The sequence below is a fragment of the Nonomuraea sp. NPDC049480 genome (assembly GCF_044465905.1).
In the GTDB taxonomy this organism is placed as follows: domain Bacteria; phylum Actinomycetota; class Actinomycetes; order Streptosporangiales; family Streptosporangiaceae; genus Nonomuraea.
On sequence record NZ_JBITMD010000021.1, the window covers coordinates 110,453 to 202,287 of the forward strand.

The 91,835-nt window shown below is 67.9% G+C and carries 74 protein-coding genes, 1 rRNA gene and 1 riboswitch (1 of these 76 cut by a window edge); of the genes, 33 read left to right on the top strand and 42 right to left on the bottom strand.

Annotated features, from left to right (window positions below; translation table 11 throughout):
- Window positions 1–2,030 carry the 5' portion of a sacsin N-terminal ATP-binding-like domain-containing protein gene (locus tag ACIBX3_RS43480; protein WP_397126471.1) on the bottom strand. Its footprint begins 1,006 nt before the window's first position, so 2,030 of the gene's 3,036 nt are visible here — the first part of the coding sequence; it begins with the start codon at window positions 2,028–2,030; its stop codon lies off the left edge, out of view.
- A gap of 385 nt (window positions 2,031–2,415) precedes the next feature.
- Entirely contained in the window at window positions 2,416–3,219 is an 804-nt protein-coding gene (locus ACIBX3_RS43485) for a DUF3027 domain-containing protein (RefSeq protein ID WP_397126472.1), read from the bottom strand.
- A gap of 276 nt (window positions 3,220–3,495) precedes the next feature.
- Between ACIBX3_RS43485 and ACIBX3_RS43490 the strand changes: the two genes are divergently transcribed.
- Entirely contained in the window at window positions 3,496–5,052 is a 1,557-nt protein-coding gene (locus tag ACIBX3_RS43490) for an MFS transporter (protein WP_397126473.1), read from the top strand.
- Between the two features lie 16 nt (window positions 5,053–5,068).
- On the opposite strand, the gene ACIBX3_RS43495 is transcribed toward ACIBX3_RS43490, so the two are convergent.
- Both ACIBX3_RS43495 and ACIBX3_RS43500 read right to left on the bottom strand, forming a co-directional pair.
- Window positions 5,069–5,464, bottom strand: a complete 396-nt coding sequence (locus ACIBX3_RS43495) for a cold-shock protein (protein WP_397126475.1) — start codon at window positions 5,462–5,464, stop codon at window positions 5,069–5,071.
- Window positions 5,465–5,553: 89 nt separating this feature from the next.
- Window positions 5,554–6,174 carry an HAD family hydrolase gene (locus ACIBX3_RS43500; RefSeq protein ID WP_397126476.1) on the bottom strand — a complete coding sequence of 207 codons (621 nt, stop codon included), beginning with the start codon at window positions 6,172–6,174 and terminating at the stop codon, window positions 5,554–5,556.
- Window positions 6,175–6,274: 100 nt separating this feature from the next.
- Here ACIBX3_RS43500 and ACIBX3_RS43505 point away from each other — a divergent pair, with 100 nt between their 5' ends.
- A complete protein-coding gene (locus ACIBX3_RS43505) occupies window positions 6,275–6,670 on the top strand; it encodes a hypothetical protein (RefSeq protein WP_397126477.1) in 396 nt (131 codons plus the stop codon).
- 34 nt (window positions 6,671–6,704) lie between these two features.
- Complete coding sequence (locus ACIBX3_RS43510; protein WP_397126478.1) at window positions 6,705–7,322, top strand: TetR/AcrR family transcriptional regulator; 618 nt, start codon at window positions 6,705–6,707, stop codon at window positions 7,320–7,322.
- Here ACIBX3_RS43510 and ACIBX3_RS43515 read toward each other — a convergent pair.
- Window positions 7,315–8,154, bottom strand: coding sequence for a hypothetical protein (locus tag ACIBX3_RS43515; RefSeq protein ID WP_397126479.1), 840 nt, complete (start codon window positions 8,152–8,154; stop codon window positions 7,315–7,317). The two genes, ACIBX3_RS43510 and ACIBX3_RS43515, sit on opposite strands and share 8 nt — an antisense overlap.
- A gap of 45 nt (window positions 8,155–8,199) precedes the next feature.
- Between ACIBX3_RS43515 and ACIBX3_RS43520 the strand changes: the two genes are divergently transcribed.
- Complete coding sequence (locus ACIBX3_RS43520) at window positions 8,200–10,569, top strand: helicase-associated domain-containing protein (RefSeq protein WP_397126480.1); 2,370 nt, start codon at window positions 8,200–8,202, stop codon at window positions 10,567–10,569.
- Here the strand turns inward: ACIBX3_RS43520 and ACIBX3_RS43525 are convergent.
- Window positions 10,566–11,948 carry a hypothetical protein gene (locus ACIBX3_RS43525; protein ID WP_397126481.1) on the bottom strand — a complete coding sequence of 461 codons (1,383 nt, stop codon included), beginning with the start codon at window positions 11,946–11,948 and terminating at the stop codon, window positions 10,566–10,568. The two genes, ACIBX3_RS43520 and ACIBX3_RS43525, sit on opposite strands and share 4 nt — an antisense overlap.
- Window positions 11,949–12,261: 313 nt before the next feature.
- Between ACIBX3_RS43525 and ACIBX3_RS43530 the strand changes: the two genes are divergently transcribed.
- From ACIBX3_RS43530 to ACIBX3_RS43540, 3 genes are all read left to right on the top strand, one after another.
- Window positions 12,262–13,740 carry an AMP-binding protein gene (locus ACIBX3_RS43530; RefSeq protein WP_397126482.1) on the top strand — a complete coding sequence of 493 codons (1,479 nt, stop codon included), beginning with the start codon at window positions 12,262–12,264 and terminating at the stop codon, window positions 13,738–13,740.
- Window positions 13,741–13,832: 92 nt separating this feature from the next.
- Window positions 13,833–14,189 carry a hypothetical protein gene (locus tag ACIBX3_RS43535; protein WP_397126483.1) on the top strand — a complete coding sequence of 119 codons (357 nt, stop codon included), beginning with the start codon at window positions 13,833–13,835 and terminating at the stop codon, window positions 14,187–14,189.
- A gap of 66 nt (window positions 14,190–14,255) precedes the next feature.
- Entirely contained in the window at window positions 14,256–15,908 is a 1,653-nt protein-coding gene (locus ACIBX3_RS43540) for a DNA repair helicase XPB (RefSeq protein WP_397126484.1), read from the top strand.
- Between the two features lie 241 nt (window positions 15,909–16,149).
- On the opposite strand, the gene ACIBX3_RS43545 is transcribed toward ACIBX3_RS43540, so the two are convergent.
- Window positions 16,150–16,482 carry a hypothetical protein gene (locus ACIBX3_RS43545; protein WP_397126485.1) on the bottom strand — a complete coding sequence of 111 codons (333 nt, stop codon included), beginning with the start codon at window positions 16,480–16,482 and terminating at the stop codon, window positions 16,150–16,152.
- Between the two features lie 204 nt (window positions 16,483–16,686).
- On the opposite strand from ACIBX3_RS43545, the gene ACIBX3_RS43550 reads away from it, so the two are divergent.
- A complete protein-coding gene (locus ACIBX3_RS43550; protein ID WP_397126486.1) occupies window positions 16,687–18,705 on the top strand; it encodes a HelD family protein in 2,019 nt (672 codons plus the stop codon).
- Between the two features lie 63 nt (window positions 18,706–18,768).
- Window positions 18,769–19,299 carry a YbhB/YbcL family Raf kinase inhibitor-like protein gene (locus tag ACIBX3_RS43555; RefSeq protein WP_397126487.1) on the top strand — a complete coding sequence of 177 codons (531 nt, stop codon included), beginning with the start codon at window positions 18,769–18,771 and terminating at the stop codon, window positions 19,297–19,299.
- A gap of 226 nt (window positions 19,300–19,525) precedes the next feature.
- Here the strand turns inward: ACIBX3_RS43555 and groL are convergent, their stop codons facing one another.
- The 5 genes from groL to ACIBX3_RS43580 form a co-directional block, all read right to left on the bottom strand.
- On the bottom strand, window positions 19,526–21,151 hold the full coding sequence (gene groL / locus ACIBX3_RS43560) for a chaperonin GroEL (RefSeq protein WP_397126488.1): 1,626 nt from the start codon (window positions 21,149–21,151) through the stop codon (window positions 19,526–19,528).
- A 331-nt stretch (window positions 21,152–21,482) separates the two neighbouring features.
- Window positions 21,483–21,683, bottom strand: a complete 201-nt coding sequence (locus ACIBX3_RS43565) for a cold-shock protein (protein WP_090947280.1) — start codon at window positions 21,681–21,683, stop codon at window positions 21,483–21,485.
- 243 nt (window positions 21,684–21,926) lie between these two features.
- Window positions 21,927–22,202, bottom strand: a complete 276-nt coding sequence (locus ACIBX3_RS43570; RefSeq protein WP_132331077.1) for a MoaD/ThiS family protein — start codon at window positions 22,200–22,202, stop codon at window positions 21,927–21,929.
- Between the two features lie 23 nt (window positions 22,203–22,225).
- Window positions 22,226–23,461: a threonine synthase gene (gene thrC, locus ACIBX3_RS43575; RefSeq protein WP_397126489.1), complete on the bottom strand. Its 1,236-nt coding sequence runs from the start codon at window positions 23,459–23,461 to the stop codon at window positions 22,226–22,228.
- A 13-nt stretch (window positions 23,462–23,474) separates the two neighbouring features.
- Window positions 23,475–23,616, bottom strand: a riboswitch (SAM riboswitch).
- Window positions 23,617–23,695: 79 nt separating this feature from the next.
- Window positions 23,696–24,250 (bottom strand): RNA polymerase sigma factor, encoded by a 555-nt coding sequence (locus tag ACIBX3_RS43580; RefSeq protein WP_188197597.1) that lies wholly within the window; start codon window positions 24,248–24,250, stop codon window positions 23,696–23,698.
- A gap of 31 nt (window positions 24,251–24,281) precedes the next feature.
- On the opposite strand from ACIBX3_RS43580, the gene ACIBX3_RS43585 reads away from it, so the two are divergent.
- Window positions 24,282–25,706, top strand: a complete 1,425-nt coding sequence (locus ACIBX3_RS43585; RefSeq protein ID WP_397126490.1) for a trehalose-6-phosphate synthase — start codon at window positions 24,282–24,284, stop codon at window positions 25,704–25,706.
- Window positions 25,707–25,710: 4 nt separating this feature from the next.
- Here the strand turns inward: ACIBX3_RS43585 and ACIBX3_RS43590 are convergent, their stop codons facing one another.
- Genes ACIBX3_RS43590 through ACIBX3_RS43600 form a run of 3 tightly spaced genes read right to left on the bottom strand, consistent with a single transcriptional unit; the run spans window position 25,711 to window position 27,437 of the window.
- A complete protein-coding gene (locus ACIBX3_RS43590) occupies window positions 25,711–26,292 on the bottom strand; it encodes a hypothetical protein (protein WP_397126491.1) in 582 nt (193 codons plus the stop codon).
- Between the two features lie 35 nt (window positions 26,293–26,327).
- Window positions 26,328–27,098: a trehalose-phosphatase gene (gene otsB, locus ACIBX3_RS43595; RefSeq protein ID WP_397126492.1), complete on the bottom strand. Its 771-nt coding sequence runs from the start codon at window positions 27,096–27,098 to the stop codon at window positions 26,328–26,330.
- Window positions 27,099–27,137: 39 nt separating this feature from the next.
- The gene (locus ACIBX3_RS43600; protein WP_397126493.1) at window positions 27,138–27,437 is read right to left on the bottom strand and encodes a DUF3263 domain-containing protein; all 300 of its coding nucleotides are present in this window, start codon (window positions 27,435–27,437) and stop codon (window positions 27,138–27,140) included.
- A gap of 118 nt (window positions 27,438–27,555) precedes the next feature.
- Here ACIBX3_RS43600 and ACIBX3_RS43605 point away from each other — a divergent pair, with 118 nt between their 5' ends.
- From ACIBX3_RS43605 to ACIBX3_RS43625, 5 genes are all read left to right on the top strand, one after another.
- Window positions 27,556–28,362: an S-adenosyl-l-methionine hydroxide adenosyltransferase family protein gene (locus ACIBX3_RS43605; RefSeq protein ID WP_397126494.1), complete on the top strand. Its 807-nt coding sequence runs from the start codon at window positions 27,556–27,558 to the stop codon at window positions 28,360–28,362.
- Window positions 28,363–28,586: 224 nt separating this feature from the next.
- A complete protein-coding gene (locus ACIBX3_RS43610; RefSeq protein WP_397126495.1) occupies window positions 28,587–29,084 on the top strand; it encodes a hypothetical protein in 498 nt (165 codons plus the stop codon).
- Entirely contained in the window at window positions 29,081–30,211 is a 1,131-nt protein-coding gene (locus tag ACIBX3_RS43615; RefSeq protein ID WP_397126496.1) for a S8 family serine peptidase, read from the top strand. The genes ACIBX3_RS43610 and ACIBX3_RS43615 overlap by 4 nt, the downstream gene beginning before the upstream one ends.
- A 26-nt stretch (window positions 30,212–30,237) precedes the next feature.
- Entirely contained in the window at window positions 30,238–30,645 is a 408-nt protein-coding gene (locus tag ACIBX3_RS43620; RefSeq protein WP_397126497.1) for a Zn-ribbon domain-containing OB-fold protein, read from the top strand.
- 91 nt (window positions 30,646–30,736) lie between these two features.
- Window positions 30,737–31,894: a lipid-transfer protein gene (locus tag ACIBX3_RS43625; protein ID WP_397126546.1), complete on the top strand. Its 1,158-nt coding sequence runs from the start codon at window positions 30,737–30,739 to the stop codon at window positions 31,892–31,894.
- Between the two features lie 84 nt (window positions 31,895–31,978).
- On the opposite strand, the gene ACIBX3_RS43630 is transcribed toward ACIBX3_RS43625, so the two are convergent.
- From ACIBX3_RS43630 to ACIBX3_RS43650, 5 genes are all read right to left on the bottom strand, one after another.
- Window positions 31,979–32,992, bottom strand: coding sequence for an ABC transporter ATP-binding protein (locus ACIBX3_RS43630; protein ID WP_397126498.1), 1,014 nt, complete (start codon window positions 32,990–32,992; stop codon window positions 31,979–31,981).
- On the bottom strand, window positions 32,979–34,013 hold the full coding sequence (locus ACIBX3_RS43635) for an ABC transporter ATP-binding protein (RefSeq protein ID WP_397126499.1): 1,035 nt from the start codon (window positions 34,011–34,013) through the stop codon (window positions 32,979–32,981). The genes ACIBX3_RS43630 and ACIBX3_RS43635 overlap by 14 nt, the downstream gene beginning before the upstream one ends.
- Window positions 34,014–34,026: 13 nt before the next feature.
- The gene (locus tag ACIBX3_RS43640) at window positions 34,027–34,971 is read right to left on the bottom strand and encodes an ABC transporter permease (RefSeq protein WP_397126500.1); all 945 of its coding nucleotides are present in this window, start codon (window positions 34,969–34,971) and stop codon (window positions 34,027–34,029) included.
- Window positions 34,964–35,908 carry an ABC transporter permease gene (locus tag ACIBX3_RS43645; protein WP_397126501.1) on the bottom strand — a complete coding sequence of 315 codons (945 nt, stop codon included), beginning with the start codon at window positions 35,906–35,908 and terminating at the stop codon, window positions 34,964–34,966. Before ACIBX3_RS43645 ends, ACIBX3_RS43640 begins: the two co-directional genes overlap by 8 nt.
- A gap of 124 nt (window positions 35,909–36,032) precedes the next feature.
- Complete coding sequence (locus tag ACIBX3_RS43650) at window positions 36,033–37,670, bottom strand: ABC transporter substrate-binding protein (RefSeq protein ID WP_397126502.1); 1,638 nt, start codon at window positions 37,668–37,670, stop codon at window positions 36,033–36,035.
- A gap of 474 nt (window positions 37,671–38,144) precedes the next feature.
- Between ACIBX3_RS43650 and ACIBX3_RS43655 the strand changes: the two genes are divergently transcribed.
- From ACIBX3_RS43655 to ACIBX3_RS43665, 3 genes are all read left to right on the top strand, one after another.
- Window positions 38,145–39,080 (top strand): ABC transporter permease, encoded by a 936-nt coding sequence (locus tag ACIBX3_RS43655; RefSeq protein WP_397126503.1) that lies wholly within the window; start codon window positions 38,145–38,147, stop codon window positions 39,078–39,080.
- Window positions 39,073–39,939 carry an ABC transporter ATP-binding protein gene (locus tag ACIBX3_RS43660; protein ID WP_397126504.1) on the top strand — a complete coding sequence of 289 codons (867 nt, stop codon included), beginning with the start codon at window positions 39,073–39,075 and terminating at the stop codon, window positions 39,937–39,939. The genes ACIBX3_RS43655 and ACIBX3_RS43660 overlap by 8 nt, the downstream gene beginning before the upstream one ends.
- A 278-nt stretch (window positions 39,940–40,217) precedes the next feature.
- Window positions 40,218–40,373 (top strand): hypothetical protein, encoded by a 156-nt coding sequence (locus ACIBX3_RS43665; RefSeq protein ID WP_397126505.1) that lies wholly within the window; start codon window positions 40,218–40,220, stop codon window positions 40,371–40,373.
- Window positions 40,374–40,868: 495 nt separating this feature from the next.
- Here ACIBX3_RS43665 and ACIBX3_RS43670 read toward each other — a convergent pair whose 3' ends face one another.
- Together ACIBX3_RS43670 and ACIBX3_RS43675 are read right to left on the bottom strand one after the other, a co-directional pair.
- Entirely contained in the window at window positions 40,869–41,702 is an 834-nt protein-coding gene (locus tag ACIBX3_RS43670; RefSeq protein ID WP_397126506.1) for a hypothetical protein, read from the bottom strand.
- Between the two features lie 400 nt (window positions 41,703–42,102).
- A complete protein-coding gene (locus ACIBX3_RS43675) occupies window positions 42,103–43,419 on the bottom strand; it encodes a KamA family radical SAM protein (RefSeq protein WP_397126507.1) in 1,317 nt (438 codons plus the stop codon).
- A gap of 178 nt (window positions 43,420–43,597) precedes the next feature.
- On the opposite strand from ACIBX3_RS43675, the gene ACIBX3_RS43680 reads away from it, so the two are divergent.
- The 5 genes from ACIBX3_RS43680 (at window position 43,598) to ACIBX3_RS43700 (ending at window position 51,026) form a co-directional block, all read left to right on the top strand.
- Window positions 43,598–44,155 carry a DUF1707 domain-containing protein gene (locus ACIBX3_RS43680; protein ID WP_397126508.1) on the top strand — a complete coding sequence of 186 codons (558 nt, stop codon included), beginning with the start codon at window positions 43,598–43,600 and terminating at the stop codon, window positions 44,153–44,155.
- A gap of 328 nt (window positions 44,156–44,483) precedes the next feature.
- Window positions 44,484–45,503 (top strand): phosphate acyltransferase PlsX, encoded by a 1,020-nt coding sequence (plsX, locus tag ACIBX3_RS43685; protein ID WP_397126509.1) that lies wholly within the window; start codon window positions 44,484–44,486, stop codon window positions 45,501–45,503.
- A 42-nt stretch (window positions 45,504–45,545) separates the two neighbouring features.
- The gene (locus ACIBX3_RS43690) at window positions 45,546–47,849 is read left to right on the top strand and encodes an HAD-IC family P-type ATPase (protein WP_397126510.1); all 2,304 of its coding nucleotides are present in this window, start codon (window positions 45,546–45,548) and stop codon (window positions 47,847–47,849) included.
- Window positions 47,846–49,573: an arginine--tRNA ligase gene (gene argS / locus ACIBX3_RS43695; protein WP_397126511.1), complete on the top strand. Its 1,728-nt coding sequence runs from the start codon at window positions 47,846–47,848 to the stop codon at window positions 49,571–49,573. The genes ACIBX3_RS43690 and argS overlap by 4 nt, the downstream gene beginning before the upstream one ends.
- A 163-nt stretch (window positions 49,574–49,736) precedes the next feature.
- The gene (locus tag ACIBX3_RS43700; RefSeq protein ID WP_397126512.1) at window positions 49,737–51,026 is read left to right on the top strand and encodes a hypothetical protein; all 1,290 of its coding nucleotides are present in this window, start codon (window positions 49,737–49,739) and stop codon (window positions 51,024–51,026) included.
- A 57-nt stretch (window positions 51,027–51,083) separates the two neighbouring features.
- On the opposite strand, the gene ACIBX3_RS43705 is transcribed toward ACIBX3_RS43700, so the two are convergent.
- The gene (locus ACIBX3_RS43705; RefSeq protein WP_127936996.1) at window positions 51,084–51,467 is read right to left on the bottom strand and encodes a cell division protein SepF; all 384 of its coding nucleotides are present in this window, start codon (window positions 51,465–51,467) and stop codon (window positions 51,084–51,086) included.
- 109 nt (window positions 51,468–51,576) lie between these two features.
- Here ACIBX3_RS43705 and ACIBX3_RS43710 point away from each other — a divergent pair, with 109 nt between their 5' ends.
- From ACIBX3_RS43710 to ACIBX3_RS43725, 4 genes are all read left to right on the top strand, one after another.
- Window positions 51,577–52,068, top strand: a complete 492-nt coding sequence (locus ACIBX3_RS43710) for a PhzF family phenazine biosynthesis protein (RefSeq protein ID WP_397126513.1) — start codon at window positions 51,577–51,579, stop codon at window positions 52,066–52,068.
- Between the two features lie 825 nt (window positions 52,069–52,893).
- A complete protein-coding gene (locus tag ACIBX3_RS43715) occupies window positions 52,894–53,307 on the top strand; it encodes a hypothetical protein (protein WP_397126514.1) in 414 nt (137 codons plus the stop codon).
- Window positions 53,297–55,069 carry a DUF4012 domain-containing protein gene (locus tag ACIBX3_RS43720; RefSeq protein WP_397126515.1) on the top strand — a complete coding sequence of 591 codons (1,773 nt, stop codon included), beginning with the start codon at window positions 53,297–53,299 and terminating at the stop codon, window positions 55,067–55,069. Before ACIBX3_RS43715 ends, ACIBX3_RS43720 begins: the two co-directional genes overlap by 11 nt.
- A 62-nt stretch (window positions 55,070–55,131) precedes the next feature.
- The gene (locus ACIBX3_RS43725; RefSeq protein ID WP_397126516.1) at window positions 55,132–55,704 is read left to right on the top strand and encodes a hypothetical protein; all 573 of its coding nucleotides are present in this window, start codon (window positions 55,132–55,134) and stop codon (window positions 55,702–55,704) included.
- Here the strand turns inward: ACIBX3_RS43725 and ACIBX3_RS43730 are convergent.
- From ACIBX3_RS43730 to ACIBX3_RS43755, 6 genes are all read right to left on the bottom strand, one after another.
- Window positions 55,685–57,079 carry a polysaccharide biosynthesis tyrosine autokinase gene (locus tag ACIBX3_RS43730; RefSeq protein WP_397126517.1) on the bottom strand — a complete coding sequence of 465 codons (1,395 nt, stop codon included), beginning with the start codon at window positions 57,077–57,079 and terminating at the stop codon, window positions 55,685–55,687. The genes ACIBX3_RS43725 and ACIBX3_RS43730 overlap by 20 nt on opposite strands.
- Window positions 57,080–57,083: 4 nt before the next feature.
- A complete protein-coding gene (locus ACIBX3_RS43735) occupies window positions 57,084–58,112 on the bottom strand; it encodes a glycosyltransferase family 4 protein (protein WP_397126518.1) in 1,029 nt (342 codons plus the stop codon).
- Between the two features lie 8 nt (window positions 58,113–58,120).
- Window positions 58,121–59,110 (bottom strand): NAD-dependent epimerase/dehydratase family protein, encoded by a 990-nt coding sequence (locus ACIBX3_RS43740; RefSeq protein ID WP_397126519.1) that lies wholly within the window; start codon window positions 59,108–59,110, stop codon window positions 58,121–58,123.
- Between the two features lie 46 nt (window positions 59,111–59,156).
- Entirely contained in the window at window positions 59,157–60,104 is a 948-nt protein-coding gene (locus ACIBX3_RS43745) for an NAD-dependent epimerase/dehydratase family protein (RefSeq protein WP_397126520.1), read from the bottom strand.
- Window positions 60,101–61,285 carry a glycosyltransferase gene (locus ACIBX3_RS43750; RefSeq protein ID WP_397126521.1) on the bottom strand — a complete coding sequence of 395 codons (1,185 nt, stop codon included), beginning with the start codon at window positions 61,283–61,285 and terminating at the stop codon, window positions 60,101–60,103. Before ACIBX3_RS43750 ends, ACIBX3_RS43745 begins: the two co-directional genes overlap by 4 nt.
- Before the next feature lie 317 nt (window positions 61,286–61,602).
- Entirely contained in the window at window positions 61,603–62,796 is a 1,194-nt protein-coding gene (locus tag ACIBX3_RS43755; RefSeq protein WP_397126522.1) for a glycosyltransferase, read from the bottom strand.
- A 727-nt stretch (window positions 62,797–63,523) separates the two neighbouring features.
- Between ACIBX3_RS43755 and ACIBX3_RS43760 the strand changes: the two genes are divergently transcribed.
- Window positions 63,524–64,801, top strand: a complete 1,278-nt coding sequence (locus tag ACIBX3_RS43760) for a hypothetical protein (protein WP_397126524.1) — start codon at window positions 63,524–63,526, stop codon at window positions 64,799–64,801.
- A 44-nt stretch (window positions 64,802–64,845) separates the two neighbouring features.
- Here the strand turns inward: ACIBX3_RS43760 and ACIBX3_RS43765 are convergent, their stop codons facing one another.
- Complete coding sequence (locus ACIBX3_RS43765; RefSeq protein WP_397126525.1) at window positions 64,846–67,053, bottom strand: hypothetical protein; 2,208 nt, start codon at window positions 67,051–67,053, stop codon at window positions 64,846–64,848.
- A 427-nt stretch (window positions 67,054–67,480) separates the two neighbouring features.
- Here ACIBX3_RS43765 and ACIBX3_RS43770 point away from each other — a divergent pair, with 427 nt between their 5' ends.
- The gene (locus ACIBX3_RS43770) at window positions 67,481–71,011 is read left to right on the top strand and encodes a DUF4082 domain-containing protein (RefSeq protein ID WP_397126526.1); all 3,531 of its coding nucleotides are present in this window, start codon (window positions 67,481–67,483) and stop codon (window positions 71,009–71,011) included.
- A 17-nt stretch (window positions 71,012–71,028) separates the two neighbouring features.
- Here ACIBX3_RS43770 and rfbB read toward each other — a convergent pair whose 3' ends face one another.
- The 8 genes from rfbB to asnB all read right to left on the bottom strand — a co-directional run bounded on the left by rfbB (window position 71,029) and on the right by asnB (window position 81,341).
- On the bottom strand, window positions 71,029–72,009 hold the full coding sequence (gene rfbB, locus ACIBX3_RS43775) for a dTDP-glucose 4,6-dehydratase (RefSeq protein WP_397126527.1): 981 nt from the start codon (window positions 72,007–72,009) through the stop codon (window positions 71,029–71,031).
- On the bottom strand, window positions 72,006–73,073 hold the full coding sequence (locus ACIBX3_RS43780; protein ID WP_397126528.1) for a glucose-1-phosphate thymidylyltransferase: 1,068 nt from the start codon (window positions 73,071–73,073) through the stop codon (window positions 72,006–72,008). The genes rfbB and ACIBX3_RS43780 overlap by 4 nt, the downstream gene beginning before the upstream one ends.
- 165 nt (window positions 73,074–73,238) lie before the next feature.
- Window positions 73,239–74,189, bottom strand: coding sequence for a WxcM-like domain-containing protein (locus ACIBX3_RS43785; protein ID WP_397126529.1), 951 nt, complete (start codon window positions 74,187–74,189; stop codon window positions 73,239–73,241).
- Window positions 74,186–75,184 (bottom strand): glycosyltransferase family 2 protein, encoded by a 999-nt coding sequence (locus ACIBX3_RS43790; RefSeq protein ID WP_397126530.1) that lies wholly within the window; start codon window positions 75,182–75,184, stop codon window positions 74,186–74,188. The genes ACIBX3_RS43785 and ACIBX3_RS43790 overlap by 4 nt, the downstream gene beginning before the upstream one ends.
- A gap of 4 nt (window positions 75,185–75,188) precedes the next feature.
- The gene (locus tag ACIBX3_RS43795; protein WP_397126531.1) at window positions 75,189–76,355 is read right to left on the bottom strand and encodes a DegT/DnrJ/EryC1/StrS family aminotransferase; all 1,167 of its coding nucleotides are present in this window, start codon (window positions 76,353–76,355) and stop codon (window positions 75,189–75,191) included.
- Between the two features lie 464 nt (window positions 76,356–76,819).
- Window positions 76,820–78,106 carry a lipopolysaccharide biosynthesis protein gene (locus ACIBX3_RS43800; protein ID WP_397126533.1) on the bottom strand — a complete coding sequence of 429 codons (1,287 nt, stop codon included), beginning with the start codon at window positions 78,104–78,106 and terminating at the stop codon, window positions 76,820–76,822.
- Window positions 78,107–78,164: 58 nt separating this feature from the next.
- Complete coding sequence (locus ACIBX3_RS43805) at window positions 78,165–79,298, bottom strand: glycosyltransferase family 4 protein (RefSeq protein ID WP_397126534.1); 1,134 nt, start codon at window positions 79,296–79,298, stop codon at window positions 78,165–78,167.
- Between the two features lie 132 nt (window positions 79,299–79,430).
- Window positions 79,431–81,341 (bottom strand): asparagine synthase (glutamine-hydrolyzing), encoded by a 1,911-nt coding sequence (gene asnB / locus ACIBX3_RS43810; RefSeq protein WP_397126535.1) that lies wholly within the window; start codon window positions 81,339–81,341, stop codon window positions 79,431–79,433.
- A gap of 324 nt (window positions 81,342–81,665) precedes the next feature.
- On the opposite strand from asnB, the gene ACIBX3_RS43815 reads away from it, so the two are divergent.
- Complete coding sequence (locus tag ACIBX3_RS43815) at window positions 81,666–82,538, top strand: class I SAM-dependent methyltransferase (RefSeq protein WP_397126536.1); 873 nt, start codon at window positions 81,666–81,668, stop codon at window positions 82,536–82,538.
- A gap of 458 nt (window positions 82,539–82,996) precedes the next feature.
- Window positions 82,997–84,955 carry a DUF4082 domain-containing protein gene (locus ACIBX3_RS43820; protein WP_397126537.1) on the top strand — a complete coding sequence of 653 codons (1,959 nt, stop codon included), beginning with the start codon at window positions 82,997–82,999 and terminating at the stop codon, window positions 84,953–84,955.
- 6 nt (window positions 84,956–84,961) lie between these two features.
- Here the strand turns inward: ACIBX3_RS43820 and ACIBX3_RS43825 are convergent, their stop codons facing one another.
- From ACIBX3_RS43825 to ACIBX3_RS43835, 3 genes are all read right to left on the bottom strand, one after another.
- Complete coding sequence (locus tag ACIBX3_RS43825) at window positions 84,962–85,168, bottom strand: hypothetical protein (protein ID WP_397126538.1); 207 nt, start codon at window positions 85,166–85,168, stop codon at window positions 84,962–84,964.
- A gap of 745 nt (window positions 85,169–85,913) precedes the next feature.
- Window positions 85,914–86,861 (bottom strand): ice-binding family protein, encoded by a 948-nt coding sequence (locus ACIBX3_RS43830; protein WP_397126539.1) that lies wholly within the window; start codon window positions 86,859–86,861, stop codon window positions 85,914–85,916.
- 205 nt (window positions 86,862–87,066) lie between these two features.
- Window positions 87,067–89,208: a hypothetical protein gene (locus tag ACIBX3_RS43835; protein WP_397126540.1), complete on the bottom strand. Its 2,142-nt coding sequence runs from the start codon at window positions 89,206–89,208 to the stop codon at window positions 87,067–87,069.
- 698 nt (window positions 89,209–89,906) lie between these two features.
- Here ACIBX3_RS43835 and ACIBX3_RS43840 point away from each other — a divergent pair.
- Together ACIBX3_RS43840 and ACIBX3_RS43845 are read left to right on the top strand one after the other, a co-directional pair.
- A complete protein-coding gene (locus tag ACIBX3_RS43840) occupies window positions 89,907–91,166 on the top strand; it encodes a nucleotide sugar dehydrogenase (protein WP_397126541.1) in 1,260 nt (419 codons plus the stop codon).
- Window positions 91,167–91,180: 14 nt separating this feature from the next.
- The gene (locus ACIBX3_RS43845; protein ID WP_397126542.1) at window positions 91,181–91,510 is read left to right on the top strand and encodes a hypothetical protein; all 330 of its coding nucleotides are present in this window, start codon (window positions 91,181–91,183) and stop codon (window positions 91,508–91,510) included.
- Window positions 91,511–91,748: 238 nt separating this feature from the next.
- Here ACIBX3_RS43845 and rrf read toward each other — a convergent pair.
- A 5S ribosomal RNA gene (gene rrf / locus ACIBX3_RS43850) occupies window positions 91,749–91,835 on the bottom strand; the annotation flags it as partial.

The window sequence follows — 91,835 nt, forward strand, 5'->3', positions numbered from 1 at the left end:
TCGGCGTCCTGCACCATCGCGAACCCGTCGAGCACCCCCGCCGCGGCCAGCACCCGCGCGCCGTAGGTCTCCTCCAGCTCGGCGGCGGCCACCCCGAGGTGCGTGCCGGACTCCAGCACGCCGGCCAGCGCCCCGTCGGCCAGCATGAGCTCACCGGCCGGGTAAAGCTCGCCGTCGGTGCCGGGCAGGGCCAGCTCGGCCAGCCAGGGCGCCTCGCCGGCCACCAGCCCGGCGGCCTCGACCAGGGACAACACGGCCCGCGCGATGGGCTCGGGGTCCGGGCTGTCGAGAGACTGCGAGACGGCGGCCTTGGTCAGCGGGTCGTCGAGGATGGTCCTGGGCGTGGCCTCGGCGGCGCCCAGCCGGAGCAGTGCGGGATGGGCGGCGTCCGGGTGCACGATGCGCAGGCCGAGCGGGGTCAGGTCCAGCTCCGCCCCGCCGTCGGTCAGGATGAGCGTGCCGCGCGGCCCGCGTACGAGCCGGCCGTCGGTCAGCGGCACCGGCAGGGCGCCTAGCGACTCGGGGTCGTCGGCGGGCAGCACGTCGTACAACGAGCGCCACCACGACGGCTCCCGCGCGTCCGCGGCCTCGCCGGACAGCAGGTCCACCACGTCGGACAGCTCGACCCTGCGTACACCGAGCGCCGCCATGGCGGAGTGCCGCGGCGGCCACCCGGCGGGCAGCAGCCCCGGCACGAAGTCGGCGACCGTGGCCAGCAGCTCCGCCGACCCGGCCGCCAGCACGGCCGCCTCACGGCCCGCGACCACCCATCCGCCGGCCTCCGGCTCCGGTGCCGGGTGCTCGACCTGCCACTCGGCGTCCGGCTCGTAGACCTCCACGTCGGCGAACGACGGCGTCTGCACGGCCGGAGCGGGCGCGGACAGGGCGGGCAGCAGGGGCGTGCCGGGCAGCCGGTCGAGCACGGCCCGGCGGATCCTGGCGTCGAGCTCGCCCTTGCCCATCAGGGAGGGCACGAGGTCCAGCAGCTTGGACGTGCGCGGCAGCTCGCGCAGCAGCTTGACGTAGGCGTCGGCGGCCCGCTCGACGAGGAACTCGGCCAGAGGTCCCTTGGCGACGTGGCGCCGGTCGGTGGCCATCGGGAACGACGCGATCAGCAGCGCGGGCAGATCGAGCGGCTCGTCGCTGGGAGTGGGGGCGTGCACGACGGGCGGCACCGTGCCGGGCAGCGGTCCCGGCTCCCCGGTGCCGGTCACGGGCACCGCCCAGCGCAGCGACCAGTAGGGGCGGGAGCGCTCCTCGGTGGGCCGGTCGGCGAACAACTCGGCCGTCTCGCCCGGAGTGAACTCACCGGACTCCGACACCACATGCCAGCCGTCGGCGACGACGTTGCGTACGGACCCGTCGATCTCGATCTCGATGACCTCGAGCGCGGGCATGCCGAGCAGCAACGCGGGGCTGGTCTCCGCCAGCATGCGCCGGACCGTCTCCACGGTGGCCTGGTCGCGCAGCGGCAGGCGGACGAGCGTGTCGAACCCCTCGGGGATGTCGACCATGGGCGGCTCGTCGAACGGCAGCCTGAGCAGCGGCACGTGCCCGGAGCGGTCGGCGAGCTCGCCCGCCAGCGCGGGGATCTCGGCGACCAGGGCGGCGGTCTCCGTACGGGACCAGCGAACGGCGCCGCTCCCGCGCGAGCCGATGGACGGCGAGTCGGTGACCGAGACCACCGCAGCGAACCCGACTCCGAAACGGCCCGCCGCGCCCGCCTCGTCACGTTTGCCGGAAGCACGCAGCGTGGACAAGCTCTGCACGCCGGTGGCGTCGAGCGACGCGCCGGTGTTGGCGGCCGTGAGCACCTCACCGCGCAATGTCAGCCGCAGCACCCCTGGCACGCCTGCGCGCAGCGCCGCGTCGGCGGCGTTCTGAGCGAGCTCGACGATCAGCCGGTCGCGGTAGCCGCCGAGCGCGAAGTCCTCCTCGGCGTTGGCGTCCTCGCGGAACCTGGCGGGCGAGGCCGTCCAGGCGGCGAGAACGGCGGCTCGCATCCGGTCACAGCCAAAGGTGTCGGTCATCGGTCACGATCCTGTGTTGTCGATAGGGGGCCACGGTAGGTTAGCGGCCCGCGGCGACAGGAACCGCCAACATCGACCACCCGCCATCCCGATGATCCGCCGGCCGGCCCAGCCCTCCGGCTGCCCGCCCCGCCGGCCAACTGCCCACCGGGCCACCGGGCAATCAACCGCGGCCGACCGGCCACCCGTCGGGACGGCGAGCTCTCCCGCCGCGCGAACACGCCCAAGATCGCACCCTCGCAGCCGCCGGCCCCGTGCAGGTCCACCGCCGATCCGGGCAGTTCGTGGGCCGGTGACGGTGCCGGCCGGAAGCCCGGCTGACGGCAGCGCCGACCGTAGCCGCGGTCCGTGGCCGCGGTCCGTGCCGTGGGGCGCGGGTGTCCGGTCAGGAGTGACCGAGCTCCTCAGAGGCGGATTCGTCGACCGAGCCGGCTCCCTCCTCCTCCATGAGGTCATAGCCCAAGTCGTCGAGAATCGGGATGGCCTGCTCCACGGGCGGCGGCAGGACAGCGGCCTCCGAATGGGCGCCGCAACCATGATCGGCGGCCACGACCTTGCCGTCGTCCGGCGCGTATTCGTTGGCGCAGACCCCGAACGACAACCGGAGCTCACCTGAGAGCAACCAGTAGAAGCCGCAGGTGGAGCACTGCGCGGGAGCGGCGTGTGCGATCGGAGTGTGCGGCCCGTGCTCGCCCGCGTGCCAGCGCCTGGCAGCCCGGTCTCTGCCAATGGCCGAGAGCACACGGGCTCGGCCCAGGCCGTACTCGAAAACCGCCTGGTGGTCGGCGTCGTCGTCGACCTCGGTGAAACCCGGCGCCAGCCGGTCGTCGTCCTCCGGGGTGGGCAGCAGGTCGCCCACGCCGAGGTCGCCGGGGCGCAGGCGCTCGCTCCACGGCAGCCATTCGGGCGCGAGCAGCGCTCCGGAGCCGGGGAGCAGGACGGCCTCGCTGACCGTGACCTTCTTGGCCCGCGAGGCGCGCGTGACCGTGATGGCCCAGCGCCAGCCGCGGTAGGCCCGGTCGAGGCAGGCGAAGTAGTGGGTGACGATCCTGTCGCCCTCGCTCTCATAGCCGAGGTGCTCGCCGGGCTCGCCCGGCCGCGCTAGCTCCTCGGCCGCGGCACGCGCCAGATCGACCGCGGCGACACAAGCCTGGTCGGGAGCGGGGACGCGGGCCCTGGTGCGGCTCATCGGGCCGCCTCCGCCGAAAGGTGCTGTTCGCTCACACTTCATTCTCACCCATGACCGGACCTGGACGGGCCCACAACGGCCGATCCTCCCCGTCTGACAGACGATTCGCGGTAGACCGGCTCCCCCGCGACGAACATCTGACGGACATCTGACGGACCCCATGCGGGGCCCCATCCGGCCCGGTTTGGCCGGATTCTCCCCGCGGCAGGAACCCGACGGGCCCACAACGGGGATCCGCCTCCGACTCCACGGACGAATCAGGTAAGACTGGTAGGCGTGGAGGGTGGCTGGGAGCGGGCACGCCAGATCACGCGGCGCGTAGGGCGCGGAGTCGCCGACGCCGGCCGTGCGACGGCGCGTGCCGGCATGGCCACGGCCAGCGGGACCGCGCGGGCGGGCAAAGCCACCGCCACGGGCGCCAGAAAGGTCGGCAAAGCCACGCGCCGGCTCACGTACGCCAACGGCGCGGGCCGCACCGGGCTCGGCCGGCTGATCGAGCTGTCGGCGGGCAACAGCGCCGGCGACGCGATGGTGACGGTGGCGCTGGCGAGCACGGTCTTCTTCGGCGTGCCCGTCGGCGAGGCCCGCGGCTCGGTGGCCCTCTACCTGGTCATCACGATGTTGCCGTTCGGGCTGCTGGCGCCGTTCGTCGGGCCGATTCTCGACAAGTTCAGGTCCGGCCGCCGCTACGTGATGGCGGGCACGCTGTTCGGGCGGGGCCTGTTGTGTTTCGCGATGGCGGCCGCGGTCGGCCCGGGTGACCTGCCGACGTTGTTCATCGGGGCGCTGGGCGTGCTGGTGCTGTCGAAGGCATACAACGTGTCGCGGGCGGCGATCATGCCGAACGTGCTGCCCGCCGACATCACGCTGGTGTCGGCGAACGCGCGGGTGGCGCTGTTCACACTGGTCTCGGCCGGGGTGGCGGTGCCGGTGGGCGCGGGACTGACCGCGTGGCTGGGCAGCGCCGCGGTGCTGCGCATCGCGATGGTGGGCTTCCTGCTGCTCGGCGTCGTCGCGGTACGCCTGCCGCGCCACGTCGACTCCCCCGAACTGGAGGAAGAAGGCGAGTCGCCCCGCTGGCGCACCCTGCTCAAGGTCGGCCCCGCGGTCGCCGAGGCCGTCTGGGTCAACGTGGCCATCCGCGTCTTCTCCGGCTTCCTGCTGTTCTTCCTGCTGTTCCTGGTGCAGGACAAGGCGGTGCCGTGGCTGGCGGTGAACCAGCCGTGGGCGCAGGACCCGTTCTTCGACATCCCCAAGACGATCGCGCTGCTCGCGGCCGCGGCCGGGCTGGGCGGCCTGGCCGGCGCCGTGGTGGCGAACTGGACGCGTAACCACGCCCCCCAGCTGATCGTGCTGGTGACGCTGGCCGTGACCGTCGTGACCGCCGTCGTGACCGCGATCTTCTTCGGGCTGTGGACCGCGCTGGCGATCTCGCTGATCACGGCGTTCGCGCAGGAGCTGGGCAAGCTCGCGCTCGACGCGATCGTGCAGCGGGAGATCGGCGAGGAGGTGCGCTCGTCCACGTTCGGCGTGGTCGAGGCGTTGCTCCAGCTCGCCTGGGTGTTCGGCGGACTGATCGGACTGGTGCTCTCACTGACCCAGAGCAGCCTCGCCGGGCTCGTCACGCTGGCCGTGGCGCTGACCGCCGCGCTCGGCTGGCTGCTTTTCGCCAGGATGAAGCGAGTACGCGCGACCAAGGCCAAGCTGGCCAGGCAACGGGCCGAGGCGGCCGAGGCCCCCGAGCCCGAGCGGCCCGCGGGACCGGCCGAGCGCGGCCCGCAGCGGGGCGACACGCTCGACCAGACCAAACCGCTGACCAACCCGCACGGCTGACCGGCCGGCCGCCGGATCAGGCGTCGAGGTCGTCGGCGAGAGCTCGGAGCACCTGCGCGATCTTCTTGGCGTGCGGCGCGTCCGGGTGCTTGCCCCTGCGGTAGCTGCTGGAGACATCGTCGAGCAGCTTGATCAGGTCCTCGACGATGACCACCATCTCGTCCGGCTTCTTCCGCTTGCCCTTGGGCTTCGGCTTGGCCAGGGTCGGCGGCTGCTCCAGAATCCTGACGGACAGCGCCTGCTGGCCGCGGCGGCCCTCGGCCACGCCGAACTCGACCTTCTGGCCGGGCTTGAGCGGGCCTGCGCCCGTGGGCAGCGCGGAAGAATGCACGAAGACCTCACCGCCGTCGTCACGGGTGAGGAAGCCGAATCCCTTGTCGGCGTCGTACCACTTGACCTTGCCACTCGGCACAGGAGGACCTCGTTCAAACAGTCGAAAAGCTGGATGGATGTAGGTTATGCCCCGAAGGGCGTCGGGGCGACCGGGTAAATGCCGGGGAATTATCGGAGTTCATCGCGTTCGTGCCAGACGGTGTACCAGGCGGCGAATTCGGTCAGGTCGGCCAAGGCCACATCCGCACCGTGATCACGCAGCTCTCCCACCGTGTAGGGGCCGGTCGCGACCGCCACGCTCACGGCGCCGCCCGCGCGTGCCGCCTCGATGTCCGCGACATGGTCACCAACATAGGCCGCCGCGCCGAACCGCGCGAGTGCCGCGCCTTTGCCGGCGCCGAAAACCGAGCCGACGACCTCGTCCACGACGAGGCCGAGCATCTCGACCGTGCCGACGGCGTCCCGCTGGTTCTTGGCGGTCACCACGATGACCCGGCCACCGGCGGCGCGTACTGCCGCGACCGCGTCGTGCGCCCCCGCCATGGCGGTGTGCACCGGAACCCCCATGTCCGGATAGATCTCCCGATACAGGGCCGCCGCCGCGGCGACCTCGTCGGCCGGCAGCCAGTTGGCCAGCTCGACCTCCAGCGGCGGGCCGAGCCGCGACACCACGGCCGCGCTGTCGATCGGCACGCCCAAACGCACGGACAGCTCGTCGTAAACAGCCGCGATGCCCGCCCGCGTATCCGCCAATGTCATGTCCAGGTCGAATCCCACCGAAGTCGTCACATGTGCAGGATGCCAAACAGTCCTCTACCCCGCGTAACGCCCCTTGTTGTGGGACCGTTGGAATGGGAAGAAAGGAATTACTTATCGGAGAGGAGCGGCCGTGACCGATTCCCCCAAACCGCCACAGGCCGGAGACCGTCTCGTCGCCTCGTCCGCTCCCGCGCGTCTCCACCGCCCCGCCAGGCCCGGCGGAGCGCCGGTCACGATGTGGCGCCGGATCGTGTCGTCCGCGGCGTACCTGGTGCGGCTGGCCTCCAAGGTGGCCGCGCTCTCGCTGATCCTGTACGCGCTGTTCACGGTGTTCAGGGCCAACCCCGCCAACGTCTGGTACCAGTTCGTCGAATCGCTCGCCGCATGGCTGTCCCTGGGCCTGGCCAACCTGTTCCAGCTCGCCGACCCGCGCTGGACGACCCTGGTGAACTACGGCCTCGCCGCGGTCGTATGGCTGATCATGGGCTCGGCGCTGGCGAGCCTGATCCGGCGCGCCGCTCCATAAGCACTACTCTCCTTGCGGAGGTATCAGGATAGACATGACCAGATCGACCCGTGAGCGGATCATCGATGAGTCCCTGCGGCTGTTCGCCGAGCGGGGCTACTCCGCCACTTCCGTGGCCGAGATCGAGGCCGCCTCAGGGCTGTCTCCCGGCGCCGGAGGGCTCTACAGGCACTTCAAGTCGAAGTACGAGGTGCTCGCCGCGGCGATCAACGAGCATGCCGCCCGTACCAGGATCCAGGTGGCCGAGAGCCTGGCCGAGCTGAGCGCCATGGAGTCCTCGGTGGACCTGGAGGAGCGCCTGTCCCACGTCTGCCGCGCCGGGCTGGCCAAGGTCCGCGAGGAGTCCGAGCTGACCCGGGTGTTCTTCCGTGACCTGAGCCAGTTCCCCGAGCTGGTCGCCGTCGTACGCGAAGGGCTGCTGCAGCCCATGTTCGACGCGATCGTCACCTGGTTCCGCGCCCAGCCCGAATACCGCGACGCCCAACTCGACTGGGCCGGCATCTCGACGGTGCTCGGCGGCGCCGTGGTGCACTACCGGCTGGTCCAGGAGACAGTGGGCGAGTTGCCGGGACATGCGGACAAGGACCAGTTCGTCGCCGCCTGGGTGCGCCTGGCGGTCGGCCTGCTGCCGAGCCCGGCGCCGGTCAGCTGACGTCGAGCAGCCGATAGGCCAGCCAGGCCACGCCCACGCCCGTACCGATCATGAACATCGTGCCGCTCACGGACCAGAACTGGGTCAGGAACACCTCCAGCCCCGGCGCGCTCCCCACGCGCAAACCGCCCACGAGCACCCCGCCGAGCGTGTAGCCGAGCAGCGGCGCGCCGACCCCGAGGAACCGGTCGCGCGGCTGCCAGCTCGCGCTGAACAGCACGATCACGGCGCCGCCCGCCCACACCACCAAGGGGATCGGGAAGATCGCCAGCAGTGGCAGATCGAACGGCACCAGCAGCGCCGCCACCACCAGGATCACCATCGCGGCCGTCTCCCGCGGGTGCTCCTTGACGATGGTCCTGGCGTCCCTGCCTCCGGTGGCCATCGGATTCGCGCTGAACATGGCCGCCCTGCGCAGACCCGCGAACGGCAGCCCCCGCCCCGGCGACTCGCCGACCCGCTCCTGCGCGATCCTCCGGTACGTCCGCACGCCCGGCGGCGCGTCCCGGTCGTCGACGATCGCGGGGAAGCGCCTCGTGGAACCCGGCTCCTCCGGCGCGGGCTTCCCGGCATCCGGAGCCTCGCGCCGTTCGGCGGCGGCGGCCTCGGCCAGCCTGCGTGCCTCGCGCTCCACCAGCGCGACCGGGTCGCCGAACCTGGCCAGCACCTTCGCCACGTCGCGGGCGTTCTGGCTGCCGTGCCGCTCCTGCTCGATCCTGGCGCGCAGCCGCCGGGCGAAGTCGAGGCGCTGGTCGGGCCGCAGCACGCCGTGGGCCGCGTCGGCGGCCTTGGAGACGTAGTTCAGCACGAGCTGGTCCGCGCGCTCTATCACGCCTAGCAATGCTGCCCCAATCAGGGGGGACATACCATGGCAACGATGGAGTTCACGGAGTGGATCAGGGGGCGCACCGACGAACAGCTGCGGGCGCTCGTCTCCGCGCGTCCCGAGTTGATCACTCCGGTGCCCGCGCACCTGGAGGGTCTGGCGTCGCGTGCGGCCAGCCCGTCGGCGGTCGGCAGGGCGCTCGACCGGCTCGACCGTTTCACGCTCGCCGTCGTCGAGACGCTGGCCGTGATGGACGGCCCGATGCCCAAGGAACGGCTGCGCGGCCTCATCGCCGCGGCCCTGGCCCGCACCGAGCCGGAGACGGGTGGCCGCCCGGAGGCCGGTGGCGTCGAGCCGGAGCCCGCGTTGTCGGCCGCGCTCGACCGGCTGCGCGACCTCGCCCTGGTCTACGGCCCCGACGACGCGCTCGACCTCGGCCCCGGCGTACGCAAGGTCCTGGAGGACCCGGCCGGGCTGGGCCCGCGGGCGGTGGACGCGTTTCGTCATCACTCGCCCGAGCAACTCGACGAGATGGCCGACGACGTCGCCCCGGGCACCACGGGCTCGGGCAAGGAACGCCTGGCGGCCGCGCTGGCCCACCCCGACGCGCTGGTCAAGGAGGTGTCGCCGGAGGCCAGGGGCGCGCTCGACCAGCTCGCCTGGGGCCCGCCGACCGGCCGCGTGCCCAACGCGCGGCGCGAGGTGCGCCTGGCCTCGGCCCGTTCCCCCATCGAGGAGCTGCTGGCCCGCGGCCTGCTGGCCGCGACCGGCGAGGAGAGCGTGACGCTGCCCCGGGAGGTCGGCCTCCACCTGCGCGGCGGGCGGGTGCACCGGAACCTGCCGGCCGTGCCGCCGCCGCTCGAAGGGGTCGCCCGCGACCGGGAGCTGGCCGACCGGACCGCGGCGGGGCAGGCGTTCTCGTTCGTCAGGGCGGTCGAGGAGCTGTGCGAGCGGTGGAGCATCGAGCCGCCGGGCGTGCTGCGTACCGGCGGGTTGGGCGTGCGGGACATGAAGCGCACGGCGACCGAGCTCGACCTGCCCGAGTGGGTGGCGGCGCTGGTCGTCGAGGTGGCGCACGCGGCCGGGCTGATCGCGGCCGGCGGCGGGGTGGACGGCGAGTGGATGCCGACCTCCGGCTACGACCTGTGGCGGGTCAGGGGCACCGCGGACCGGTGGGTGACGCTCGCGGCCACGTGGCTGCAGATGGACCGGGTCCCCGGGCTGGTGGGGGAGCGGGACGAGCGGGACAGGCCGCTCAACGCCCTGCACACCGATCTGCGCCGTTCGCCCGCGCCGGCCGTCCGCGCGGCCACGCTGGGCGTGCTGGCGGCGGCGCCGGGCCTGGCGCCCGCGCGCGACTCCGTGCTCGAACGGCTGGCGTGGGAGCAGCCCAGACGCCGTGGCCCACTGCGTGAGCAGCTCATCGAGTTCGCGTTGCGCGAGGCCGAGCAGGTCGGCGTGACCGGCCTGGGCACGCTGTCCGCGCACGGGCGCGCGCTGATCGAGAGCGGCGACGCGGCAGGCCTGCTGGCGCCGCTGCTGCCGGAGCCGGTCGATCACGTGCTGCTGCAGGCCGACCTGACCGCCGTCGCGCCGGGGCCGCTCACGAGCGAGCTCAACCGCTGGATGACGCTCACCGCCGACGTCGAGTCGAAGGGCGGCGCCACGGTCTACCGGTTCAGCGAGGGCTCCATCCGGCGCGCGCTCGACGCGGGGCACGGCGGCGAGGAGCTGCTGTCGATGCTGGCCCGCCACTCGGCCACGCCGGTGCCACAGGGGCTGTCCTACCTGGTGGCCGACGTGGCGCGGCGGCACGGGCGCATCCGGGTGGGCACCGCCGGCGCGTACATCCGCTGCGACGACCCCGCGCTGCTCGACCAGATCACCGCCGACCGCCGCTCCGCCGCGCTGCGGCTGCGCAGGCTCGCCCCCACCGTGATCGCCTCCCGCTCGTCCAGGGCGGCGCTGGTCGACTCGCTGCGGGCGATGGGGTACGCGCCCGTCGCCGAGTCACTCGACGGCGACGTGATCATCTCCCAGCTCGACAGCCGTCGTACCGAGGGGGTGGCGCCGGTGCGCGCCGTGGCGTCGGCCAACGGCATCGACCCCGAGGTGGCGACCGCGGCCGTACGCGCGCTGCGGGCCGGGGACGCGGCCCACCTGGCGCGGCGCGAGCCCGTGGACGCCCCGAACGGGCAGGTGCCGCGTGGGCCCGCGACCGCCACGATCTCGGCTCTGCAGGAGGCGATCAAGCAGGGCGTCCGGGTGTGGATCGGCTACCTCGACTCGCAGGGCAACGCGACCTCCCGCATCCTGGAGCCGGCCAGGATGGAGGGCGGCTACCTGACCGCGTACGACGAGACCAGGGCCGCCGTCCACCGCTTCGCCCTGCACCGCATCACGGGCGTCGCCGGTCTTTAGCGAGGGAGCGCCGTCGCCAGCTCGGGCGACTGCTCCAGCAGCAGGTCCAGGGATCGCCGGGCCACCGTCGCGGCGGGGCCGTCGCCGGAGGCCAGCCGCCACAGGCCCGTCACGGAGTCGGCGGGATAGCGGACCGACAGCCCGCCGCCCATCGCCGCGGCCGCCGTCGTCGCCATGCCGTGCCGGGGATCCCGGGCCCACGCCAGCGCCACCCTGAGCGCCTCGGGCGCCAGCGTGTCGTCGGCGCACATGAACGACAAGGTGTCGGCCGCCGCCAGCCGCTCCGCGCCCGTCCCGTTCGCCCACACGTCCAGGAACTCCTGCCGGACGTCCTTCAGCGCGTACGCCGCCAGCGCCGCCACCCCCTCCGCGGCCCGCATCCGGACGTCCGGCCCTTCACCGGCCAGCGACCTGACCCATTCGCGCAGCGGCTGCCACAGCCAGAACCCGTACCGCGCGACCAGCTCGGCCAGCACCCGCTCGCGGTGGCGCGGCGCGCGGAAGGCGACCAGCCCGCCGGAGACCGTGATCAGCGGGTGGCTGTCCGGGGGCGCGTGCGGCCCCGGCTGGTGCGTTCTCCAGCTCCGGTCCAGCCGGGCGAGATGGGCCTCGAAGGCGGGCTCGGCCAGCGGGTGGACGAACGCCAGCACCGCCGCGCCCAGCACCTCCCGCATCCCCGGCTTGGTGTCGAACCAGGCGGCCACCTCCTCCCCCGCCGGCTCCTCGTCCCGCACCAGCCGGTCGGCCAGGCGCACGACGTGGGCGGGCGTCGGCAGGGTCAGCGCCCGGTCCCTGGCCCGGGTCAGCAGCTCGGGCGCCAGTCCCGCGCGCAGGTCGAACGTGCTCACGCACAGGTCGAACAGCTCGCCGGGGTCGGGCGTGACCCACGACTGCTCCACCTCGACCGCCTGCGAGGGGGCGCCGTTCCTGGTGATGACCAGGTAGGAGCCGAGCTCGGCCAGCTTGCGGGCCAGGTTGACCAGGTCGGTCCGATCGGTGCTCGGAGCGATCCAGTCGTGCAGCAGGTACGCCCGGCCGGGACCGTACTCGGTCCTGGACAGCAGGTCGGCGGCGGTGCACGCGGGCGACAGGACGGTGATCCTGCCCTCCGCCAGCGACATGCGCGACAGCAGGGCGATGGCGCCCAGGCGTCTGCCGGTCTCCTCCGCTCCCACGAGGACGAGCAGGTGACGCGCGGCCAGCCGGCGGACGGCGTCCGGGAAGCAGTGCGGCTCCAAGTAGGAGCGCAGGAGGGTGTCGGCCTCCCGGCGGTCCAGGTCCCTGGTGGCGGGCACGGCCACCGCTCGCAACCGGTCGGCGACGGCCGGCTGCGCGAGCATTAAGGTCTCGATCTCGCCTGGTTCAGGCGTGTCGATCACGAAGTCACCTCGCGGCTTGACGAGAAAGTTTTCTACAGAAGATATTTTGATGTAACGAGTTTTTTCTTTTTCTACGAAGCGGTTACGCTGCGTTACCATAGCGCCGCGACCAGGCATTTCATGCAATCTCCCGGCAAGGCCACCGACGCGACCCTTGATCTCCAACATTTACACGATCTAGGCCGACAAGAAAACACAAATAGCCATAGAGGCGGATTAATGCCTATTTACTGATCAGTAGTGCACCGTCCACAATGACTAGTCAAGCCCGTCGAGGCTTGACGGAGAGTCCCGCTGGAACCAGCCTGTGCATGTGACCGACCAAACGCTGGGCCGTCTGGCCGAGGAGTCCTGGGGCCGCTTCGACGACCACGACGCGATGTTCTACGAGGGGGTCTGGCACCGCAGTCACGCGCTTGCCGAGCGGGCGCGCCGGATGTGCGGTGGATTCATCGAGGCCGGGATCCGGCCCGGCGACCGGGTGGTCGTCATGATGGCCAACTCGCCCGAGGTGCCGCTGATCTACCAGGCGCTGTGGGCGGCGGGCGCGGTCGTGACGCCGGTGGTGTTCCTCGTGGGGGCCGAGGAGCTGGGGCACATCCTGCTCGACAGCGGCGCGTCGGCGGTCGTCACCTCGCCCGAGCTGGAGGGGACCGTACGAGCCGCCTCCGCCGGCATCCCCGTGTACGTGGACACGGCCGAGCTGGAGCGGGCCTCCGAGCACGGCCCGGTCCGCAGGGACCCCGGCGACCTGGCCGCGCTCATGTACACGGGCGGCACCACCGGCAAGGCCAAGGGCGTCATGCTCAGCCACCGCGGCCTCTGGCGGGTCGGCAAGGACGCCTGGGACATGTCCCACCAGGAGGGCGTCAACCGCGCGATCGCGCCGGTGCCGCTGTCCCACGCGTACGGGCTGATCGTCTCCGTCGCCTCGATGCACGCCACCGAGCCCCAGCAGTCGGTGCTGATGCGCTGGTTCGACCCGAAGGCGTTCCTGCAACTGGCCGCCGAGCACCGCGTCCAGTACGGCACCGTCGTGCCCGCCATGCTCCAGATGCTGCTCGCCGAGCCGCTCGAGTCGCACCCGCTGCCGGACCTGGCCTACCTCACCTGCGGCGCCGCGCCGCTCGGCAGGGAGACGCTGGAGGAGTTCGAGCGCAGGATGCCGGGCGTGCAGATCCTCGAGGGGTACGGCCTGACCGAGACCAGCGCCGTCACCACGTTCAACCCGCCGGGCCGGCGCAAGGCCGGCAGTGTCGGCCTGTCGCTGCCCGGCTACACGATCATCATCCGCGACGGCTCCGGCGAGGCGATGGAGGTCGGGGACGTCGGCGAGATCTGCGTGTCCGGCGAGTCGCTGATGCTCGGCTACTGGGGCGAGCACGAGCACGACCCCGACGGGACCGCGTTGGTCGGCGACGAGCTGCGGACCGGCGACATCGGGTGCGTGGACGACGACGGCTACCTCTACATCGTGGACAGGAAGAAGGACCTGATCATCCGCGGAGGATTCAACGTGTTCCCGCGCGACGTCGAGGACGCGCTCAACCAGCACCCCGACGTGGTGATGTCGGGCGTGGTCGGCCGCCCCGAGCCGCGCATCGGGGAGGAGGTCGTGGCCTTCGTGCAGCTCAAGCCCGGCGGCACGGCGACGGCCGAGGAGCTGATCGAGTGGGCCCGCGACCGGGTCGGCCGGGTGAAATACCCGCGCGAGATCAGGTTCGTCGACGCCATCCCGGTCACGAGCGTGCTCAAACTCGACCGCAAGGCGCTGCGGGCCCGGCTCGGCTGACGCCTCTCACCAGCGGATCTATGGCAGGATCGCGAACCGCGGTCAGGCACGTCTCAATTCCGTGATAAGTGTTGACGTGTCTGGAGGTGTAGATGAGTCAGCAAGATCCGTCGGGGTATCCGTACCAGCCCTATGGCGTCCCTTACGGTGAGCAGCCTCCCCCGGGATACGGCTACGGCTACGGCCATCCCCCGCCCCGCCGCGACGAAGGCCCGAGCGCCAACGCCATCGTCTCGCTCGTGCTCAACCTCCTCGGCGTCGTCTCGTGCTGCAACATCCTCGGCATCCCTGGCGCGATCCTCGCCGGCCTCGCGATCAGCCGCGCGCGCACCCAGCCCGGCACCGCACGTAGCATGGTGATGTGGAGCTGGGTCCTGTTCGGGCTCGGCTTCGTGCTGGAGATCAGCCTTTTCCTCTTCCTCGGCCTCAACGGCTACCTCGACGACTGATCGATTACCCGTTCCGGGACTGTTCCTGCCGTTGTGCGTGTTGGATAAGGGTCAACCGTAGGAAGGATGTCCGTGAACGACGGCCCGCTCATCGTCCAGTCGGACAAAACGCTGCTGCTCGAGGTCGACCACGACAAGGCCGGCGAATGCCGTAAGGCGATCGCGCCGTTCGCCGAGCTCGAGCGCGCTCCCGAACACGTGCACACCTACCGCGTCACCCCGCTGGCTCTGTGGAACGCCCGCGCCGCCGGCCACGACGCCGAGCAGGTCATCGACGCGCTGATCAGCTACAGCCGCTACCCGGTGCCGCACGCGCTGCTCGTCGACGTCGCCGAGACCATGGCCCGCTACGGCCGGCTGCGGCTGGAGAAGGACCCGGTCAACGGCCTGGTCCTGACCTCCAGCGACCGGGCCGTGCTGGAGGAGGTGCTGCGCTCCAAGAAGATCCAGCCGATGCTGGGCGAGCGGCTCGGCCCCGACTCCGTCGTCGTCCACCCGAGCGACCGGGGCAACGTCAAGCAGGCGCTGCTCAAGCTGGGCTGGCCCGCCGAGGACCTGGCCGGCTACGTCGACGGCGAGCAGCACCCGATCAAGCTGGTGCAGGACGGCTGGGAGCTGCGGCCTTACCAGCAGGATGCCGCCGACGCCTTCTGGCACGGCGGCTCAGGCGTGGTCGTGCTGCCCTGCGGCGCGGGCAAGACCATCGTGGGCGCGGCCGCCATGGCCCACGCCCAGGCCACCACGCTGATCATGGTGACCAACACGGTCTCGGCCCACCAGTGGAAGACCGAGTTGCTCAAGCGCACCTCGCTGACCGAGGACGAGATCGGCGAATACTCCGGCTCGAAGAAGGAGATCCGCCCGGTCACCATCGCGACCTACCAGGTGATGACGACCCGCCGCAAAGGTGTCTACAGCCACCTGGAGCTCTTCGACGCGCGCGACTGGGGGCTGATCGTCTACGACGAGGTGCACCTGCTGCCCGCGCCGATCTTCCGGATGACCGCCGACCTGCAGGCCCGCAGGCGGGTGGGGCTGACCGCGACGCTGGTGCGCGAGGACGGGCGCGAGGGCGACGTGTTCTCGCTCATCGGCCCCAAGCGCTACGACGCGCCCTGGAAGGAGATGGAGAACCAGGGCTGGATCGCGCCGGCCGACTGCGTCGAGGTGCGGGTCACGCTGACGGACGAGGAGCGGCTGGCGTACGCGATGGCCGAGTCCGAGGAGCGCTACCGCTTCTGCGCCACCACGCCGTCCAAGACCCACGTGACCGAGGCGCTGGTTCAGCGGCACCTGGGCGAGCAGGTGCTGGTCATCGGACAATACATCGACCAGCTCGACGAGCTCGGCGAGCACCTCAACGCGCCGGTCATCAAGGGCGAGACCAGGATCAAGGAGCGCGAGCGGCTCTACCAGGCCTTCCGCGACAAGGAGATCCAGGTGCTGGTGGTGTCGAAGGTGGCCAACTTCTCCATCGACCTGCCGGAGGCGGCCATCGCGATCCAGGTGTCGGGGACTTTCGGCTCCCGTCAGGAGGAGGCCCAGCGGCTCGGGCGGGTGCTGCGGCCCAAGGCCGACGGCGGGGGCGCCCGGTTCTACACCGTGGTCAGCAGGGACACCGTCGATCAGGAGTTCGCGGCGCACCGTCAGCGGTTCCTGGCCGAGCAGGGGTACGCGTACCAGATCATCGACGCGGACGACGTGCTCGGCGGGGTGTGAGCGAATGTCCCGGCCGCTCGCCGGAGCGGCCGAGCATTCAGCGTGGTGTCACGTCCACGAGACTCCGCGGGCCGTCGACAATCGAACCACCCCCCTCACCTGCGTACTATCACGCCGCCTGCGGCATACCCTCATGATCCGACGATCCCACCTGATATGCCCTATTTTTTCGGTATTCCCAGGTTGGTTACCTCTGCTGAGGACTCTGCCACGTTCATTACGGTCTGTCCCGCCTGCGGTCCTAGCGGACGAGCATGCCCCCGAGGAACAGCACACCCTCGGCGACGATCCACGAGACCACGCCGGCGCCCATGACCCGGCCGAACGTGCGCGGGTCGTGCCGCGCCCACGGGAGCAGCCAGGCGGCGAGCGTGCAGCAGGCGGCGAGCGCGGCGAACAGCCCGGAGACCGTGGAGACGGTGCCGAGGCGCTGAGAGCACGTGGACGAGTCCTCGCCACCGGCGCAGAACGCCTCCAAGCCCCAGCCGGCGAACACCGACAACCCCCACAGCGCCGCCAGCAGGAAGCTCGCGATCGTTGGGATGATCGGCGAAAACCCTAGCTGAAGCCGCATCACCTCCCATCTCTACCCACCCCGGACAAGCGGCAACCGGCGCCGGTCCCTGCCGCCCGCCGCGCGCTTCACCGTCTTTCAAGGGACGGCCGCCCTGACGGATGGGCCGCGTTAAATCCTTTGGAAGCCCGGCGCGGCCGCGATTAAACTGGCCGATTCGCTGCCTTAACCACCTCCGTTACCCACCAAGGGAGGCGCTTTCGCATGCCCTCATACCAGTTGGCCCCCGACATACCCGCCGACGTCCTCGCCGCCGAACAGGCCCACCTGGCCGAATCCAGGGCCGCTCTGGCCGCCATGCGCGCCCACGCCCAGTCCCTGTCGGCGGACGCGGCCGGCGATTGGGTGTCCCAGCAGATCCTCCAATCCCTCCTCGACCAGCGGGTGGCCGCCCTGGCCGACCACCCGGACACGCCGCTGTTCTTCGGCCGCCTCGACCGCGAGCGAAGCGGTCGCGACCATGAGCAGGCCGATTTGCCCGGCACGATCTACGTCGGCCGCCGTCACGTGCACGACGGCCACAGCAAGCCTCTGGTGATCGATTGGCGCGCGCCGGTGTCCCGCGCGTTCTACCAGGCGAGCCCCGCCGACCCGATGGGCGTCGTACGCCGCCGCCGCTTCGGCTACCACGGCGGTGCGCTCACCGCGTACGAGGACGAGCCCCTCGGCGAAGGCGTCGAGATCGGCCCGTCGAAGATCCTCACCGAGGAGATCGAGCGCCCGCGCACCGGTCCCATGCGCGACATCGTCGCCACGATCCAGCCGGACCAGGACGAGATCGTCCGTGCCACGCTCGCCCAGACGGTGTGCGTGCAGGGCGCCCCGGGCACCGGGAAGACGGCCGTGGGCCTGCACCGGGCGGCATACCTGCTGTTCACCCATCGTGAGCGGCTCGCCAGGTCCGGCGTGATGATCGTCGGCCCCAACCGGGCGTTCTTGTCCTACATCTCCTCGGTGCTGCCCGCGCTCGGCGAGGTCAAGGTCGACCAGACCACTGTGGCGGGGCTGCTCGGCGACCACGCGGCCGCTGAGGACCCGATGGTGGCGGCGGTCAAGGGCGACGCGAGGATGGCGGCGGTACTGGAACGCGCGCTCTGGCTGCACATCGTGAAGCCGGAGGAGGGCCTGGTGTTCACCAAGGGCGCCTACCGGCACCGGGTGGCGGACTATGAGGTACGCGAGATCGTGGCCTCCCTGCGCGGCACCACCCGCTACCTGCCCGGCCGGGCCGCGCTGGCGCAGCGGCTGGCCCACCTGGTGCTCGTACGCATGGAGCAGCGCGGCGAGTCCCCCGACGACCGGGTGCAGGACGCCGTGGCCCGCTCGAAGCCGGTCAAGCAGATCGTGGACACGGTCTGGCCCAAGCTGACACCGGAGCAGGTGCTGTATCGCCTCCTCTCAGACCCGGAATTTCTCGCAAAAGCCTCTAAATCCGATTTGTCGCCTGACGAGCAGGAAATGCTTATATGGCGGAAACCGTACCGGAGCTGGAAGTCCGCCAAATGGTCCGCCGCGGACGCCGCGCTCCTGGACGAGCTCCGCGACCTGATGGAACGCACCCCGTCACTGGGTCACCTGGTGGTCGACGAGGCCCAGGACCTCTCCGAGATGCAGCTGCGGGCGCTCGGCCGCCGCTGCCGCAACGGCTCGGCCACCGTCCTGGGCGACCTGGCCCAGGGCACGACGCCGTGGTCGACCAGCTCCTGGGAGTCGGTGCTCGAGCACCTGGGTCAGGGCGAGGGCGAGGTGACGGAGCTGACGCTCGGCTTCCGCGTGCCGAGGGAGGTCCTCGACTACGCGGCCCGCCTGCTCCCGTCGATCGCCCCTGGCCTGGCCGCCCCGCGCTCTCTGCGCCCCGGCCTGGGCTCGCTCACCGTGCGCCCGGGCGGCTCGGTCGCGGAGGCCGCCCGGGAGGCCCTCGCCAAGGAGGGCTCGATCGGCCTGATCGCCCCGGACGCGATGGTCGGGGAGATCTCACGGTCCCTGGCCGGCCTCCCGCACGCCGTGCTCGACCCCGACTCCGCCGAGGAGCACCGCCTGCTGGTCGTCCCCGCGACCCTGGCCAAGGGTCTGGAGTACGACCACGTGATCGTCGTCGAGCCGGCGGACATCGTCGCGGCCGAGCCCCGGGGCCTGGCCAGGCTGTACGTGGTCCTGACCCGGGCGGTGACCTCCCTCACGGTCCTGCACGACAAGGCGCTGCCGACGCAACTGGCGGCCTGACGGGCGGCGGGCACGGCCGCTTCTAGGATGGCGAGCAGGAAAGCTCTCTACTAGGAGGTTGCCGTGCCAGCACCGCTGCCACATGAACACCTGCCGTCGGTTCCCGCGCTCGTGGTCGAGAGCGACGACATCCAGGACGGCGAGCGGCTGAGCGACCTGCATGTCTTCAACGACTGGGGCATGACGGGCCAGAACGTCTCACCCCACCTCCGCTGGTCCGGCGCGCCGGCCGGGACCCGCGGTTACGCCGTCACCTGCTTCGACCCCGATGCCCCCACGGGCAGCGGGTTCTGGCACTGGGTGCTGTTCGACCTGCCGGCCTCGGTGACCGAGCTGCCCACGGGCGCGGGCACCGCCCCGGACTTCAAGGGCCTGCCCGAGGGGGCTGTCCACGCCCGCAACGACTACGGCATCAAGGCCTACGGCGGCTCGGCTCCCCCGCCTGGAGATCCGCACCGCTACGTCTTCGCCGTCCACGCGCTGAGCGTGGACAAGCTGGGCGTGGACAGCGACGCCAGCCCGGCGGTGGTCGGCTTCAACATCACCGCCAACACCGTGGCCCGCGGTCACCTCGTCCCGCACTACGGCGTCTGACCGAGCATCTGATCCAGGCGGCCGTCGCGTCGAGGGCGGCCGCCGGGTTCACGACGGCCCTGGACATCGGCGCGAGCGCCGATCCTCTGCTTCTTTCGTGAGGTGTCACGCGTCCACATTTCCTCACTCCAAGTAGCAGACCAATTGTGAAACGTCATGGCAGAAAAACGAAAATAAGAGCGGCCCGGAAAACCCGGGCCGCTCTCTGTCTCGTCGCGAAAAAGACCTAGAAGTCCATGTCGCCGCCACCCGGCATGGCGGGCGCGGCGGGGGTCTTCTCGGGCTTCTCGGCGATGACGGCCTCGGTGGTGAGGAAGAGCGCCGCGATGGAAGCGGCGTTCTGCAGCGCGGAGCGCGTCACCTTGGCCGGGTCGATGATGCCCGACTCGAACATGTTGACGTACTCGCCCGTAGCGGCGTTCAGGCCCTCACCGGGGGTGAGGTTGCGCACGCGCTCCACCACGACGCCGCCCTCGAGACCGGCGTTGACCGCGATCTGCTTCAGCGGCTCCTCGAGCGCCTTCTTGACGATCGCGGCCCCCGTGGCCTCGTCGCCGTTGAGCTCGAGCTTGTCGAAGGCCTTGGCGCCGGCCTGCAGCAGCGCCACGCCACCACCGGGGACGATGCCCTCCTCGACGGCCGCCTTGGCGTTGCGGACGGCGTCCTCGATGCGGTGCTTGCGCTCCTTGAGCTCGACCTCGGTGGCCGCGCCGGCCTTGATGACGGCCACGCCGCCGGCCAGCTTGGCGAGGCGCTCCTGGAGCTTCTCACGGTCGTAGTCGGAGTCGGTGCGCTCGATCTCGGCGCGGATCTCGTTGACCCGGCCGGAGATCTGCTCGGCGTCACCGGCGCCGTCGACGATCGTGGTCTCGTCCTTGGTGACGACGACCTTGCGGGCCCGGCCCAGCAGGTCGAGGGTGGCGCTCTCGAGCTTGAGACCGACCTCCTCGGCGATGACGGCGCCACCGGTCAGGATGGCGATGTCGTTGAGCATGGCCTTGCGGCGGTCGCCGAAGCCCGGGGCCTTGACGGCCACGGAGCGGAACAGGCCGCGGATCTTGTTGACGACCAGGGTGGCCAGGGCCTCGCCCTCGACGTCCTCAGCGATGATCAGCAGCGGCTTGCCGGACTGCACGACCTTGTCGAGCAGCGGCAGCAGGTCCTTGTTGGCCGAGACCTTGCTGTTGACGATCAGGATGTACGGGTCCTCGAGCACGGCCTCCATGCGGTCCGAGTCGGTGACGAAGTACATCGACGTCATGCCCTTGTCGAAGCGCATGCCCTCGGTGAGCTCGAGCTCGAGGCCGAAGGTGTTGCTCTCCTCGACGGTGATGACGCCTTCCTTGCCGACCTTGTCCATCGCCTCGGCGATGAGCGCGCCGATCTCGGGGTCGGCGGCGGAGATGGAGGCGGTGGAGGCGATCTGCTCCTTGGTCTCCACATCCTTGGCCAGCTTGGAGAGCTCCTCGCTGACGCGCTCGACGGCGGCCTCGATGCCCTTCTTCAGGGCCATCGGGTTGGCGCCGGCGGCTACGTTGCGCAGGCCCTCGCGTACCAGCGCCTGGGCGAGCACGGTGGCGGTGGTGGTGCCGTCACCCGCGACGTCGTCCGTCTTCTTGGCGACTTCCTTGACCAGCTCAGCGCCGATCTTCTCCCACGGGTCCTCGAGCTCGATCTCCTTGGCGATGGAGACGCCGTCGTTGGTGATCGTGGGAGCGCCCCACTTCTTCTCCAGCACGACGTTGCGGCCCTTGGGGCCCAGGGTCACCTTGACGGCGTCAGCGAGCTGGTTCATACCGCGCTCGAGACCGCGCCGGGCGTCCTCGTCAAACGCGATCATCTTGGCTGCCATAAGGCTAGACCTCCCAGATACAGGGTGGCTTGTCCTGGACCGAGCCGACGCCCGCGACGGCACGAGCCTGCATCTCCGTTCGGCAGACCCCATCGTCTCGATCCGAGTTCGCTGGCACTCTGCCACACAGAGTGCCAACGAACTGTTTAGCACTCTACCCTGTCGAGTGCAAGCTAAGGACTCACCGCCCGGGGTTCCCGCCCAGGTCAGTCCGTCTGTACGGCGGGCCGCTCACCGCACGGCCCGCCGTAGATCGACGAAACGAGGCTGGCAGGACCGCACGGACTGCGCTGCCGCGCGATGCCTACCGGGTGCAGACCAGTGACGAGAATCAGACCGAGCGGACAGACTCCGCCTGTGGTCCCTTCTGGCCCTGCGTGATCTCGAACTCGACGCGCTGCCCCTGTTCGAGAGATCGGTACCCGTCCATCAGGATCGCCGAGTAATGGACGAATACATCCTTACCACCGTCTACCGCGATGAAGCCGTAGCCCTTGTCCGCGTTGAACCACTTGACGGTGCCCTGCGCCACTTCCGACTCCTCTTACTGGGCTCACGGATCTCGCCCATTCCACCGCGAGACCCGTAATCGCATGACTTAAGGAAAAATCAAGCCAGACGATCGCCCTCGACCATACCTGTGGCACGGGGTTTGGCAACAGAGTCAATCCGCAAACGACGCATTTCTTCGCAGAGAAGGTCGTTCAATGTTGAATTAGGAGGAAAAGGAGAAGGCGCCCACTGGGGGCGCCTTCAAGGATGTGATCTATCGCACTCAGCCGCCGGCGACTGCCGGGATGATGGAGATCTGAGTGCCTTCCGGGGCGGGAGTGTCGAGGCCCTGAGCAAATCGGACGTCCTCTTCCCCAACGTAAACGTTGACGAAACGTCGAATCTTGCCCGATTCATCGAGAATTCTCGCGCCGATCCCCGGGTAGTCGGAGTCGAGCTTGGCGAGCACGTCACGAAGAGTCGCGCCCTCGCCACTCACTTCCGCGTTCCCCCCGGTGTACGTGCGGAGGATGGTGGGAATCCGCACCGAAACGCTCATGGTTATCTCGCCTTTCCTGATTGTCAGACAGCCGCGCGGAACGCGTCGAGAGAGGGCCGGATCACGGCCGTGGGCTTGGCATCGTCGCCGGTGATGGCGTCGAGCGTCTTGAGCCCGTCGCCGGTGTTGAGCACCACGGTCTCGGCCTCGGGGTCGAGCGACCCCGTTTCGACGAGCTTCTTGAGCACGCCCACGGTAACCCCGCCCGCGGTCTCGGCGAAGATACCCTCCGTCGAGGCCAGGAGCTTGATCGCGGCCACGATCTCGGGGTCGGTGACGTCCTCGACGGCCCCTCCGGTGCGCCGGGCGATGTCCAGCACGTACGGCCCGTCAGCGGGGTTGCCGATGGCCAGCGACTTGGCGATGGTGTCCGGCTTGACCGGCTGGACCACGTCGTGCCCAGCCTTGTACGCCGCCGACACCGGCGAGCAGCCGGCCGCCTGCGCCCCGAAGATCTTGTACGGCGTGTCCTCGACCAGCCCCAGCGCCACCAGCTCCTTGAAGCCCTTGTCGATCTTCGTGAGCTGCGAGCCGGAGGCGATCGGGATGATGATCTGCTGCGGCAGCCGCCAGCCGAGCTGCTCGGCGATCTCGTACGCGAGCGTCTTGGAGCCCTCGGCGTAGTACGGCCGCAGGTTGACGTTGACGAACCCCCACTTGTCGCCCAGCGGGTCGCCGATCAGCTCCGAGCAGAACCTGTTGACCTCGTCGTAGGTCCCGTCGATCCCGATCAGCTTGCCGCCGAACACCCGGGCCATGGCGATCTTGGCTGCTTCGAGGTTGGAGGGGATGAACACGCAGGCGTCGAGCCCGGCCCGCGCCGCGGCCGCCGTCACCGCGCCCGCGAGGTTGCCCGTGGAGGAGCAGGAAAGTGTGTGGAAACCGAAGTTGCGCGCCGCCTCGACGGCGATGGCGACCACCCGGTCCTTGAAGGAGTGGGTGGGATTGCCCGAGTCGTCCTTCACGTACAGGGACTTGATGCCGAGCGCCCGCCCGAGGTTGCCCGCCTTGACCAGCTTGGTCCAGCCCGGGTTCATGTTGGGCTTGCTCGCCACGTCGACCGGCACGGGCAGCAGCGAGCGGTAGCGCCAGATGTTGGCGGGACCGGACTCGATGTCCGCGCGGGTGACGGTGCCGAAGTCATAGGCCGCCTCGAGCGGCCCGAAACACTCCAGGCAGGCGAAGCTCGGGCCGAGGGGGTAGCGCGTGCCGCACTCGCGGCAGGAGAGAGAGGTAGCAGGACCAAAGTCGAGCGACATGAAGCGAGGCCTTCCCTCATCTTCGCCCGCGGCCACCTTGACCGCGAACCGGAATTGGCACCTTGTCCCGGTCGGCCTCGCCAGGTCGCGAGTCACAAGCCGGGAGGGTTGCCGGGGCTTCGCAGGGCCGGTCCCTCCACCCCTCTGGATGAGCAATATGCAGTTGTTGAAATGGACTCTACCCGCTCAAGGAGGCTCGATTACCACCCGTCTCAAAGTATGAGACGGATGGTCTCAGCGATAATCCTCTCCGAGCACACCCTGCACGTATTTGCGCGCCTGGTGAATGCGGGATTTGGCGGTCCCCAGGGGGATGCCGAGCTGCTCGGCCACCTCGTTGTAGTCGAGCTGGACGATGTCGCGCAGCACCAGCGCCTGCGCCAGGTCGGGCTTGTCGGCCTCCAGCGCCTCCATCGCGTCGAGCAGGTCGAGGCGGGAGCCCGCGATCACGCTGACCCGCCGCACGTCCGGCTTCTGCATGGGCAGCTCGTCGGAGGTCTGCTCGGCCGCCCTGCGCTTCAGCGACCGGTACGTGGTCCGCGCGCAGTTTGCCGTGACGATGTGCAGCCAGGTGCTGAACCTGGCCCGCCCCTCGAAACGCCCGATGTTGCGGGCCACGGCCAGCAGAGTGTCCTGGGACGCCTCCTCGGCGTCCTGGTGGTAGGGCAGGATCCGGGCGCAGTGACGCATCACATCGGGCTCGATCCTGGCCAATAGCTCGCCGAGCGCGCGATGATCTCCGGCTGCGGCGGATCGGGCGAGTTCCTCGGTTAGCTCATCTAGCGCCATAGCTGGGATCCTATGATCGAAGGGAGACTCGATGAACAGCGTCCTGGTGGCCTCGAACAGAGGGCCTGTCTCCTTCACCGTCTCCGACGACGGCGAGCTGACCATGAAACGTGGCGGAGGCGGCCTGGTGTCCGGGCTGTCCGGCGTGGCCAAGAAGGACGGCGTCCTGTGGGTTTGCGCGGCGCTGTCCGACGACGACCGCAGCGCCGTGCGCCTGTCCCCGGGCGGCCGGATCGACCACGCCGGCTACGACACCGGGCCGTTGCGGATGCTCGACATCCCCGCCGCCACGTTCCACCGCGCCTACAACGCCGTGGCCAACTCCACGCTGTGGTTCGTCAACCACCTGCTCTATGACATCCCCAACTCGCCCAAGTTCGGCACCAGGTTCGAGCGTGAGTGGGAGTCCTATCGTGACTACAACGGGGCGTTCGCGCTGGCGCTGGCCGAGGAGGCCGGGCACGGCGCGCGCGTGATGGTGCAGGACTACCACCTGACGCTCACACCGGCGATGCTCCGGGCCGAGCGGCCGGACCTGCGCATCGCGCACTTCAGCCACACCCCGTGGGCGCCACCCGAATACTTCTCCCTGCTGCCCGACGAGGTGGCCCGCGAGGTCCTGGAGGGCATCCTGGGGGCCGATCACGCCGGGTTCCTGACGGGAAGGTGGGCGGGGGCGTTCATGGACTGCTGCGAGGCGCTGCTCGGCGCCGAGGTCGACCGCGTGGCCCGCAGCATCACCCACGCGGGCCGGACGACCCGGATCGGCGTGCACAGCCTCGGCGTGGACGGCGCGGCGCTGTGGGAGCGAGCCTGCGAGCCCGACGTCGAGTCGCACATGGCCGCGATCAAGGAGCAGGTCGGCGACCGCAAGCTCATCGTCCGCATCGACCGCACCGAGCTGTCGAAGAACATCGTGCGCGGTCTGGTGGCGTACGGCGAGTTCCTGGAGGCGCATCCCGAGTGGCACGGGCGGGTGGTGCATCTGGCCTTCGCCTATCCGAGCCGGCACGACCTGCCCGAATACCGCGAATACACCGCCTCGGTGCAGCGCTGCGCGCAGGCGATCGAGGACCAGTTCGCCACCGAGGACTGGGACCCGCTCATTCTCAACGTCAACGACGACTACCCGCGCTCGCTGGCCGCGTACCGGATGGCCGACGTGCTGCTGGTCAACCCCATCCGCGACGGGATGAACCTGGTGGCCAAGGAGGGCCCGGTGCTGTCGCCGCGCTGCGCGCTGGTGCTCTCGCGCGAGGCGGGCGCGGCGGCAGAGCTGGGCCCGCACGCGATCGTGGTCAACCCCTACGACATCAACGGCACGGCCGCGGCCCTGCACCAGGCGCTGATCATGCCCGAGGACGAGCGCAGGGCGCGCCGCGACAAGCTCTGCGCCGCGGCCACCGCCCTGCCGCCGCAGAAGTGGCTCGCGGCCCAGCTCGACGCTTTGGCGTGAGCGCTCACTTCCAGTCGGCGTACTTGAGCGCGACGGACAGCCCCGGTGTGTTCCACTGGTCCACGACCAGGACCTTCGTCTTCGGGAGATACCACTCGCGCTGGACGTAGCGGGACTTCACCTTGCCGTTCGTGTAGCTGACGCAGCGGAAGTTCCACTCGCGATAGGCGGCCTTGTGGCCGGGGCCGACCTGGCGCAGGCCCTTGACCTTGGCCGGGCCCATGGCCTGGCCCCACTTACGGTTGTGCGGGCAGAGCTGCACGTCGGTCGCCGGATAGAAGGGCTCCGCCCCGGTGTAGGGGCTGAAGAGCTCATTGCCGTGCTTGATGGCCTTCGGGCCGAGCACCCAGAAGCTGTCGCACTCATCGGGAGCGCCAAACCCCTGGGTGGGCTTGCCGCACTTACCGGTCACCACGCGGATCCAGTCGGTGCCGACCCGGTAGACCTTCCACTCGATCGGCAGGTAGAGCGTCAGGCCGCCTCTGAGCTTGAGCGGCTGGGCCGGAGCGGCGGCGGAGGCGGGGAGGGACACGGACAGCACGGTGGCAGCGGCCACGGATGCGACGGCAAGGTAACGCTTGTACATGCGCCCGACACTAGGGATCGCGACTTGCAAACCACTCATGAACGGCTGAACGCCGACGCGAGCTCCTCCAGCAGCGCCACCACCCCGTCCGGGCCGTCCACCACGATGTCGGCGCGCTCGGCCAAGGCGGTCACCTCGGCGGACCCGCTGCACACGGTCACGCCGGGCAACCCGGAGGCGCGTACGGCGTCGAACGCGGCCAGATCGCCCAGATCGTCGCCGACGAACATGACCGACCTGGCGGCCCGCTCGGCCAGGAACAGGCTGAGCGCGTGCCCTTTGTCCATGCCGGGCGGCCGCAGCTCCAGCACGAAACGGCCCGGCTCGACCGCCAGCCCGTGCTTGTCCGCCAGCCGCGCCAAGGGCTCGCGCAGCGCGTCCAGCGCACCCTCGGGGTCGGCGGCGCGCCTGGTGTGGACCGCGACCGCGCGGCCCTTGTCCTCGATCGTGACGCCCTGCAACCCGAGCGAGCCGAGCAGCAGTTGCAGCTCCGCCTCGGCCTGGGGCACGCCGGGATGGGGCGGCGGGGCGGAGATCCGGCCGTTCTCCCAGCGCTCGAAGCCGTAGTGCCCCAGCACGACCAGCCCGGGCACGTCGGCGAGCCCCGGCCCGAGCTCCAGCGCGGTGGCGGGCGGCCGGCCGGTCACGATGGCCACCGCCAGGACGTGGGCGCCCAGTTCGGCGAGGACCGCGGACGCCTTCGGGTGGATCACGGCGGCGGCGGGATCGGGCACGATGGGCGACAGTGTCCCGTCGAAGTCGAGTCCGATCACGGCGCCCGCCGGATCCTTCAAGATCGCTTCCATTCCAGGGATGTTCCTCACGCGGCAGCCGTACCCAGCGGCTCAGGGGCGCATGCCAAGCCTTCTGGCCGCGCGGTCGCGCTGGCGGGTGGAGCGCAACCTGCGGAGCCGCTTGACCAGCATGGGGTCCTGCTCGAGCGCCTCCGGCCTGTCGATCAACTCGCCGAGCAACTGGTAGTAGCGCGTGGCGGAGAGCCCGAAGGTCTCCTTGATGGCCTGCTCCTTCGCGCCCGCGTAGCGCCACCATTGGCGTTCGAAGGCGAGGAGCTCGAGATCACGTTCCGAGAGCGGTTGGCGGGACGGTTCCTGGGCAGCATTGTCACCGCTGAGCGGTGCTCCCATGGTGTCCTCCTCGAAAGGGGCGTGCGACGATCTCGTCACACGCACGCGGCCCGTGGCCAATCGTAATGTGCGAAGTGCGGCTGTTCACGGCGGATTGGGAGACGTACAGTCACGAAATGTGACCTCAGTAATCACACTCCTCACCGACTATGGGCTCGAAGACGGCTATGTGGCGGCCTGTCATGGAGTGATTGCCGGGATCGCCCCGCAGGCCCGGGTGATCGACGTGTGTCACCTGATCCCGTCCGGGGACGTACGACGCGGCGCGGCGGTCCTCGCCCAGACCATCCCCTATCTCCCGCCGGGCATCCACATCGGCGCGGTCGATCCCGGTGCCGGGGGCGCCAGGCGCGCGGTCGCGGTCGAGGCGGGCGGCCGGGTGTTCATCGGCCCGGACAACGGGCTGTTGTCGTGGGCCGTGCACGCCAGTGGCGGCGCGCGGGCCGCGTACGAGCTCTGCGACGACAAGCACTTCCTGAGGCCGGTCTCGCCGACCTTCCCAGGGAGGGACGTGTTCTCGCCGGTCGCGGCGCGACTGTACGGCGGGTTGCGGCTCGCGGAGCTGGGACCCGAGGTGCCGGTGGAGCGGCTTGTCACGCTGCCCGAGCCGACGTCGCTGCTGCGCGAGGGGTCGGTCGAAGGCGAGGTCGTCTCGGTCGACCGCTACGGCAACACCCAGCTGTCGATCGCGGCCGGAGACCTGCAGACGCTGGGCGTGCGGGTGGGTGACACGCTCGGGGTGTGGCTGGGGCGGCGGCAGTTGTCGCTGCCGTACCGGGAGACGTACGCGGCGGTGCCGCCGGGCGAGCTGGTCGCGTTCGCGGACTCGGCGGGGCTGATCGCGATCGCGGTCAACTCCGGTGACGCGGCGCAGCGGCTGGGGCTCCCACCCGGAGCGCATGTCCGACTTTCGCCTACTCCGTAGCACAAACGCCGCAGATCGGAATTACTCCGCGTATCGGTCTGTTTACTGAAGCGTCGGATTGAATCAGCGCTCGCGTGTCAGAATGCGGTGACCGAACGGGGACGTCCCCCCTTCCCGCTCGGGTTTCCCCGGCTCGAGGTCCCCCTCTCGAGGTTGACGTGTACCACCTGTCCGTTGTGTTGCTCTCCCTAGTGTCCACTCTCTGGCCCACGCCGGAGCCGCCCGTGTCAGAGCGCTGGCACGCGTGGCCCGTGGCGCGGGTCTTCCCCGGCGCGGTGGCCGGCGTCAGCCCGTCGGGGGCGCGGGTCACGTACGTGCTGGCCGGGGTCGCGCCCCAGGCGCCCTGCCGGGCGGCGTTCCAGCCCGCGGCGGTGCGGCTGGGGTGCCGTACCGCGTTGCGGGCCACCTACACCGACAACACCCAGACGTACGTCGCCACCGTGGGGATCGCGGTGCTGGACCGGGCGACGCACCGGCGCTGCGACGACGGGCGGCCCGCCACCGTACGGCCCGTGGCGTTTCCCGGCGGGCCGGCCGAGCGGTTCGGCGAGCGGCAGTACGTCACCGGGGTGCTGATCGGGGCCGGTGAGCGCTATCTGGTGGCGACGGCCGCCGGGTACGCGGACGGCAGGGCGTACCGTCCTGGCGACCGCGGCGTGCCCCGGCTGCGCGACGCCGCATGGCAACTGGCGACGGCGCTGCACTGGGCGCTGACCCGATGAACAGGCTCATGGCCCCCGCCCTGATCGCGGTCCTCGTGCTCGGAGTCGCCGCGCCGAGCGCCTCCGACGACGTGGGCGAGGCCGCGCGGGCCGGGCAGTGGCAGGTGGAGACGATGCGGCTGCCCGAGGCATGGCGGGCCAGCAGAGGCGCGGGCGTGGTGGTCGCCGTGCTCGACACCGGCGTGAACGGCCACCACCCCGATCTGGAGGGCGCCGTGACCCAGGGCCCTGACCTGACCGGGGCCGGCCGCAGCGCGGGCCTCTGGGGGCGGCACGGGACCGCCATGGCCAGCCTGATCGCCGGGCGCGGCCACGGCGGTGGCGGCGTGATCGGCGTGGCGCCGATGGCCGAGGTGCTGTCCATCAGGGTCACGCTGGAGAACGGCGACCCGCTGCGCGAGCAGCACCGCTCCGGCGGGCGCGACGCGCTGGCCAAGGGCATCCGGTACGCGGCCGACCACGGCGCCGACGTCATCAGCATGTCGCTGGGCGGCGGCAGCGGCGCGTGGGAGGGATCGGCGGCCGAGGAGGAGGCCGTCCAGTACGCGATCGGCAAGGGCGCAGTGCTGGTGGCCTCGTCGGGCAACGACGGCGATGCGGCCAACAGGAAGAACTTCCCGGCCGCCTATCCCGGGGTGATCGCTGTGGGAGCGGTGGACCGGCGGCTGGAGGTGGCGCGGTTCTCCAACCGTCAGGACTACCTGTCGGTGGTGGCGCCGGGGACGGAGATCGTCACGGCCGACGGCTACGACTCGTACGTGGTCGGCGACGGCACCAGTTCGGCGGCGGCCATGGTGGCGGGCATCGCGGCGCTGATCAAATCGGCGCATCCGGACATGTCGCCGTACCACGTGCGCTCGGCCATCGAGCTCGGCACCAGGCGGCGTCCCGCGGACGGCTACAGCCGCGCCTACGGGCACGGGGTGGCCGACGCGCTGCTGGCCCTGCGCGCGGCCGGCCGGCTGGGCCCGCCCGCGCCGCCGTCCCGGCCGGGGCCGCACTTCGGGCCGGGGCCGTCGCAAGACTCCAGGACGGCGGTGGTGGTGGGCATGCTGGCGCTGGTGGCGACGATGTCGGCCCAAGTGCTGATGACGCATCGCCGGCGGCACCGGAGGGATGCAACCTAACAAGCGCTTGTGTGATACTTCTCGGTATGACGCATGCGATCGAGGGCTGGTTCGCCGTCGACGCCGACGGGGTCTTCCTGCTGGGCACCACGTGCGCGGCCTGCGGCACCGTCTGCTTCCCTCCCTCCGCCTCCGGGTTCTGCCCCAACCCGCGGTGCGAGGGCGAGGAGATGGAGGTGACCAGGCTGCCCCGGCGCGGGCGCGTCTGGTCGTACACGAACGCCTGCTATCCGCCGCCGGCGCCGTACGTGGCGGCGCAGCCGTACGAGCCGGTGACGCTGGCCGCGGTCGAGCTCGACGGCGCGGGCATCGTGGTGCTCGGACAGGTCGCGGGCCTCACCGTGGACCAGCTCGAGGTCGGCATGGAACTGGAGCTCACCAGCGGGCCCCTGGCCGACGGGCCGCTGGTGTGGATGTGGAGGCGGGCCACGTGACCGGGCGAAGCGAGGGAACCGATAGACACAGCAAGGTCTTCACAGGACCGGCGAAGGAGGCCCTGTGAAGGTCGTGGTGCTGGGCACGGGCATGCATCCGTGGGGCAAGTGGGGCCGGCCCTTCCTGGAGTACGGCGTCGCGGCGGCCAGGGCGGCCCTGCGTGACGCGGGGATCGCCTGGACGGACGTCCAGTACGTGGTGGGGGCGGACACGATCAGGAACGGCTACCCCGGCTTCATCGCCGGCGCCTCCTACGCCCAGGCGCTCGGCTGGACCGGCGCCAGGATCGCCTCCTGTTACGCGGCCTGCGCGTCCGGAGCCCAGGCGCTGGACATCGCCCGCACCCGCATCCTGGCCGGCCTGTGCGACGTCGCCCTCGTCGTCGGGGCGGACTCCACCCCGAAGGGCTTCTTCAAACCGGTCGGCGGCGACCGGCCCGACGACCCAGACTGGCTCCGCTTCCGCCTCCTGGGCGCCACCAACCCGGCCTATTTCGGCCTGTACGCACGGCGGCGCATGGCCGTGTACGGCTCGACGCCCGAGGACTTCGCCGCCGTCAAGGCCAAGAACGCCCGCGCCGGCTCGCTCAACCCCATGGCCCGCTACCGGAAACCGGTCACCATCGAGGAGGTGCTGGCCTCCCCCATGGTCGCCGACCCGCTGCGCCTGATGGACATCTGCGCCACCTCGGACGGGGGCGCGGCGGTGGTGCTGGCCTCGGAGGCCTACGCCCGGCGGCTCGGCGTGCGGGACCCGGTCCACCTGGCCGCCGTGTCCACCGTCACGCCCACCTTCCCCAACACGGTCCTGGAGCTTCCGAACTTCGCCACCGATTCCTGCGCCGCCGTACCGGCGCCTGAGAGGCCCTTCAGAGCGGCGATCGCGGACGCGGCGTACGAGGAGGCCGGGGTGGGTCCGGAGGACCTCTCGCTGGCGGAGGTGTACGACCTGTCGACGGCGCTGGAACTGGACTGGATGGAGGACATCGGCCTGTGCCCGGCCGGGGAGGCGGACAAGCTCCTCCGCGAGGGCGAGACCGCGCTCGGGGGCCGGATCCCGGTGAACCCGTCCGGCGGCCTGGCCTCGTTCGGCGAAGCCATCCCCGCCCAGGCCATAGCCCAGCTCTGCGAGCTCGTCACCCAGCTACGGGGACGAGCGGGCGCCCGCCAGATCCCTGCCCCCCGCGCCGCCCTGGCCGCCAACCAGGGCCTCTTCGGCCACGGCTCCGCCCTCATCACCACCACGTAGACCCCGCGAGCCGGTAACAAGCGCGAAGGCCCTCCGAAAGAGCGAGTCTTCGGAGGGCCCCCGGCGCCGTCGGACGACGGCTGGTCAGCCGATGTGAACCACGTCGTGCGTCTCGGCGAAGTGGCAGGCACTCTCGTGCCCCGTCCCCGGCCGGATCTGCAGCAGCGGCTCCTCCTCGGCACAGATCTCCTGCGCCTTCCAGCACCGCGTACGGAACCGGCACCCCGACGGCGGGTTGGCCGGCGACGGCGGGTCGCCCTGCAGGATGATCCGCTCGCGCTGCTCCCGCCCATCAGGATCGGGAACGGGCACCGCCGACAGCAGCGCCTGCGTGTACGGATGGGCAGGCTTGTCGTAGATCTCGATGTCCTTGCCGAGCTCCACGAACTTGCCCAGGTACATCACCCCGACCCGGTCGGAGATGTGCCGGACCACCGACAGGTCGTGCGCGATGAAGATGTACGCCAGGTCGAACTCGTTCTGCAGCCGCTCCAGCAGGTTGATCACCTGCGCCTGGATCGACACGTCCAGCGCGGAGACGGGCTCGTCACAGACGATGATCTCCGGCTGGAGCGCCAGCCCCCGGGCGATGCCGATGCGCTGCCGCTGACCACCGGAGAACTGGTGCGGGTACCGGTTGATGTGGTCGGGGTTGAGCCCCACCACATCCAGCAGGTCCTGCACCTTCTTGCGCCGGTCGCCCTTGGGCGCCACCTCGGTGTGGATCTCGTACGGCTCCCCGACGATGTCGCCCACGGTCATCCGCGGGTTCAGCGAGGTGTACGGATCCTGCATCACCATCTGGATGTTGCGGCGCATGCGCTTGAGCTCGGCGCCCTTGGCCCGGCCGATGTCCCGGCCGTTGATCATGACCGAGCCGGAGGTCGGCCGCTCCAGCGCCATGAGCACCTTGGCCAGGGTGGACTTGCCGCAGCCCGACTCGCCCACGATGCCCAGCGTCTCGCCCTTGTGCAGGTCGAACGACACGCCGTCGACGGCCTTGATCGCGCCGATCTGCCGCTTGAAGAGGATGCCCTGGGTGAGCGGGAAGTGCTTGACCAGGTCGCGCACCTCGAGGATGCGGTCAGCGTTCGCCATCGAGGACCTCCCTCCAGTAGTGGCAGGCGCTGCCGCGCGTACCGCCGATCTGATAGAGCGGGGGGACGTCGGTCACGCAGTTGTCCTGCCGGTACGGGCACCGGGGGTGGAACGCGCAGCCGGTGGGCAGTTCGAGCAGGTTGGGCGGCAGCCCCTTGATGGCGTACAGGTCCTGGCCCTTGAGGTCGACCCGGGGGATCGACTCCAGCAGCCCCTTCGTGTACGGGTGCGCGGGAGCGCGGTAGATGTCGTACACAGGGGCTCTCTCGACGATGCGCCCGGCGTACATGACGGCGATCTTGTCGGCCACGTCCGCGACGACGCCCAGGTCGTGAGTGATCAGGATGAGGCCCATCTGGCTCTCGCGCTGCAGCTCGGCCAGCAGCTCCATGATCTGCGCCTGGACCGTCACGTCGAGCGCCGTGGTGGGCTCGTCGGCGATCAGCACCTCGGGGTCCAGCGCGATCGACATCGCGATCATGATGCGCTGCCGCATGCCCCCGGAGAACTGGTGCGGGTAGTCGTTGACGCGCTGTCTGGCGGCCGGGATGCGTACCCGGTCCATCAGGTCGACGGCCCGCTTCATGGCGTCGCGCTTGGACATGCCGCGGTGCACCCGGAACATCTCGCTGATCTGCCAGCCCACGGTGAACACCGGGTTGAGCGCGGAGAGCGCGTCCTGGAAGATCATCGCGACGCGCTGGCCGCGCACCTGCGTACGGGCCTCGTCCGACAGCTTGAGCAGGTCGGTGCCCTTGAAGCGGATCTCCCCCTTGGGGATGACCGCAGGGGGCATGTCCAGGATGCCCATGATCGCCTGCGCGGTCACGGACTTGCCCGAACCCGACTCGCCCAGCACCGCGAGCGTCTCACCGGGGTTGACCGTGTAGCTCACGCCGTTCACGGCCCGCACGACGCCCGCACGGGTGCGGAACTCCACGTGCAGGTCGTCGACGGCGAGCAGCGGCTCGTTGCCGAGCCCTCCCTCGGCCGGCAACACATCTGCTGACGTTCTCTTCACTTGATCCCCCCTTCTACCTGAGCTTCGGGTCGAGCGCGTCGCGCACGGCGTCGCCCAGCATGATGAACGCGAGCACGGTGACGCTCAGGAACACGGCCGGGAAGATCAGCGGAAGCGGTGCCTCGAGGAAGCGCCGCTGCGCGTCGGCGATCATCAGACCCCACGAGATCTCCGGCGGCTGCACGCCCACGCCCAGGTACGACAGCGCGGCCTCGGCCGCGATGAACCCGCCGAGGTTGATCGTCGCGACGACGATCACCGGGGCCAGCGCGTTGGGCAGCAGGTGCCTGAACATGATCCGCCCGGGACCCGCGCCGAGCGCCCTGGCCGCGACGACGAAGTCCTGCGACTTGGCGGTGATGACCGCCGCCCGCATGATCCGGAAGGTCATCGGCCAGCCCAGCAGGGTCAGCGCGATGATCACCAGCCAGACGCCCAGCCCGCTGTCACGGAAGGTCGAGCCGATGAGCAGCGCGCCCAGGATGCTGGGGATGGCGAAGAAGATCTCGGTGACGCGCGAGGCCACGGTGTCGGTCGCGCCGCCGAAGAAGCCCGCGACGAGCCCCAGGAGGCCGCCGATCAGCGCCGCGAAGATCGTGGTGCTGATGCCGATCACCAGTGAGTTCGCCGCGCCGTAGATGGTGCGGGCGTACATGTCGCAGCCCAGGTTGTCGCGGCCGAACGGATGCCCGGCGCTGGGCAGTTGCCTGGCGGTGGCCAGCTCACAGGTCCTGGAGTTGAACGGGTCCACCGAGCTGAACAACGACGGCCAGATCGCCATCACCACGAGTACGGCGATGATGCAGCACGAGATGATGAAGATGGGTTTGCGCCGCAGGTCGTACCAGGCGTCCGACCACAGGCTGGCCGGCTTGCCCGACTTGGTCTTGCCCGGCGGCAGTGGGGCGGGGGTCTCCGCCGGGGCGATGGCAGGCCCGCCCGGCAGCATGTCACTCATAGCGGATCCTCGGGTCGAGCACTGCGTACAACATGTCCACGACCAGGTTGGCCACGATGTAGATCAGCACCAGGATGGTCACGATACCGACGACGACCGGCTGTTCTCGGAGATAGACCGAATCGAAGAGCTGGAGGCCGATGCCCGGCAGGTTGAAGATCCTCTCGGTGATCACCGCGCCGCCCATGAGGTTGCCCAGGTCGGCGCCCAGGAACGTGACGAGCGGGATCAGCGCGTTGCGCAACGCGTGCCGGCCGACGACCCGCCGCCGGGAGAGGCCCTTCGCGGTGGCCGTCCTGATGAAGTCGGACCGTAGTGTCTCGGCCAGGCTGGTCCTGGTGAGACGGGTGAGATAGGCGATCGACACGCCCGCGAGCACGAAGCCGGGCAGCAGGTAGCTGCGCAGGCCGTTGGAGATGCCCGCGATCGGGAAGATGTCGAGTCCCGTCCACTGCTTGATCTTCACACCCAGCATGTACTGCAGGATGAAGCCGGACACGAGGGTCGGCACGGAGATCAGCAGCAGCGTCGAGGCGAGGATCATGGTGTCGATCGCCTGGCCGCGGCGCAGCGCGGCCCAGAGACCGAGGCCGACGCCGACGAGCGCCTCGATCGTCAGCGCCGTGATCGCCAGGTTCAGCGTGACCTGGAACTTGCCCGCCAGGAGCTGGGACACGGGCACCTCGGAGAAGTTGATGCCGAGGTCGGCCCGGAAAAGCACCCCGCTGATGTAGTGCCAGTATTGGAGCAGCAGCGGGTCATTGAGGTGATACCGCTCGCGAAGGATCGCGACGAGGTTGGGGTTCGACTGCTTCTCGCCTGCCAGCGCTGCGATGGGGTCACCAGGCAGTGCGAAGACGATGGCGAAGATCAGCAGGGTGGCGCCCAGCAACACCGGTATCGACTGGAGAAGACGCCGGATGATGTAACGGCCCATTTAAGCCTCCCGTACATGCGAAGAAGGCCACCCTCCGACCATATGGGTTTCCCGGCCGAAGAGCCGCCTCCTCGCTGCCCTGCGGGGGCGGGCGCGCGGCGCCCGCCCCCGCGGGAACGAACCGTCAGACCTTCTCGATGTCAGCCCACTCAATCTGGTTGAGCAGGTTGACCTTGACGTTCTTGACGCTCGTCGAGTAGCCGGAGTTGTTCCGGTAGAAGTACACCGGGATGTACGGCAGGTCCTCAAGCAGGATGTCGTCGGCCTGCTGGTAGAACTTCAGGCCCTCTTCGATCGTCGGCGCCTGGTCACCCTTGGCGAGCAGCGCGTCGAACTTCTCGTTGGAGTAGCCGCCGTAGTTGGAGCCGTTCGCGATGGCGCCGGTGCTGAAGATCGGCGTCAGGTAGTTCTCCGCGGACGGGTAGTCGATGGCCCAGCCCATACGGAACAGGCCCTTGTACTCCTTGGCCTTCAGGGAGTCAAGGATGCTGGCGAACTTCTCGAACGGCTTGGCCGTGGCCTCGATGCCCAGGTTCGAGCGGAGGTTGTTGGCCACCGCCTCGATCCACTCCTTGTGACCGCCGTCGGCGTTGTAGCCGAGTTCGATGGTCTTGGGACCGCCGGCCGCCTCGTACAGCTTCCTGGCCTCGGCCGGGTTGTACGTGCAGACCTTGCAGGCACCCTGGCGGTAGCCCGCGATGGCCGGGTTGATGAAGTCGTCGGCGGGCGCGCGGGTGCCGGAGAAGACCGTCTCGGCGATGGTCTTCCTGTCGATGGCCATCGAGATGGCCTTGCGGACGTCGACCTTGTTCAGGTCGGGGTTGTACTTGAGCGGAACGCCGATGTAGCCGATGCCGGCGTCCGGCACGTCCTGGTAGCGCTCGCCGAGGGTGGTCTTGGCGGTGGCGATCGCGGCCGGGCTGAGCGAGTCGTGGATGTCCAGGTTGTTGGCCTGGAGATCGTTGAAGGCCACGTCCGCGTCGGTGTAGATCTTGAACTGGAGCTTGGTCCAGTTCTTCGGCTTCGTGCCGGGGAACTTGTCGTACACCGTCAGGTCGATGGTCTGGTCGGTGCCCTTGCGGTAGGGCTTGTCCATCTTGAACAGACCCTGGCCGATGGGCTGCTCGCCGAACTGCTGCGTCACCTTGCCGTCCGCGCCGAAGGCGGCCTTGGGCAGGGGGTAGAACGCGGTGTAGCCGAGCATGGTCTTGAACTGGGAGAACGGCGCGGTGAGGGTGACCTCGAGCGTCGTGTCGTCGACGGCCTTGAGACCCTTCATGGTCTTCGTGGCGACCGTCTTGCCCTCGCCGGGGTTGAGGTCGGCGTAGCCGTCGATGCGGCCGAAGAAGTAGCCGCCGCTCTGCGCGTTCTCCTGGTTGGCCGCGTAGTTCCACGCGTCCACGTAGTTCTGGGCGACGACGGGCTCACCGTTGTGCCAGGTGTAGCCGGACTTGAGCTTGATCGTCCAGACCTTCTGGTCGTCACTGGTGATCGACTCGGCCGCGGCCTCGACGGCGTTCTTGTTGTCGTCGTAGGTGACGAGAGGCTCGAACACGGCACCGAGGGCTTCTGAGCCTTCGGTCTCCGTGGTGTTCGACGGCACCAACAGCGCCTGGGGCTCACCGAGCTCCATACGGACCGGCGTTTCTGCGGCCCCGCTCGCGGCAGTGCCGGGGTCCGAGGCACCGCCGCCACACGCGGCAACCGCGAGGGCGAGCAGCGCGGTACCGGCGACGATCTGTGCGCCCTTAGTAACACGCATGGTGAAAGAATTTCCTCCCTCTACAGTGGGCGTACAGCACTGAGCTGCGATGTTGTAAGCAGCCTTACGGGAGAGTCCTGGTATCTCGCCCGGGTTTGGCTGACATGGTCATGCCAGCTGAACGCCCTGCCAGTCGATCGCGACTATCCCTCACTACTTGCCACCAGGGTGTCTCTGGTGCGTTGCAGTTCGGTCACACGTGTGCGTATCAACCGTCATAGACATTTGGCACAATCGGCGCCGAATCCCACGAACCATTCGCAACCGGCCAAGTCTGGACATGAACAGTCGATGAAAAGTACCTCCTACCGGAGTGTGCTCGTGCCCCTGCCGCCACACCGCGCCACGCTGGGCTACGGTTGAGCAGGTCTTGACGGCGCCTTGGAACCCGGCGCCCCAAGACTCCGTCCAACTGACTGTCGCACCTCCGTGCGACAGGCACCTCACCGACCGGGATCCAATAGAGTCCTTGCCATGAGCCAGCCGGAATCCGCTGTCGCGGACGCCCAGGCGGGCGGCCGAAGCGGGCAGGAGCCGCTGGCCAAGCTCGCCAAGAGATACGGGCTTCGCCGTGCCATCGCGCGGCCGAGGTTCCCTGTCTACATGCGCCAGCTATGGGAGCGGCGACATTTCATCCTGACGTACGCGACCTCACGCAACGTCTCGAAATACTCCAGCTCGGCCCTGGGCCAGCTGTGGCAGGTGCTCACGCCGCTCCTGAACGCCGCCATCTACTTCGTGATGTTCGGCGTCATCCTGGGCGGCAGCAAGGACATCATCAACTACCCGGCGTTCCTGCTGACCGGGATGTTCGTCTTCACCTACACGCAGCGGACCATCACTGCGGGCGCCAAGTCGATCTCGGGCAACCTCTCGATGATCCGGGCACTGCACTTCCCTCGCGCCTCGCTTCCGCTGGCCTACACGATCCAGGAGCTCCAGCAGCTCGCCATCTCGATGGGCGTGCTCCTCGCCCTCGTGGTCGCCACTCAGGAATGGCCGACCTGGTACTGGCTCATGATCCCGGTGGTGCTGCTCCTCCAGACGATGTTCAACATCGGGGCAGGCCTGGTGATCGCCCGGCTCGGAGCCACGATGCGCGACCTCAACCAGCTGCTGCCGTTCATCACGCGCACCTGGCTCTACGCCTCCGGCGTCTTCTTCTCCATTCAGGACAAGGTGGTGAAGTCCGCAGAGCTGCCGCAGTGGGTCGCCAACGTGATGTATCTCAACCCGGCCGCGTCCTACATCGAGTGGATGCGCGAGATCCTGATCAAGACCTACCGCCCCGAGTTCGGCCACCACCCCCCCACAATGGTGTGGGTGTCTTGCGTATTCTGGGCGGTGTTCGCTCTCGGCTTCGGTTTCTGGTACTTCTGGCGAGCCGAGGAGAGGTACGGGCGTGGCTGAATTGACCAAGGAGCTTTCACAGGTGAACGGCGAGAAGCCCGCCGTCCCCAGCAAGGATGTGAGGGTGCACCCCAACCCGGAACCCTCGGGCAAGCGGCCCCTCGATGTCCCCACGGGCACTCCGACCGTCATCGTCGACGACCTCCACATCGTCTACCGCGTCTACGGCGCCGCCTCGGACAACGAGAAGGGCAACGCGGTCAACGCCCTCACGCGCATGCTCAAGCGCCAGGGCCGCCCGCAGATGAAAGAGGTCCACGCGGTCAAGGGCGTCACGTTCGTGGCCTACCACGGCGACGCCATCGGCATCGTGGGCCGCAACGGCTCGGGCAAGTCCACGCTGCTGCGCGCCATCGCGGGCCTGCTGCCCCCGCACAAGGGCGCCGTCTACACCGACGGCCAGCCCTCCCTGCTGGGCGTCAACGCGGCCCTCATGCGCGAGCTGACCGGCGAGCGCAACATCGTCCTCGGCTGCTACGCCATGGGCATGACGCCGGCCGAGGTCAGGGAGAAATACCAGGAAATCGTCGACTTCTCGGGCATCGATGAGTTCGTCCAGCTGCCCATGTCGACCTATTCCTCCGGCATGGGCGCCCGCCTGCGTTTCGCCATCTCCTCCGCCAAGACGCACGACGTCCTGCTCATCGACGAGGCACTGGCCACCGGCGACCGCGAGTTCCGCAAGAAGAGCGAGCAACGCATCCGCGAGATCCGCGAGTCGGCCGGCACCGTCTTCCTCGTGGCCCACGACCTCAAGGTCATCGAAGAGACCTGCAACCGAGTGATCTGGCTGCACAAGGGCAAGATCAGGATGGACGGCGACCCCAAGGAAGTCATCGCCGCCTACAACAAGGGCTGACCCGACCCCCTCAAGATCTTCATTTTTTACGCGCTGCCGTGGCCTGCCACCCGCCGCACTCCGGCTGAGGGCCCTCCAGGGAAACGGCCGCTGACCCTTCAGTGGCGGGCCGCCGTCACGCGAGCCCACGTGGGCCGGCTCCGTGGTTCGGCATGTTTCGATCTTGTGTGCGAAACCAGTGCGACGCGGGTGGCAAATGACTGACAGCGAGCCCTCCGTTCCGATAGGATTCGAACGTCAATTCGATCCGAGGACTGGTGATGGAGTGGGGGCGCGCGATGGGAGAGCTTTCGGCCGCGATCGACCACCTGGACATCGAGGACGTGGCTGAGATTCCCCGGATGCAGCTTGCTGAGCAGCTCATCGAGCTGCACTGGCAGATGGCCAGACTGCAGGCGCAAATAGCCCGCCGCACAGGCGTCCGCCTGCCCTGAGCGCAGACGGCCGATACTTCAGCCTTGGAAGGTCCAGAAGGCGCGCCGCTCCGTCAGCCGGAGTGCGGCGAGTAGCCGGCCACGGCAGCGCGTAAGAGATGACGATCGTAGAAGAGCCGCCGACCCGGACGGGGCCGGCGGCGGGGCTCGCGGGGCGCCGCTGCCCTGCGATGAACGGCACATCACGCGAGCCCTGGCCTGGGCGCGTCCGCCCGGCCGTCATGAGACCGCCCGCCGTGGCGGGGGTTGGCAATTCATCCGCGGCCATGTCTCGGGCGCCCGGCACCTGAAGGCGCCCGGAGGCCTGCCGCGTCAGTGCGACGGCGTCCCGGCCGGGTGTCCCGACCCAGGGGAAATCACGCCGTCAGAGAACCGCTGAGGCGCGGAACGGGTCCGCCTCGCCGGTGCGGCCGGTTCCCGGGCGTTGGCACCGAATGCCCGCGAACCACCGTGCCGGCCCTCGGCGAGCCGCGTTCGCCGCCGCCTGCATCGCGCCTACTGGCGCGCCCAGGAGCCGCGCACCGAGCTGGTCAGCCCGTCGGTGGTCCAGCCCAAAGCGGTCATCAGGTCGCTGTAGGAGCCGGTGGCCTTGGTGCCCATGGAGTAGGTGGCGCCGGCGGCCTCCTCGACGAGCGGGGTGAGGTCGTCCACGCCGGCGGTCTGCGTGGTGCCCGGAAGCGCCTCCATGACGGGCGCCATCTCGGCGGGTGCGACCTGCCCGACCACCGGCGCCAGCCGGCCGTCCGCGGTGGCCGGCAGCGCGCGCCTGGCCGCCTGCGCGAGGCCGGCCAGCATGGTCTCGGCCGACGGCGACCGCATGCCCTTGGCCGCGGTCTCCAGGGCGCCGACGGCGGCGCTGCCGGGCTTCGCCGCCGGCTGCGCCATGCGGGCTGCGCCCGACAGCACGGGCAGCGACTCGGTCAGGCCGCCGCCGCCGAGCGGCACCCCTCCGGCGATCGGTGACAGCTCGGGCAGCGGCCCCCCGTGACGGGTGACGTCCTCGGCCGCGTTGGGGTCGGCGGGGCGCCTGCCACCCTGGCGGGCGATGGCCGCGTCCCGCTCGGCCTCGGTCAGCCCGGCCACGTTGCTGCCGGTGGCGCCGGACTTGGGCGTGATCCCGCCGAGCAGGCCGTCCAAGAGTCCGCCGCCGGTGAGTCCGCCCAGGAGCCCGCCGAGCGGGCTGCCGGCTACGCTGGCGCCCTCGCCCAGGCCGCCGATGTGAGCGTGCCTGGCGGTGTTGTATTGGACTTCCGCTTGAGCGGGAACGGTCAAAGCCGCCCCCAAGCCGAATGCTGTGACGGCGACCGCCGCCTTGACTACTCGATTCATGATTGCCTTCCCGGCTCGTGATCGATCGCTCTCGAATGCGGTGGAAATGCGAATCGATAACCCCCGTATGCCGTCACGTGCGCGCTATGGGCACCACACGGAGCACGCCGTAACGGCTGAGCTACGCAAGCAGTTCTATCACTGGCCGTGATCGGCCGCAGGCGCATGAATGCCCACGTGACAGGGGTTTGCAGCCCGGTTACCTAGTGAAGGGGGAGCGTTGAGCGGGAAGACAAAACGGGAAATAGGAGGGTCTTGTTTCCAATATTGCGCGCATGCCGAGGCGCGCCCGAGCAAGAGAACGGATAAGTCCGCCGGCCCGTGAACAATGAGGTCGCAAAATCAATTGCACGGGGCCGGCGGACGCGGATTTCCGGCAGCGGTGGACGCGCTCGACCGCTCAGACCGGCAAGAGCGCTCCGGCCGGTTCGAACGGAAAACGATCGGCGAAGGCGGGACGCAGATCCGTCAGCCAGACCGCCGTGGGGTCGTAACGCGCGAAGAACGGCCGTCCCACCAGTGAGGGATCGCGCGCCTGAATGAAGTGGAGCATGAAGACCTGCTCCCCGGCGATTTCCGTGACGCCGTCGACGCACACCTTGCCCGGCGTGGCCGACATGGATGGCCCCCGGACGGTCCGGCAGAGCCCGGAAACGCTCGCGTAGGCATCCCTGAAGATCTCGTACGCGTGAGCGAGCGGCACCGCGAAGTAGTCCTGTGGACCGGTGTCGCGCTCGACGAACATGTAATAGGGGATCATCCCCATCCGGTGCTGCCGCCGCCACATGGAGGACCACACGGCGGGATCGTCGTTGATCGACCTGATCAGCGGCGCCTGGGTCCTGATCGTGGCCCCGCTGCCGATGATGCGCTTGACCGCGGATTCGACCAGTGGCGACTCCAGCTCGCGGGGGTGCGTGAAGTGGGCCATGAACGCGAGGTTCTTGCCCGCGCCGACCACTTCCTCGAACAGGCCGAGCGTGGCGTCCGCGTCAGGGTCGGTGGTGAAGCGCTGAGGCCAGTAGGCCAGCGCCTTGGTGCCGATCCTGATGGACTCCAGTTGCTCGAGCTGGAGCAACGGCTCGATATATCGCCTGATGACGGGCTCACCCATGATCATGGCGTCGCCCCCGGTGATCAGGACGCTGGTGACCTCGGGATGCTGGCGAATGTAGGTCACCATCTGCTCGATGTCGTCGGAGGCGAACTTCAGGTCCGCGTCGCCGACGAACTGGGCCCATCGGAAGCAGTAGGTGCAGTAGGCGTGACAGGTCTGCCCTTGCTTGGGGAAGAACAGCACGGTCTCGTGGTATTTGTGCTGCATACCAGGAACCGGCTCCTCGCCCATCTTCGGGACGTTGAGCTCCTTCTGGCCTGCGGGGTGGGGGTTGAGCTGGGCGCGTACCCGATTGGCCTCAGCCTGGATCTCGGCGTTGGGCGCCTCGGCCTTCAGCAGGTCGGCCAACCTGGCAACGTCGGCGGCGGGGAGCATGTCCTCCTGCGGGAAGACGAGCCGGTATATGGGATCGTCGGGCGCCGCCGACCAATCTATGAGTTCATCCACGACGTAGGCGTTCGTCCGGAACGGCAGCACCGTGGCGACTGCGCGGACCTTCAGCCTTTCCTCGTCGCCGAGCCCCGCTCGCCGCAGGAGCTCGTCGAGGTGCTTGGACGTGTACGCCTTGAAGCGTCGCGTGCCAGCCTGGTTCAAGATCACTAGGCCTTTCCCATCTTTTTTGTTCGATCGGGTGTAAACCTCACGACCCTGTCGCGCGTCTACGGTTCTTAATACCCGGACGTTCCCAGTCGCGTCACCGGTTCCGCTGGCCTCCAAGTTTTCCCTCAGGTTCACCGACACTCGCGACATATCGCGATTCCGCATACACTGACTTATCGTGACCCACGATCCGGACCTGCGGGCCTCAGACGCCGACCGCGACCGCGTGGCCGCGGTGTTGAGCGAGGGGCTGGCCACAGGAAGACTCACCAGTGTCGAGCATGCGGACCGCCTCGATGTCGCCTACTCGGCGAAGACGATCGGCGAGCTCGTCCCCCTGACCCGGGATCTGCCCGAGGTGTCCGGATCCAGTGTGCCCGACACCATCGAGCGGCAGGAGATCAGCTCGAAATTCAGCAAAATCGTCCGTAAGGGGCGGTGGGTGGCGTCCCGGCGCACCAACCTCACGGTCCGGTTCGGAGCCCTCATCATCGACCTGTCGGACGCCGTGCTGCCGGGGAGGGAGATCACCATCGAGACGAACGCACGGTTCGGCAAGCTCATCGTACGCGTCCCCGACAACGCCCGGGTAATCGACGAAGGCGGCTCGATCTTCGGCAAGCGGAACGTGACAGGCGGATCGGAGGGGGACGGGCCGTTGATCAGGGTGATGGGCAAGTCGGTGTTCTCGAAGGTGATCGTGACTCGCGGAATGGACGACTGGAACCTCCACTAGCCCTCCTTCACTCCTTTTGTCCCACCGCGTGCCCGGCTCCGCAACACCCACCAGGCACCTGAGCACCGGCCGCAGGCCACCGAGCACCGGACAGCACACGCCGGCCAGGGCAGGCCGGCTGGGAGTCCGTCCGAAGCCAGGCGTGGCAGGCGGTTTCGCCGACGGCGGGGGCCGAATGCACGCGCGGGGACTGGAACGGCCGATGCCGGGAACCAAGAGGGCCTACCCGCCGGTTAACCTGGCACCTGCCTTGCCTACGATGCGGACATTCCGAGCCCGCGTTCCGGCCAAGCCGTGACGGCGGGCTCGATGCCGTACGAGGTGATCTTTGTCCGACAGCAAGCCCATCGCGCTGGACGCCATGGGCGGCGACCATGCACCGCACGAGATCGTGGCGGGCGCGGTGCACGCCGTGCGCGAGCACGACCTGCACGTCGTGCTCGTCGGCTCCCCTCGTGTGCTCTACGAGGCGCTCGCCGACCACGACGCCACCAAGGAGATCCCGATCGTACGGGCCGAGGAGGCCATCGCCATGGACGAGGGCGCGCTGGCGAGCCTGCGCCGCCCCCGCTCCAGCATCGCGGTCGCCTGCCACCTCGTACGCCGCGGCGACGCCGGAGCGGTCGTGTCGGCCGGCTCCACGGCGGGCATCGTGGCCACCGGCAGGCTGCGGCTCAAAGCCCAGCACGGTGTCCAGAGACCCGCCATCGCCGTCGCGCTCCCCACCCTCCCCAGGCCGACGCTGCTCGTGGACGCGGGCGCCAACGCCGACGCCAAGCCTGAGATGCTGGTGCAGTTCGCCCATCTGGGCACGGCGTACGCCGAGCTGGCGTACGGCATCGCCGAACCGCGGGTCGGCCTGCTGACGATCGGCGGCGAGGCCGAGAAGGGCAACAAGGTCGTCAAACGCGCCCACGAGCTGCTGCAGGGCTCCCCCGGCATCCACTTCACCGGCAACGTGGAGGGCTACGACCTGCTGACCGGCAAGGTCGACGTGATCACCACCGACGGGTTCACCGGCAACGTGGCGCTGAAGACGATGGAGGGCGCGGTCCGGTACGCGTTCGACGAGCTCAGGCGGACCATCGAGGGCAGCAGGACGGCCAGGCTGGGCGCCGTCATGCAGCGCTCGCGCCTGCGCGAGCTGCGCCGCCGCCTCGACGCGGAGGCGCACGGCGGCGCGGTGCTGCTCGGCCTGAACGGCACCGTCGTCATCGCCCACGGCTCGTCCAAGGCACCGGCGATCAGCGCGGCCTGCAGGCTCGCGGCCGATCTGGCCGCCGACGGGATCGTGGCCAGGATCGGCGAGCGGGTGGCCGCCACTCACCGATCACACAGACTGTGGTGAACCCGTAGTCTGTGAGACCGATCCACAGATACAGGGGGTTATGTGGACGGGCTCACCTCTACGGTGGACGGGCTCACGTCGGCACAGGTGGCGGTGGCGAAGACCAACCATGTCCCGCGCCGGTCGAGCAGATCGTTGAGCGCGATCTTCAGGGCGAACGTCCTGACCCTGTTCAACCTCGTCATCGGCGTGCTCTGGGTGCTGATCCTGATCTTCGGTGAGTGGCAGGACAGCCTGTTCGGGCTGATCATCGTGGCCAACGCGTTGATCGGCATCATTCAGGAGCTGCGTGCCAAGCGCACGCTCGACAAGCTCGCGGTGATCAACGAGGCCCCCGTCAGAGTGCGGCGCGACGGCAGGGAGCAGGAGATCCACCCGCACGAGGTGGTGCTCGGCGACCTGATCCTGCTGGCCTCCGGTGACCGCCTGCTGGTCGACGGCGAGGTGGTGGTCTCCGACGGGCTGGAGGTGGACGAGTCCCTGCTGACCGGCGAGGCCGACCCCGTGCACAAGAAGGCAGGGGATCAGGTCCTGTCGGGGAGTTTCGCGGTGGCGGGCTCGGGCGCGTTCGTGGCCACGCGGGTCGGCACCGACGCGTACGCCGCGAAGCTGACCGAGGAGGCCAGCAAGTTCCACCTCGCGCACTCCGAGCTGCGCGCGGGCGTGGCGAACTTCATCAAGTACATCACCTGGCTGGTCATCCCGATCGGCGCCCTGCTGATGTACAGCCAGATCAGCAACTCGGTCGACTTCGGCACCGCGATCACCGGCGCCGTCGCGGGCATCGTCACCATGATCCCCGAGGGCCTGGTGCTGATGACCTCGATCGCGTTCGCGGTCGGCGTCGTACGCCTGGGCCGGCGCCGCTGCCTGGTCCAGGAGCTGCCCGCGATCGAGGGCCTGGCCAGGGTGGACGTGCTCTGCCTGGACAAGACAGGCACCCTCACCGCCGGCGGCATGGACCTCGGCGAGGTGCTGCCGCTGCGCGACGGGCAGCCGATCGACGCCGCACTGGCCGCCCTGTCCAACCTCGACCAGCGGCCGAACGCCACCGCCCGGGCCATCCGGGGGCGCTACCCCGCCGCCCTGGACGGATGGACCGCTGTGGAGAGCGTGCCGTTCTCCTCGGCACGCAAGTGGAGCGGGGCCGACTTCGGCGAGCGCGGCGCCTGGGTGCTGGGGGCCCCAGACGTCCTGCTGGACGGTGGCGACGGGTACGACCGGGCCGCCGAGCTGGCTACCACCGGCGCCCGCGTACTGGCACTCTGCCGCGTCGGCGACCTGCGATCGCTGGAGAGCCCGGACCCCGTCGCGCTCGTCACGCTCGAGCAACGCGTCAGGCCGGATGCCCACGAGACCCTGCGTTACTTCGCCAAGCAGGGCGTGACGGTCAAGGTGATCTCCGGCGACAACCCCGAGGCGGTCTCCGCGATCGCCACGGGGCTGGGCATCCCGGACGGCGACCGGTCCGTCGACGCCAGGACCCTGCCGGACGACGACCCGGACAAGCTGGGCGAATTACTGGACTCGTACGCGGTGTTCGGCCGGGTCAGCCCGCAGCAGAAGCGTGCGTTCGTCAACGCGTTGCAGGCCCGCGGCCACACCGTGGCCATGACCGGCGACGGCGTCAACGACGTGCTGGCGCTCAAGGACGCCGACCTGGGCATCGCGATGGGCGCGGGCAGCCCCGCGACCAAGGCGGTCGCGCAGGTGGTGCTGCTGGACGACAAGTTCGCGACGCTGCCGCACGTCGTCGGCGAGGGCCGCCGGGTGCTGGCCAACATCGAACGGGTCTCCAACCTGTTCCTCACCAAGACCTTCTACGCCATCGTGCTGTCGCTGGCCGTGGGCGTGGCCGGGGTGATGTTCCCTTTCGCACCCCGCCACTCGACCCTGACGAACGCCCTCACCATCGGCATCCCCGTGCTCTTCCTCGCGCTCGCGCCCACGCTCGAACGCTCGAAGCCCGGATTCGTGCCCCGGGTGCTGCGTTTCGCCGTACCGGCGGGGGTGCTGTGCGCGGTGGCGGTGCTGACGTCGTTCTGGGCCGCCCACAGCGGGACCTCCACGCTGATCCAGGACCAGACGTCGGCGGTGATCACGCTGTTCCTGACCACGTGGTGGGTGCTCGTACTGATCACCAGGCCGCTCAACTGGTGGCGGGTGATCCTCGTCGGGTCGATGCCGGTGGTCTTCGCCGTCGGGCTGACGCTGCCGTTCGTGAGGGCGTTCTTCGCGCTCGAACCGGGCGACATCAGCAACGACCTCACCGCCGTGGGCGTCTCGCTCGTAGCAGCGATTTTGATCAGCGTCGCAGTCAGGGTCACCGGTACCCTTAGAACATGACCGACCCGCAGATAGTGCTCACCGAGCGCGTCCAGCAGGCGCTGGCACACGCGTTCGGCTCGGAGCACACCGACGCAGACCCGCTGATCCGGCCCTCCCAGTTCGCCGACTTCCAGGCGAACGTCGCGCTGAGCCTGGCCAAGCGTCTGCGACGGGCCCCGCGGGAGGTCGCCGAGGCGATCAAGGCGGAGCTGTCGGACTTCCCCGGCACGGTCGAGGTCAGCGGCCCCGGCTTCCTCAACATCACGCTCGACGACTCGTGGATCGCCGCGGAGGCCCAGCGGATGCTGGCGGACGCGCGGCTCGGCGTCGGCACGATCACACCGTCGCAGACCGTGGTGATCGACTACTCCGCGCCCAACGCGGCCAAGGAGATGCACGTCGGCCACCTGCGCACCACCATCGTCGGCGACTCACTGGCCCGCCTGCACGAGCACCTCGGCAACACCGTGATCAGGCAAAACCACCTGGGCGACTGGGGCACGCCGTTCGGCATGCTCATCGAGCACCTGCTCGAGATCGGCGAGGAGACCGCGGTCGCGCAGCTCGAGGCCGGTCAGGGCACCGAGTTCTACCAGGCGGCGCGGGCCAAGTTCGACGGCGACGAGGGGTTCAAGCAGCGTGCCCGGGTGCGGGTGACCACGCTGCAGTCGGGCGACCCCGACACGATGCGGCTCTGGCACGTCTTCATGGACGCCACCGTGCGCTACTTCAACAAGGTCTACGAGCTGCTCGGCGTCACGCTGACCGACGCCGACATCGCCGGCGAGAGCATGTACAACTCCATGCTGGAGAGGACCTGCGACGACCTGGAGGCGTCCGGGGCGGCGGTGCTCAGCGAGGGAGCGCTCTGCGTGTTCCCGCCCGGCTTCACCGGCTCCGACGACAAGCCGCTGCCGCTCATCATCAGGAAGAGCGACGGCGGCTACGGCTACGCGAGCACGGACATGGCGGCCATCCGCTACCGCGTCCACGACCTCAAGGCCGACCGCATCCTCTACGTCGTGGGCGCGGATCAGGCTCTGCACTTCAGGATGGTCTTCGCGGCGGCGCGGCTGGCCGGCTGGCTGCCCGACACCGTCTCGGCCGAGCACGTACAGATCGGCATGATGCTGGGCAAGGACGGGCGCAGGTTCAAGACCCGCTCCGGCGAGTCCGTCAAGCTGATGGACCTGCTGCAGGAGGCCGTCGACCGGGCGTCGGCGCTGATCGCCGACAGAGGATACGACGAGGCGACCCAGCGGGAGATTGCTTACGCCGTCGGCATGGCTGCCGTGAAATATGCCGACCTGTCGGTCAGCCACGACAGCGAATACGTCTTCGACCTCGACCGCATGGTGGCCTTCAACGGCAACACCGGCCCTTACATGCAGTACGCGACCGCCCGGATCCGCTCGATCTTCCGCAAGGCAGGCATGGAGCCGGCCGACGCGACGGCCTCCATCGTGCTGACCGAGCCCGCCGAGCGTGCGCTGGGCCTTCATCTGCTGGGGTTCGGCGAGCTGATCTCTCAGGTCACCGCCGGCTCAGAGCCGCACCGGCTCTGCGCCTTCCTGTTCCAGACCGCGAGCCTGCTGAGCACCTTCTACGAGGAGTGCCCGGTGCTCAAAGAAGGCGTCGCCCCCGCGACCAGGGAGCACCGGCTGGCCCTGTGCGCGTTGACGCTGCGCGTGCTGGAGACCGGGCTCGACCTCCTGGGGGTCCCTGTCCCCGAGCGCATGTAAACCGGCAGTTGGCTCAAAGCCTCCCGTTCCATCGTGGGCGCGCCTCCACCGGGTTGGCGCGCCCAAACGGCTAGGCTTTACGCGGTCATGAACTGAGGCCGAAATGGGGGAGTTCTCTGCCTTGAGCACGGACCTGACTGCGAGCCCCCAAGCAGCGACGGAGGTGCATCGTTACGCGGAGGCGCTACTGGCGCACCTCGCCGCCAACGGCACGGCGCCGCACGCCGCACCGGGGTTTCGCGACGTACCCGGCTACTGGCTGCCCCCGGCCGTCGAAGCACTGGTCGCCATACTCTCCGGCGACGACCCCCTGGAGCCGCTGAGCCGGGCGGCCGGCCGTGACCAGCAGCGGACCGCGCTCTTCCTGTGCCTGGCCCTCGCTGTGTCCGGGCAGGGCAGCCGCATCCACGCTTCCTGGCTGGGCACCGCCTTCGGCGACCTGTCACTCGACCGGCCGGTCAGCCACGGCCAGCGGTCGTTGTGGCTGGCCGCCGCCCGGGGCGCGTACGGCCCCGCCGGCAAGATCTTCGTCTTGCGCAAGCTCGACGCCCTGGCAGTCCAGGAGCACGCCGAACCCGAGCAGTGGGTCCAGGCCCTGATCCCCGGGGAGCCGACGGTCGTCGTGCCGCCGTCGCTGGCCGACTTCCCGGAGATGGCCGAAATTCCGGAGCTGGCCAGGCCGTCCATGGCCGCCGACCGGCTGGCCCGGCTGCGCGGCCGGTGCGCGGAGATCACCTCGACGCGGCAGGCCGAGCACGACTCCACCGCTCCGCTCGACAACAGCTCCGCCAGCCCGGCCACGACCTGGGCCGAGGACGAGCCGCTCGCCGTCCTGCGCGCGCTCGTCGGGGCGGGGGGCCCGGCCGGGCCGATGGCCTCGCTCGCCACGTACCTGCTGGACGACCTGCGCCCCGGCGCCGACCCTCACCTGGCGGCGATCGCGCTGCACGTGGCGGCGCCGATCCTGCGTGGCGTGGCCGAGGAGCTCGAGGCCGACAGCAGCCTGGACCCGCCCGACACGCTGACCGTGCCGCTCCTCGGCCACCGCATCCACCTGCGGCCCGAGGGCCCCGACCAGGCCTCGCTGGCCGCGGCGGAAACCTCCATCATCACCGAGGGCGTCGTGCCGCGTCCCCGCCCGTGGGCCGCGATGGTGCTGATCGTGGTGGGGGTCGCCTGCCTCGTCGGCGCGGCGTTGGCCAGCAGCCTGCTCGCGGCCGCCGGCGTGGCCATGATCGGCCTGGCCGGCTGGCAGCTCTGGCAGCGCCGCAAACTGGTCGAAGCCGACGAGCGATACGTGGCCGCCCAGGTCGGCGAGCTGAAGGAACTGGCAGAGGGGGCGGTGTGGGCGCTGCACGCGTACGCCCGCGAATCGGACGCCCGCGCGAAACAGGCCGCTGACGACGCAGCCGAGCTTACCCGGCTGGTTCGTCGCGGCCCGCGCGCTGCGTAACTACACCTGAATCGTCGGGCTGCCGCCACCCGGTCAAGGGCGGCGGCAGTCCGTCCATCAAGTCGTCTCGATCTCCACATGAGCCGGGGCGAGCAGGAAGACGCGGTCGGCGATGCGTTCGATCCGGCCCTCGCACCCGAAGGCCAGTCCGGCGGCGAAGTCCACCATCCTCGTCGCCTCGGGCATCGCCATGCCGGAGACATCCATGATCACCGTCTGTCCGTCACGGAAATGCTGACCGATCAACGGCGCGTCGTTGTACTTGAGCGGCTGAACCATCACGATGCGTGACGAGTCGACGTTCGCGCGCCAGCGCCTGGCGGCCCGCTCGGTCGCGGGGACGTACTCGTCCTCGTAGTGCTCGTCGTCGTCATAGCCCTCGTCGTAGTGATCGACCCCGCTCAGGCCAAGGTAGCTCACCACCTTGCGCACTGCCCCCATCGGCTTGTCCTTTCCTCAGGAACTCACCGTAATCGGCACGTCCCTACACATTGGACGGTAACCGACGATTCCGCATTCGCCACGCGACACGCCCAGCCCTAATTCCATTTTGTACGGCTTGCAGCCCGCTTGCATCCGGATATCCGCCCCCCGTATACCCTCCGCCCACAAGCGCCTCTTCACTGTCGACGCCTTCCCCGGCACGGATTTCCAGGGTAATCCCGCAGCCGTCTGCCTGCTGGAATCTCGGGTTACTCACGGATGGATGCGGAGCGTAGCCACCGAGACGAACCTCACCGAGACCGCCTTCCTCCTCGGCGATTCGCTCCGTTGGTTCACCCCGGCCGTCGAGGTCACGCTGTGCGGTCACGCCACGTTGGCGACCGCGCATGTGCTCTATTCGACGGGGGCGGCGACGGGCCTGCTCGAATTCAAGACGGCCAGCGGCACGCTCACCACGAATCGCCTCCCGGACGGAATGATCACCATGGATTTCCCGGCCAAGGAGGTGACCCCTCGGTCCGGCGCCGGCCGGTCTGGAGAAAGCACTCGGCGTGACGCCGGTGCGGGTCGGGAAGGCCATCTCGACCTGCTGGTTTAGCTGGACTCGGAAGAATCGGCACACTCCCTCGCGTCCGATATCGCGGCCCTGGCCGCCGTGGACGCCAGAGGTGTCATCGTCACCGCACGGGGGGCAAGGGCCCGGATTTCGTCTCCCCTTTCTTCGCCCCAACGCCGGCGTGCCCGAGGACCCGGTCATGGGCTCGGCGCACTGCGCCCTGGCGCCGTACTGAGGGGAGCGGCTCGGCCGAACGGAGATCGCCAGGGCGCGACTCTCAGCCAGGGGCGGTCTGGTCCATGTCACGCTCAACGGCGACCGCGTCCATCTGGCGGGGCGCGCCATGACGGTGATCTCCCGCACGCTGCTCGACAGTTAAGTACAGGAGACGGTCGCGTCGCGACATATATACCATTTAGTCCGAAATCTGGCCTCTTTTCCGAGGATGACGGGATATATCACGCTCTCCCCATAGAACGTCGCGAGGAGGCGCGGACGAGCCGATTGTCGGCACACCACAGCGCGTCGTCTCGTGAAGATCCACCGTCCGCGCTACCTTTCATCGGATCGACGCTTCCCCTGGTCAGGGCCCTCGCCTGGAACGTCCGCGCACAGAATCCGGCCCGATCGTCAACATATGGAGAACCATCAGCGATCATTCGGCAAGAAACGTACGTGGCGAGGAGTATCCATCGACCCAACGCATATAACGGTCCTATAGCGAACATCTCACTAACATTCCGGATGCAATGTTCGAATGGCCGAGGAACCGTACGGGGGACCGAAATGACAAAGAAGATCACGAAACCGATATTGCTCGCAGCTGTGCTCGGGAGCGGACTCGCATGGGGAAGCGTCGGGCCGGCGATGGCTGAGTCCAACGAGGTGCGGCACGCCTGTACGCCGCCGCCGCACTATCCGCCCTTGCCCTGGGCGCAGGTGGAGTGTGAGGAGTCGACGCAGCAGCACTCGACGCAGCAGCAGCGTCAGGACCCGCCGCAGAAGCAGAAGCAGAAGCAGGAGGGGCGGCAGCAGCAGCACAACGAGTCGAAGGTACGAGTCGAGGTCCGTACGCGCCACCGTGGCCACAAGGCCAGTCGCCTCCGCTCCGTCCACGGCCCCGCGCATGTGAAATGGAAGCAGGTAGCGACGGAGACCACGCTGCCAATGGCCGACACGCCCATGACGACCCTGACCGCGGCGGGCGCGGGCCTGCTGATCGTGGGAGCCGCGGGCACGGGGATCGTCCTGCGGCGCCGCCGATCTGCCCGTGCCGAGTAAGAAGCGCCGGCGCATCGCCACAGGACTGCTCTGCTCCTCGGCAGGCCTCGCGCTGGCCGCTGGTTGGTCGGCGCATCTCGTTCTGAGCGTACGGGATCACCTGCAGGCGACCAGGGACGCGCTGATCCAGCTGCGCGCGAGCGACCCGGTGGAGGCAGCCGGGGCGCTCGCCGACACGAAGCGGCGTGCGGAAGAAGCCCGCCGACTCACCAGCGGCCCGGACTGGTCGTTGATCGCCCACACTCCCGTGGTGGGAGCGGGCGCGACGACGGTCCGCGGCCTGGCCGAGGCCGCGGACGAACTGGCGGGTGTCCTGGTGGACCTCCAGCGGACCGGCGCGGGGCTGATCACGACGGAAGGCCTCTCCATGGACAGCTTGGGGACCCTGCTGGCCCGGCTGGAATCCGCCGCGCCGCTCGTGCGTGATGCCGCCGACCGTATCGAGTTGACGCGGTCCCGCCTGGCCGCCACCCCGGCCCACACCGGTGTGGACCAGATCGACGAAGCTCGCGCCACGGCTCTGCGCGAAGTGGACCGGCTGAGCGGCTGGCTCGACGTCGCCGAAGACGCCGCGCCTCTGCTGCCCCGAATGCTGGGCCACCATGGCCCGCGCCGCTACTTCCTGGCCTTCCAGACCAATGCCGAAGCACGCGGTACCGGAGGGCTGGTCGGCGCGTTCGGCATTCTGAAAGCCGGCCATGGCGGTATCGGCATCAAGCGGCTGTCTCCCAACAACGACCTGGAGTCCGGCTCCGCCAGGGTCACCGACCACGGCCCTGCCTTCCTCGCGCGTTACGGGCCCAGCGCGGTCTCCTTGCTGTCCAATTCCAATCTCTCGCCGCATTTCCCGTACGCCGCGACGACCTGGACCGAGCTATGGCGCCGTCAGACCGGCCAGCGGCTGGACGGCGCGATCGCGACCGATCCCATCGGTCTGGCCTACATCCTGAAGCTGATCGGGCCCGTCAACCTCCCCAGCGGCGAGACGGTGACCGCGGAGAACGTGGTCGATCTCACCGAGCGGGCGGCCTATGAACGGTACCCCGATCCGCTTGAGCGCAAGAGGTTCCTCATCACGGTCGCGAGCGCGGTGAGCGAGACGATGACCAGAGCACACCTGGACAGCGCGGCGTTGCTCTCCACCTTGTCGCAGCTGATGGCCGAACGGAGGCTGCAGATCTGGAGCCGGAGGGACGCCGAACAACAACGGCTGGCGGCCACCCCGTTCGGCGGTGTGCTGCCGGAGAAGCCGGGGCCGTTCGCCGGGCTCGTGATCAACAACTCCGCGGGCACCAAGCTCGACTACTACCTGGACCGCTCGCTCGAATACGAGCTGGGCCCGTGCCGGAGCGATGGGCAGCGTGTCTCGAGAGTGCGGATCCGGCTCGGCAACGACGTGCCGGGTGTGCAACTGCCCTCGTACGTCACCGACCGGCTCGACAGCCCGGAACACCGCCCCGCCGTCGGGTCCAACCTGCTGTGGGTGTCGTTCTACGCCTCGGTCGACGCCAAGCTCCTGGGCATGCGCGTCGATGGGAAGCCTCACGCGGTCATCAAGGAAGTCGAACGAGCCCATCCCGTTTACTCGGCCGTGCTCGAGCTCGCCCCCCGGCAGGCAAGGACACTTGAGTTCGTCGTGTTGGAACCCGCTTCGGCCACGCCGCCGATAGTTCCCGTGCAGCCACTGGCCCGCCCGCAGCAGACCAAAATCAGCCAGGACCCCGGGAGCTGCGCCCCCGCGGATCGTGATATCGAGCGATAGAAGAGGTAAAGCCCGGTGCGCTGCGACAGGCCACCGGGCCCTTCCCTCCTATCGTCACGCCCATGACGTCAGGGGAGGCCCGCTTCCACATCCTGTTCGTGTGCACGGGCAACATGTGCCGCTCCCCGCTGGCCGAGCGGCTGACCCGATCGGCTCTCGGCCCGCCGTTCCTGGTGACGAGCGCGGGCACCCACGCCGATCCCGGCATGGAGATGGCCGAAAGGGCTCAGCAGGTTCTGATACGCCTCGGCGGTGACCCGGCCGGGTTCATCTCCCAGCCACTGACCGCGGAGTTGCTGGCAGGCGCCGATCTGGTGCTGACCGCCACCAGGGCGCACCGGGCGGAGTCTGTGAAGAGGCACCCGCAGGCCGCGCCCCGTGTCTTCACGATCATCGAGTTCGGCGCACTCGCGGCTGCGTCGGAGCGCGAGGAGATCACGCGTCACCGCGACGCCGTACGCCGCGCCCGTGCACTGGTTGAGCAGGCGCAGGCACTGCGCGGCCTTGTCACGGTGGACCGGCCGGACATCCCCGACCCCATGGGCCGCTGGATCTGGGCCTACAAGGCGGCGGGACGGAGCCTCGCGAAGGCGCTCTCCGTCCCGCTGGAGCTGCTCAAACCACCGTCGTCGTGACGGTCGCCTTGGCCCTTTCCTCGGCCGCCTCCGACTCGTAGTACCCGTAGCCGTAGCCGTAGCCGCCGTACTTGCTCGCCTTGGCCGGGACGAAGTTGAGCACGGTGCCCACGATCCTGGCGTTGATGGACGACAGTTGCTCTATGGCGCGCTGGAGATGCTCCTGCCGCGTCCCGCCGTACTTGGCGACGAGCATCACGCCGTCGCAGACCGCCGCGAGAGTCGCGGCGTCGGTGACGGGCAGCAGCGGCGGCGCGTCGATGATCACGATGTCGTACTTGTCAACGAGCTGGTCGAGCAACTGGCGCATCATGCGCGAGCCCAGCAGCTCACTCGGGTTCGGCGGGATCTGGCCGCTGGGCAGCAGGAAGAGCCGCGGCTCGCCCCACGTCTGGATCACCTCGTCCAGCCGCGCCTTGCCGATGAGCACGTCCGTCAGGCCGACCGCGCCCTCGATCCCGAAGTAGTCGGGAAGGCGCGGGCGGCGCAGGTCGCCGTCCACGAGCACGACCTGCCAGCCTGCCTGCGCGAGGGTGATGGCGAGGTTGGAGCAGGTCGAGGACTTGCCCTCGTTCGGCAGGCAGCTAGTGATCACCAACGACTTGGGCTGCCTGTCGACCCCGATGAACTGCAGGTTGGTACGGAGCGAGCGGAACGCCTCGGCTCTGCTGGACCGCCCGTGCGGCCGCAGGATCAGCGGGTGGCGGCGTGCCGCGCGCTCGTAGCCGATGATGCCCAGCGTGGAGCTCTTCGAGTTCTGCTGCAGTTCGTGGGGGCTCTTGATGGTGGTGTCCAGCCGGTCACGCAGAACGAGTGAGCTGAACGCGATGACCAGTGCGGCCAAGAGGGCGACCAGGACATTGACCATGGGCATGGGACTGACGGGCGCTTTGGGGATCTCTGCCTGGTCCACGATGGTGACCTTGACCGTCGGCCGGCTACTGGGCGTCGGCCGCTCGATCTGGTCGACGAGGACCGCGAACCTGGCTCCCAAGGCGTTGGCCAGCGAGGCGGCGCGCACGGGATCCTGATCACTGACCATCGCGCGCAGCAGCACCGTTCCTGGCACGACCTCCGCGGTGATGTTCCGTTGCAGGCGCGGAACGTCCTCGGCCGTCGTGATCTGGCTGACCATGCGCCGGCTCGTCAGCAGGTTGGCATAGGACTGCGCGCCCTGCGACAGGGTGTCCACCTGGTAGGCGGTCGAGAAGCCGCCCTGCCTGTCGAAGCTGGAGAACAGCATAGTGATCGTCGCCACGTACTTGGGCGCCATGTTGGCGGTCACGACCAGCGCCGCACCCACCGAGATGATCAGCGACAGCAGGATGAGGATCCAGTTCTTACGTGCCAGTCTGATGAAGTAGAGCAGGTCCAACTGGTCATCGCCGCCTTTCGCGGAGTCGTGGAGGGGTCTCCAGTGAACGGTGTGGCGGATAGACGTTCACGGCCTGCAGCAGGCAGACGCAGGCGATCGCGGTCCCACCCGCGACGAGCGTCGCGGTGAGCGGCGGCACCCAGCCCAGGATCATCGCCGTGCACGCCGCGCAGCTCAGCGCAGTGATGAGGCCCAGTACAACGGCGACCAGGCGCGGGTCGAGACCTAGGGTGCGTAGCCGGTGGGACACGTGGTCGGTGCCGCCCGCCAGCGGCGACCGGCCTGCCCGTATCCGGGACAGGACGACCACCCCGGTGTCCACCGTGGCCACGAAGGTGGACAGGAGCAGCCCACCTGCCACCGTGTCGGGGCCCCGCCCGGCGACGAGGACGACTGCGGAGCAGGTGAGCGCGAAGCCGATGAACAACGATCCCGAGTCCCCCATGAATATCCTCGCGGGCGGCCAGTTGTGCACGAGGAAGCCGAGCGCGGCACCGGCGAGCACCGCCAGGAAGACTCCCAAGGCCGGGCGCGCCTGCAGAAACGCCATGGCCGACAGGAAGGCGGCGGTGACGGTGGTGACCACTCCCAGCGAACCGTCCATGTTGTCCAGGAGATTGAAGGAGTTGGTGATCAGGACAATCCAAATCACGGTGATAGGGATGTCCAGCCATCCCCCTGTCACGGTGAGCCTGATTCCGGCGAGCACGACGGCGGTGGTCACCGCCGTCTCCACGACCAGCCTGGTGACGGCCGGCAATGACCCAACGTCGTCGATGAGCCCGAGCATGGCCACTGCCGAGCCGGCCAGCAGCATGGCGGTGAACCGCCAGTCGGCCAGGTCCGTGGCGACGATCGTGGTCAGGACCGTGGCCAGCATGATCGCGATGCCGCCCAGGTACGGGATGGGGCGGGCGTGCGACTTGTGCCCGCCGGGCCGGTCGGTGAAGCCCCACCTCAACGCGAGTTTCTTCAACGGGATCGCCGCCGAGGCGCTCAGCAGGCAAGCGGCCGCGCCGGCGGCCCATGTCACCGTTCCGCTCACCGCATGGGCGCCGCGAACTCCTCGCGGGCCTCCTGGACGATATCGGTGAGGATCTCGTCGAGCGTACGCCGTGGAGCCCAGCCGGTGAGCTTGCGGATCTTGGTGGTGTCCGGGACCCTGCGGGTCATGTCCTCGAAGCCCTGCTGGTATGCCTCGTGATAAGGGATCAGCTCGATCCCCGACGTGGAGCCGGTGTGCTCGACGATCAGCTTGGCCAGCTCAATGATGCTCACCTCGTCGGCCGCGCCGATGTTGAGGGTCTGTCCGACCGCGGCGTCGTTGTCCAGGAGCCGGACCAGGCCATCGACCACGTCCGCGACATGCGCGAAGCAGCGGGTTTGAGTGCCGTCACCGAAGACGGTGAGCGGTGCGCCGGCCAGGGCTTGCCGTACCAGGCGGGGAATCACCATGCCGTAGGCCGGGCTCTGCCGCGGCCCTACGGTATTGAAGAGCCTCACGACGATCGTCGGCAGACCGCGCTCCTTGTGGTAGGCGTTGGCCAGGATTTCGTCCACGGATTTGGCGGTGCTGTACGCCCAGCGGACGACAGCGGTGCTGCCGAGGATCCGGTCGGCGTCCTCTCGCAGGGGGCCAGACGAGTTCTTGCCGTAAATCTCGCTCGTGCTGGCGATCAGAATCTTCTTCCTGTACCGGTGCGCCGCCTCGATGACGATCTCCGAACCGCGGATGTTGGTCGTCAGGGATCTGAGCGGCTGCTCGACGATCAACTTGACGCCAACGGCCGCAGCGAGGTGGATGACGACGTCGCATTGGTGGACGAGTTCGTCGACGATCAGCTCGTCCAGGATGGAACCTTGGACGAAGTGCATGTTGGGATGCGGCTGGAGGTTGGCGAGCCTTCCAGTCGAGAGGTTGTCGAGAATGATGATGGAGTCACCACGGGCGATCAAGGCGTCGGTCAGGTGGGATCCGACGAATCCACTGCCGCCCGTTATGAGATACGTAGACTGCGATGCTTTACTCACAGGTTTCCCTCGCTAACGCGTTCTGTGGCCGGAGATGGCGGCGGACTCAGGCGGGTACGCCGGCGGTCGCGATCGTCTGGAACCAGGCCACCGTGCGGCGGAGCCCGTCCTCGATCGACGTCGGATGCACGCCGCGGAACAGTTCCATGAGCAGATGAGGGGATGCCTGGGACTCGCGGATGTCACCGGCCCGCGGCGGGAGGAACTCAGCCTCGATGGGTTTGTCGAGCACTGAGGCGAGGATGTCCTTCAACTCGAGCAGGGACATGCGGGTGCCGAACGCGAGATTGACCGGTTTCCCACTTGTCACGCGGCGGGCGACGGCGTCGCAGACGACCTCCGTGACCGTTCCCACGTAAGTGAAGTCGCGCACCTGAAGCCCGTCACCGTAGATCGGCACCGGGCTGCCTCCCAATGCCTTGGACACGAACGCCGGGATGACCGCCGCGTAGGCGTGGTCAGCGGCCTGGAGCGGGCCGTACACGTTGAAGAAGCGGAACGGCAGGACAGGCAGGCCGAAGCTGGCGGCGTACGCCAGCGCGTAACCTTCTGTGGCCAGCTTGCTCACGCCGTACGGGCTGAGCGGCCTGGTCGGCAGGTCTTCGTGCTTGCACGGTTCCGTGCGGTCGCCGTAGACGGATGACGACGACGCGAGGATCACATGAGGTTTCGCCGCCCGGCACGCCTCCAGGACACGCAGGGTGCCCGTGACATTGATGTCGTGCGTGGCCAGCGGGTCGGCCAGCGACTTCGGGACTGAAGGGCGCGCCGCGAGATGCACAACCGTCGTGGCGTCCGCGACGAGGTCGGCCAGCAGATCTGCGTCCAGGATGCTGCCGCGGACGAATCTCACTGCGACGCCGTCGAGGTTGGCGAGGTCGCCGCTGCTCAGGTCGTCCAGCACCGTGACGTTCTCGATCTCGGGCCGCGCGGCAAGCGCCCGGCAGAGGTTCGCGCCAATGAAGCCGGCCCCGCCGGTTACGAGTACATTCACCTGTTGATCCCTCCTGTGGTGACACGACGATCCCGGCGCGGCTCGCCCAGTGATCGATATAGGGCCTCGGTGTCCGCGACAAGGCGGTCCACGTCGAACGAGGCGGTTGACCAGCGGCGCGCAGCCTCGCCCATCCGGCGCGCGAGCAGGGGGTCTGAGAGGAGTTGTACGGTGTGGTCCGCCAGCTCGGCGGGGTCGGTCGAGGAGAGCAGTCCCGTGCGCCCGTTTCGGACGACCTCGGCGACACTGCCTACGCGGGTGGAGACCACAGGAATGCCGGCCATCTGCGCCTCGATGAGCGTGAGCGGCATGCCTTCGTTGTCGGAAGTCAGCAGGAGCACGTCGGCCGCGGCGTACACCGTCTCCACGTCCTTGCGCCAGCCGACCAGGTGGAAGGCGTGCTGTACCGGCGCAATGTCCTGCTCGACCTGCGCCAGGAGGTCGCCGCCGCCGCAGATGACGAAGCGGCACTCCGGCACCCGCGCCAGAATCCTGTTGGCCGTGGCAACGAACCGGTCGGGCCGTTTGACCTGGGTGAGCCGGCCGACGAACGTCACCACGGGCGCGCTCAGCGGGAGGCCGAGAGCCCGGCGGGCGGCCACGCGGTCCGGCGCTGAGCCCAACCGGACGCCAGGATGGATCACGACATACTGCTCAGGACGTCCGATCCCAGCACGGAGAAGATCGTCGCGGACCTGGGCCCCCTCGGCCACCAGGCGGTCCGACATAGCTGCCAGGAGGCGCTCGGAGCGCACATAAATCTCGCGTTTCGCACCGTTGAAATAGCCGTTGAGCAGGTGGCCGTGAAAGACGTGAACCCGGGCGGCTCCAACGCCTGCTAGCTTCGCGGCCACCCGCCCCAATGCTCCTGCTTTGGCCGTACGGGTGTGCACGATGTGCGGACGGAAGGAGCGCATCGCGGAGATCAGGCGGATGAGGGCGCGGCCGTCGTCGAGAGGCCTGATGGAACGGCCGAGCCCAGGAACACGCTGAACCGGCACGCCAGAACACTTCAGCTCGACGTGGTCGCTTTCCTCCTCGTCCACGTGGCCCGTATAGAGGCGATGGACGAATTCTGCCTTGTTCAGACGTTCGGAGAGCCCCAGCACCTCGGTAGCGACGCCACCGACGTTCATCCTGGCGATGATCTCCATGACGCGAATCCGACCGTCCGGCTTCATATTGCTCCTCGGTGAGGGACGTAGCTCACGTACGCGAAGCTAGCGAGGGAATAAGCCCATTCCACTCACGCCGTCACGGTGGGTTGTGAAATGTTTTCTCGCTCCCTACCTGGACATGATCGTCGGGAGTCGTGGCTTACCTTTCCCAAGACCTGTGGCGCTCCCCTCTACACCAAGCTCAAGTGGGGATGTATGGGAAGAAAGCTCTCAGTATGAAATGAATAGGGCGAGACCTGGTGTAACAGACTGTGCCGATGACGAGGCGGGACCCAGAGACAGTCCCGTGACCATGCTTAGGCTCATCTGCATTGAGCGCCTCACGAGCGTGCCGAAGACGACCCCCGCGGCCGACCTCGTCGCGGCAATCTGGCGCATCGTCGTTCCAGAAGGCGCCGGTAGAGCTTGACATGGGCTTCGACCATGGAAGTCACATCGAGATGCTTGACGGCCCAAGCACGCGCCACGGTGCCGAAGTGAGCGGCAAGCTCTGGATCACGTAGGAGACTGGCGATGCCCTGGCTTAGGGCCACGGGATCCGCTGGAGGGACGAGCACGCCCCGGTCTTCGAGAAGCTCCGGCGTCCCGCCGACGGCTGTGGCGACGATAGGCCTGCCCTGGGCCATCGCCTCCATGACGGCATTGCTCAGCCCTTCCGAGATCGACGGGAGGACGACGATGTCGGCGCGGGCCAGCCACGCTCTGGGATCCTCGATGGCTCCCGCAAACCGCACGTCGATGTCCATGCTGCTCGCGTGTTCCTTGAGCCTGCCCTCTTCCGAGCCATCACCGACGAGCACCAGCGTGCAGGGCCTGCCCTGCTTGGAGAGCAGGGCGGCGGCGTCGAGCAGGAAACCGTGCCCCTTCTCCGGGCGCATGCGGGCCAGGCACACCACCACGGGCAGGTCGGTGTCGATGTCCTCCGGTTCGACGGCATCGAACGCCGAGTCCGGCATCCCGTTGTAAATGACGCTGAGCTTGTGCGACGGAACGCCGAAGACGGTACTGGCGTCGTCTGCCACGGCGACCGCATTGGCGACCACGTGATCGATGATCGGCGTCAACGCGCCTCCGAGCACGAACCGCCATCGCGGCGAACGTCTGACGTGTCGGGCGTCACTCAGCACACGACAACCGGCGATCATGACTGGAACCCTGGCCAGCCGCGCGGCAGGCGCCCCGAGCACATGGCTCATCAGTAGGAATGCGTGCAGCACGTCGGGCCGGAGGCTGCGCAACAGCGACACCATGCGGACGAAGGCCCGTAGATTCTGGAGCACCGCAGCCGGATCTGACGGCCGCCGCGAGAAGCCGAGATGGTGGACACCGATCCCAGCGGCGCGCAGGGTCGGCTCGTGAACGCCCCCCTCGGACAGGAGGAGTACGTCGACGACAAAGCCCCTGCCGTGTAGTTCCCGCGCCAGGAGTGACACCTGCGTCTCGGTGCCACCGAAACCCATCTGGCCGATCAGGAGCGCGATATGCCGGAGACCGGATCCATTTCTTGGCTGCATTGCGGGACCTTCCGTTGAATCACTTAATCGGTTCGGGAGAAGGCAACAAGCTCGCGGGTACCGCCGCCGGCTCGAACAGGCCCTGCCGCGTACGGTGTCATCGGTGAGCACGTCGTTGGCCAGCTTGCGCGGTTCCTGAGCAGCATGGCGAGCGGTACGCCGAACTCGTCGGGCCCCGATGTCTCACCACGTCACAGATGCGGTCCAACGACCATCGGTTCAGGCCACGGCGTCGGCACAGTGGCTCCGTAGATAGGCATCATCGTTCCCCTGACATGAACGCGGAGTCCTCGAACGAAGCGAGTCTGAGACAGAAGGACCGCATCGCGGATACCGGCTTGACCAGGCACGGGCGTCGTTCATCCGCGATATCCTTCCTTGAGGCGAATTCGACTGTCCGGCTTCATGCGGTTCCTCGACGACGGGCCTGGCTCACTGCCGCGAAGCTAGCCAGAGATTCGGTCACTTCGGCGCACGCCGCCGCGGTCAGTGGTGAAATGTTTTCTCGCTCCCTACCTAGACGTGATCGTCAGGCAGTCGGCACTTCCTTTCGCTGCGTCCTGTGACACGCCTTCGACGTGGGCTTCGCCGAGAAAGGAGCCTTGTCGAAAATAATTCACAAAGCGGGGTAATCAGCAGGCCATGCCGGTCTACGGAAAGCGCTGTGGAGCGGCCCTCGACGCTAGCGTCGTTATCGCCGTGTCACTTGTGCCAGAAGGTCGCCCTCATGGAATATGTCATTGTCGCCGCCGCAGTTGCGACGCTCATTCTGCTGGCCAAAGCGAATCTGGGCGCAGTGACGGCGAGGCGGGTGCTGCCGGTTCTGCTCACTGCCTTCGCCGTGCGGCTGATTGTGCATGTCCTGGTGCTTCGCGCGGGCCTCGTCGATTACGGCGGCGACAACCTCGGCTACGAGGCCCGGGCCATGCAGATCGCCAGCCTCTGGCGCCTTGAGGGCGTCTCGTTCGTCACCTCCGACGAAATGGCCTCGCTTTATTCCGTCGCTGTTCCGTGCAACGTCTTCGCCATGATCATCTACCTGTGTGGCGGGCCTGCACCGGTGGCCTGCACAGCCGTCGTGGCGCTCCTCGCTTGCTTGCTCTGCGTCGTCGTCTACAGGTTCGCCAGGCTGATGGGAGCCGACGAGCGTGCGGCGTTTCGCCTCCTGGTCCTGACTGCCTTCATGCCTGCGTTGCTCCTGCATACCTCGGACACTTACAAGGACGGGTTCAACGCCTTCCTCGTGGTCTCCTGCGTCGGCATCGCCGCGTCCCTCGCCATGCGTTTCAGGATGAGCAGACTCCTGCTGGCGGCACCGCTGTTGTGGTGCCTGTGGCACGTGCGTTCGTACATGGTCTTCATGTGTGCCATACCGTTGGTCTTCGGAGTGGTGATCTCCCGATCGAACGTGTCCATCCGCAAGATGTTCGCTTTCGGCGTGCTCCTGGCCGTCATCATGCTTTTCGCCAGCGACGTCTTCGACAACGCGCCCCTCGAGCAGATGCAGCAGCACCTGGACAGTGGCCAATCGGAGATCGCCCGCCACGCCAACGCCGATGGAGGGTCTGGAATCACTTTCGACGACGGCGGTGGCCCCTGGAGTGCCCTGGGGATGAAACTCCTCTATACAGTCCTTTCGCCGTTCCTGTGGACGCAGGGCAGCGTCGCGCTGCAGCTGGGCAAGATCGACGTGGTCGTCTGGTACTTTCTGCTCTTCTACGCGGCACGCGGTGTCTCCCAGCTCTGGCGCCGTAACCGCAGGGCACTTCTGGTGCTCCTGCTCTTCATCGTGCCCAGCACGATCGCCTATGCCACGACCGTGGCCAACGTCGGGCTGATCTTCCGCCAGCGCATCCCCATCGTCCTCGTCACCAGCGTGCTGTCCGCGGTGGCGTGGAGCCGGGTTCCTCGAGATCGGTCCCAAGTCGTTGCCTCTGAAGCCGAGGATCCCGCCGCGTCTCTCTCCGGCATCCGCAAGGATTCCTTCGGCGGGTCCAGCATTTGACATCCCCAGGAACAAGGGTTCGTCCTGTCGCCGGGACCGTTCGTCTAGATCTGATAGACGGCGAAGTCTCCGGACCGGTACCTGAGCCGGGCGAACGCCCCGAGTTCGCGTGCCGCAGCGGTCAGATGCTCGTCGACGAAGAGCCAACGAACCTCATAGTGTTCGCGTAGCCGCTGGATCACAGCGGTCGACGGCGCCTGGAATGCCGCCTCGTTGTCATTGAATCGCTCGCTGTCCCAGAACGGAAGGCTCATCACCGACTGCCCCGGCTGCCAGCGGTCCGCATTCGTCGGTGTGAACGCCCATCCCTCCAGCAAGATGCGTCGCTCCGTAAGTGCGGAGACCCAGAACTGGCGGGTGTCGCAGGGATTCTCGAAACCCCAGCGGCAATGGACGTTCGTGGCGACCACATCGTCCTGGCCAGAGTGGTCTCGCAACCATCGGGCTGCGGTCAGTGCGCCCTGCGGATACTCAGGGGCGCCCGAGGCTGAGGCCGCGACCTGATCGCCGGGGCCGTACAGGAAGCCGAGAACACGCGCATGGTGAGCGGCAGGCAAGCCGATGGCGCCCAGCGCGGACAGCACGAGTGCCCAACGGAGAACACCCGACCTGGCTGCCACGAGGACGGCCACGACCAGCATGATGACGACCATCAGTACGACATAGGGACGGTGGAGAAGGGTGTCCGGCTGACCTGGGTCCAGGGGCGCCTCGACACCGCAAAGGACGGGGAGCGCATAGGCGACGATCCCACCGGCTGCGACAGCCCACAGGGCGGCTCCACGCGATACACGTGCTCGCCGGAGGATGACGAGCAGCCCGTGGACCGCGGTGATCGCGAGATAGGGGTAAGCCGCCCACAGGAAGTAGAGCTGACTCCTGCCAGGGTGGTCAAGTACGAACACCGCGGCGAGACCTGCGGCTGCTATGCCCAGCATGAGCACCAGGTCGGATCGGATGAGCAGCCTTGGCCGGGCCAGCAATCCCAAAATAGGACTCGAGGTGACGGCCCAGGCGGCGACATAAATCGCGGTTACGCCGATCACGGACATCAACGGAGGAGCGATGTCGGGCGGCATGCCGGTCAGGTCATGCCAGATGGTGCGCATATAGGAGAATGGAGCGACAATCGTTCCCTGTCGCTGGCCACCGTAGAGAACGGACTGCGCGAAAAGCAGGCAGGCGACTGTCATCAGAAGCGCGCCGATCGCGGGCCACGGCAATCGGCGCTGTAGCACCACTCCGACCGCTACTACTGCTGTCAGTCCCACGACGAGCATGGGTAGGTGGGTGGCCTTGGCGCCCATGACCGCCGCGAGGAAGACGCCCAGGAGGAGCCACGCCCCGATACCACCTCGGCCATCCCTCGAAAGATCAGTAAACAGCAGGACAATCGGGACGAACAGCAGCGCCCCGAAAGCGAAAGTCGGGCTCCCCCACGCGGCATCGTGGATTCCCCCGTAGGTGAACGCCCCCACCGAGCCCAGGAACAGACAGGGCGCTCCCACGAACATCGTCGCCACGGTCGCGATCGCGGCGCCCTTCCATGACCGCGTCACACGCCGCGCGAGCAGCGCGACCAGAGCGACGAGCCCGGCCAGCATCGGCACCGTGCCGAGTCGGAACAGCAGCACGAGCGGTTCAACACCGGTGATCCAACTCGCGGCCGCGTAGTGCACGTAGACGAACCAGTGGTAGAAGAGGGGTTCGCCGGCGACCATGGGGCTCATCGGCGGCATGTGTTGCTTCAGTTCGCCGATCAGGGCGAGATGGAACGGCGCGTCATCGGGATAGTTCACGAGCTCCGGCCAGGTGAGTGACCCTAGGCTGAAATAGGCATGCGCGCTCCAGGCGACCAGATAGCACACCATCAGTGCCAGACACCATGACCACCAGACAGGTGCAGCCGCGGGAATTCCTCCCTTCCAGTGCTTGCGGAGCCGCGGTACAGCAAGGAAGGCGACATATGTGCTGACCGGCCAAACCAGAACGAGAAGGGGAAAGCCGACAGCCCTGGCAACAATGTAGGCCGCCACCTCGACGGCGTAGCCGAGCGCCACTCCCAGCGCGAGATCTTCCGCAAGAGTACGGCGACCACGGTGCATGGCACGGACCAGCAGCAGGCCGGGAAGCGCGAGAGCGAGCGCCACATATGCCCCGAAGAACGCCATGTCAGGGCCCGAAACGCCATAGCGATGGAGTACGGCGGCGACGAAACCCGCTGTGAGCACCGCCGGCAGCCATGACGACACGCGCCTCGGACTCGCATGAGCGGAACGCTGGCTCCCGACCGGGGATCGTCTCTTCCGAGTATCCGTCAATGATTCCAGCGAGCGAGGCGCGGGCGCATCAACAGGTGAAGAGTCGACCATGTCCGCGAGTCTGACAACACCGGCAAGCATGACGAAGCAGGCGCTCGCGGCTCAGCACAGTCCTTGCCACACCTTTATCCGGGCGAGGGGCGCGACGGCGGACCCGATGCCGAAAACCTCCCCAAACTCACATCGGGCGCCAAATCTGTATAGCGATTATCATAATCCGCCCGGCAGGTTTAGGCGATAGAAATTGATGGCAAAGACATCGAACCGTACGGCTATTCGCGACGCGCCTCTACAGCATTGCCCACCAAGCTTCCTTACGTCCATTTACGGTTTACTTCAGGAAGTAATCGGAGACCACGTGCGATTCGGCGGCAAGAGCGGTTCCTGGCGGCGACGCCTGCTGCGGACCACACTCGTTGGCCTCGGAGGCGGCGTGTTGTCTCTGATCAGCATGCTGGGCGCCGATACACCGCCTCCTTCGGCACCGCCGGCGACCACGTCGGCCGCCGCCCGTTCGGCAGGCCAGGAGTACGTCGGAGAGTCGCCGTCGGCACACGGTTCAACCACCCTCCCGGACACCCCCTTCGAGACGAGCCCGAAAAAGCGCAGGACACTCTCCGATGCCTTTCATAAAAGCATGCGAGGCTCCCCCAAGCGCGCCAGGGAGGCGCGGGCCGACTGCCCGCCGACCTCGGCCATCTGCATAGAGAACAGCCTGCCCGGAAACCCTCCCAGCCAGTGGGATGTGCCCTTCCAAGGCGGGATCCCCGGATATCCCACCAAAATCAGTGTCAACAAGGGCGAGACGCTCGATTTCAAGGTGAACACCGGAGCGACCGACTATCGGATAGAGGTATTCCGGCTCGGATACTACAGCGGCATGGGCGCGCGACTGATCACCACCATAAGCCCGTCCGTCTCCCTGCCCCAAATCCAGCCTGAGTGCCTGAGGGACGCGCCGACCGGCCTAGTGGACTGCGGCAACTGGGCGGTGTCCGCCTCCTGGCAAGTGCCGAGCACCGTGGTCTCCGGCGTCTACATCGCGAATCTGATCCGCGAGGACGGCATATCCGGGCTGAGCCAGATGATATTCGTGGTCCGGGACGACGCGCGGAACTCGGAGATCCTGCTGCAGACCTCCGACGCGACGTGGCAGGCCTACAACCGTTATGGCGGCAACAGCCTCTACGCCGGCCAACCGGCGAACCGGGCGTACAAGGTGAGCTACAACCGCCCCTTCGATTCACGCAGCAGGTTCTTCAATGACGAATACCCCATGGTCAGGTGGATCGAGGCCAACGGGTATGACGTCAGCTACATCAGCAACGTGGACACCGCCAGCCAGGGCGCTCAAATACTCAACCACCAGGTCTTCATGTCGTCGGGCCATGACGAGTACTGGTCCAACGAGATGCTGAACAGCGTCCAGAACGCGCGGGACAACGGCGTGCATCTCGCTTTCTTCTCCGGAAACGAGGTGTTTTGGAAGACGCGGTGGGAGCCCAGCATCGACGGAAACAACACTCCCTTCCGCACGCTTGTCTGCTACAAGGAGACACTGGCGAACGCCAAGATCGATCCCAGCCCGCAGTGGACGGGCACCTGGCGCGACCCGCGTTTCTCTCCGCCGTCGGACGGCGGTAGACCGGAGAACGCGCTCACCGGGACGCTGTTCCGAATAAACGGCCGCGCGCACAACGCCATAACCGTGCCGGCGGAATTCGCAAGCATGCGACTGTGGCGGAATACTTCTATCGCCGGCCTCCTGCCCGGGCAGACGGCCGTCTTTCCGACGGGTACGCTGGGCTACGAATGGGACGTGTCCCCTGACGACGGATTCGCCCCCGCCGGTCTGGTGAAGTTCTCGAGAACGACCGTGGCCACCACGTCGCTGTTCCTGCTGGACTTCGGTAGCACGTATGGGGTCGGCACCGCGACACACAATCTGACGCTCTACCGGAGTTCGAGCGGCGCGTACGTGTTCGGCGCGGGAACCATCCAATGGGCGTGGGGCCTCGACGCCGTCCATGACAACCCGGGCACGCCCACCGATGTCCGGATGCAGCAGGCCACCGTCAACCTCCTGGCCGATATGGGCAGCCAACCGGCCAGCCTGCAACCGGGATTGGTGCCGACGACTCCGTCGACGGACACGGGACCGCCGACCTCGGCGATCGTCAATCCCGCGAACAACGGCGTCGTGTCGACAGGAACGGTCGTCCAGATCCAGGGCACCGCGGCCGACACGGGAGGCGGTGTTGTGGCGGGGGTCGAGGTTTCCGTCGACGGAGGCACCCGGTGGTTTCAGGCGGTGGGCCGGACCGACTGGCAGTTCGATTGGTCGACGCCGGCCACCGCCGGCCCCGTGACGATCAGAGTCCGAGCGGTGGACGACATCGGAAACATCCAGGGAACACCCACACAGCGAACGGTCATCGTCGGCCAGGGCTGCCCCCCGTGCACGCTGTGGCCGTCGACCACCGTGCCCGCCATCACGTCTCACACCGACAGCAACGCGGTCGAGCTCGGCGTGAAATTCCGGGCCACGAGCCCCGGCTACATCCAAGGCGTCAGGTTCTACAAGGGGACGCAGAACACCGGCACGCACACCGGCAACCTCTGGACGACCGCCGGACAGCTCCTGGCCACGGCGACGTTCAGCAACGAGACCGCGACGGGATGGCAAGAAGTCACTTTCTCGACTCCTGTCGCTGTCACCCCCGGCACCACATATATCGCCTCTTACCACACGCCCACCGGCCACTATGCGGTGAATCGGGGATACTTCACCACGGCGTACACCAACGGCCCGCTCACCGCTCCCGCGGACGCGGCCGCCGGCGGCAACGGCGTTTACGTCTACAGCTCGACAAGTGCCTTCCCGACCCAGACCTTCAACGCCAGCAACTACTGGGTCGACGTCCTCTTCGCGCCGTCGAACAGCCTCTGGGACGACGCCACGATTCCGCCGGTCATTTCTTCCGACACCAACGCCGCTACGCTCGGGGTGAAGTTCAGGTCGAACGTCAGCGGAGTCGTCCAGGGCATTCGTTTCTACAAGGGCTCCCAGAACACCGGTACGCACGTCGGCAGCCTCTGGAGCGCGGATGGGCAACTCCTCGCCAGCGCCACGTTCAGCAACGAGACCGCGACGGGGTGGCAACAGGTAACCTTCTCTGCTCCGGTGGTCATCGCTGCCAACACCACGTATATCGCCTCGTACTTCACCCCATCCGGGCGCTATGCGGCATCGCGACAGTACTTCGCCAACTCCTTCGCGAACGGTCCGCTCACTGCTCTCGCGAACGGCGCCGGCGGGGGGAACGGCGTCTACACCTACGGTGCCGGGAACACCTTCCCCTCCAGCACCTTCAACGCCAGCAACTACTGGGTCGACGTCGCCTTCGTGCCGTCGTTCAGCCTCTGGGACAACTCAGTGGTTCCCGCCGGCCAGTCCGCGGACAACAGAGCCGTCACCCTGGGCGTGAAATTCAGGGCGACGAGGAACGGCGTCGTGCAAGGCATCCGTTTCTACAAGGGACCGCAGAACACAGGCCCGCACGTCGGCAGTCTTTGGACGACCGACGGGCAGCTCCTTGCCAGCGCCACCTTCACCAATGAGACGGCAACAGGCTGGCAGCAGGTGGCCTTCTCGACGCCGGTGTCCATCACCGCGAACACGACCTACATCGCGTCCTATTTCACGCCGACCGGCCTCTTCTCGTTCAACAGGCCGTACTTCACCACTCAATACGTGCGCAACCCGCTCCTCGCCCTCGCGGACGGTGCGTCCGGCGGGAACGGCGTGTACACCTACGGAGCCACGTCAACCTTCCCCACCAGCAGCTTCCAATCCAGTAACTACTGGGTCGACGTGGTGTTCGGTTGAGTGCGGGATCAACCGGCTCAAGCGGTATCGAGCCGCTTCAACGGCCGCCACCACGACTGGTTCTCCCGGTACCAGCGCACCACCTCGGCCAGCCCGGTGTCGAAGCCGACCAGCGGCCGGTAGCCGAGGGCGCGGAGCTTGCCGCTGTCTACCGAGTAGCGCCTGTCGTGGCCGAGCCTGTCGTCCACGTGCGTGACCATCTCCCAGCCGACTCCGAAGGCGTCGAGCAGCCGCTGAGTGAGCTCCCGGTTCGTCAGCTCGACACCGCCGGCGATGTTGTAGGTCTCGCCGGGCGAGCCCTTGTCCAGCACGAGCTGGATGCCGCGGCAATGGTCGTCGACGTGCAGCCACTCGCGGACGTTGCCGCCGTCGCCGTACAGAGGCACGGGCAGTCCGTCGATGAGGTTGGTGACGAAGAGCGGGATGATCTTCTCGGGATACTGGTACGGGCCATAGTTGTTCGTGCAGCGGGTCACGCGCACGTCGAGCCCGTAGGTCTGATGGTAGGCGCGGCACAGCAGGTCGGAGCCCGCCTTGGCCGCTGAGTAGGGCGAGTTGGGGAGCAGCGGCTCCCGCTCGGTCCACGAGCCCGTGTCGATCGATCCGTACACCTCGTCGGTGGAGACCTGGATCACGGTGCGCACGTCCGCCTCGAGCGCGGCCTGCAGCAGCCGCTGCGTGCCGTACACGTTGGTGAGGACGAACTCGCCGGGCCCCTCGATCGACCGGTCGACGTGCGTCTCGGCGGCGAAGTTCACGATGGCGTCATGGCCCGGCACCAGGCGAGCCAGCAGCCGCGCGTCGGTGATGTCCCCATGGACGAAGGCGTAGCGCGGGTGCCGGGCGACCGAGTGGAGGTTCGCCGGGTTGCCGGCGTAGGTGAGCTTGTCCAGCACCGTCACGTGCGCGCTCTCGTAGCCGGAATGGCGGCCGGACAGCAGTGATCGTGCGTAGTGGGAGCCGATGAATCCGGCGCCGCCCGTGACCAGGATTCTCATGCGCGCACCTGGATCTTGCTGTGGTCGCCGACCATGAGCTGGTTCATGTTGGGCAGCCCCGTGGCACGGGTGACCTCGACGTTCCGGCCGATGAGGGAGTTGGTGAGGCCGGAGACCCCGAGGATGGAGGACTCTCCAAGGATGATGCTGTATTCCACCTCGGCGCCTTCCAGCACGCAGCCCTCCCCGACGGAGGTGTAGGGACCGATGTAAGATCCAATGATCTTGGCGTTGGCGCCCAGGACCGCGGGACCGCGGATCACCGAGTGCTCCACTATGGCACCGGGCTCGATGACGACGCGCCCGGTTATCTCGGAGAGGCCGTCCACGGTCCCCTTGATGTCGCGCTCGACGGTTTCCAGGACGATGCGGTTGCACTCCAGCATGTCCTGCAGCCGCCCGGTGTCCTTCCAGTAGCCGCTGACCAGGTGCGAGTGGACGCGATAGCCGTTGTCGACGAGCCAGCGGATCGCGTCCGTGATCTCCAACTCGCCGCGTGCCGACGGGCTGATGGCGCGCACCGCGTCATGGATCGCGGGCGAGAACGTGTAGACGCCGACAATGGCGAGATCGCTGCGCGGGTGCTCCGGCTTCTCCTCCAGTCCGGTGATCTCCCCGTCGGGACCGAGCTCCGCGACTCCGTAGAGCTGCGGCTCGGCGACCCTGGTAAGCAGGATCTGGGCGTCGTAGTCGGCCTTTCGGTAGGCGTCCACCAGGTCCGCGATGCCGTTCACCAGGAAGTTGTCCCCGAGGTACATGACGAACGGCTCGTCGCCGACGAAGTCCCTGGCGATCAGCACACAGTGCGCCAACCCCAGCGGCTCCTCCTGCGGGATGTAGGTCACCTCCAGGCCGAACCTGGAACCGTCCCCCACCGCCTCCCGCACCTCGCGGGCCGTGTCGCCGACGATGATGCCGACCTCGGTGATACCAGCGTCTTTGATCGCCTCGAGCCCGTAATAGAGCACGGGCTTGTTGGCTATAGGGACCAACTGCTTCGCCGAGGTGTGGGTGAGCGGGCGCAGCCTCGTGCCCTTGCCGCCCGCCAGAACGAGTGCCTTCACCGCTCCTTGAACCCTTCTGCGAAGAACGCATGGTTGGCTGGGACCCTGTCCACTCGAATGTATGTGCCGCCCGAATTGGCAGGCCGTGCGCCACCTTCCCTTTGCCGAAGGGCTTGCCATACGTTGCCGACGCTAGAGGATTCGCCCGGGCCGGAACCTGCGTCCTTACGCTGGCACCGGCGCGCTGGAGACGATCTTCTGGAAGTCGTCGTACGAACGGATGTAGTCGTCGGGGTCGTAGTGCTGCGAGGCGAACACCAGGAGCACGGCTTCCGGCGAGTAGCGATACTGCGTCCCCCAGAGCATGGCCGGCATGTAAACGCCGCGGCTTGGGCGATCGAGGGTGATCTCGCGCCGGTTGCGCCCGTCGTCGAGAAGGATGCCGCATGAGCCGTGCACGCAGATGAGGAACTGCTCGCACCGCTTGTGCGCGTGCTCGCCCCGTACTTCCCTGCTCGGCACGTTGAAGACGAGGAAGTAGCGCGCGGGCGTGAACGGCAGTTCGCGCTCGAACTCGCCGACCGACAGCTCGCCACGGAGGTCCTTCGCCACCCGCAGCTCGTGCAGGCTCGCGTTCCCCACGCCCAGCGCCACCCTCCCGGGCGAGCGGGCGCCATCGGCGTGCGGCGGAACGCCGGGATCCTCCCTGTCCGCGACGTAGCCAGTGATCCGTGCGGGATTTCCGACGACGATGGCGTTCGCCGGCACAGATCGAGTCACCACGGTCCCCGCGCCCACCATCGCACCGGTGCCGATCTCGACGCCGGGCAAAATCGTGCTGTTGGCGCCGATGGAGGCGCCGGCTCTGACGACGGTTCGGTCGAACGTTTCCGGATAGATCTTGCTGCGCGGGAACCGATCGTTGGTGAACGTGGCGTTGGGGCCGACGAAGACATCGTCCTCGATCGTGATCCCGTCCCAGAGCTGGACACCGCACTTGACGGTGACGCGGTCCCCCAGCACGACGTCATTCTCGACGAACACCCCGTCGCAGATGTTGCAGTCACGCCCGATCCGCGCGCCCGGAAGGACGTGCGCGAACGCCCAGACCCGTGTGCCCGCGCCGACGGTCGCACTCTCGCACAGGGCCCGCGGATGGATGTAGACGTCGCTCATTGCCGCCTCTCGGTGGAGACCAAGTCGGCGTCGTGGCCGACGCCGCTGTCGAACGATCCTTCGAAGGAGCGGGCGGTACGCACGAGCGCCAGCGGCCGTCTCTTCGTGTTCTCGTAACTCCGCCAGGCATACGACCCGATGAAGCCCATGCCCAGCGTGTTGAGCGCGCCGAAGAACGTGATGACCACGATCGTGGCCGCGTAGCCCGCCGCCTCGATCTGCCCGGCGAGCCGCATGGCGATGACGAAGATCGCCAGGCAGCCGGCGACCAGGAAGCCCAGCAGGCCAATGACCGTGAGGATGCGGATGGGCAGGTCGGTGAAGGCGAAGACACTGTCCAGGAGATAATTGATCTTCTTGGCGAGCGTCCACGAGCTCTTCCCGTGCGCCCGTTCCCGCCGCCGGTACGGCACTTCACTACGCCGGAAGCCGAGCCAGTACACGAGCCCCACCAGCGAGGTGTTGGCCTCTTCCAGCCGGAGGAGCTCGTCACGAATGCGCTGATTGCAGCCGAAGACGTCGACGCCGCCCGCAGGGATCTCCGGCAGGACGAAACGCCGGTAGAAACGCCAGAAGAGATTGGCGGACAGGCGCGTCATCCCCGGATCGTCCCGGCCTTCGCGAACGCCTACCACGATGTCGGAGACATCGTTCACAAGCCTGTCGAGAAACGTGATCACCAGGTCGGGCGGCTCCTGGAGGTCCGCCGCCATGACCGCGAAGTAGTCGCCCTTGGCGGCTCGCAGACCCGTGCGAATCGCGGCGAAGGAGCCGAAGTTCCGAGCGTGCAACAACAGTTGCGATCGGAACGGTGCCTGCGGCAGGGCCGCCTTGAGCAGGTCGAAGCTGTTGTCGGGGCTCCCGTCCACCACGAAGACGACCTCCACCGGCATACGATGACGTTCCGCGACGGTCGCGCTGATGTCGGTGAACTCCGCGATCAACTGTGGGACGAACTCCGCATTGCGGTACACGGGAACGATCACCGAGAGCATGGCCTCACCACGTGTTGATGCTCGAGATCACGTGGGTGACCTCGGCGTCGGAGAGTTCGGGATAGCAGGGAAGCGTCACGATCGAGTCCGCCAGGTCGTCCGTCACCGGTAGCCCCTCGCGGAGCCCGAGATCAGCGAGCGGGCGCTGACGGTGATCGGGAACGGGGTAGTGCACGTCGGTCGCCACACCTGCGCCGGCGAGCCGGGCACGGAGCTCCTCGCGCTCGTCGCAGGTGACGACGTAGAGGTGAGCGACGAACTCCGCACCGTGGACGGGCGTGCCCTGGACGCGCGGATGGGCGATCTCCCGCGAGTAGCGGGTCGCGATGTCCCGGCGTCGCTGGTTCCAGCCGTCCAGGAAGGGCAGCTTGGCACGCAGGACGGCCGCCTGCAGCTCGTCCAGGCGACTGTTACGGCCGCCGCCGATGCCGATGCGGTACTTCGACTCCCACCCGTACTGCCGCAGTCGTTTCAGCCGAGCGGCCACGTCCGCGTCGCCGGTGACCACGGCACCGCCGTCGCCCAGCGCGCCGAGGTTCTTGGTCGGGTAGAAGCTGAACGCCGCCGCCGCTCCGAAACCTCCGGCCCGCCGCCCGTCCCGTACGGCGCCGTGGGCCTGCGCGCAGTCCTCGAACACCGGCACGCCGGCCCGGGCAGCGATAGCCAGGACGTCCTCCATGTCGTGCAGGAGGCCGAACAGATGGGTGACCACGATCGCGTCCAGGCGCTCACAGTCCACGGCACGCTGGAGCTGGGCCAGGTCCATCAGCTTCGTGTCCCGGTCCACGTCCACGAACACCGGCCAGGCGCCCAGGGCCAGGAGTGCGGTGGTGGTGTAGAAGCCGGCGTTCGCGACCGTGGCGACCCGGCTGCCTGCGCCGACGCCGAGCGCGCGAAGCCCGAGTTCGATCGCGTCGGTCCCGTTCGCGACGCCCACGCAGTGGGTCGTGCCGCAGTAGTCGGCGAAGTCCTGTTCGAAGGACTCCCCCTCCTCGCCGAGGACGTACCATCCGCTCTTGAGCACGCGCTCCACGGCCGCCTGGACGGCGGTCTCCGTCGAACGTGCGTGCCGGGCGAGATCATTGATCAGAATGCGGTCCGCCGCCTCGTCCGTTCCTGTGCCCAGGCCCTCCGTGGAGGGGCAGGGCGGGTATCCGTCAACAGGGTGCATCGTCGGGCCTTTGCTGCGTACGGCGGTCGAGGCTGCCCGGACAGCCGAAACCGATTCAACGCGGGCACCACCGGACTGAGCCACTCCCGGCGCGCCCCCCGCGGCCATTCCTTGCCGAGCCATTACCGGTGGCTTGCGGAGCATGCCGATGGCGCAGCGCCGCGGGATGCCTGTCCGCTCGCCGCAGCCTCCGGATTTCGCGCAGAAACGCAGGTACTGGGACGAGGTCAGTGAACGGCCGACCTCGACGGTGCACCACGACCGCGCCCGGACGCCTTTCCCGCAGCACATCTGCGACCTCGGCACCGTTCACGGACGCCACGTCCAGACGGCCGTCGCGCGGCCGGCCGTCGTGCCCTGCGAGCAACGCCGCCATGCGCGTCTACGATCGCGGCTTGATCACTAGCCGGTCGCAGCCGAGAAAGGCCAGCTCAGCGGTGACGACGCGAGGGCCGAGCTTGCAGCTAAGGTACGGCCACGCCCCTGCGCATCCTGGCGGCCAGCGGCCGGAGCAACAACCGGACGTCCGCCGTCCCGGGGATCAGTTCCCTCACCGCTAGCCCTGTTGACTTGAGGAAGCGGGACGCTTCCATGGCGCCCATGAGGACATATGCGACGGTAGACGCCAAGGCTGCACCCAACGCACCCCAATGAGGAATCATCGCGAGGTTCAGCAGGAGGTTCAGCGCCAGCGCGCTGACCGAGATGGCGCACATCCTGGTGGGCCGCTCCACCCGTACGAGATACTGTTCCAGCGGCCTTACCAGCATGAGCGCTATCGTTCCTGGGGCCAGCGCGAGCAGCGGAGCCACGCTCGGGGCGAAGGACTGCCCGTACACCACCGGAATCAACCACGGTGAAGCGCCCGCGATCACTCCGACGCTGGCGGAGGAGATGAGAATATTGATCCGCAGCGCACGAGCGGTGACGTGTCCCGCATCGGCTACATCCCCGGCGGCCTGTCGCGGGAGGATGACTTGTGTGATCGTCTCTCCCGGGACGCGCGCCAACGTCGAGACCGTGACCGCGACCGTGTAAATGCCTACGGCGGCCGGCGAGTCCAGGGTGTTGAGCAGCAGCACGTCGATGCTGACCAAGAAGTGCAGGGCCACCCAGCCGACGTGGTACTTCCCCGAAAGACTGAGCTGACGCCGAACCAGCCGACGGTCCCATCGGAACGACATCGGCCTGAGCCCTCGGAGGTCACGGGCGAACGGCAGTGCCGTCGAGATCGCCCAGCAGATGATGACGCTGGTGATGGTCACGCGATCGATCGCCGCGAGAAAGAGAATGGGCAGGCATTGGGAGAGCGCCGACAGGAGAGTCGTCCGATTGACGAAGCCCATGCGTGACTGCAGCATGAGGATTCCGTCGAGGTTGATGGCGGCAGCGCCGAGCGGCACCACCGCCATGGCCAGCGCCCACAAGGCGAATCCTCCCGGCGAGCCACTTGCCGAGGCCAGGGCCAGGGCGCCGAGCGCCGACACGAAGCCGAGCGACAAACCCAGAAACAGACCGTTCGTCGTCAGGGCTTGATGTCGCGACCGGTCCGACCACAAAGCGATCTGGGACTTCTCCACCGACAGGTGCCCCACGACGATGGCGGCGCCGGCCGCGGTGGCTATCACCGCGTAGACGCCCCTGCCCTCCGGTTGGAGCGTGCGCGCGAGGAGTACGCCCGTCGCCATGGCCAGGACCAGCCGTATTGCGCGACTGATCAACGTATGGACGACGACCGCGGAAGAGTTCATGGTCGAAGACGCCATCGACGCGGACCCCGGGCCGGGGGAACGGAAGCTGGGCGACACATCATCTCTCCAGAAGGCGGCCATACAGTGCGATGTGCTCTTCGGCCATGGTGGCCGCTCGGAGATTCTTCGTCGCCCAGGCACGCGCCGCGGCTCCTAGCGACGCGGCGGTTTCGGGATCCCGTAGCAGGCGGGCAATGGCCTGGCTGAGGGACACGGGGTCGGAAGGGGGAACAAGCACGCCTCGGTCCTCGAGCAGTTCAGGCGTCCCCCCGACCGCCGTCGCAATGATCGGCCGGCCTCGTGCCATCGCCTCCATGACGGCGTTGCTGAGCCCTTCGGAAATCGAGGGAAGAACCACCACGTCGGCGCGGTCGAGCATACCTCTGGCGTCCGTCATGGCTCCGAAGAAACGGATGTCGGCGTTCGACGTGCGCGCCTGGGCTTTCAGCCGCTCCTCCTCAGGGCCGTCACCGACAAGCACGAACGTGCACGGAGTTCCCTGTCTGGCAAGCAGACCGGCGGCCTCGATCAGAACACTGTGCCCCTTCTCCGGCCTGAGCCGTGCCAGGCACAGCACCACTTGGTGGTCGGTGTCGATGGTGGCTCTTTCGACAGGCTCAAAAGCCGCATCCGCCATGCCGTTGTAGATCACACTGAGCTTGTGTGGCGGGATACGCTCGACCCGTCGCACATCATCTGCGACGGCTACCGCGTTCGCCACCACATGGTCAGTGATTCGCACCATCCTGCTGGCAAGAGCGAACGATCGCCGCCTCGGCCCGGTCCTGAGGACATCGGTCATGCTCCGGCGACCGGCCACCATGACGGGAACCCCCGCAAGCAGTGCGGCGGGCGTCCCAGGAAAGTAAGCCTCGAGAAGGAACGCATGCAGCACGTCAGGGCGAAGCCTGCGCAACGTTCTCACGAGCCGGACGAAGGTCCAGAGCTTTCGGATGGCCGAGGCTCGGCGAGGCCACTTGCGACGGGAGCCGACGTGATGAATCCGGATCCCGGCATCGCGCAACTTCTTCTCATGTGGTCCGCCCTTGGACACGACCAGGACGTCCACCTTGATGCCTCTTTGTTGTAGTTCACGGGCAAGAAGAGACACTTGTGTTTCGGTGCCCCCCAACCCCAACTGTCCGATGAACAGCGCGACATGCCGAAGGTTGCGTTGATCTCTTGACCCCATTGCGGAACCTTTCGTGGACTCTTGGCTCACGCCAAAGCGCGAAGAGTCGGTGATTCGCGGACTTCGTCTCGTGGCGGGCTCATCACCGATCGAGCGCCGATTCTTCGAACGAGACTCCCGGCCCGCGCGCGCCTAGGACACGCCGCATCGACTCTCCACGTGCGTCGGCCTGCCCGGCACGGCATGAGTCCGATACCACAGCTCCAACTGCAAGAGAGCCCAAAGCCGTCCAGCATGGTCTATGCCTGACATGTGACGGTCGAGGAGATGTTCGACCGCCGAGGGCTTGAACAGACCTCTGGCGCGAGCCGTGTCATCAGTGAGCAAGTCGTAGGTCATTTCCCGCAGGTCGTTGCGCAGCCACTTGGCGAGCGGCACACCGAACCCTTGCTTGGGGTAGTTCAACAACTGCTGCGGCAGCCACGGCGCCACAGCTCTCTTCAGGAGCAGCTTCGTCTTCAGGTTGCGCACCTTGAGCGCGCTGGGAACGGTGGCAGCCCATTCCATCAGATGATGGTCCAGGAACGGAGAGCGTGCCTCCAGAGAGTTGGCCATCGTGGTGATGTCGACCTTCACCAGCAGATCTCCGGGAAGGTACGTGAGGGTGTCCAGTTGAAGAATGCGACTGACTTCGCTCTTCAGAGACGACTTCTCGAAGATCTCCGCGAAAATCTCGTAACTGTCCGCCTGTGCCGCCTGACGCCGCAGCGCGTCGCTGTAGATCCGGGCCTTCTGCTGCCGGGTGAAGCAGGACATCAGGGACGCGTAACGGTGCGACGGGCGCTCTGCCGCGAATGCCATCAGGCGGCCGAGCTTTCGTCGCAGGGTGCCGGAACGAGAACGGTCCATGATCGTCGTTCCTAGACGGTCTGACACCCTCGCCACGGGCGCGGGTATGGCCGGAATCCTGCTTGCCAGGTTCATCAAGGGATACCGCTGGTAGCCACCGAAGCATTCGTCTCCGCCGTCCCCGTTGAGCACGACGGTGACATGCCGCCGGCTCAGCTGGGCCACATAGAAGCTGGGGATCGCCGACGAGTCAGCGAACGGTTCATCGAAATGCCAGGCCAGTCGAGGCAGGACGTCAAGAAGACGGGACGTGACGACGAGCTCATGGTGGTCGGTGCCGTAGTGGTCGGCGACCATGCGAGCCTTCTGCCGCTCGTCATACTGGCTTTCATCGAATCCTATGCAGAACGTCTTGACGGGCTCCGCGCTCTGCATGGCCATGGCCGCCACCACCGCCGACGAGTCGATCCCTCCTGACAGGAAGGCTCCCAGCGGACGCTCACTCACCATACGAATTCGGGTGGCTTCCAGAAGCAGCTCGCGAAGACGCTCTTCCTCCGCCCGCTCGTCCGTCACCACTCTCGGTGCGTGGTCCAGGCGCCAATACCGTTGCACGGTTATCTGGCCGCGTTCCCAAACGAGAAGGTGCCCCGGTGGCAGCTTGTACACGTCTTGATAGATCGACTGCGGCGCGGGAACGTACTGATAGCTCAAGTAGTGATGCAGGGCGAGCAGATCGACCTCGCGTGGCATTTCCGGATCCTGGGTGAGAGCCTTGAGCTCCGACGCGAAGCGAATGGAGTCGTGATCCGCGCGCCAGTAGAGCGGTTTCTTCCCGACCCGGTCCCGCGCCAGAATCAGCCGCTCACGCGCACGGTCCCAGACCGCGATGGCGAACATCCCCCGGAGCCGGTTGACCAGCTCCACGCCGTATTCCTCGTAGAGATGGACAAGGCATTCCGTGTCCCCCGCCGCGTACAGCTCATGCCCTCGCCGCGACAGGCCTTGACGTAGTTCAGCGAAATTGTAGATTTCGCCGTTGAACACGGCCACGACGCGATTGTCCTCGTTGTAAACCGGCTGATTTCCGGTGGCCACGTCAATGATGGCCAGCCTGCGCATCCCGAGGGCGGCGTGCTCGTCATCGTGGAATCCCGCGCCGTCGGGCCCTCGGTGCTTCATCACGTCGCACATCCGTTGAACAAGCGCCGGGTCCGGCCGCGACATCGACACGATTCCCGCTATGCCGCACACAAGCCCTCCATGGATGGGTGGGACGAACACCAGCTCGCTGCCGATCAGAAAAGATCATGCCGATCGTAAGAATTTTCGAGGGCTCAAGACACAACGGCAAATGAGCGTGTCATCCATAATTGTCCATGGCTGTCCCGGATGCCCATAATGGCGGCAGGCGAGTTCGCCGCGCACAGCCTTTACCAAAGCTGCAGCCGCCATTGACTGGGCGCAATGGGTTGGTGCGTTCCACTGACGTAGCATTTCGAGCTGTGACCGCTTTCTGGAGCTGGAAAAGGATAAGCGACATTGCGCCGGCGGAGCAAGAATGATGGGAACAGCGCCATGACAACGAATCCCGCGAGCAAGTCAGGCGAGGCCCGGTTCGCCTTCGGAGAAAATTGGCGCGACTATGTCGAGCTGGTCGACGAGAAGCGCATCGAGGCGGCCGGCCGCTCGCTGGCCCAGGCGCTCGGCGTAAGGGACCTCACCGGCAGTTCCTTCCTTGACATCGGCTGCGGGAGCGGGCTTTTCTCGCTGGCGGCGCACCGGTTCGGCGCAAAGGTGCACGCATTCGACTACGATCCCAAGTCGGTCGCCGCGTCGGTCGAACTCCGCCGCAGGTTCGCGCCTGACAGCCAATGGAAAATTGAGCAGGGCTCGATTCTGGATGTCGACTACACAAAAGGGCTCGGCCTGCACGACATCGTGTACTCGTGGGGGGTCCTGCACCATACAGGCGACATGTGGCGAGCGATCGGGGCAACCGCGTCCCTGGTCGCGCCCGGCGGCCTCCTGTACATCGCCCTCTACAACGACCAAGGCATTCCCAGCCGGCTGTGGTGGCGACTCAAACGGAAGTACGTGCGTTCCGGACCTGCCATGAGGAATGCCCTCGTCCTGGCCGCGGGCACCTACTTCTCCGCCCGCACCGCAATAGGGCAGTCGATAAAACGGCGGACCGGCACGCCATCCGAGAGTGGCGCGCGATACCGTGCCATGTCACGCCGGCACGATCTGATCGACTGGGTCGGCGGCTTTCCCTTCGAGGTTGCAAAGCCGGACGAGGTATTCTCATTCTTCCGCGACCGCAATTTCGAGCTCCGCCATCTGACGACATGCGGCGGCAGCCTTGGTTGCAACGAGTACGTGTTCCGGGCACCCTCTTCCGGCGAATCGCCTTACGAACATTTCATAATTCCACAACCGGGCAAGTGACCTGCTACGACGGGCAGGCACGCTCAAGGGGCCAGCGGTGGTCCGCGTTGGCATCGACCGCGCCTTCCACGATTGGCCACCGACATCATAAAGGGATATATCGCCATAAATTATGAAATAATCGGCCTGCAGATCACGCATTACCCCGAACGGTAGATCTTTCTTTTTGGCGCTAGCACATAAAGCATGACAAGCGTAAAATTCAGGAAAAGCAGCTTACCAATCGATCTCATGCGGCCACGCAGAAAGGCAGTAAGCCCGGCCGGACAACGTTAATGCGTTGAGTTCTGGCGGCGCGCGAAGCCCGTACCGGAAGCTGTAGAGATCGCCGAAGAGTGGTCACCATGAACAGATCTCATCCCTATAACGCCGCATCCCGCCAAGCCCTCGCACAGCTGGAAGAAAAAGCCCCTATCCGCACCTCCCGTTCGCGAAACCTCCGACGCTTTGTCGCGGAAATGCTCGCGTGCGTCCTGGTGACCGGGCTGATCGTCACGACACCAGCCGCGCTCGCGGACACGCCCCCGGTCGGCCTCGACGACGCCGCGCCCTTCGCGGTGCTGGCGGGATCCTCGGTGACGAACACGGGTCAGACCGCGATCACCGGAGATCTGGGCGTGAGCCCAGGGACCACCGTGTCAGGGTTCCCGCCCGGCACGGTGAGCGGCACCATCCACACGAACGACTCCACAGCGATCGCCGCCAAAGCCGACGCGGTGAGCGCCTACAACGACCTCGCAGACCGTCCGGTCGACAGCACCGTCGCTCCCGCGCTTGGCGGAACGACCAAGACCCCCGGCCTCTACACCTCAACCAACGGGACCTTCAACATCAGCGGGACCCTGACGCTCGATGCCCAGGCCGACCCCGAGGCGGTCTTCGTCTTCAGGGCGTCCACGCTCACGGGGGCCAACGTCAGCAACATCAACCTGGTCGGCGGCGCCCAGGAAGAGAACGTCTTCTGGCAGATCACCGGCTCGGTGACCCTGGGCACGTTCTGCACCTTCCGGGGAACCGTGCTCGCGTCGGGCGGGGTCACGGTCAATAGCGGCGCAGCGGTGTTCGGACGGATCTTCTCGCTCAACGACGGGGTCACGCTCCAGGGGACGGGGGGCATCCCGGCCACACGAGTCAGCCTGCCCGACCGCCCGCCCACCACCACGACTCTGACTTCGTCGCGCAACCCCTCCACACCCGGCGACAGCGTCACCTTCTCGGCGACGGTCGACGGCGGCTCGGAACCGGTGACTCCCCAAGGCGACGTGGTCTTCAAGGACGGTGCGACCACCATCGGGGAGGACCATTTCGACGGCGAAACTCCCGCCACGGTGACCGTCTCGGACTTCACCGCGGGCCAGCACCACATCACCGCCGTCTTCCTGGGCGGCATCACCTTCAACGGCGAAGAGCCGATCGATTTCGCGCCGAGCACGTCGAACGTCGTCGTGCAGAACGTGACGACCTCGCTCTGGAGCGACTCGGCGACGCCCGCCAACCAGTCATCGGACAACCGGGCCGTCACCCTCGGCGTGAAGTTCAGGTCGAACTCGAGCGGGCTCATCCAGGGCATCCGCTTCCACAAGGGGCCGCAGAACACCGGCACCCACACCGGAGGACTGTGGACCACCAGCGGACAACTCCTCGCCAGCCTCACCTTCACCGGCGAATCCGCCTCCGGCTGGCAAGAGGGCTACTTCTCCACACCGGTCTCGATCGACGCCGACACCACCTACATCGCCTCGTACCACACCCCATCCGGGTTCTGGTCCTACACCCGGCCCTACTTCACGACCGCGTTCACCAACGCCCCCCTCACCGCGCTTGAGGACGGCGCGGAAGGCGGCAATGGCGTCTACACCTACGGCGCCTCGCATTCCTTCCCCGCCAGCACCTTCATCGCCAGCAACTACTGGGTGGACGTCATGTTCACACCGGCGAACAGCCTCTGGAGCGACTCGGCGACGCCCGCCAACCAGTCACCGGACAACCGGGCCGTCACCCTCGGCGTGAAGTTCAGGTCGGACTCGAGCGGACTCATCCAGGGCATCCGCTTCCACAAGGGGCCGCAGAACACCGGCACCCACACCGGAGGACTGTGGACCACCAGCGGACAACTCCTCGCCAGCCTCACCTTCACCGGCGAATCCGCCTCCGGCTGGCAAGAGGGCTACTTCTCCACACCGGTCTCGATCAACGCCGACACCACCTACATCGCCTCGTACCACACCACACCCGGGTTCTGGTCCTACACCCGGCCCTACTTCACCTCGGCACGCAAGCGCGGTCCCCTCACCGCCCTTGAAGACGACTTCCAGGGCGGCAACGGCGTCTACACCTACGGGGCCTCGCATTCCTTCCCCACCAGCACCTTCATCGCCAGCAACTACTGGGTCGACGTCATGTTCGTCTCGCCCTGATGATCGCTAGGCCTTCGGCGCGGAGATGGGGGTGAACCCGTCGCAGTACTCGGTCCCCCAGGCCGGCCCCGGCGGCGGTGGAGGAGCGGTCAGAATGCACTTCGTCTGAGCGAGACCGCCGCCCGAACTCGTCACGGTGATCAGCAGGCTGCTGAGGGGCTGAGCGAGTTCGGTCAGCGAGACGCCAATCACGCCCTCGGGATACCCCCGCACCGACGCCAGGCTGTGCCATGCTTCCGGCAGAGGCGTCCGCGGGTCCAGGATCCAGGCGATCCCGTCCGAAGCGTATGCGGTGAAGTTCGTGTCGAACGGCGGGAACGTCAGAGAGACGAGAGTCGTGTCGACCGCGTTGGACGCCCCGGGCAGCCCCTGCGGCCCTCTGGGTCCCTCCGGTCCAGCCGGGCCCTGGGGCCCTGGAGGACCTTTGGAGCCTATAGGGCCCGCAGGACCTTGGGGCCCTGTAGGACCTCGCACCCCTTTGAATCCCCGCGGACCTGTGAGACCTTCCGGCCCACGAGGACCCTCACGGCCTGTGAGACCTTCCGGCCCACGAGGACCCTCACGGCCCGTGGGGCCTTTCGGTCCTCTCGGCCCGCGGAACACCCACACGCATGAATCGCGCCGGCACACTCGGCACCGTTTCCTGTGGCACCGCCAGCGAGCCAGGGCGTGGCCCTGGCTCACCCGCACGCCGGGAAGAGCCCCCTGCACCGTCTCGGCAGTTGAGCCGGCCCGCGCCACCCCCATGTCCACCACTCCCGATGTTCCACAGGCCAGCATCAATGCGACGACCGATATACCCCAGCGAGAAATCACGATGCACCTCTTTCTGACGTGCGCGAGATACCCCGGTCCTGGATGGGCGATGCCCGATATGGATTACGTTGCCGGTAAAAAGCGGGCATCCCGCGACAAGGACATAAGCCCTGTCCTGATATATGCGCCGCAAATAGGGCATTTACCGCCGATTAAGGACCTGTTGCGTTATGGTCGGCGACTCGCTCGGCGCGAAGTAGACCCAGGCCTCGTATACCGCTGTCCCGCCGTTCGCGTAAACGGCGTGGATTTCATGCACACCCCTGGAGAGCTCGGACGTGGTGAACCGCGCGACCCCGGTCGGGTCGGCGTAGGCGGAGCCGATGATGGTGGTGCCTTCCATGAAGAGCACCGTCCCTGTGGGGCGAAACCCTTGAACGTCCCCGCTCACCGTCGCCGTGAAGGTGACGGGCTGTCCCATGCGTGAGGGGTTGGGAGACGAGGTGATTGATGTCTCGGTGGGCGGGTTGCCCGGCAGCGTGACCCGGGTAGCGGGCAGGATGTCGGTGCCTTCGAAGTGGAGCGCCTCGTTGAGCGCCATGGTGCGGCCGTAGACCGCCGCGCCGAAGGCCACGCTGATCGAGTTCCACGCCAGGAGGTTGCCGCGGAACGTGGAGTACTTTCCGAGCCTGGCGGCGTCTCCGACCTGCCAGAAGACATGGTCATCCTGGGCGCCGTTCAGCAGGTCGATGTTGCTCACCCTGGCTGTGGTCAGCGCCGAGTCCGCCTGGAAGATGAAGACGGCGTCCGGATCGCCTCCGGCGTCCAACGTGAGGGTGCCGTCGATGCGGAACGTGCCGTCCGTGCTTTCGTAGACGCCGGGCGACAGGGTACGGCCGCCGAGGTCTGGCGGTATGACGCTGTTGGAGGAACGTCGGTCCGCATCCCGGTAGGCGGCTACCGCGTCGTTCTTCATCGCAGTGGCCTCGGAGCCGCCGAGGTAGATCTCTCCCCGCACCTCCCCGGGCGGGAAGCCGATCACCTCGCTCCCCGGGCTCACGACGAGATCGCCGGTGATCGTGGTGAGGTTCGTGTTGCTGACCATCTCCCCCGCTATGGCCACGCATTCAGCGGCGTACCCAAGGTCCACGGGGGGCTCCTGGCGAACGCGCCTGTCGGGGACCGCCGCACCAACGGCGCTCATCAGGAGCGCGCCGATGACGGCTGCGGACAGCCAGGACGAAGGCAAGGTCCTCATCATGCGCGAAAGTCTGACCAGATGACACGTCCAGGCCTGCCCGGACATCCGAACGGGGCGATCTCCTTGCCGTAGTTTGGGCCAGCCCCGACCACGGTCACCGTTGGACCGGCCGGCTCACCTGATAGACGCCGAAGTCGCCAGAGCGGAATCGACGGCTCGCGAATGACCCGAGAGAGGAGCCGGGTGTCAGCCGACGCTCGTCCACGAAGAGCCATCGCACTCCATAGCGATCGCGCAGCCGCCGGACCGCCTCCGCAGATGGGCGCTCGAAGACCTCGTCGTTGGCCTGCATGCGCTCCCGGTCCCAGAACGGGCGGTCCACCACGCCCTCGCCAGGGCGCCAGCCGTCGGTGTTGCGCGCCGCGTAGGCCCACCCTTCGACCAGCACACGCCGTTCGGTCAGTGCGGCCGTCCAGTAGGCACGGCTGTCGCAGGGGTTCTCGTGTCCCAGGCGGCAGTGTGTGTTGGTGGCCACGATGTCGTCAGGGGCCGAGCGGTCGCGCAGCCACCGGCCCGCCGCGAGGAGCCCCGAGGGCGCGTCCTGCGCCGATGCCCCACCGCACCGATCCGGCGGCATACGCGCCAGCCACGCGGCAGGCGTCCCTGCGGCCGTGACCAGGCAGATCGTCAGCGCGAGCGTACGGTGCCGACTCCGGCGGGCGGCGGCCAGCACGACCACACCGAGGAATGCGAGGTATGGCAGATACAAGACCAGGTCGCTCTGGCCCGGTCGCAACGGGATCCTGACGTCGAAGAGCAGCCGAACGGCAGTCGCGACCAGCACGCCGAAGCCTCCCGCGCAGGCGATGTCCCTGGTGGTCAGGCCCGCCTCCCGTATGGCGAGTGATGCTCCTGAGACCGCCACCATCGCCAGATAGGGGCAGGCGGCTTGCAGGAAGTATCCCTGGGAGAGACCGGGGTGCCCGAGCACGAAAAACGCCGCGCCCCCGGCCAGGGTCATGCCGAGCGCGAGCACGATGGGAGTGCGCAGCAGTTCCCGAGGCCGCACGACCATGCCCAGCACGCCGCACCACGTGATCGCCCCACACAGTAGGGAGAGCCCGCCGACTCCTAGCGTGGCGGCCCATGGCACCTCGGCCGACGCACCCATGCCGGTCAGGTTCCTCCAGGTTACGCGCAAGATCGACAGTGGGTCGAGAACGAGCCCTTGCTGCGCGCCGCCATACAGCAGAACGTGGGAGAGGACCAGGTAGACCACGGCCAATCCCAGCACGACCAGCGCACGCCGCGGCAGCCTGCGCCACCGGACCACCTCAACCACAACGACCGCCATCAGCCCCGCCGCCAGCAGCGGCAGAAATGTCGCCTTGGCCCCCATGACCGCTGCCATCATGATCACCAGGAGCGCCCAGTGCCCCCGCGTCCGCCCCGACCCGTCAAGCAGATCGACGACCAGGAGCACGACCGGAACGAACAGCAGGGCGCAGAAGACCTGGCTCGGGCTCAACCATGACTGCACGGACGCCCAGCTGAACACGCCGGCGACGGTGCCCGCGTACAAGCTGGGCGCCGCGACGAACACCGTGCCGGCCAGGGTGGCCAGCCCGCCCGCCCACGACCGCGTGACCCAGCGGCCGACCGCCGCCAGCAACACGGCGAGAGCGGCCAGCATGGGCAGGACGGCGAGGCGGCAGAGCAGGACCAGCGGCTCCACCCCGGTCACCCAGCTCGCCGCCGCGATGTGCGCGTGGACGAACCAGTGATACGCCAGGGGTTCGCCGGCCACGCCCGGCATCATGGGCGGCATGTGGTGCTTCACCTCGCCGACCAGAGCCAGGTGATATGGAATGTCGACATAGGACGATGCCATCGCCGGCCAGGTGAGTGGGTGGGCGCCGAAGAACTCGGTGGCGGTCCAAAGCACAAGGCAGATCACGATAAGGGTCAGGGACCACGGCCACCAACGTGGCGTACGACCGATGCGTGGCCTGCCCCTCCAGTGCCCGCGCAGCCCCGGCACCGCCAAGAACAGCGCGTACGTGCCGAGCGGCCACGCTACGACCAGCAAAGGCGCCCCGATCGCCCGGGCGGGAATGTAGACGAGCACCTCCAATGCGTAGCCGAGCGCCACGCCTAGCGCGAGTTCCTCGGGAAGGGTGCACTCACGGCGGTGGAGCGCGCGGATCCACAGCAGACCGGGCAGCGCCAGGCCCAGCGCTACATAAGAGAAGAACAGCGCCAGGTCAGAGAGCGCGACACCGTAGCGGCCGCACACCGCTCCCACGCACGCGACCAGCGCGGCTGCTGGGGCCCACCTCAGGCGCGATGCCGCGCGGCCGTCCCCGACCGGCAATCCGTCAGTGCCAGGCGCGGGAGACGGCTCCGAACGCGGCAAGAGATCGGCTTCGGCCATAAGCGCAAGCCTGGCGACGGCTGGGACCGCGGGCAGCGCCAATGCCTGGACAGCACGGCATCTTTACCGTCGATTGGCAGGCGCTTTCCCTCTTTCCGGGCCCCTTCCCTCGCGGCCGACATCTGGGACACGCCGCCGTTCATTCTCGCAGTCATACGATTACGCAACGTAACATGAATTGACGGTGAGGATGCGGGCGCTCTCGGGCGTGATCATCCCATTTCGCCTATCGAACGGTCCGTCGCATGACACTTCCGAACCAAGCGGCCTCAGAAATCGACCCGGAGACCCCTGGCGTTCCGCGTTCCGGTGCCATCCAGCACACGCCCGACGTCGTGCGGCATCTCCAAACGGCCGTTCCGCCATTTCCGCCCCGGACCCGTTCCTCCAGCACCCCCACGCTTCATCGTGGGCTGCTCCCCCGCGCCGGCGTCCGCACCGGTGGGCCAAGGATCCGCGGCTGCGGAGCTTCTCGGCCGAACGGCATCGAGGACTCCATGTGATCCGCGGTAGCAAGTAGCGAACCCTATTCCATTCCGACAATGACTGAGGTCTTTTATATGGGAGAAAAACTAGTGGTCGTCGGCCAAGGCTATGTCGGCCTGCCCCTGGCGATGCGCGCCGTTGAGGCGGGATTCGACGTCGTGGGGATCGACGTGGACTCATGGCGGGTGAAGCGGCTGAACGCCGCCGAGTCCTACGTCGAGGACATCAGTGACGACCAGCTGGCCGAGGCCCTGCGTTCGGGCCGCTACCTGGCCAGCGACGGCTACGCGGACGCCGAGGCGTTCGAAATCTGCCTGATCACCGTACCGACACCGCTCTGCGACGGCGCTCCCGACCTGCGCCACATCGCGGCGGCAGGCCGTTCCATCGCGCCGCTGGTACGGCCTGGCGCCACCGTGATCCTGGAGTCCACCACCTATCCCGGCACCACACAGGAGTTCCTTCTGCCGCTATTGGAGGAGGGCTCGGGGCTGCGCGCTCCCGCGGACTTCCACCTGGGCTACAGTCCCGAACGCATTGACCCGGGCAACGGCCGGTGGCGACTGGAGAACACACCGAAGGTCGTCTCCGGCATCGACCGACCCTCGCTGGAGCGGATCCAGGCGTTCTACGAGCGGCTCGTGCAGCAGGTCGTGCCCGTGTCCTCGCTCCAGGCGGCCGAGCTGTGCAAGCTCCTGGAGAACACCTTCAGGCACGTCAACATCGCCCTCGTGAACGAGCTGTCCATCTTCGCCCACCAGCTCGGGATCGACGTTTGGGAGGCCATCGACGCCGCCGCCACCAAGCCTTTCGGCTACATGCGCTTCACTCCGGGCCCCGGCGTCGGGGGGCACTGCTTGCCGATCGACCCCTCGTACCTGTCGTGGGCGGTCAAGCGGGGCCTCGGACACAACTTCCGGTTCGTGGAACTTGCCAACGACATCAACAACAGCATGCCGGATCAAGTCGTGCAGCGGCTCACCGCGGCGCTGAACGAGCGCGCCAAACCCGTGAGGGGCAGCCGGCTACTCCTTCTCGGCCTCGCCTACAAGAAGAATGTCGGAGACTGCCGCGAATCACCCGCCATCCAGATCGCCCGATCGCTCTGCAAGCTCGGCGCCCACGTCCGTGCCGCCGATCCGCACATCGACGACTACCAGCTGACGTCGGGCATCGAAATCGTCGAAGTCACCCGCCAGGAGCTGGCGTCCGCCGACGCCGTGGCCATTCTCACCGACCACGACCACTTCGACTACGACCTGGTCGAGCAGGTGAGTCCGCTCGTCTTCGACACCCGCAACCGCTGCCACGGCACCAATGTCGAACGCCTCTGACCGGCTTCGTCGACGTGTGCACCAAGCTCTACACGTACGACCTCGGGCTCATGTACGGCGAGCACTACGGCTATCGGTCCAGCCTGAACCAGTCGATGGTGCGGCACCGGTACCAGAAGGTCGCCGCGATCACCTCGGTGGTCGAACTCGGGCCCGGTGACCTGGTGCTCGACATCGGCAGCGACGACTCCACACTGCTGCGCGTACCCGTCGGACAATCCAGAACTGGTGGGGATCGACGCGACCGGTACCGAATTCCGCGATGGTACCCACTGCATGTGGCGCTGATCAGCGAGTTCTTGACCAAGGACGTCTTCATCCGCGCGTACGGCTCCCGCCGTTGACGGACTGACGGTAGTGCGCGGCGAGATCACCGACGTTTACGGAGGGAGCCTCAGCTCACCTGAGTATGCGACACCGTGATCGTTCACGCTATGTGCCGATCATTTGCTACCGATCTCTCCGAGCAACGATGCCTGGAATGCGTCCGCGTCGATCCGGCACCGCACGTTCAAGGGCTCTTGCGCCGGGATACAGAAAGGCCCCCGACCGTGTGGTCGGGGGCCTTTCTGTATAAAGATTGTCCGGCGGTGACCTACTCTCCCACACCCTCCCGAGTGCAGTACCATCGGCGCAGAGAAGCTTAACTTCCGGGTTCGGAATGTAACC

Excerpts from the sequence above, each read along its gene's own strand:
- ACIBX3_RS43820 (WP_397126537.1), top strand. The coding sequence starts at position 82,997 with ATGCTCGCGTGCGTCCTGGTGACCGGGCTGATCGTCACGACACCAGCC.
- ACIBX3_RS43620 (WP_397126497.1), top strand. The coding sequence starts at position 30,238 with ATGACGCATGCGATCGAGGGCTGGTTCGCCGTCGACGCCGACGGGGTC.
- argS (WP_397126511.1), top strand. The coding sequence starts at position 47,846 with ATGACCGACCCGCAGATAGTGCTCACCGAGCGCGTCCAGCAGGCGCTG.
- ACIBX3_RS43790 (WP_397126530.1), bottom strand. The coding sequence starts at position 75,184 with ATGCTCTCGGTGATCGTTCCCGTGTACCGCAATGCGGAGTTCGTCCCA.
- ACIBX3_RS43535 (WP_397126483.1), top strand. The coding sequence starts at position 13,833 with ATGAGTCAGCAAGATCCGTCGGGGTATCCGTACCAGCCCTATGGCGTC.
- ACIBX3_RS43795 (WP_397126531.1), bottom strand. The coding sequence starts at position 76,355 with ATGCACCCTGTTGACGGATACCCGCCCTGCCCCTCCACGGAGGGCCTG.
- ACIBX3_RS43590 (WP_397126491.1), bottom strand. The coding sequence starts at position 26,292 with ATGTACAAGCGTTACCTTGCCGTCGCATCCGTGGCCGCTGCCACCGTG.
- ACIBX3_RS43615 (WP_397126496.1), top strand. The coding sequence starts at position 29,081 with ATGAACAGGCTCATGGCCCCCGCCCTGATCGCGGTCCTCGTGCTCGGA.
- ACIBX3_RS43705 (WP_127936996.1), bottom strand. The coding sequence starts at position 51,467 with ATGGGGGCAGTGCGCAAGGTGGTGAGCTACCTTGGCCTGAGCGGGGTC.
- ACIBX3_RS43510 (WP_397126478.1), top strand. The coding sequence starts at position 6,705 with ATGACCAGATCGACCCGTGAGCGGATCATCGATGAGTCCCTGCGGCTG.
- ACIBX3_RS43815 (WP_397126536.1), top strand. The coding sequence starts at position 81,666 with ATGACAACGAATCCCGCGAGCAAGTCAGGCGAGGCCCGGTTCGCCTTC.
- ACIBX3_RS43640 (WP_397126500.1), bottom strand. The coding sequence starts at position 34,971 with ATGAGTGACATGCTGCCGGGCGGGCCTGCCATCGCCCCGGCGGAGACC.
- ACIBX3_RS43670 (WP_397126506.1), bottom strand. The coding sequence starts at position 41,702 with ATGAATCGAGTAGTCAAGGCGGCGGTCGCCGTCACAGCATTCGGCTTG.
- ACIBX3_RS43760 (WP_397126524.1), top strand. The coding sequence starts at position 63,524 with ATGGAATATGTCATTGTCGCCGCCGCAGTTGCGACGCTCATTCTGCTG.
- ACIBX3_RS43650 (WP_397126502.1), bottom strand. The coding sequence starts at position 37,670 with ATGCGTGTTACTAAGGGCGCACAGATCGTCGCCGGTACCGCGCTGCTC.
- ACIBX3_RS43655 (WP_397126503.1), top strand. The coding sequence starts at position 38,145 with ATGAGCCAGCCGGAATCCGCTGTCGCGGACGCCCAGGCGGGCGGCCGA.
- otsB (WP_397126492.1), bottom strand. The coding sequence starts at position 27,098 with ATGGAAGCGATCTTGAAGGATCCGGCGGGCGCCGTGATCGGACTCGAC.
- groL (WP_397126488.1), bottom strand. The coding sequence starts at position 21,151 with ATGGCAGCCAAGATGATCGCGTTTGACGAGGACGCCCGGCGCGGTCTC.
- ACIBX3_RS43520 (WP_397126480.1), top strand. The coding sequence starts at position 8,200 with ATGGAGTTCACGGAGTGGATCAGGGGGCGCACCGACGAACAGCTGCGG.
- ACIBX3_RS43645 (WP_397126501.1), bottom strand. The coding sequence starts at position 35,908 with ATGGGCCGTTACATCATCCGGCGTCTTCTCCAGTCGATACCGGTGTTG.
- ACIBX3_RS43585 (WP_397126490.1), top strand. The coding sequence starts at position 24,282 with ATGAACAGCGTCCTGGTGGCCTCGAACAGAGGGCCTGTCTCCTTCACC.
- rfbB (WP_397126527.1), bottom strand. The coding sequence starts at position 72,009 with ATGAGAATCCTGGTCACGGGCGGCGCCGGATTCATCGGCTCCCACTAC.
- ACIBX3_RS43550 (WP_397126486.1), top strand. The coding sequence starts at position 16,687 with ATGCCCTCATACCAGTTGGCCCCCGACATACCCGCCGACGTCCTCGCC.
- ACIBX3_RS43580 (WP_188197597.1), bottom strand. The coding sequence starts at position 24,250 with ATGGCGCTAGATGAGCTAACCGAGGAACTCGCCCGATCCGCCGCAGCC.
- ACIBX3_RS43485 (WP_397126472.1), bottom strand. The coding sequence starts at position 3,219 with ATGAGCCGCACCAGGGCCCGCGTCCCCGCTCCCGACCAGGCTTGTGTC.
- ACIBX3_RS43630 (WP_397126498.1), bottom strand. The coding sequence starts at position 32,992 with ATGGCGAACGCTGACCGCATCCTCGAGGTGCGCGACCTGGTCAAGCAC.
- ACIBX3_RS43540 (WP_397126484.1), top strand. The coding sequence starts at position 14,256 with ATGTCCGTGAACGACGGCCCGCTCATCGTCCAGTCGGACAAAACGCTG.
- ACIBX3_RS43715 (WP_397126514.1), top strand. The coding sequence starts at position 52,894 with ATGGCTGAGTCCAACGAGGTGCGGCACGCCTGTACGCCGCCGCCGCAC.
- ACIBX3_RS43545 (WP_397126485.1), bottom strand. The coding sequence starts at position 16,482 with ATGCGGCTTCAGCTAGGGTTTTCGCCGATCATCCCAACGATCGCGAGC.
- ACIBX3_RS43725 (WP_397126516.1), top strand. The coding sequence starts at position 55,132 with ATGACGTCAGGGGAGGCCCGCTTCCACATCCTGTTCGTGTGCACGGGC.
- ACIBX3_RS43600 (WP_397126493.1), bottom strand. The coding sequence starts at position 27,437 with ATGGGAGCACCGCTCAGCGGTGACAATGCTGCCCAGGAACCGTCCCGC.
- ACIBX3_RS43840 (WP_397126541.1), top strand. The coding sequence starts at position 89,907 with ATGGGAGAAAAACTAGTGGTCGTCGGCCAAGGCTATGTCGGCCTGCCC.
- ACIBX3_RS43755 (WP_397126522.1), bottom strand. The coding sequence starts at position 62,796 with ATGCAGCCAAGAAATGGATCCGGTCTCCGGCATATCGCGCTCCTGATC.
- ACIBX3_RS43665 (WP_397126505.1), top strand. The coding sequence starts at position 40,218 with ATGGGAGAGCTTTCGGCCGCGATCGACCACCTGGACATCGAGGACGTG.
- ACIBX3_RS43805 (WP_397126534.1), bottom strand. The coding sequence starts at position 79,298 with ATGGGGTCAAGAGATCAACGCAACCTTCGGCATGTCGCGCTGTTCATC.
- ACIBX3_RS43785 (WP_397126529.1), bottom strand. The coding sequence starts at position 74,189 with ATGAGCGACGTCTACATCCATCCGCGGGCCCTGTGCGAGAGTGCGACC.
- ACIBX3_RS43625 (WP_397126546.1), top strand. The coding sequence starts at position 30,737 with ATGCATCCGTGGGGCAAGTGGGGCCGGCCCTTCCTGGAGTACGGCGTC.
- ACIBX3_RS43570 (WP_132331077.1), bottom strand. The coding sequence starts at position 22,202 with ATGAGCGTTTCGGTGCGGATTCCCACCATCCTCCGCACGTACACCGGG.
- ACIBX3_RS43800 (WP_397126533.1), bottom strand. The coding sequence starts at position 78,106 with ATGAACTCTTCCGCGGTCGTCGTCCATACGTTGATCAGTCGCGCAATA.
- thrC (WP_397126489.1), bottom strand. The coding sequence starts at position 23,461 with ATGTCGCTCGACTTTGGTCCTGCTACCTCTCTCTCCTGCCGCGAGTGC.
- ACIBX3_RS43750 (WP_397126521.1), bottom strand. The coding sequence starts at position 61,285 with ATGAAGCCGGACGGTCGGATTCGCGTCATGGAGATCATCGCCAGGATG.